A 93,444-nucleotide genomic window follows, 5' to 3' on the forward strand; every position below is an offset into this window, starting at 1 on the left:
TATCGACGGCACCATCAACAACAACCTGAAGTCGGGCAAGATCGAAGTGGTCTGCGCGGAACTGGAAGTGCTGAACCCTTCCGTACCCGTGCCGTTCCAGCTGGACGACGACAACCTGTCGGAAACGACGCGTCTGACGCACCGCGTGCTGGACCTGCGCCGCCCGCAAATGCAGAACAACCTGCGCCTGCGCTACAAGGTAACGATGGAAGTGCGCAAGTACCTCGACAACCTGGGCTTCATCGACATCGAAACGCCGATGCTGACCAAGTCGACGCCGGAAGGCGCGCGCGATTACCTGGTGCCATCGCGCGTCAACGCGGGCAGCTTCTTTGCCTTGCCGCAATCGCCACAGCTGTTCAAGCAACTGTTGATGGTCGCTAACTTCGACCGTTACTACCAGATCACCAAGTGCTTCCGCGACGAAGACTTGCGCGCCGACCGCCAGCCGGAATTCACGCAGATCGACTGCGAAACCTCGTTCCTGACGGAACAGGAAATCCGCGACCTGTTTGAAGACATGATCCGCGTCGTCTTCAAGAACACCCTGAACATCGACCTGCCGAACCCGTTCCCCGTCATGGACTTCGCCGAAGCGATGGGCCTGTACGGTTCCGACAAGCCGGACATGCGCGTCAAGCTGGCCTTCACGGACCTGACCGAAGTCATGAAGTCGGTCGAGTTCAAGGTCTTCAACGGCGCCGCCAACATGCCGAACGGCCGCGTGGTGGCCTTGCGTATTCCAGGCGGCGGCAGCATGCCACGCTCGGAAATCGACGCCTACACCCAGTTCGTCGCCATTTACGGCGCCAAGGGCCTGGCCTACATCAAAGTCAACGAGAAAGCCAAGGGCCCTGACGGCTTGCAGTCGCCGATCGTCAAATTCCTGCCTGCCGACGTGCTGGCCACGATCCTCGAGCAGACGGGCGCGCAAGACGGCGACCTGATCTTCTTCGGCGCCGACAAGGCGAAAGTGGTCAACGACGCCATCGGCGCGCTGCGCGTGAAGATCGGCCACAGCGAATTCGGCAAGAAAGCCGGCCTGTTCGACGACGTGTGGAAGCCATTGTGGGTGGTCGACTTCCCGATGTTCGAACACGACGAAGAAGCGGACCGCTGGACGGCGACCCACCATCCCTTCACGGCACCGAAAGACGGCCATGAAGACATGCTGGAAACCAATCCGGGCGCCTGCATCGCCAAGGCCTACGACATGGTCCTGAACGGCTGGGAACTGGGCGGCGGTTCGATCCGTATCCACCGCGAAGAAGTGCAAAGCAAGGTCTTCCGCGCATTGAAGATCGATGCGGAAGAAGCGCAGCTGAAGTTCGGCTTCCTGCTCGACGCCCTGCAATACGGCGCGCCGCCGCATGGCGGCCTGGCATTCGGTCTGGACCGTATCGTGACCATGATGACGGGTTCCGAATCGATCCGCGACGTGATCGCCTTCCCGAAAACCCAGCGCGCGCAAGATTTGCTGACCCATGCGCCGTCGGAAGTGGACGAGAAGCAACTGCGCGAACTGCACATCCGTTTGCGCAGCGCCGAGCCTAAAGTAGTGTAATAAAGCATGCGGCTGCCCCGGTGGCCGCTGTTTGATCCACTATGCAAAAAAAGGCGCTGTCGTGGCGCCTTTTTCATTGTTGATATGACTCATAAAATCCCCGTTTCCGTGCTGGTCGTCATTCATACGGCTGACCTTCAGGTTTTGCTGATCGAGCGCGCGGGCCAGCCCGGCTTCTGGCAATCGGTGACCGGTTCCGTCGACGCCGTCGACGAGCCGCTGCTGCAGGCGGCCGCGCGCGAACTGTGCGAGGAAACCGGCATCGTCGCCGATGGCGAACGCATCGTGCTGCGCGACTGGAAGCTGGCGAACGAGTACGAGATCTACCCCATCTGGCGCCACCGCTATGCGCCCGGCGTGACGCGCAACACGGAACATGTGTTCAGCGTGCAAGTACCGCGCGACATCGCCATCACCCTGAGTCCGCGCGAACACCTGCAATACGCGTGGCTGCCGTACCTGGCGGCGGCCGACCAGTGTTTTTCCTCTTCCAACGCGGAAGCCGTGTTGCAATTGCCGGCCATGACAGGCCTGGCGCGTCCTGCTTGATCACTGATAAGAAAGCCTTCCATGTTGAACTGGTTACATTTGACCACGCAGCAAAAACTGCTGGGCACCCTGGGCATCGTTTTCTGCCTGTGCTTTATTTTCCTGCTGTTTAGCTCCACCGTGCCCGGCCGCACGCCGCCCATCGGCATGCCGCTGATGGCCATCGGCTGGCTGCTGCATCCGGGCGCGTTTGCCCCGGGCAAGCGCACGGTGGCCTGGCGCGGCGCGCCGTTGCTGGTCAAGATCGTCTGGGCGGCCGGCATCACGGCCCTGATCGTCAGCGTGACGGCGGGCGTGGGCCGCATGCTGGCCTGATTGCGCTGGCCGCCTGCGCAATTGTCACGATTAGGTGCGCACGCGCACCTACGCTGGCGCCGCGCGGGGGCCGTCTGGGAGTAGAATCAATGCATGAAAATCCGCGTAGCAACTTATAATATACACAAGGGCGTCTCCTCCGTGCGGGGCCTGCCCAGGGTCCATGCATTGAAGCAGGCGATCGCTCTCTTCCATGCTGATGTTGTTTTTTTGCAAGAGGTGCAGGGCAAGCACGACCGCAATGCGGCCCGCTATGGCGCCGAGAAAAACGGCCACAAGCATTGGCCGGAGGCGTCGCAGCATGAATTCTTTGCCGGCGCCGAACACCATTCCGCCTATGGCATGAATGCCGTGTATGACCATGGCCACCATGGCAATGCCTTGCTCAGCAAGTTTCCCATCGCCTCGCAAACCAACCACGACGTGTCCGACCATGCCTATGAGCAGCGCGGCATCCTGCATTGCGTGCTCAAGACGCCGCAGGCCGACGTGCATTGCTACGTTGTCCATCTGGGCCTGTTCGAATCGGGGCGGGGACGCCAGACGCAGGCGCTGATCGATGCCGTGATGGAATCGGCGCCGAACGGCGAACCCGTCATCATCGCGGGCGACTTCAACGACTGGCGCAACACGCTCAGCGACAAGCTGCGCAATGCGCTCGGCGTGGTGGAAGTGTTCGACCAGCGCGCGTCGAACTCGGCCCTGGGCGACCTCGTGCGCACCCTGGCGCGGCGCGAGACGAAAACGCCGACACCCGTGCCGGCGCGCACCTTTCCCGCCGCCTTGCCGTGGTTCCGCCTGGACCGCATCTATGTGCGCGGTTTCCACGTGGAAGGCGCGCAAGTGATGCATGGCACCCTGTGGGCGAAACTGTCGGACCACGCGCCGATAGTTGCTGCTTTGAAACTCGCGTAGACTGCCGGCATGCGCACCGTCAATTTTATCGCCCACAACGACATCCAGCTGCTGTATTGCGGCACCGATTACTTTCCTGCCCTGATTGCGGCCATCGACGGCGCGCGCTCGGAAGTGTATTTCGAGACGTATATCTTTGCCGACGACGCCACGGGCACCCTGGTGCTCGACGCCCTGAAGCGGGCGGCCGCGCGCGGCGTGCTCGTGTGCATGATCACGGACTGGTTCGGCACGGGCAACCGCCGCGTCAACGCCATGCATGCGCAGCTGGAAGCGGCCGGCGTGCATCACCGCATCTTCAATCCCTGGTTCCGGCGCGGCATCACGCGCACGCACCGCAAGATCTGTGTGGCCGATGGCGAGATCGCCCTGGTGGGCGGCATCAACATCAATGACGACATGTTTTGCGACTACGACCACAACATCAGCCTGGAAGCGCCGCGCTGGGATTTCGCCGTGCAGGTGAAGGGCCCGCTGGTGGACGCCATCCACGAAGAGGTGCAGGCGCAGTGGGCGCGCCTGGGCAAGATGAATCTGGTGCGGCGTATCAAGCTGTACCGCAAGATGCGCGTCGTCAGCAAGGAGCTGGCAAAGAACCCCGTGGTGGCCGGTTTTGTCGTGCGCGACAACCTGCGCAACCGCCGCACCATCCAGCGCGCCTACCTGCAGGCGCTGGGCCAGGCGCGGAAAAGCGTGATGCTGGCCAATCCGTATTTCGCGCCCGGGCACAAGCTGCGCCGCGCCCTGGCCCAGGCGGCCCAGCGGGGCGTCGACGTGGTCTTGCTGATCGGCGTGGGCGAATTCCGCATGCAGGATGCCGTGGCGCACTCGTTTTACCCGAAACTGCTGGCCGCTGGCGTGAAAATCGTCGAATACCGCAAGACGCAGCTGCACGCCAAGGTGGCTGTCGTCGATGATGACTGGGCGACGGTGGGGTCGAGCAATATCGATGCGCTGAGCCTGTTCCTGAACCAGGAAGCGAACGTGGTGATCAAGGACGTGGCCTTCGCGCAAAGCCTGCGCCAGCACATCGAGCAGGGCGTGGCCGACGGCATCGTCATTCACCAGGATGATTTCAAGCACATCGGCCGTTTCCGGCGCATCGGCTACGAAGCCGCCTTCCTCGTGTACCGGCTGGTGATGCGCATTTTTTCAGTAGGCAAGTACGCATGAACGAGATGACAACGGTCCGGCTGGACAAATGGCTGTGGGCGGCGCGCTTCTTCAAGACGCGCTCGCTGGCCAGCGAAGCCGTCGACACGGGCAAGGTCAAAGTGGGCGGCGAGCGCGTCAAGCCGGCGCGCAGCCTGCGCGTGGGCGACGAACTGGCCATCGACAATGGCGCGGAGACGTGGGAAGTGGCCGTGCTGGGCTTGTCCGACAAGCGCGGCGCGGCGCCGGTGGCGCGCCTGCTGTATGCGGAAACGCCGGCCAGCATCGCCCGCCGCGAACAGCTGGCCGAGGAGCGCAAGCTGTTCCGCGAGCCGGGCAGCACCATCAAGGGGCGGCCGACCAAGCGCGACCGCCGTCAATTGAGCAAGGCAGGCGGCCTCGACTGAGGTAGGCCTATTGCTGTAAGGCAAGGGCGCACGACGCCTTTGCTCTTCAGAAATCGACACAAACACGCAGCCAAAGAATGCTGCGCTGCACCAATAGAACACCGGCTCTAAAGTTCCCGTTTGACTTTTACGTGGTAGTGGATAATAGTACGAGCGTTCGGATTTTTTCGAGGCGTGCTTTTTTTACCCCTCGCTTCAGTCCGCCAGATCGGCAACATCACTTTGAGAACGGACCTCTTGAATACTTCAGTCAAATTCATGCGCAAGGGCGAACTGACCCGTGCAGCCATCCTCGACGTGGCGCTGGACCTGTCCAGCCGCGACGGCCTGGAAGGCCTGACCATTGGGCTGCTTGCGGACAAAATGAACATGAGCAAGTCGGGCGTGTTTGCCCACTTCGGCTCGCGCGAGGACTTGCAGATGGAAGTGCTCAAGCTCTACCACTATCGTTTTGAGCAAGAAGTCTTTTTCCCCAGCATGAAGGAGCCACGCGGCATCGCCCGCCTGCAATCGATGTTTGCGCGCTGGGTCAAGCGGGTCAGCGTGGAAATCGCTTCCGGCTGCATCTATATCAGCGGCGCCGTCGAATACGACGACCGTCCGGGCCCCATCCGTGAGGCCCTGGTGGCCATGGTGCGGGCCTGGCAGGGCGCGCTGCTGCGCTGTGTCGAGCAATCGATCGCCACGGGCGACCTGAAAGCGGACACGGACGCCCAGCAGCTGGTGTACGAGATGTATGGCCTGATCCTGGCCCTGCATCACGATGCGCGCTTCCTGCGCGTGCCGGGCAGCATCGAACGGGCGCAGGCGGGCTTTGTGCGCCTGCTGGCGTCGTACCAGAATCCGGCCGCAGTCAGCAAGGAATAAGCAGTCCAGGAATTATCCGCAGCAACGAACAAGCAGTTCACAAGTAAAACACTTTAGCTAAACGCCTTCAGGAGAAAATTATGGGTCAATACGTCGCGCCAATCCGGGATATGCAATTCGTCCTGCATGAGTTCCTGCAAGTGGAAGAAGAACTGAAGCAAATGCCGTCGTACGCCGACGTCGACGCCGACATCATCAACCAGGTGCTGGAAGAGGGCGGCAAATTCACTTCCGAAGTGCTGTTCCCGCTGAACCACTCCGGCGACCGCGAAGGCTGCCACCACGACCCTGTCACGAAAAATGTGACCACGCCGAAAGGTTTCAAGGAAGCCTACAAGCAGTACGTCGAAGGCGGCTGGGCGGCCTTGGCCTGCGATCCGCAATACGGCGGCCAGGGCTTGCCTGTCGTGCTGAACAATTCGTTCTATGAAATGCTGAACTCGTCGAACCAGGCCTGGTCCATGTACCCTGGCCTGTCGCACGGCGCCTACGAGTGCCTGAAGGAACACGGCACCGACCATCAGAAGGAAGTCTACCTGCCGAAGCTGGTGTCGGGCGAATGGACGGGCACCATGTGCCTGACCGAACCGCACTGCGGCACCGACCTGGGCCTGCTGCGCTCGAAAGCGCTGCCTGAGGCGGACGGTTCCTGGACCATCACCGGCAACAAGATCTTCATCTCGGCCGGCGAGCACGACATGGCGGAAAACATCCTGCACCTGGTGCTGGCCCGCGTGCCGGACGCGCCGGAAGGCTCGAAGGGCATCTCGCTGTTCCTGGTGCCGAAATTCCTGCCGAACGCCGATGGGACGCCAGGCGAGCGCAACCCGATCACCTGCGGCGCCATCGAAGAAAAAATGGGCATCCACGGCAACTCGACCTGCCAGATGAACCTGGACGGCGCCAAGGGCTGGATCATCGGCCAGCCGAACAAGGGCCTCAACGCCATGTTCGTCTTCATGAACGCGGCCCGCCTGGGCGTGGGCATGCAGTCGCTGGGCCTGACGGAAATCGCCTACCAGAACGCGCTGATCTACGCCAAGGACCGCACGCAAATGCGTTCGCTGTCCGGCATCAAGAACCCGGAACTGCCGGCCGACCGCATCATCGTGCACCCTGACGTGCGCCGCATGCTGTTGACGGGCAAAGCCTACGCCGAAGGCGCGCGCGCCTTCACCTCGTACGTGGCGCTGCAGATCGACCGCGAACTGCACCACCCGGACGCCGACGTGCGCAAGGAAGCGGCCGACGAAGTGGCGCTGCTGACGCCCGTCATCAAGGCTTTTATTACCGATAACGCCTGGATCGCCACCTCGGACGCGATGCAAGTGTTCGGCGGCCACGGCTACATCTCCGAATGGGGCATGGAGCAGTATGTGCGCGACGCGCGCATCAACATGATCTACGAAGGCACGAACACGATCCAGTCGCTGGACCTGCTGGGCCGCAAGATCCTGGGCGACAACGGCGCCAAGCTGCGCAAGTTCGGCGAAAAGATCAAGGCTTTCGTCGAAGACAACGGCACCGATGAAGCGATGAGCGAATTCGTCACCCCACTGGGCGATTTGGGCGACAAAGTCACCAAGCTGACCATGGAAATCGGCATGAAGGCCTTCCAGAATCCTGACGAAGTGGGCGCGGCCTGCGTGCCTTACCTGCGCGTCGTCGGCCACATGATCTACAGCTACCTGTTCGCGCAGATGGCCAAGATCGCCCTCGAAAAAGAGTCCAGCGGCGACACGTTCTACACCGCCAAACTGGCTACCGCACGTTTCTACTTCGCCCGCTTGCAGCCTGAAACGGCAACCCTGATCCGTCAGGCGCGCTCCGGTTCGGCCAACCTGATGGCACTCGACGCAGACCTGTTCTAAGACTTGAGGAAAATATGACCAATTTCATCGTTAAAAAAGTAGCCGTCCTCGGCGCCGGCGTGATGGGCGCGCAGATCGCCGCCCATTGCATCAACGCGAAAGTGCCGGTCGTGCTGTTCGACCTGCCGGCCAAGGAAGGACCAAAGAATGGCATCGTGCTGCGCGCCATCGAGAACCTGAAAAAGCTGTCGCCTGCGCCGCTGGGCAACAAGGATGACGCCGCGCTGATCCAGGTGGCCAACTACGAAGACAACCTGGACCTGCTGGCCGGTTGCGACCTGATCATCGAAGCCATCGCCGAGCGCATGGACTGGAAACACGACCTGTACCAGAAGGTGGCCCCGCACATCGGCCCGAACGCGATCTTCGCCTCGAACACCTCGGGCCTGTCGATCACCAAGCTGGCCGACGGTTTCGACGCCGACCTGAAGTCGCGCTATTGCGGCGTGCATTTCTTCAACCCGCCGCGCTATATGCACCTGGTCGAGATCATCCCGACCGCGTTCACCAAGCCCGAGATTGCCGACCAGCTGGAAGGCTTCCTGACCACCACCCTGGGCAAGGGCGTCGTGCGCGCCAAGGATACGCCGAACTTCATCGCCAACCGCGTGGGCGTGTTCGGCATCCTGGCCATCGTGCATGAAGCGGAAAAATTCGGCCTGTCCGTGGACGTCGTCGATGACCTGACGGGCTCCAAGCTGGGCCGCGCCAAGTCGGGCACCTTCCGCACGGCGGACGTGGTCGGCCTGGACACCATGGGCCATGTGATCAAGACCATGCAGGACTACCTGCCGAACGATCCGTTCGCCGCCGTCTACAAGACGCCGGAAGTGCTGGCCAAGCTGGTGGAAAAGGGCGCGCTGGGCCAGAAGAGCGGCGCGGGCTTCTACAAGAAGGTCGGCAAGGAAATCCAGCGCCTCGATTTCGCCACCGGTGAATACGTGGCCGGCGGCGCCAAGGCGGCCGACATCATCGCCCGCATCCTGAAGGAAAAGGATCCGGTCAAGAAGATGAAGGCGCTGCGCGAATCGACGAACCCGCAAGGCCAGTTCCTGTGGGCGATCTTCCGCGACGCTTTCCACTACATCGCCATCCATTTGGACACCGTGGCCGACAATGCGCGCGACATCGACTTCGCCATGCGCTGGGGCTTCGGCTGGAACGTGGGCCCGTTTGAAACGTGGCAGGCATCGAACTGGCTGCAAGTGGCCAACTGGGTCAAGGAAGACATCGACGCCGGCCATGCGCTGTGCAACGCGCCGCTGCCAGCCTGGGTCTTCGAAGGTCCGGTCGCCGAGAAGGGCGGCGTGCACACGCCGGAAGGTTCGTATTCCGCCGTGTCGAACAGCTTCGTGCCCCGTTCGACCCTGTCCGTCTATGACCGCCAGCCATTCCGCGCGCCCGTTTTTGGCACCAACTTGGGCAGCGGCGCTGCCGACCCCAAGACCGCCGGCACCACCGTCTTCGAAGACGAATCCGTGCGCGTCTGGCATACGGGCGACGACGTCCTGATCATCTCGTTCAAGACCAAGATGCACGTGATCGGCGAAGGCGTGATCAACGGCCTGAAACTGGCCCTGGCCGAAGCGGAGAAGAATTTCAAGGGCCTGGTGATCTGGCACGCCGACGCAGCCGAAGGCGGTGCCTTCTCGGCCGGCGCCGACCTGCAATCGGCCCTGCCGGCCTTCATGCAAGGCGGCGTGAAAGCCGTCGATCCGATCATCGCCGAACTGCAGAACACCTTCATGTCGCTGAAATACGCGAACGTGCCGGTGATCGCCGCGGTGGCGGGCCTGGCGCTGGGCGGCGGCTGCGAACTGGCGCTGCATGCATCGAAGCGCGTGGCCTCGATCGAGTCCTACATCGGCCTGGTGGAAGTGGGCGTGGGCCTGATTCCTGCCGGCGGCGGCTTGAAGGAAGCGGCGCAGCGCGCCTACAAGGAAGCCAAGGGTAACGATATCCTGCAATTCCTGAAGACGGGCTTCACCAATGCGGCCACCGCCAACGTGTCGAAATCGGCGCTGGAAGCGAAGAAGATGGGCTACCTGAAGGAAGACGACGTGATCGTGTTCAACGCCTACGAGCTGCTGCACGTGGCCAAGGTCGAAGCGCGCGCCATGTTCGACGCGGGCTTCCGCCCGCAACTGCCTTCGCTGATCCAGGTCACGGGCCGTTACGGCTGGGGCACCATCAAGGCGCAGCTGGTCAACATGCGCGACGGCGGCTTCATTTCGGCGCACGATTTCAAGCTGGGAGAGATGATCGCCGAGATCGTATCGGGCGGCGACGTGGACCAGGGCAGTTTCGTCAGCGAGCAGTGGCTGCTGGATATGGAACGCAAGGCATTCCTGGAGCTGTTGAACCATCCGAAAACCCAGGAACGGATCATGGGCATGATGCAGACCGGTAAGCCGGTCCGCAACTAAGCACAGCGTCGATGACGATCCTGTCCCTCGTATTTACAGTACTGCTGCGCGTGAGGCCAAGCATGGTGTATGACCGTATCAAACAACAGATGATGGACACCTTGCCCTTCGTGCGGCTGCTGGGGATCAGCATCGACGAGATCGGCGCCGGCACCTCCAAGGTGTCGCTGCCGGACGATCCCAAACTGCATAATCACCTGGGCACGCAGCATGCGGGCGCCTTGTTTACCCTGGCCGAAACGGCTTCCGGCGCGGCCATGGCTGGCGGCTTCGCCGAGCTGATATTGGGCTTGCGCCCGGTGGCCAAGGAGTCGCGCATTCAGTACCAGAAGGTGGCCCGGGGCGCGACGCGCGCCGAAGGCCGGGTACCGGGCGACTTGGCGGCCTTGAAGGCGCAGCTGGCGCAGGATGGCAAGGTGGCGTTTCCAGTGGCAGTCGATATTTTCGATGCCGAAGGCACGCTGGCGGCACAGGTGACGGTGGACTGGTATCTGTCGCAGAAGCGATAAGAGATTACCTGAGCCACCCCGGACATTCGACAGAACACGAACCTCGTTCAACATCTTTGAAAGAACAAAATGAGCAAACAACTTCAAGACGCGTACATCGTCTCTGCAACCCGCACCCCGATCGGCAAGGCGCCGCGCGGCATGTTCAAGAACACCCGCCCGGACGACCTGCTGGTGCGCGTGCTGCAATCGGCACTGGCGCAAGCGCCTGGCCTCGATCCTGCCTTGATCACCGACGCCATCATCGGCTGCTCGTTCCCGGAAGCGGAGCAGGGCTTCAACATCGCGCGTAACTCGGTGCTGCTGGCCGGCTTGCCGAAAACCGTGGGCGGCGTCACCGTCAACCGCTACTGCGCCTCGGGCATCACGGCCATCGCCATGGCGGCCGACCGCATCCGCGTGGGCGAAGCCGACGTGATGATCGCCGGCGGCATTGAATCGATGTCGATGGTGCCGATGATGGGCCACCATCCATCGATGAACCTGGACATGTTCAGCGACGAGAACATCGGCATGGCCTACGGCATGGGCCTGACGGCCGAGAAAGTGGCGCAGCAATGGAAAGTGTCGCGCGAACAGCAGGACGCGTTCTCCGTCGAATCGCACCGCCGCGCTATCGCCGCGCAGCAAGCCGGCTTCTTCAAGGCCGAAACGACGCCAGTGGAAATCATCACGCGCACGCCGAACCTGGCCACCGGCCAGGTGGACGTGAGCCGCCGCACCGTCGACACGGACGAAGGCGCGCGCGCCGATTCGTCGATGGAGTCGCTGGCCAAGCTGAAGCCGGTCTTCGCCGCCAAGGGTACCGTCACGGCCGCCAACAGCTCGCAGATGTCCGACGGCGCCGGCGCGCTCTTGATCGTCAGCGAAAAAATCCTGCGCGAGCACAACCTGACCCCGCTGGCGAAATTCTCCTCGTTCGCCGTGCGCGGCGTGCCGCCGGAAATCATGGGCATCGGTCCGAAATTCGCCATTCCGGCAGCGTGCGCCGCGGCCGGCATCACGCAAGACCAGCTGGACTGGATCGAGCTGAACGAGGCGTTTGCCGCGCAAGCCTTGGCCGTGATCGGCGACCTGGGCCTGGACCCAGCGAAGGTGAACCCGATGGGCGGCGCGATCGCCCTGGGCCACCCGCTGGGCGCCACCGGCGCCATCCGCGCCGCCACCGTGATCCACGCGCTGCAGCGCACCAAGCAGAAGTACGGCATGGTGACGATGTGCGTGGGCGCCGGCATGGGCGCCGCAGGCATCTTCGAACGCGTCTGATGACACCTGGCATAAGCTACTGCGCGTTGCGATTCGCGGCCTGCGATGCTCACTGTGCGTTTGCACAGCTGCGCGTCTCGGCCACAACTCGCTGCCGCTCGCTACGCTTCTGCCAGGCGTCGTGACGTCAGATTAGATTAGTCAAAACTTGGGCGCTGGGGATACCTCGGCGCCCTTTATCTTTTGGAGACGACATGGATATTTTGTGCAGCACGAGCGAGGGCATCCTGACCCTGGAATTCAACCGCCTGGAACGCAAGAATGCGATCACGGGCGCCATGTACCAGACCCTGGCCGACGCGCTGGTGGCGGCCGAGACGGACGATGCCGTGCGCGCCATCCTGATCTGCGGCAAGCGCGAAATTTTCACGGCCGGCAACGACCTCGATGATTTCATGAAGACGGCGCGGCCAAGCGACGGTTCGCTCGACCATGACCGTCCCGTATTCCAGTTCATGCGCGCCCTGTACGGCAGCAGCAAGCCCGTGGTGGCGGCCGTCTCCGGTCCCGCCATCGGCATCGGCACGACCTTGCTGATGCACTGCGACCTCGTGTATGCGGCCGACAACGCCAGCTTCTCGATGCCGTTCACGCAGCTGGGCCTGTGCCCGGAATTCGGTTCCAGCCTGCTGCTCACGCAACTGGCCGGCTACCCGCGCGCGGCGGAAAAGCTGATGCTGGGCGAGTCCTTCCCGGCGCAGGAAGCGCTGGACATGGGCCTGGTGTCGAAGGTCGTGCCCCTGTACGACCTGATGACGTTCGCCCAAGGCCAGGCGGCCAAGCTGGTGGCATTGCCCGCCGCGTCGATCCGCGCCACCAAGCGCCTGATGAAGCAAAGCCGCATGGAGCCGATGAAGGCGGCCATCGCCGACGAAAACAAACTGTTCAGCGCCATGCTGGGCGGCGCCGAGGCGAAGGAAGCGTTTACGGCGTTCTTCCAGAAGCGCAAGCCGGATTTCAAGCAGTTCAATTAAGCGCCTGCCTGGCCGCTGGCCAGCATCCCGGCCAGGATCAGGCCGACCGAGGCGTGCCAGTGCGTCTCGCTGGCCGGCCTGCCCGCCAGCGCATAGCCGTGCAGGAAGTCGACGAGCGCATCGCGCCCGCGCAGCCGGGTTTTTTTATCCAGGCCGAGGCCATCGACGGCCATCTCGAACAGCACCGTAAACCGCTCGGCCACGTCGGCTTGCGTCACCAGGCCGCGCGCCATCAGGCGCACGAAATACGGCGTGGCGCTGACCCGTTCCAGGTACAGCGCGCACAGCGCCAGCAGGCGGCGCTGCGGTCCCTGGCGTTGCGTAAACGGCGGCTGGCGCGGATCGAGCGCGGCAAAACGCTGCGCCATCAAGGCCAGCAATAACTCTTCTTTTCCCGCGTAATAGTGGTACACGGCCATGGCATCGACGCCCAGGCGCTGCGCCAGCGCGCGCATGGAGAACGCCTCGCCTTGCTCTTCCAGCAGGGGCAATGCCGCCTGCAGGATAGTGGCGCTGTCCAGCGCGGGTGCGGCGCGGCGCGGACGCCCTGCGCGGCGCATGCCAGGTTCGATGGCTTGAAGTTTTGCGGTTTTCATGGGCATAATTCTACACTGTAGAATTAAATCAAGGAGCACACCCATGCGAAAAACTTTTGTCAGCGTCTTTCTCGGTACCAGCATCGATGGCTGCATCGCGGGAGAAAATGGCGACCTGTCCTGGCTGGCCGAGCTGGCGCCCGACTCGCCCGAGGCCACCGGCTACGCGGCCTTGATGGCGCAGGTCGATACCCTGCTGATCGGCCGCAGCACCTACGATGCCGTGCTGGGTTTCGAGCCGTGGCCGTATGCGGGCAAGCGCGTGGTGGTCTTGAGCCACCGCGACTTCACGCCGCGCCACGGGGAGCAGCGCCGCGAGGGGAGCATCGGGAAGGTGCTGGCGGCGCTGGCCGCCGAAGGCTGCCGCCACGTATATCTCGATGGCGGCGCCGTGATCCGCGCGGGCTTGCGCGAGGGCGCCATCGACAGCCTGACCTTGTCCGTATTGCCCGTGGTGCTGGGCAAGGGCGTGCGCCTGTTCGAGGATGGCTTGCCGCGCAGCGACTGGCGCCTGGAGGGCACGCGCCAGCTGCCCAGCGGCGTGGTACAGCTGCGTTACGGAAAACGTCAAGCCATGGTGGCCAGGTCGACGATAAAGCCGGAATGAAAACGTTCATTTTCCGGCGTGCCATCGGGGCGCTTGTAGCCGCAGGGATTGCAGACCACGCGGCACTTGCCTAGCGAGTAGTCGAGCGAGGCGTGCATGTGGCCATGCACCCACAGGTCGGCCTGCGCCACCAGCGCGTCCAGCTGCGAGGCAAACGCGGGCGAACCGAGGTTGTCCGCATACTGCTCTTCCACCGACAGCATCGATGGCGCCATGTGCGTGATGACCACCGTCTTGCCAGCGAAGGGCTCGGCCAGCTGGGCCGACAGCCAGGCCTTGTGCCGCCCGTGCAGCCGCGCCGTGTCGGCCGCGCACAGCAGGCGCGGCGCGTCGCCGCCCGTGCTGATGCGCTTGTAGTCGGGCATGTAGGCTTGCGCCGCATTCAGCGCTTCTTCCTGGCGTCCGGCGCCGAACAATAAAAAATCCGTCCACAGCGTGACGCCGAGGAAGCGCACGCCATCGAGCGTCACGGCGTCGCCGTCGAGCAGGCGGATGTTCGCGCCCTGCGCATTGGCGCTGCCACAGGCGTCGCGCACGGCATCCTGCATCTGCTCCAGCTGGTGGCCATAGCCTTCGTGATTGCCATGCACGTACAGCACGGGCAGGGCGCCAAACGTGCGCGCGGCCCAGGCGATGGCGTTGCTGCCCGTGTCGATGTCGCCGGCCAGGATCACCACGTCGGGACGGCTGGCGGCAAGGTCGATGGCGGGGGTGTCGTTACCCCAGACTTCCAGGTGCAGGTCGGACAGGATCAGCAAACGCATGGCGAGAGGGCGACTAAGCGCGCGGCAGTGGATGGACCCCTATCGTAGCGCAAACGGACTGCTGCGCGGCGATCCGCTTGACCGCGCGTGGCTGCCGACGTTACCCTGTGGCATCGTTTATCGTCACGCACCCCTGGAGCCCCATGCCGTCATTCTTTCTTCCCACGACCTTGTTGGGCATTGCCCTGGCCGCCACGCCGCTGCTCTCTTTCGCGCAGGCCGCGGCGCCCGCCCTTGACCCCCTGACGCAGCCGATCGCCTCGCCCTATGCGGCGCAGTGGAACCGCCCGCAGCAGCCGGCGCGCATCCATGGCGACACGTATTACGTGGGCGTGGGCGGCTTGAGCGTGGCGCTGATCCACACGCGCGACGGCTTGATCCTGATCGACGGCGCGCTGCCGCAATCGGTGGCGGCCATCAAGGAACATATCCTCGAGCTGGGCTTTCGCCTGGAAGACGTCAAATTCATCTTGAATACGGAAGCGCACTTCGACCATTCGGGCGGCATCGCCGCGCTGGCGCGCGACAGCGGCGCGCAAGTGGTCGCCAGCCCGCTGGGGGCGCAGGCGCTGCGCGCGGGCTCGGTGCTCGCCATGGATCCGCAAGCGGGTGAAATCGATCCCATGCCGGCCGTGGAGAACGTGCGCGAGATCGCCGATGGCGAAACCCTGCAACTGGGCGAGGTGACCATCACGGCGCGCTACACGCCCGGGCATACGCCGGGCAGCACCAGCTGGACCTGGGTATCGTGCGAGGATGCAGAGCGTCAGGACTGCCTGAACGTGGTGTTCGGCGCCAGCCTCACGCCGGTGGCGGCCGACGATTTTCATTACCTGGGCGATGACCGCCATGCTGACCTGACGCCGGCCTTCCGCCGCGTCATGCAGGACTTCGCCAGGCTGCCCTGCGATATCCTGATCTCGGCCCATCCCGACCATTCCGGCGCCGATGAAAAACTCAGGCGCTTGCTGGAAGGCGCCACGCCGAATCCCTTCATCGATGCGCAGGCCTGCCGCGATTACGCGGCCAAAAATGAAGCCAAGCTCGATGCCCGCATCGCGAAGGAAAAAGCTGCGGCCGGCGAGGCTGCGACAAAATAACAACGTTGGCGTCTTCGCCATGAAAAGGGATTGACGCACTGCAGCATAAGGTGCAGAATCATCGTCCGAAGTGCAGATTAACCCAACAACAGAAAGGAAACCCATGTTCGAGCAGGCTGGCAGCAAGTACTACCACTAGCCCCGTGCATGACGCTCGGGGCCATCGGCACATTGCCGATCCCGAGCCGGTGTCCTTCAAAACCCCGGTGAGGAAACTCGCCGGGGTTTTTTGGTTTACCAGGACCCCGGCATAACGACAAGACCAAGGAATACCGTTATGCCCATTCATCAGACATTGCGCGGCGCCCAGGTGCCCGTGCATATTTTTACCGACGATATCGACGCGCAGGCGCTGCGCCAGTTGCACCATATCGCCAGCCTGCCCATCGTCCATCCGCATGTGGCGGCCATGCCTGACGTGCATGCCGGCATCGGCGCCACCGTCGGCAGCGTGATTCCCACGCGCGGCGCCATCATCCCGGCCGCCGTCGGCGTCGACATCGGCTGCGGCATGAATGCCGTGCGCACGACCCTGACGGCCAGCGACCTGCCCGACAACCTGGCGCGCCTGCGCAGCGCCATCGAAGCGGAGGTCCCTGTCGGCTTCGAGCAGCACGAATGGAGCCGCGTGCAGGGCTCGCGCCAGGCGCGCGCCGTGCGGCCCCTCGGCGACCGCCTGGCGCACATCGTCGAGCGCCACCGCGGCATCGCCAAGATGCTGCGCCAGTTCGAGCGTACGTGGATCTGCCAGGCAGGCACCCTGGGCGGCGGCAATCACTTCATCGAAATCTGCCTTGACGAGGAACAGCGCGTGTGGATCATGCTGCATTCGGGTTCGCGCGGCATCGGCAACGTGATCGGTCGTTACTTTATCGCTGCCGCGCAGAAGGACATGCGGCGCCACCAGCTGCAGCTGCCGGACGCCGACCTGGCGTACTTCAGCGAAGGTTCCACGGTCTTCGACGACTACGTGGAGGCGGTGGACTGGGCGCAGGATTATGCGCTGCTCAACCGCAGTGAAATGATGCGCCGCGTGCTCGACGTGCTGGCGAAGTTTGCTCCGCCGTTCCGGCTGGATGGCGAAGCGATCAACTGCCATCACAACTACATCGCGCGCGAAACGCATGGCAATGAGGATTTGTATGTGACGCGCAAGGGCGCCATTTCGGCGCGGCAGGGCGAGCTGGGCATCATCCCCGGCAGCATGGGGGCGCGCAGCTTCATCGTGCGCGGCAAGGGCAAGCCGGAATCGTTCTGTTCCTGTTCGCATGGGGCGGGGCGCAGCATGAGCCGCAGCGAGGCGAAGCGCCGCTTCAACCGTTTCGACCTCGCCGAGCAGACGGCCGGCATCGAGTGCCGCAAGGATGGCGGCGTGGTCGACGAGATCCCGGCCGCCTATAAAAATATCGACGCCGTCATGGCGCACCAGAGCGACCTGGTGGAAGTGGTGCATACCTTGCGCCAGGTCGTCTGCATCAAGGGCTGAAGGGAGCAAGCATGAAGATCAAAGTGAAAGCCACGCCCAAGCCGCGCAATCCGCTGGTGGCGGCCGCCAGGCTGCGTGGCGGCGCCGGCGCGCACCAGTCGGAGGCGTCGCCGCGCGCGGCGCGCCGGGCCGGCAAGCACCGCCTGCAGCAATGGCTGGCGGGCCGGCTGAAGGCCGACGATTAGCTGGCCGGCAGCTCGACGATGAAGTCCGGATCGAAAGCCGGATTCTGTGGCGTGCCGGCGCGCGTCTTGTAGCCGCACGGGTTGGAAACGACGCGGCACGCGCCGATGCGGTAATCGCGCGAGGCGTGGATGTGGCCATGCACCCACAGGTCCGCCTGCGCGGCCAGTTCGTCCAGGCGCGAAGCGTAGGCGGGCGCGCATCCTTCGCTGCCGTAGGCATCGTCGACCGATTGCAGCGACGGCGCCATGTGGCTGATGACCACCGTGCGGCCATCGAACGGCAGCGCCAGTTCGCGCGCCAGCCAGGCTTTTTGCTGCGCGTGGAACATGGCCGTATCGGCCGCGCGCAGCTTGCGAAAGCCCATGTTGGCCAGGCGGATGCGCTGGTAGTCGTTCATGACGGCTTCCGCGTCGCGCATGGCGGCCTGGCGCGTGTCGTCGCCCAGCAGGCGGAAATCCGTCCACAGCGTGGCGCCCAGGAAGCGCACCTTGCCGCCGGCAGGGTCTGCAAGGACGTGCGTGGCCGCGTCGAGAAAATGCACGTTCGGCGTGGCGGCGCAGGCCGCGCGCAGCTCCTGGCGCACCTTGTCGAGGTGGTGGCCATAGCCTTCGTGGTTGCCGTGCACGTACAGCACCGGCAGGCCCGCAAACGCGGTCGCGGCCCACGCGACGGCGCGCGACCCCGTGTCGATGTCGCCGGCCAGGATGACGGCGTCGGGACGGCTGATGGCCAGGTCGCCGCGCGGCGCGTCATCGCGCCATAGCTCGTGGTGCAGGTCCGAGAGTATCAATAAACGCATGCGGTTTTCCAGGCGCAGGGAGAGACTGCCATCCTACCTGAAAGGACTCACTCTTCCTGCAGCGCGGCGAAAGCGTGCGCCAGGTGGTCGATCAGCATGCGCACGGCCGGCAGCAGGCCGCGCCGCGACGGAAAGACGGCGTGGATGATTTCGCGCTGCGGCCGCCATTGCGCCATCAGCGGCAGCAGGCTGCCGTTGGCCACCTGCTCGACGATCAGCATGGTCGGCAGCTGCACCACGCCCACGCCGGCCACGGCCGCGTCGCGCAGGGCCAGCATGTCGCCCGTGACGAAACGTGGCGCATGGCGCAGCTGCGCGCGCGCGCCATCGGGGCCATATAAATCCCACTGGTAATGCTGCTGCGGCGTGCCCAGGGCCAGGCTGGGCCAGTCGGCCAGGTCGGCTGGCGCCGTTGGCCTGGCAGCGTCGCCGAACAGCAGCGGGCTGCCCACCATGCACTGGCTGCGCTCGGCCAGCACGCGCAGCACCAGGTCGCTGTCGGGCAGCGGCGGCGGGCGCACGCGGATGGCCACGTCGATGCCTTCTGCCACCAGGTCGACGCGGCGGTTGGTCGCTTCCAGCAGCACCGTCACTTGCGGATGCGCGCGCATGAAGCTGGCCAGCATGGGCGAGACCAGCGACTGCAGCAGGGCGATGGGGCAGGACAGGCGCACCGTGCCGCGTGGCGTGGCACGCGTCAGTTCGATGGCTTCCTGCGCCGCTTCCGCCTCCACCAGCATGGCCTTGCAATGCTCGTAAAACGACTGCCCCACGTCGGTGACGGAAAAGTGCCGCGTCGTGCGCTGCAGCAGGCGCACGCCGAGGCGCTCTTCCAGCAGCGCGATGCGCCTGCTCAGCTTGGATTTCGGCATGCCCAGCGCGCGCCCGGCCGGCGCGAAGCCGCCGTGGTCGACCACCTGCACAAAATAATACAAGTCATTCAGGTCCTGCATGCCGCCTCCTTGATCGTTCCATATTTGGAACGCTGATGGCCTATTTTACCGTCTACCGCCTTCAGCGTTGCAAGCGTATTCTGTATCCATCGCAGTTCACATCATTCAAGGAGATCGAGATGAAACAAATCACCGGTATCTACAGCGCACCGCGCCAGCACTGGGTCGGCGACGGTTTCCCCGTGCGCTCGATGTTTTCGTATAACGGCCATGGCAAGCAGCTGAGCCCATTCCTGCTGCTCGACTATGCCGGCCCCGCCGAATTCGCGCCCGGCAGCCGCCCGCCCGGCGTCGGTTCGCATCCGCACCGCGGCTTTGAAACCGTGACCATCGTCTACAAGGGCGAAGTGGTGCACCGCGATTCGACGGGCCAGGGCGGCGTGATCGGCCCCGGCGACGTGCAATGGATGACGGCCGGCGCCGGCATCCTGCATGAGGAGTTTCACTCGCCTGCCTTCACGCAGTCGGGCGGCACCCTGGAAATGGTGCAGCTGTGGGTGAACCTGCCGGCGAAAGACAAGATGACGGCACCCGGCTACCAGGCCATCACCAGCGACACCATTCCTACCGTGGCGCTGCCGGACGGCGCGGGCTCCGTGCGCGTGATCGCCGGCGAGTTCGCGGGCCAGCAGGGACCGGCCCGCACGTTTTCGCCGATGCAGGTGTGGGACACGCGCCTGCAACAGGGCAGCGTGACGGAATTGCCCGTCACGCCGGGCTGGAGCACGGCGCTGATCGTGTTGCACGGCACGCTGCTGGTCAACGGCGAGAGCGTGGTGCGCGAGGCGCAGATGGCGCTGTTCGAGCGCGATGGCGACAGCATCAGCATCGAGGCGAACAACGACGCCGTGGTGCTGCTGCTGAGCGGTGAGCCGATCGATGAGCCTATCGTCGGCCACGGTCCCTTCGTCATGAACAGCGAAGCGGAAATCGTGCAGGCGTTCGAGGATTTCAACAGCGGCCGCTTCGCCCGCATCGCGCAGTAATTTGTGCAGCAGGCAGTAAGCAGCAACCCGTGCCGCATCCCGCGGCATGGGCATTCATTACGGCGCCGCCGGGCGGCGCCATTTCAGGAGACCACCATGAGCACCCCCGCCAACTTCCAAGGTTTGCCACCGATGATCGATCCCGACGACGCCGTCATGCTGCTGATCGACCACCAGAGCGGCTTGTTCCAGCTGGTGCGCGACATCGAGCAGCACGTGCTGCGCGGCCACGTCACGGCGCTGGCCAAGCTGTCGCGCCTGGCCAACATGCCGACGTTTACCACCGCCTCCGTGCCGGACGGCCCGAACGGCCCCCTGATCCCGGAAATCCACCATTTCAATCCGGACGCCGTGTACATCGCGCGCACGGGCCAGATCAACGCCTGGGACAATCCGGCCTGGGTCGAGGCGATCGAAAAGACGGGCCGCAAGACCCTGCTGATCGCCGGCACGCTCACCAGCGTGTGCATGGCCTTTCCCACCATCAGCGCGCTGGCGGCCGGCTACAAGGTGTTCGCCATCATCGACGCCTCGGGCAACTGGTCGAAGATGGCCACCGATATCACCATGGCGCGCGTGACGCAGGCCGGCGCCGTGCCGATCGATACCTATGCCGTGCTGGCCGAGGTGATGAGCACCTGGAACCGCGCCGACGCGATGGAGTTCGCCGCCATCATGACGGACCACATCGTGCCGCCATACCGGGCGCTGATCGAAAGCTATGACAAGGCGCAGGGCGTGCAAAAGCACGGCCGCGAAACCAGGCTGGAGATCCTGGAAGGGGCCGGCAAGGCCTGATCGCCTTACGGCGTGTCGTAGCGGGCGCGTATCGCCGCCAGCGCGCCGCGCTGTTCCAGGCGCGTGATGGCGGCGTTCAGGCGCGCCAGGTCGGCCGTGCTGGTGCTGTGCGCATTGAGCATCAGGTGCACGGGCGCGCGCAGGGCGAGGAAGGGCAGGGTGGTCAGGGCGACGCCCTGCTGGCGCGCTTCATGGCGCACGGCCAGCACGTCGCCCATCAGCAGATCGGCGCGGCCCGCGTCGAGCATGCGCAATCCCTGCTGGAAGCTGCCGAAGGTATTCAGGCGGCCGTCCTTTTCCAGCGCGGGGCGGGCCGCCGCATACGGGGCGCCATACCAGCCCACCTTGGGCGCCAGCAGGGTCGCCTTGCTGCGCGTGAACTGGGCGAAGCTGCCGATCTGGCGCACGCCGGCCGCATTGCCAGGTTTGCTGAACAGGCCGACGGCCTCGTCGCGGTAGGCGATGGAAAAGCGTGCATACGACTGGCGCTCCGACGTATCGGAGGCGGCGGGCAGCATGTCCAGCTTCCCCTTCTCGAACAGCAGCTGGCGCCGCGCCGTTGGCAGTTCGGGCAAGGTGACGAGGGTGCAGTGCGCTTCCTTGAAGATGGCGCGCAGCAGTTCCAGGTCCAGCCCCGTATAACTGCCCTGTGCGTCGCGGTACAGATACGGCGGCCATTGTTCCAGCGCCATCGTCATGCGGCAGGCCAGGGTGGGCAGGGCGCTGCCGAGCAGCGTTGCCGCAAGCAGCACGTGGCGCAAGCGCATGGAACATCTCCGCAGTGGTTCAGGGTTACTGGCTCCAATTTGCCAGAATGGCCACGAAAGTCAAGGATTGCCTGCCTGGCTGGGCGCATCAAATGGGCTATAGTGGCGGCGTGCCTTCATTCAAAGGAAACCCGCTTGACTCCCCCGCTCGAAATCGCCGCCAATGTGCTGATGACCGCTTCCATCGTCCTGGCTGGCCGCAACAACATTCATTCCTGGTGGATCGGCATCGTCGGCTGCGTGCTGTTCGCCGTGCTGTTTTACCAGGTCAACCTGTACGCCGACGTGCTGCTGCAGCTGTTTTTCATCGTTACCTGCGTCATCGGCTGGCTGCAATGGCGGCGTGGCGCGGCGGGCCAGCCATTGCCGATCACGCGCACGGGCTGGCGCAGCCTGGCCTGGATCGTGCCGGCCGGCATTGCCGCCGTCGTCATCTACGGCATGCTGCTGCACCGCTGGACGAATGCGTATGCGCCTTTCATCGATTCGGCGGTGTTGGTATTTAGCGTCATCGCCCAATTCCTGCTGATGAGCCGGCGCATCGAGACGTGGGCGTTCTGGCTGCTGGTCAACACCGTGGCCGTGCCCTTGTACTATAGCCGCGGCCTGCACCTGACGGCCGTGCTGTATGCGGCTTACTGGTTCAACGCGCTGCTGTCGTGGTACTGGTGGCGCGTGCAGGCGCGCCGCGCGGCGGTGACGCCCGTGGCTGCGGGGGCGGCCATCGCCGACGCTTGATGTTGCTAAATATCAAGCCCTTAGATTCAAATCGTATATACATTCAATTTTAAATTCGTTCACGCCATAAAGACACCGCGATATAGTGGAATTTCTCCGCTTACCGGTGTTTTTTATGTTGCGTTTTATCCTTTCTGCCTATTTTTACGCCACCCGGCATCAGCTGACCATGCAATGCATGGCGCAGTGGATGCCGATGCGTGGCCGTCCACGCATCCCGTAAGTTCGTAACACCCCCCGTCGTCGTCTGCCCGCTGGCCTATCCGGTCCGCGTGCCCCCGCTCGGCCCTTTTTATCTGAAAAGGGCGGCAATCCCAATAAGAGGAAACCATGTTCCAACCACTCGCCATCAGTCTTGCCATCGCCGCCGCCTTCCCCAGCTTCGCTCACGCCGAAGAGGACATGCTGCGGGTCAACGTGACCGGATCGAATATCCGCGTCAGCGAAAAAGAGGGCGCCAGCGCCGTGCAGGTCATCACCGCCAAGGAATTGAAAGCCAGCGGCAAGACCAGCGTGGCCGACGTGCTGCGTTCGATTTCCGCCAATAGCGGCAACAGCTACAACGAGCAATACACGGGCAGCTTTTCGGCCGGCACGTCGGGCTTGTCGCTGCGCGGCATCGGCCAGAAAAATACCCTGATCCTGGTGAATGGCAAGCGGGTGGCCAGCTATGCCACGGCGCAAAACCTGCAGGAGACCTTTGTTGACCTGAACAGCCTGCCGATGGCGGCCGTGCAGCGCATCGAAGTGCTCAAGGATGGCGCCTCGTCGGTCTACGGCTCGGACGCCGTGGCCGGTGTCGTCAACATCATCCTGTACCAGGAATTCACGGGCACGGACCTCACGGCGCAGTGGGGCGGCTCGACCGAAGGCACGGGCCAGCATGAAAAGAGCGCGGCCCTGCAGACGGGCTTCGGTAAGCTGGAGGAAGACGGCTACAGCCTGGTCTTCTCGATCGACGCGCAGCAGCGCGACAAGCTGCAGCAAAGCGACGTGGCGTGGATGCGCGATGCGGATTTCCGCAACCAGCAGCGCGGCAGCCTGGGCTGGGTAGCCACCAATTATGCGGGCAGCGATCCCACGCAGATCCTCGGCGGCGTGCGCGGACCGCTGCAACTGGTGCCGTACAGCGCCATCAATCCGGATGGCGCGGGGCAAGTGCTAGCCTACAACCCGTCGCCCTACAAAACCCTGATTCCCGGCATCCAGCGCGTGCATACGGCCGCGCGCGCCACCTTCAAACTGAACGCGGACACGCAAGCGTACGTCGACTTGCTGCACAGTTATTCGCGCGCCGACCAGACCTTCAGCGCGCCGCTGACGGTCAACAGCGCCACGCGCGTGTGGAACAACGCCACGCAGGCGCTCGACACGATTCCCGTGGTGCTGCCCGTGGGCCACCCGAACAATCCCGGCGCCACGCCCCTGCCGTTCACGGCCACCCTGTTCGACCTGGGCCCGCGCCTGAAGCAGGACAAGGTCACGTTCTACCGCGCGCTGGCGGGCGTCAAAGGCACGCTGGCGGGCTGGGACTGGGATGCGGCCGTGGGGCACTCGAGCAGCAAGCTGGAGGAAACGGTGCAGAACTTCGTCAACCGCTACGCATTCCAGCAAGTGCTGGCCGACGGCAGCTACAATTTCTTCGACCAGTCGCAAAACAGCGAAGCGGTGCGCAACCGCCTGCGCCTGTCGACCCTGCGTCCGGCCGAATCGACCCTGGACACCGTCGATTTTTCGGCCGCGAAAGACCTGTGGCAGCTGCCGGCCGGTCCGCTGGGCTTTGCCGCCGGCGCCCAGTGGCGCCGCGAAAAGATGGATTCGCAAACCTCGACGGCCGTGCTGTCGGGCACGGAACTGCGTCCGGCCATCAACATCATCAACGGTTCGCGCGACGTGTCGGCCCTGTTTGCCGAATTCAACGTGCCCGTGGTGAAAGATCTGTCCGTCAACGTGGCGGGCCGTGCCGACCATTACAGCGATTTCGGCAATGCGTTTTCGCCGAAAGCCAGCGCCCGCTACCAGGCGGCGCCGTGGCTGCTGGTGCGCGGCACCGTCTCGCGTGGCTTCCGCGCGCCGTCCTTGCCGGAAATCACGCAAAGCACGGCCGTCAGCTATGTCAGCGTGCTCGATCCGAAGGACCCGATCACGCCCACGCAGACGCGCGGCGTGACGGCCATCACCATCGCCAATACGGCACTGCGCCCGGAGCGCTCGAACAACCTGAACCTGGGCGTGGTGATCTCGCCCACCAGCAGGTCGAGCATCGGCCTCGATTACTACCGCATCCGGCAGGATGGCGTGATCGGCACGGAAAGCGCCACCACCACCATCGCCAACGAGGCGTCGGCGCCGCAAAAGATCACGCGCGATGCCGATGGCCGCATCACCACCCTGTACCGCCAGTACCGCAACCAGGGCCAGCGCGAAGTGTCCGGCATCGACCTGGACCTGCGCCAGCGCTTCGTCGACCAGGACTGGGGCAAGCTGACCCTGGCCGGCCAGCTGAGCCGCGTGCTGCGCTTTGCCGAGCCGCTGTCCGATGGCGCGTCGCTCACCGACGGCGCCGGCACCAATTATTTCGGCTCCATCCCGAAATGGCGCGGCGTCAGCTCGGCCACGTGGGAGCAGGGCAAGTGGTCGTCCACGCTCACCTGGAATTACGTGGGCAGCTATGCGCAAAACACGCATCTGGATGAGTCGGTGGCCGCCTTCAGCACCTTCGACGTGACCAGCAGCTGGCAGGTGACGCCGGCCGCGAATGTCACCTTCATCGTGCAGAACCTGGCCAACAAGCGCGCGCCGTGGGATTACTCGGCCTCGGGCTTCGACTATACGCAGGCCGATCCGCGCGGACGTTTCGCGTCGCTCAAGCTGAACTACAAGTTCTAGGTAATCCTCAGGAAATTATTGTAAATTAGTGCCCGTTTGATACCTGCCGCCCCGCCTGCTCATGCAGGCGCTGGCGGTAGGCGCTGGGCGTGACGCCCATGCGTTCGCGGAAGGCGGTGGCGAAATTGCCCGCGTTGTGAAAGCCGATCAGCAGGGCGACATCCTGCACGTCGATGTCCGTCTGCTGCAGCAATTCCACGCCGCGCGCGATGCGCGCTTCGCGGATGAAGGCGAACACCGTCATGCCCGTCTGCTCGCGGAACATGAGGGTGAGTTTTTCGCGGTAGGTGCCGACGCTGCGGGCGATCTCGGACAGGTTCGGCAGGCTGCCCATGTTGTCGAGGATGAGTTGTTTGACGGCGTTCACGAAGACCAGGTCGGGATGCTTCTGCGGTTCCGTCACCGCGGCCACGACGGGCAGGGTACTGTTGCTTCTACGCATCAATCCCAGGTGGATATGGATGCGCGCGGCCAGTTCTTCCGGCGTAAACGGTTTCGAGATGTAGTCGACGCCGCCCACCTGCAAGCCCATGATGCGCTCCTTGGCCGCATCGGCGCCGCTGAGAAAAATCACGGGGATCGGCTCCGTCTCCGGGTTGGCCTTGAGCAGGCGGCACGCTGTGTAGCCATCCATTTCAGGCATGCGCACGTCGAGCAGGATCAGGTCGGGATGCGTGGCCAGCGCCAGCTGATAGCCCTGGTAACCATTGAAAGCGATGCTGAAACGATACGGCTGCTCGCTCAGCAGCTCCATCAGCATGCGCTGCTCGAACGCGGAATCGTCCACGATCAAGATGTTTTTTTTGATGGTTTCGCTGGTCAGTGGCATGGCATGGATGACTTAACCAAAAAGCAAGTTGTGGCTTATTATGCCTCGATTTTCCTTTTTTTTCTGCTTTTCTCGTGTTTCAAAAGATGTTTCTCCGCAAGAAGAAGCGGCGATTTTTTAGATCGCTAATAATCGAAGCGTACATTGATTTAAAGCAATGTCGATTGTAAAAAAATATGGTTTGCAATCGAGGCAAGTGGCAGTCCCAAGTGGATCGACTCCTTAGCGATGTATGTGTTGTCCTGGTTTGCGTGCCCGAGAAAACGCCGGCAATTCCGTGACTATCCTCAGTGCCCTCATAGCAAGGGCCCGTTCATGATGTTTCATCATCCGGAGGTTTTATGTTACGCGTCAAATTTTCCCCTTTCGCCGCAGTGGCCGCCGCCGCTGTCCTTGCCGCCAGTATGCCCGCCACCGGCAATGCCGCCGTGTATTCGAATGGCACCAACACGACGACATTCGACGTCACCCTGAAAATCATCGCCAACTGCGTGATTTCGGCGCTGCCACTCGACTTCGGTCAAACTCAGGGTGTACTGGCTACTGCCGTTAACGTCAATACGACCGTGAACGTCACGTGCACCAATACCACGCTGTATAACGTGGGCCTAAACGCGGGCACGGGGACGGGTTCCGTCGGCACGACGCGCTATCTGAGCGGTACGGGCGCCAACACGGCGACGGTACAGTTCAATCTGTTCCAGGCCGCCGGCGCCACCGTCTGGGGCAATACCCAGGGCACGGATACGTATGGCGGCACGGGCAACGGCACCTCGCAGCCCATCACCGTGTACGGCCAGGTACCGCCGCAAAGCACGCCCATGCCCGATACCTACAAGTCGACCATCACCGCCACCGTCTACTTCTAGCCGGAGCGCCCATGACGTTGCGCCATGCCTTCCTGTCCTGGCCGCTGCTGGCAATGCTGTGCAGCGCGCCATGGGCCGGCGTGGCCGCCGCCAACCTGCAGATTTCACCGGTAACGCTCACCATGCGGGCCGAGCAGACATCGGCCGGCATCACCTTGCAAAACCTCGGTGAGGCGCCGCTGTTTGGCCAGGTGCGCGTGTTCGTGTGGGACCAGGCGAATGGCGAGGAAGCGCTGCTGCCGACGCAGGAACTGGTGGCCAGTCCGCCCATCGTGGAAATCGCCGCCAGCAGCCGGCAAACCATCCGCCTCGTGCGCACCCAGGCCGGGCCATCGGCACAGGAGCGCACGTATCGCGTGCTGATCGACGAAGTGGGGCGCGATGACGACCCGGCCCGCAGCGGCGTGGATATCCGCCTGCGCTATTCGGTGCCCGTCTTCGTGCTGCCCAGCGGCACGCCAGGCAAGGAAATACTGGACTGGCAAGTGTTTCGCAAGGATGGCGAATGGATGATGCGCATCAAGAACAACGGCAACTTCCATGCGCAGATCGGCAGCATGGCGCTGGCCAACCAGGCCGGCAAGGAGTTTGCCGTCAGCAAGGGATTGTTTGGCTATGTGCTGGCGGGACGCATGCGCGAATGGCGCCTGCCCGTCGCCAGGGACGCTGCGCTCGAAGGGCCGCTGGCGATTAACGTCACCGTCAATGCAAAGGCGATCGTTGCCCGAAACTCGACCCCACCTTGAACATTGCCGGCATGGCGCGCGCCTGCTTAACCGGGTTACACCATGAAATGGTCGCTCACTTGGCAGGCTTGCCCGATGCTGTTGCTGGCCATCCTGCCATGCGCGGCGCAGGCGGAAGGTGCGGCCGAGGCGGCGATATCGGGTGCCGTGTCGGGCGCCGACCCGGGGCCGGCCAGCCTGCCGCGCGATCCGGCGACACCGAATGAACTGTATCTGGAGGTCATCGTGAATGCAGAAGCAACGGGACTGATCTTGCGCTTTACCCAGCGGGGTAAAGGCTTGCTCAGCAGCGTGGAGAACTTGCAACAGCTGGGACTGGACCCGGCGCGCTTCGTCGCGCCTGGCCAGACCGAGGTGGCGCTCGACGCGATCCCGGGCCTCGCCTATGACTACGATGCGGCGCGCCAGAGCCTGTCGCTGCGCGTGGCCGACAGCCTGCGCGCGCCGTTCATGGTCAGCGCCCGTTCCAGCAGCCGTCCGCCGCCGGCGCAAGTCACGCCCGGCGCCGTGCTCAATTACGAGGTGTATGCGGAACTGGGCCAGTCGCGCCGCACGGCCGTGTTCAATGATTTTCGCTATTTCAATGACAGTGGCGTGTTCAGCAATACGGGCACCCTGAACGCGGGCGCGGGCCGGCGCCAGTACATGCGTTTCGACACCTTCTGGAACCATTCCGATGCCGAGACCCTGGAAACGTGGCAGCTGGGCGACCTCATTTCCGGTGCGCTGACGTGGAGCCGCGCCGTGCGCATGGGCGGCGTTCAATGGCGCAAGAATTTCCAGCTGCGCCCCGACCTGCTGACCTTTCCCGTCGCCTCGGTCGACGGTTCGGCCGTCGTGCCATCGTCGCTGAGCTTGTATATCAATGGCGTGCAGCAATATTCCGCCAGCGTGCCCAGCGGTCCTTTCGTGCTGAACCAGGTGGCCGGCATCAATGGCGCGGGGCAGGCCACCGTCATCACGCGCGATGCGCTGGGCCGCAGCGTGGCGATGACCTTGCCGCTGTACGTCGACACACGCCTGCTGGCCAAGGGCTTGACCGACTACTCCATCGAAGCGGGCGCCCTGCGGCGCGAGTATGGCCAGCGCGTCTTCGATTATGAAAAGAAACCCGTGGCCAGCGCCACGGGCCGCTACGGCGTGAGCGACAGTTTCACGCTCGAAGGCCACGGCGAGCTGGGACCTGGCGTGCTCAACGGCGGCGGCGGCGTGCTGCTGCGCCTGGGACAGTCCGGCGTCGTCAATGGCGCGCTGGCCGTCAGTACCGGCCACAGCCGTGGCGTGCAGGCCAGCGCCGGCTACCAGTACCTGGGGCCGCGCTACAGCGTCGATGTGCAAAGCGTGCGCGCCAGTGGCGGCTATGGCGACCTGGCCTCGCGCGATGGCAGCCCCGTGGCGCGCGCCGCCGACCGCGCCTCGCTGAACCTGGCCTTGCCGGCGGGACAAAGCGTCAATCTCAGCTATATCGCCTACCGCACGGCGGGCCTGCCTGTCTCGAAGATCGCCACCGTCGGCTATTCGGCCACCCTGTTCCATGGCGTGTTCATCAATGCCAGCGCCTTCCAGGATCTGCGGCAAAGGGAAAAACGCGGCTTTTATATCGGCCTGAGCATGGCGTTCGACAACAATATCGCCCTGAGCGCCAATACCAGCCGGCAAAATGATGCCGACAGCCGCAGTGTCTCCGCCCAGCAAAGCGCGGACTTTGGCGGCGGTTTCGGCTGGGCCGTGCAGTCGGGCACCTCGGGCGGCTCCGCGTATCGCCAGGGGCAGGTCGATTACCTGGGCAACGTCGGCCGCGTCACGGCGCGCGTGCAGACGAATGCCATGAGCAACGCCGGCTCGCTCGGCGCCGCTGGCGCGCTGGTGCTGATGGATGGCCACGTGGCCGCCGCGCGCCAGGTGGGCAATGGCTTTGCGCTGGTGTCGACGGGCGGCGTGGCGGACGTGCCCGTGCTGCATGAAAACCGCCAGATCGGCGTGACGGGCGGCAGCGGCTATCTGCTGGTGCCGAACCTGAATCCGTATGGCAATAACCAGATCAGCATCGGTACCGACGAGCTGGATGTGGATGCGCGCGTGCCCGTGACCAATATCAACGTGGTGCCGCGCAGCCTGTCCGGCGTGCTGGCCGCGTTTCCCGTCGAGCGCTACAGCGCCGCCACCATCATCGTGCAGGGCGCCGACGGCAAGCCGCTGGCGACGGGCTTGCCCGTGCTGCACGTGCAAAGCGGCAAGCGCACGGTGGTGGGCTTCGACGGCCTGACCTTTGTCGACGAGCTGAGCGCGGAAAACGAGTTGCGCATCGGCGACAGCGACAGCCAGTGCTCCGTGCGCTTTGCGTATGCGCGCCCGGCAGGCGGCGGCTTGCCCATGCTGGGCCCGTTGACCTGCGTGGCCGCGGGGGGAGGGCGATAATGCGCCGCCTGCTGCTGTGTCTGATCGTCCTGCTCGGTTGCGCCAGTGGCGCGGCGCGGGCCGACACGTGCACGGTGAGCATGACCAACATCGATTTCGGCAACATCAGCCCCATTTCCGGCACCGATTACACGGCGCAGGCAACGGGGACCTTCAGCTGCCTGTTTTCCTCGCTGAACCTGGGGCAATTGCTCACGCCGAATGCGCAGGTCTGCATTTCGCTGGGCGTGGACGGCAATTCCACCACGGCCACGCCGCGCAAGCTGGCCAACGGCACCAGCCGCATGGAATACAACGTGTACGTGGATAGTAGCTACGCGCCGGCGAAGATCTGGGGCGGCACCGCCGTCACGGGCGCGCCGTCGACCTTCGCGCTGACCCTGTCGGCCGGCTTGCTGGCTCCGCCCGGCACCTATTCCATGAACTTTACCGTGTACGCCAAGATCCCGGCCGGCACGGCGCTGGCGGCCGTGCCGACGGTGGCCAATGCCAACACGGTGTACAACGCCAGCTTCGCCGGCCTGGGCACCTACACCTACACCACGTATGGCCTGATCAACCTGTTCGGCTGCACCGTCAACAGCGGCAGCTTCGGCTTTACCGTCAAGGCCACGGCCGTCAACGACTGCACCATCACGGCCACGCCGATGGCGTTCGCCAACGCCAGCATCCTGACGGGCAATTTGCGCAGCACCAGCACCCTGTCCGTGCGCTGCGTGAACAACAACGCGTATCAGATCGCGCTCAACGGCGGCACCGTGGCGGCCAATGTGGCAGGCCGGAAAATGAAAAATGCGGCAACGACGGAAACCATCGGCTATCGGCTGTCGGCCACCCTGGACGGGGCCCTGTGGGGCGACGGCACGGCAGGCACCAGCATGGTGACGGGGACGGGGACGGGCGCCAGCGCGCCGGTGACGATCTTTGGCCGGGTGCCGGCACAGACGTCGCCGTCGCCCGGCGACTACAAGGATACGGTGACGGCGACGATTTATTTTTAGAAGGTAACGGTAACGAGGCCGGCGCCCGACGGCGTGGCTTGCTGCAGCAGCTGGTAGGGCGTGTTGTGGCGGCAGTGCACCTGCGCCAGCGCGCGCTGCGTGCTGACGCTGCAGACGTCGTGGATGACGAGCGTGGCCTGGAACGATGCGGAAGAGACGGTACCGGCGGTGGTGGTCTGGCAAAGCGTGAGGGCGAACAGGGCGGGCAGTACGGCAAGCTTCAAAGGAGTCATCGTGAACGCATCTGGCAAAGAACGGGCGTGGTCAGCAACGCCGCATGGCATGGCTGACACCGTTTTTCGCACCGGGATTGGGGGAACTGAACGAACCATGATTGTACTTGAACAAGAAAAGTGTGAGTTTGTGTGTATTTTCAAGCCGCCATCATGGGGCGAGCGAAGCTTTCGATTTGATAGTAACTGATGTTTCTGTTGTGCAACTGAATTTTTTTCGATTGTTGTCTTGAATCAACGTGAGGAGATGGTCATGAAACATACCAACTTTAATAATTTGCCTTGCCCGATCGCTCGCAGCCTGGGCAAGGTGGGCGAATGGTGGAGCATCCTCATCCTGCGCGAAGCGTTTTATGGCAAGACGCGCTTCGACGAATTTGAAAAAAGCCTGAAGATCGCGCCCACCATCCTCACGCGCCGGCTGGCCGACCTGGTGGAAGGGGGCCTCATGACGCGCCGCCTGTACTGCGCCAAGCCGCCGCGCTACGACTACGTGCTGACCAAGTCCGGGCGCGCCTTCAAGCCCGTGCTGCTGGCCTTTATCGCCTGGGGCAACGAGAACTTCGCGCCCGAAGGCGCCAGCCTCGTCATCGCCAGCCGCGACACGGGCCTGGCCGCCGACCCGGTGCTGGTCGATGCCACGACAGGCTTGCCCATCAATGACGAGTACTACGCGTTCGCGCCGGGGCCGGCCGCCAGCGACAGCATGCGCAGCATCATCCTCGACGCGGAAAAAAGCAGCGGCATCGCGCCCAAGCCGAAGGCGCCGGCCGCCAACCGGGGCTGGGTGGCGGAAGGCCACCTGGCCTGAAGCGGGGCTGGCGTGCGTCAAGTTTGGCGCAGAGCAAGACGGACGGCACGGCATGGCGTTACTGTCGCACTCAGCAACACAAGTGCGGCGTAGTCCCGGCTGAGCGGGGCATGGCGCCATCCGTGATCCGATGTCCGTTGAAGGAGACCTGCGATGAGTGCATTGCAACGACATGCTTGCCGCGCCGCCACGGTGCTGGCGCTGGCGGCCCTGCTGGGCGCCTGTTCCCATGGGCCGCATCACCCGGGCGACCATGACGTCACCCTGACGGGGGCGCAGGAAGTGCCGGCCAATACCAGCACGGCCAGTGGCAGCAGCAATATCCGCGTGGCGCCAGACCGCAGCGTCACCGGCGGCGTGCGTTACACGGGCCTGGTCGCCACCGTGGCGCACATCCATGAAGCGCCCGTCGGCGCCAACGGCCCCGTCATCGTGCCGCTGGTGCAGACCGCTGCGGGCATGTTTGCCGTGCCCGCCGGCACCGTGCTCACGCCGCCCCAGTATGCGAGCTACCAGGCCGGCAATCTGTACGTGAACGTGCATAGCGCCGCCTATCCGGCCGGCGAGATCCGCGCCCAGCTCAAGCCGAAGTAAGCAGTCCCGTTTTCTCCGAAACCTCCTTGGGCCGCGCGAGCGGCCTTTTTTTGCGCCCGGCGGATGGCGCGCGCGGCGCGCTACAATGGCGCCCCATGCTGACCATCCTTGCCATCACCTTTCCCTTCTTCGCCCTGGTGCTGTGCGGCTACCTGGCCGTGCGGCGCAACTTGTTGCCGCTGGCCGCCATCGGCGGCTTGAACAGTTTCGTGCTGTACTTCGCGCTGCCGTGCATGCTGTACCGCTTCGGCGCCGCCACGCCCATCGCGCAGCTGCTCGACGCCAGCGTCTTCGGCGTGTATCTGCTGTGCGCCCTGATCATGGTCGGCGTCACCACGGCGATGACCCTCAGCCACCGCATCGACTGGAACAACGCGGCCTTCGGCGCGCTGGTGGCGGCGTTCCCGAACACGGGCTTCATGGGCGTGCCGCTGCTGCTGACCTTGCTCGGCCCCCGTTCGTCCGGCCCCGTCATCGTCACCATCGTCGTCGACATGCTCATTACCAGTTCGCTGTGCATCGCCCTGTCGCGCATCGGCAGCGGCGGCGCGCACGGCGGCCGCGCCGCCGTCGTCAACGCGATAAAGGGCATGGCGGGCAACCCGATGCCGTGGGCCATCGTGCTGGGCGCCGTGTCGTCGTGGCTGGAGCTGGCCTTGCCCAAGCCCTTGATGCAGACGGTGGGCCTGCTGGCCGATGCCGCCTCGCCCGTGGCCCTGTTTACCATCGGCGCCGTGCTGGCCCGTTCGCAGATGAGCACGAGCGACCCGGCGCCGCTGGGGGAATATGTGCCGGTGGCGCTGAAAAAGCTGCTGCTGCACCCGCTGCTGGTGTGGGGCATGGGCCACGCGGCCATCGCGCTGGGCGCGCCGCTCGACCCGTTCGCGCTGACCTGCATGGTGCTGGTGGCGTGCCTGCCCAGCGCCAGCAACGTCACCCTGCTGTCCGAGCGCTTCGGGGCAAATACGGCGCGCATCGCCCGCATCATTTTAGTGTCGACGGCGCTGTCGTTTTTGACGTTTTCGGCGGCCGTCAGCTGGCTGGCGTGAGGGGACACTCAACGTCCCGGGGCGCGCCCCGCGCCTTGCGCATCATCGGGAGCACAGCGACGGCGCGCATCGCCCGCATCATCCTCGTCTCGACGGCGCTGTCGTTTTTGACGTTTTCAGCGGCCGTCAGCTGGCTGGCGTGAGGGGACACTCAACGTCCCGGGGCGCGCCCCGCGCCTTGCGCATCATCGGGAGCACAGCGACGGCGCGCATCGCCCGCATCATCCTCGTCTCGACGGCGCTGTCGTTTTTGACATTTTCAGCGGCCGTCAGCTGGCTGGCGTGACGTTGGCGGCGATCAGCGCGCCCAGCGCCCGCGCCGCGCCGGGCTGCTCGTCCAGCGCCAGGCCGTGCGCCATGCTGGCCTGGTCCTGCATGCTGCGGTTCTGCCCCAGCTTCCATTTTCCCGTGAGGCGCGTGAGGGGAATTTCGATGCCGACGATGGCTTTCAGCATGTTGTCGATATAGTCGGCCGGCGCGTCGGCCACCTGCCACGGCGCGGCTTGATCTGCCTCATGGCGCGCCGTCAGCCGCTCCACCAGCCCCCGCAGCCACGCCGCATCGTCGATGGCGCGCAGGGGGCCGTGCGCATGCACGACGGCGTAGTTGAAGGTGGGGACTTCCTTGCCGCTGCGCTGCTTCTCCGCATACCAGGCGGGCGTGATGTAGGCGTGCGGCCCCTGGAAAATCACCAGTGCGTCATCGCTGCCGCCGGCCGCGCGCCACAGCGGGTTGGCGCGCGCCACGTGGGCGCGCAGGATGCCGAACGGGGCGTCAAGCGTGGGCGCGGCGATCTCGAACGGCAGATGGTCGGCGCACAGGCCATCCTGGCCGTGGCGCACCAGCGCGCCCAGCGGATGGGCGGCCATCAGGCCATGCAGCACCGCGAGGCGCTCTTCGCGGAAGGTGGCGGGCGTGTACATTCAGTGGGCTCCTTGCACGACGACGTCGGCCGTCAGCGAATTGGCGATATAGCAGCGCGCGTGCGCGTCGTGGTGCAGGGCGGCCAGCGCCTCGGGCGAGGGCGGCGTTCCCGCAAACGCGATGCGCGGGCGCAGCACGATGCGCGTCATGGCCAGGCGGCCTTGTGCATTCTTGCCCAGTTCGCCGACGGCCTCGTCGCGGTAGTCATCGATGACGTAGCCGCGCTGCGCCGCCAGCGACAGGAAGAACAGCATGTGGCAGCTGGACGTGGCGGCCACCAGTGCCTCTTCCGGATCGACGTTGGCGGCCACCGACATGGGCAGCGGCACGGACAATGGCGACGACGAGGCGGGCACCGTCAGGCCGCCGTCGAATTGCCAGGCGTGGCCGCGGCTGTAGCGCTGGCCCGTGAAATCCTGGCCGTCGCGCTGCCAGGCCACGGTGGCGAAAAACTGCTGCATGCGGGCTCCATGATGGGGGGAATCGGATCACCATCTTAATCGCCATCTTGGCTATTTAAAACAGCCAATAAGTGCTATCTTGAGACTACCAATACAAGAGCTTTCCCATGCCAGCTTCCCACGTCAACCAGATCCTCGTCGCCTTGCCGCTGCAGCGCGGTGCCAGCGAACCGCTGTTCCGCCAGCTGTATGGCGCCATCAAGGCGGCCATCCTCGATGGGCGCATGAGTCCAGGCATGCGGCTGCCGCCCACGCGCGAGTTTTGCCGCCTGCTGGGCGTGTCGCGCCAGACCGTGCTCAATGCATATGCGCAGCTGGCGGCCGAAGGCTACCTCGATGGCGCCGTGGGGCGCGGCACCTTCATCAGCCGCGATGTTCCCCTGTCCGCACCGCCCGCCGCCGGCGCGCCCGGCTTGCTGCGGCCCCTGTCCGTGCGCGGGCAGGGCGTGGTGGCGGCCATGCGGCAGGTGGCGTTTCACCGGGGACCGCTGCGCGCCTTCCGCGTCGGCATGCCGCGCATCGACCATTTTCCGTTCGACGTGTGGAACCGCCTGGAAGCGCGGCGCTGGCGCCGCCCCGACCACCAGTTCGGCTACAGCGACCCGGCCGGTTATCTGCCGCTGCGCGAGCTGCTGTGCGTGTACCTGAAGGCCTCGCGCGGCATCCACTGCACGCCGCGGCAGATCGTCATCACCTCCGGCTCGCAGCAGGCGCTGTTCCTGCTCTCGACCATTTTGCTGGCGCCGGGCGATTCGGCCTGGATGGAGTCGCCCGGCTACCGGGGCGCCAGCGGCCCCCTGCGCGCGGCTGGCGCCAAGGTCTTTCCCGTGCCCGTCGATGCGCAGGGGCTGGACGTGGCCTACGGCGTGGCGCACTGCCCGCAGGCGAAGCTGGCCTACGTGACGCCGTCGCACCAGATGCCGCTGGGCGTGAGCATGAGCCTGCCGCGCCGCCTGGCGTTGCTGGCCTGGGCCGCGCGCAACAAGGCATGGGTGGTGGAAGACGATTACGACAGCGAATACCGCTACACGGGCGCGCCGCTGGCCTCCCTGCAAAGCCTGGACCGCGACGGTTGCGTGGTCTACGTGGGCACCCTGTCGAAAGTGCTGTTCCCGGGCCTGCGCCTGGGCTACATGGTGGCGCCGCCCGCGCTGGCCGAGGCGCTGGTGCAGGCCAAGGCCGTGATGGACCGGCATACGGCCATCGTGCCGCAGATGGCGCTGGCCGACTTCATCGCCGAGGGACACTTCGGCCGGCATATCCGCCGCACGCGCGACAGCAATGCCGAGCGGTGCGATGCGCTGGTGCGCGGCATCGCGCGCGAACTCGATGACCAGCTGGCATGCGGCCCGGCCGACAGCGGCCTGGATCTGTGCGCGTATTTCCGCCGCGAGCATGATGAGGAAACGGTGTCGCGCGCGGGACTGGAGCGCGGCATCGAACTGCGCCCGCTGGGCCACTATGCCGATCCGCTGGCGGGGCCGGCATGCATCGCGCCGCCGGGGCTGTTGCTGGGCTTTGCCGCCATTCCCCCTGCCGAGATGGCGCACGGCTTGCAGGAACTGGGGCGTATCCTGCGCGCCCGATAAACTATACTGGCACTTGCCTGCACACGAAGACTCCATGACCATGAATACGACCCGCTGCTCCTGGGCCAATCCGGCCAATCCCCGCTACCTTGACTACCACGATACGGAGTGGGGCGTGCCCTGCCACGACGAGCGGCGCCTGTTCGAGATGCTGAACCTGGAAGGGGCGCAGGCGGGCCTGAGCTGGGAAACCATCCTCAACAAGCGCGAGACCTACCGCGCCGCCTTCGACGGCTGGGATGCGGAAAAGATCGCCGCATACGGCCCGGAGAAGGTGGCGCAGCTGCTGGCGGACCCCGGCATCGTGCGCAACCGCCTGAAGGTGGCGGCCGCCATCACGAATGCGCAAGCGTATCTGCGCCTGCGCGCGGAAGGGCAGACCCTGGACAGCTTCCTGTGGGCGTATGTCGATGGCCAGCCCATCGTCAACAGCTGGCAGCCGGGCGAATTCCCCGCCAAGACGGCCCTGTCGGACCGGCTGTCGAAAGACTTGCTCAAGCGGGGCTTCAAGTTTGTCGGCTCGACCATCATCTATGCCTATATGCAGGGCATCGGCATGGTCAACGACCACGCGCCCGCCTGCTTTTGCCGCGCGGGGCGATGATGCGCCAGGTGCTGGTCATGCTGGACACGGATTTCGACGGCGCGCGCTTTCACGCCGCCTGTGCCGCGCATGGCGGGCGCCGCCTGCATTACATCGCGCTGGCGCCGCGTCCCGTCGATGCCAGCCATTTGCCGGACGAGTGGCGCCGGCAATGGCCGCCCTGCGTGCCGGGCCTGCACCGCATGGCCTCGCGCGATGGCATGGTCACGCTCGATGTGCTGATCGGCGAGCCGGACGCTTGCCTGGCGCAGCTGTCGGCCGACGTCGATGAAGTGCACCTGGCGTGGGTGCCTGCGGCGGTGACGCAGCTGGCGCGGCTGCTGGTGGACGGCGCCCGGCTGCATGCCGTGCACCTGGACGAGGCGCAGCGCGCGGCCCTGCAACAGCACGGTTTTGTGTTTGACGAAAGCCGCCTGCGCGCCGTGTTTTATGCGCGGCAGGGAACGCGCGTTGCGGCCTGCGCGCCCGAGCGGCGCGCCATCGTCATCGGCGCGGGCGTGGCCGGCGCCGCCGCCTGCGAACGCCTGGCCGCGCGCGGCTGGAAAGTGACCCTGATCGAACGCCATGCGCAGCCGGCCGGCGAAGCGTCGGGCAACCTGGCCGGCATCTTCATGCCGCTGCTGTCGAAGGATGACAATATCGCCACGCGCCTGGTGCGTGCCGCCTACCTGTATTCGCTACGCCGCTGGCAAGACCTGGGCGGCATCGGCGCCGCCGTCGAGGGTGCGCAATGCGGCGTGCTGCACCTGTCGCGCGATGCCGCGCATGCGCAGGTGCAGCGGCAGATCGCCGCCAGCGGCATGTATCCGCCGGAATTTGCGCGCTGGCTCGAAGCGCCGGAAGCGGCCGCCATGCTGGGCGCGCCGGCGCCCGATGGCGCCTGGTGGTTCGCGCAAGGCGGCTGGGCGCGACCGTCTTCCGTCTGCGCGGCCATGCTCGATGCCTGCGGCCCTTTACTGACGCGGCGCTTTTCCAGCAGCGCCCTGCGCCTCGAGCGCCTGGAGGATGAATGGCTGGTGCGCGATGCGCAAGGCGCATTGATCGCGGCGGCGCCCACGGTGATCCTGGCCGCCGGCACGGGCGCCGTGCAGTTCGAGCAGGCGGCCGGCCTGCCGCTGGGCGCCGTGCGGGGACAGGTCACGCATCTGCCGCCAGATTTACTGCCCGCCGTGCCGTTTGTCGTCTGCCGCGAAGCCTACATGACGCCGGCGCATGCGGGCGTCGTCTGCGTCGGCGCCACCTATGATGCGGATGACGACAGCACCGTGCGGGCGGCCAGCCAGCACGACAATATCGCGAAGGTCGCCGACATCCTCGCCGTGCCCGCGTTTGCCGCGCCGCTGGCCGGGCGCACGGGCTTTCGCTGCATGGCGCCGGACCGCATGCCGCTGGCGGGCGCCTTGCCCGACCCGGGCGTGCCGGGGCGCTGCGAGCGCCTGCGCGACGTGCCGCGCTGGCCCGGCCTGCATGGCTTGCTCGGCTACGCTTCGCGCGGCCTGATCTGGGCGCCGCTGGCGGCCGAGCTGCTGGCGTGCCAGCTGGAAGGCGAGCCGCTGCCGCTGGAACGTCAGTTGGCCGAGGCGCTCGACCCTGCGCGATTTTTACTGCGCGAACGCCGCCGCGCTGGTTGAGCGTTGGCGCAGAGCATGCGAGGACTGGGGTCAGACCCCCAACACAGCTGACGCAAACCCTGGCGCCAACGCGCGTGAGGGTCTGACCCCATATGCGGACGCTCCGCGCGTAGTCCCCATATCTGTTTTTCAGCTTTCCAAACTCTTTTTAATTTGTTTTCCGAACAACATAAGTTCGCTACAGTGGACGTGTGCTGGTTTTTGACGACGACGTAAAAAGAGGTGGAAAGATGGCTGCTGCAGAACTGGTTTTCGATCCCCGCGCCGCGCACGGCGAGGCGGCGTTTGACGAAGTACTCCATCTCGCGCGCACGCGGGCGCAGGCGCAGGGCTTGCCGTATGCGGGCATCGTCAGCGCGCAGGATGCGTGGCAACTGGTGCAGGCCGGCAAAGCGCAATTGGTTGACGTGCGCACCAACGAGGAGCGCATTTTTGTCGGCCATGTGCCGCAGTCGCTGCACGTGGCGTGGGCCACCGGCACGGCCATGAACCGCAATCCCCGCTTCGTGCGCGAACTGGAGGCGAAGGTGGGCGGCAAGGCGGCCGTGGTGGTGCTGCTGTGCCGCAGCGGCAAGCGCTCGGCGCTGGCCGCCGAAGCGGCGGCCAAGGCAGGCTTTACGCACGTCTTCAATATCGCACAAGGCTTCGAGGGCGACCTCGACGAGCAGCAGCAGCGCGGCCATAGCGGCGGCTGGCGCTGGCATGCGCTGCCCTGGCTGCAAGACTAACCCACCCTTCAGGACCACCATGAACCAGCGTGCCTTGCCTTCCGCCTCCCTTGCCGCGCAGCCGCAATGGGAACTGCACCAGATCGTCGATGAATTGCGCGCCGTGCGCGAACGCTGGCGCGACGGCTTACTGCGCCACCAGGAGTGCGGCGCGCGCGAATTCCCGTCGCGCCAGCACCTGCGCGACATCGTCACCGCCCTGTGCGCGGCCCTGTTTCCCATGCGTCTGGGGCCGCTGGACCTGCAGCAGGAGAGCGAGGATTTTTTTGTCGGCCATACGCTCGACACGACCTTGACAGGCTTGCACGAACAGGTGCGGCGCGAACTCAGTTACCACGCGCGCCAGCACGGCTTGCAGCAGACGGTGTCCATCGAACAGCAGGCGCTGGCCATCGTGCAGCGCTTCGCCCGCGCGCTGCCGCGCATCCGCGCCCAGCTCGACACGGACGTGGCGGCCGCCTTCCATGGCGACCCGGCCGCGCACAGCGTCGATGAAGTGCTGCTGTGCTATCCGGGCATCCTGGCCATCATCCATTACCGCCTGGCGCACACCCTGTATGCGCTGGGCGCGCCGCTGGTGGCGCGCATCATCGCCGAAGTGGCACATTCGCAGACGGGCATCGACATCCATCCGGGTGCCGTCATCGGGTCGAGTTTTTTCATCGACCATGGCACCGGCGTGGTGATCGGCGAGACGGCCATCATCGGGGAACGGGTGCGCATCTACCAGGCCGTCACCCTGGGCGCCAAGCGCTTTCCCGCAGGCGACGATGGCGTGCTGAAAAAGGGACTGGCGCGCCATCCCATCGTGCAGGACGACGTGGTGATTTACGCTGGCGCGACGATACTGGGACGGGTGACCATCGGCCAGGGCTCCGTCATCGGCGGCAACGTCTGGCTGACCCGTAACGTGGCGCCCGGCAGCAACATCACGCAAGCCCACAACCAGCAGGACGCAGCCGAGCCGCAAGCAGCATTCCACCCCGCTTTTGCCCATCACCCGTGAGGACCGCATGTTGATCAAACAGTTTGGCCTGGCCGTGCGCCAGTTGCGCGAAGGGCATGGCTGGTCGCAGGAGCGGCTGGCCGAAGCGGCCGACTTGAACCGCTCCTTCATTGGCGAAATCGAACGGGGCGCCGCCACGCCGTCGCTGCTGACGGTGGAAAAACTGGCCGGCGCATTGGGCATCGGCCTGGCCGGCCTGATGGCCCGCTGCGAACCGGAACTGGTCGATTAATGCCGGCCTGGTGGCGATAGCATGTTGAGGGAAGAGGGGAGACATCCGATACTTTATTTGTTTTCCAGATAAGCATACTCACTTTTCTCATTAGGAGTCGTTGATGGCCGAAGCAACCCCCGATAGCCAGTTTGCGCTGGGCGATAACGCCGCGCGCCAGCTGGCCAATGCCAGCAAGAGCGTTCCCCAGCTGTCCACCATCACGCCGCGCTGGCTGGTGCACCTGCTGCAGTGGCTGCCCGTGGAAGCGGGTATCTACCGCCTGAACCGCGTGAAAAATCCGAAGGACGTGCGCGTGGCCTGCTCGCAGCGCGACGAGTCCGAACTGCCGCAAACCTTCGTCGACTACGACGAGCAGCCGCGCGAATATTTCCTCAATGCCGTCAGCACGGTGCTTGACGTGCACACGCGCGTGTCGGACCTGTACAGCAGCCCGCACGACCAGATCAAGGAGCAGCTGCGCCTGACCATCGAGACGATCAAGGAGCGCCAGGAAAGCGAATTGATCAATAATCCCGATTACGGCCTGCTGGCCAGCGTGCACGACGACCAGCGCATCTTTACCCTGACGGGCGCGCCCACGCCGGACGACCTCGACGAGCTGCTGACAAAAGTGTGGAAGGAGCCGGGCTTCTTCCTCGCCCACCCGCTGGCCATTGCCGCCTTTGGCCGCGAATGCACGCGCCGCGGCGTGCCGCCGCCGACCGTCAGCCTGTTCGGTTCGCAATTCCTCACCTGGCGCGGCGTGCCGCTGGTGCCATCCGATAAACTGCCCATCGAAGACGGCAAGACGAAAATCATCCTGCTGCGCGCGGGCGAGCAGCGCCAGGGCGTGATCGGCCTGTTCCAGCCTGGCCTGGCGGGCGAGCAAAGCCCGGGCCTGTCCGTGCGCTTCATGGGCATCAACCGCCACGCGATTTCGTCCTATCTGATTTCGCTGTATTGCTCGCTGGCCGTGCTGACGGACGATGCGCTGGCCGTACTGGAAGACGTGGAGATCGGTAAATACCATGACTACCCAGACACCTACAAGTGATGGCGCGGCGGCCCTGCCGCCGTCCTCCTTGCTGCCCGACGAAGCGACCCTGAACCGCCTGGCCGGCGAATTCTTTGCCCGTTTGCCGACGCTTGACAAGTCGCCCAGCCTCGGCGGCTCGGGCAGCGTGCTTGATGCGGCGCCCCGCTACGCGCATCGCGCGCCGCCGCAGCTGGGACCATCGTTCGCCGCCATCGCCCCCGGCGTGGCGACGGCGCAGGTGCCGCCCGTGACGGCGCCACTGGAAGCGCCGATTGCGCCGGCGCCCGCCTCGGTGCCCACGCCGCGCGCATCCAGCGTCGCCGCGCCGTCGCCGTACTATTTTATCGGCGGCGCGCATGGCTATCCCGCGTCACCAGGCAAGCTCGATGGCCTGGCGCAGCAGGGCCTGGGACAAACGGCAGCGGATGATTTGCGGGGCCTGTTCGCCACGCCGCAGCGCACGCCCGCGCGCCAGCTGCCCGCATCGCCGGCTGACAGCCAGCCCGCGTTCTATTTCCAGACCGAGCTGCCTGCGGCGGCGCGGCCCGGCCTGCAGCAAGCGCCGGCGCCATTCGACGTGCACGCCGTGCGGCGCGACTTTCCCGTGCTGGCCGAGCGGGTCAACGGCAAGCCGCTGGCCTGGTTCGACAATGCGGCCACCACGCACAAGCCGCAGTCGGTGATCGACCGCATCGCGTACTTTTATGCGCACGAGAATTCGAACATCCACCGCGCCGCGCACGCGCTGGCGGCGCGCGCCAGCGACGCGTACGAGGCCGCACGCGCCAAGGTGGCCAGCTTCCTGGGCGCCGCCTCGGCCAATGAAATCATTTTTGTGCGCGGCGCCACGGAAGGCATCAATTTGATCGCCAACACCTTCGGGCGCAAGTACATCGGCAGCGGCGACGAGATCATCGTCTCGCAGCTGGAGCACCATGCCAACATCGTGCCGTGGCAGCAGCTGGCGGCGGAAAAGGGCGCGACGCTGCGCGTGATACCCGTCGACGACAGCGGGCAGATCCTCCTCGACGAATTCCGCAAGCTGCTCAACGGGCGCACGAAACTGGTGTCGGTGACGCAGGTGTCGAATGCGCTGGGCACGGTGACACCGGTGGCGCAGATCATCGCGCTGGCGCATGCGGCCGGCGTGCGCGTGCTGGTCGATGGCGCGCAGGCCGTGTCGCACCTGCGCGTGGACGTGCAGGCGCTGGGCGCCGATTTTTACGTGTTCTCGGGGCATAAGGTGTTCGGCCCGACGGGCATCGGCGCCGTGTATGGCAAGGCGGACTTGCTGGAGCAATTGCCGCCGTGGCAGGGCGGCGGCAACATGATCGCCGACGTCACGTTCGAGCGCACCGTTTACCAGGGCGTGCCGAACCGTTTCGAGGCGGGCACGGGCAATATCGCCGATGCCGTGGGCCTGGGTGCGGCCATCGATTACGTAGCACGCATCGGCCTGGAAAACATCGCCGCCTACGAGCACGCGCTGCTCGACTACGCCACGCAGCAGCTGCAAGCCATACCCGGCGTGCGCCTGATCGGCACGGCGTTTGAAAAGGCGAGCGTGGCTTCCTTTGTTCTGGCCGGCTATGCGCCGGCGGAAGTGGGAAGTGCCCTGAACGACGAGGGCATCGCCGTGCGCTCGGGCCACCATTGCGCCCAGCCTATCCTGCGCCGCTTCGGCGTGGAAGCGACCGTGCGTCCCTCGTTCGCCTTCTACAATACGTATGAGGAAATCGACCGCATGATCGTCGTGGTGAAACGCCTGGCGGGCGCGCGCCGCTGAGCTGGTTGGCTTGACAAGCGGATGCCGCCCCTGCGCCAGCGGGGGCGGCATTGTTGCGTCATGTCACGGACTTTGCGCGTGGCTGGCAGGCGCCCGCAGGCTGGCGGTATAATTTATCCTTGGCAATATTCAAGCCGCGGCGCCGTGCCGCCGGCGCCCGAGGAGATATCTGGTGGAAGATCAACACAGCTCGCCCGAGCTTTTCCTGTTCCTGGCGTCGACCGTGCACGACATGAAAAATTCGATCAGCGTGGTCAGCGGCACGCTGGAATCGCTGCTGGCGGCCGAGCAGGCCAAGGCCGCGCCCCAGGCGGACCCCGCCTACCTGCAGATGGCGCAGATGCTGTACCAGACCAAGCGCCTCAACGATAACCTGATCCAGCTGCTGGCCCTGTACAAGGAAGTGGGCAAGCCCGGCTACCCGTTCGACGTGCGGCCGCAATTGGTGGGCCAGGTCATCGATCAGGTGGTGGACCAGGAAAAAATCCTGCTGGCCTCGAAGGGCATTCGCCTGGAGACGGCCTGTCCGCCGGAGCTGATCTGGACGCTCGACGAAGACCTCGTCATCGGCGTGCTGGCGCATGCCATCAACAATGCCATCCGCTATACGCGCGACACGATCCGCCTGTCGGTGCGGGAGCACGAGGGCATGCTGGAGCTGCGCGTGGAAGACAATGGCGAAGGCTATACGCAAGCCTTGCTCGACGCGGGCAGCGCGGCCATGGATGGCATGGCGGCCGGCGTGAACTTTTCCACCAACAGCACGGGCCTGGGTCTGTATTTTTCCAGCGAAGTGGCAAAGATGCACAAGCACCGGGGGCAGGGCGGCAGCATCGCGCTGGAAAATGGCGGCGCCCTGGGCGGCGGCTGCTTCATCCTGCGCCTGCCCTGAGCGAGGACACCATGACCGACAGCCACGCCACCGCCGCCGAAGCGGGCAGCACCGACTGGGCCGACAAGCATTATCTGCTGGTCGACGACTTCATCGGCATCCGCATCCTGCTGCGCGAATCGCTGCGCAACCTGGGCGCGCGCCACATCGACCAGGCGGCCAGCGGCGGCGAAGCCATGAAGCTGCTGGCCAAGACGCGCTACGACGTGGTGCTGTGCGACTACAACCTGGGCGAAGGCAAGAACGGCCAGCAAGTGCTGGAAGAGACGCGCGTGCGCAACCTGACGGCGCCGTCCAGCGTGTGGCTGATGGTCTCGGCCGAGAAGAGCGTGGAGTCGGTGATGGGCGCGGCCGAGCACCAGCCCGACGCCTACCTGATCAAGCCCATCACGGAAGGCGTGCTGCTGACGCGCCTGAACCGCGTGTGGCACAAGAAGCAGGTGTTCCGCGAAATCGACCAGGCCTGCATGGAAAAGGATTATCTGCGCGCGGCCAGGCTGTGCGACGCGCAGATCGAGGTCAACAAGCTGCACGAGCTGGAACTGCTGCGCATGAAGGCCAGTTTGCTGCTGAAGAGCGGCGAGCCGGAAAAGGCCCGCGCCGTGTATGAAAAAGTGCTGGCCGACCGCGATTACAGCTGGGCCAGGGCGGGCCTGGGCAAGATCCGCATGAATAACGGCGAGCACGAGGCGGCGCGGCAGATCTTCCAGGGCGTGATCGTCGAGAACAAGTACTACATCGACGCCTACGACCAGATGGCCGTCGCCTATCAGCTGATGGGCCAGCATGAGGAAGCCTGCGGCGTGCTGGAAAAGGCGGCGCGCCTGTCGCCCAATTCCGTGCCGCGCCAGCGCAACCTGGGCCAGGCGGCGCTCCGCATCGGCAATGTGGGCATGGCGGAAAAGGCCTTCCGCAAATGCATTTCCATCGGCGAGTTTTCCGTCATGAAGACGCCGGACGCCTACCTGGGCCTGGCGCGCGTGTGCGGCCTGAAAAAGGATGCCAAGGAGGCACTGCAGTGGCTGCTGCTGGCGCAGCGCGAATTCTCGCCCGAGCAGATCGGCTTGCGGGCGAAGATCACGGAAGGCATGGTGCACCACGAAACGGGCGACTACCGGCGCGCGCGCAAATGCGGCGACGAACTGGAAGCCATGCTGGTCGAGGACCCGGCGCGGCCCGAGAAAAATATCTGCATGGAACTGGCGACCCTGCTGTTCGCCGTCGGCGTGAAGGATGCGCCGGCCGGCCTGCTGTGCTACGTGGTGAAGAACAACCACGACAACCAGGTGGTGCAGGACGAGGTGCAAAAGATCTTCGACAAGGCGAAGATGGGCGACGAGGGCACGAGCCTGATCATCGCCGCGCGCAAGGAAGCGTCGGACTTGATGAACAAGGGCGTGCTGCTGTGGAAGACGGACAAGCTCAACGAAGCGGTGGCCTGGATGCGCACGGCGCGCGAAAAGCTGCCGAACAACCTGCGCATCCTGTTCAATTCGGCGCAAATCATCGTCTCTTTCCTGCAGCAGCGTGGCTACCAGGCGGACTTGGCGGCCGAAGCCATGGAAGTGTTGTTGTATGTAGACAAAATTGCACCAGGACAGCAGCGCTTTGCCCAATTGATGGAGCAACTGGTGCAGTTGACGCCCCCCGCGGAGCCGGAAGCGGTGGCCGTGGTACTGGAAAAAGCCCCGCCCGCGCCGGAAAAAGGGGGAAAAGTCGTGCGCCAGCGTGCCGGATGATAAACTAGGGGCCAGCGTGGGTTCGCCTGCGCTTGAGTTGCTTTACAACAATAAGGAAGAAACTATGCGTGATGTGGTCAATGAAGTATACAAAAAAATGAAAGTCGGCGCCGTTGCCTGGGTACGCCCGGTGGCCGCCAAGGGAGACACGCTGGAAACATTCCAGTCTTCGTACGAGCACGCCAAGGCGCTGGCCGACGAAGGCCTGATCACGATCGGTGACGTTAAACGCCAGGCCGACAATCAGATCGAGGCGATCCGCATTCATCGTATCGCCTGATCATATCGCCTCTCAGGGCCGTCAGGATTTGCCTGGCGCCTTGGACTTGGGTGCCGCGCGCTTTGCCGGCGCCTTGCGCAGCGGGGCCTTGGCCTTGGCTGCCGTGCCTGCGTCTGCCGGCTTGGCGGACTTGCCGGCCGCTGGCTTGGCCGTCGCGCCCGCCGTTCCGCCGCCAAAACCGGCCGCTGCCGCACTGGCCGCATCAGGCGACATCGCCGTCGACACCGCCTGTTTGAACTGATCTTGTAACAAATTCCACCAAGCACTCGGATTGGCCAGCTGGGCTGCCGCATGGCCGCCGGCGTCGGCGGGCACCGCCGCAGGGGCCGCTGCCGGTTCCGGTGCGGGAGCCGGTGCAGGTTTCGCCTCAGGCGCTGGCGCAGCTGGCGCCGCCTGCTGGAAAAACGCGGAGGCATACGGCACGGATTCGAACAGCGACTTGTCGCTGGCGCCGGGCTGGGTGATGGCGGCCGCCAGGGAAGCGCCCATCGATTTCAGGGTGGCGATGGTGCCACGCTGTACTTCCAGGGCCTGGATACTGCCGCGCAGCATGCTGGTATTGAGGTTCAGCCACGCTTCGACGGCTTTCAGGTCGTTGATCTTCTTGTCCAGCTCTTCGACCGACATGGTGGGCGCCGTGATGCCGGGCACGCCCATGCCAGGCACGCTCATGCTGCCCCACAGGTTCTTGACGAAGTCGAGCGTATCGGTCACAACTGCTGCGCCCGGCATTTGGGGCATTTGCGGGTTTGCCATGCGAAATCTCCTGGTAGATGGATAGGCCTAGCGTAGCAGATATCAGCTTGCAACTGACGCAAGCGCGCGAACATTTTCTTACATAAAACATCAGAAGTTGAGCACGGGCAAGAAGCAGAGAAGGGGGCGAAAGCGTTACACTACGCCTCATGATGCCCGCTTCCTTCTTTTCCTCGCCACGCCGCCGCACCGTCGTCTTCGTCGCGGTGATCGGCGCGCTGCATTACATGGCGCTGGAATGGCTCACGTCGCGTGCCAGCATGGTGCCGCTACGGCCGGACGGCGCGCAGGTGGTCAGCATGGCCCTGCTTGCCGCACCGCCCGAGCCACAGCCTTTGCCGGTGCCACCGCCACCGCCCGAGCTGCCCGTGCCCAAGCCCAGGCTGCCGCCACCGCCGCCGCTGACGGACTTGCCGTCGAGCGAGTCGGCGCAGTTGACGGCGCCGGCCAGCGAGGCGCCGCCAGGGCCGGTGACGCCGGCCCCGCCAGCGGCGGGCGCGCCCGCCATCACGGCGCCGGCCCCGGCCGTGGCGGAAGTTCCCGCGCCGGCGCCCGCACCGCCGCCACCGGCCGTCGAACAGGCGCGGCGCTACAAGACGAATGCGCCTGCCTCGGCCCAGTTCGACCTGCACGTGGACCGGCGTGACGCGGATGGCACCAAGTGGCAGGGCGTGGCCTCCATGGCATGGGATAACCAGGGCGCTACGTATCAGCTGAAACTGGAAGTGGGCTTGAGCATGCTGATCACGCGCATCAACCTGCTGGTGCTGACCAGCGAGGGGCTGATCGATGGCACGGGCATCGTGCCCGTCACGGCCACGGAGAAGCGCAAGGGCCGCGCGCAAACGGCCACGCATTTCAACCGTGATAGCAAGCTCATCACGTTTTCGGCCACGACGGCCACGGCGCCCTGGCAGGAGGGGGCGCAGGACAAGGCCAGCGTGCCGTTCCAGCTGGCCGCCATCGGCCGCGCCGACGTCAACCAGCTGGCTGGCAATATCGATATCCTCGTCGGCGAGGAAAAGGAAGCGACCGTGTTCCGCTTCCAGCTGGTGGGCGAGGAAGAACTCGATACCCGGATGGGCCGCCTGGTGACGTGGCATGTGCGCCGGCCGCCCAAGCCGGGCACGTATTCGTCGCAGCTCGATATCTGGCTGGCGCCATCGATGCAGTGGTATCCGGTACAAATACGCAATACTGAGGCGAGCGGGGCTTTGACCACGCAAACCGTCACGAAGATCTCCGTCAATGACGCAACAGGAAAATAAATGATGACTCTGACTACCTTGAAACACTTGCTGGCCGCTGGCGTGCTGGCCGCCACCCTGACTCCCGCCATGGCCGACGCGCCTGTCGACCACCCCGTCATCAAGCGCCCGTACAAGCTGGCGCCTTCGGCCGACCTCGTCTATTCGATCAAGGCCAAGCAGCGCGGCATCGGCCTGTCCGGCGAATCCGTCAGCAACTGGCGCGTGGGCGATGGCAAGTATTCGCTGCTGGCCGAAACCAAGGCGGCTCTGTTCGGCAAGATCCTCGAGCAGCGCAGCGAAGGAACTGTGGACGAATATGGCCTGGCGCCCGCGCAATTCGTGGAAAAGCGCTTCCGCAAGGATGCCGTCACGACCAACTTCAAGCGCGACAGCAAGACCATCGTCTTTGGCGAAGGCGATGAAACGTATCCGCTGAAAGGCGGCGAACAGGACCGCAACAGCGCCGTCTGGCAACTGGCCAGCGTGGCGCGCGCCGCACCCGAGAAATTCGTCCCCGGCTCGGAATGGGCCTTCTTTGTGGCCGGCGCGCACGATGCCGAGCCGTGGGTCTTCAAGGTCGTCAAGGAGGAATCCGTGTCCACGGGCATGGGCGACGTGGCCGCCATCCACCTGGTCAAGGCGCCGCCGCCGGACAAGAAAGGCCAGCAAGTGGACCTGTGGCTGGCGCCGTCGCTGGAATGGTATCCCGTCAAGGTGACATTCGCCGACGCGGACGGTGGCGATTACGTCGAGCAAACCTTGCAGAAGATCGTCAAGAAGTAAGCGCTTGCCAATGGTTTTTGTATCAAGTTGCCAACCCGGATGCAAAAACCGGGGTCGGACCCTGAGGGGGCATGCGCCCGGCGGGGGGGCAGGCCGATTCAGCAGGAACCGACGGTCTTCGCCATTGGGGTTTCCGTCAATACAACACTCGGCAACCTGACTGCCCGCAGGCTGTCCTCCCACGCGCTAAATTGCATGTCAGAACTGATATACTGACGCCCCCGCCCCGCAGCGCCGCGTTAGCCCGCTGCGCCGCCCGCTGAACACTCATCCGGAATAGAATGATTGATATAATGGCAAGTGCAGCCGTGGCTACGGATGCAAATCAGACAGAGCAAGAGCATCACGATTCCTTGCAGGCGCATTTCCAGCCGAATATCTCAGCCGACGAGATCGAGCAGGTTTTCCATTTGAAGCGGGCGCAGCCCTTGCTGCAAGTGTTTACCGCTCTCTTCCACGGCGGTTTCGACGGCGTGCTGGTGCGCCTGCTGGTGTTGCGCGAGTTGGCCGCCGATGCGGCCACGTCCGCGTATACGCGCGCCGATATCAACACCAAGCTGGCGTACCTGTTGCCGGAAAGCCTGGAAACGGTCTTGCTGCGCCTGCGCTCGAACCAGCTGCTGGCCTGGGATGCGCAGCAGGGCGTGTACCGGGTCACGCCCATGGCGCGCAATGTGCTGTCCGCCATCGACAGCCTGCTGGGCCTGGGCCAGACGGAAGACGAGGCGGAAATGGGCTTTTTGCTGTCGCAGGTGGCCGGCGCGCAAGCCGTCGGCGGCGTGTCGGTCGAGCAACTCCAGCATTTGCTGGGGCGCCTGGTGGATTTGACGGAAGAATTTTCCGACGCCATCGCGTCCGGTTCCGAATTCCGGCTGCGCACGGCGCAGGCGAAGTGGAACATGGCCTGCGACTGGGTCGAGAAGGGCTCCGAGATCCTCGTCGCCATCACCTCCGATGAAAACGCCGACAGCGCCACGCACAAGGCGGCGCAGGCGATCGGCCGCGCGCAGAGTAAATTGCTGAACATGCAAGGCATGTTTTCGCGCGCGCTGAACCAGATCGAGCGCCAGCGCGTGCACCTGGGCCAGTCGGGCCTGTCGACGACGGACATCAAGCGCTGGCTGCTGCAGCACGACGACCTGGCCAGCCTGGCCGAGGGCGCCATCGACCAGCCTGTCGTGCCCCTGTTCTCCACGCCGGCCGAGATGATCGACGTGGCCGAAACGGAACTGCTGTCCGAACGGGCGGCAGGCGTGACCAACACGGGCCTGCCCAGCGGCGAGGACGCGCCCACCACCATCAGCGACGGACCCGCCATGCAGCTTGAACTCGATGACCTTTTGGACCGCCTGTCGAACTTCGCCAGCCTGGGCAATTTCCCCAGCATCGGCGAAGAGGGGCCGAAATCCGTGCCCGTGCAGGATTCCCTGCTGCCGGCCAGCTTTGCCGTGGCCTCGTACCGCGCCTCGATGCTGCCGCTGCTGGGCGACGTGTCCGAAGCGAGCTTGCAAGGCTCGACGGCCGAACTGGCCCGCCTGCCGATTACCTTTACACCGACCGACGAGATGGTCCAGCTGACCGACCCCCACGTGGCGGCCATGTCGATCGCCTCGCTTTCACTGAATGTTTCACTTGATTTAGATAGCGGCACCGCCGATGAATGACGATTCCCAAATCCTGATTGCGCGCCTGCTCACGCATCAAACCCTGCGCCGCGACGACAAGCTCGTCAAGCGCGTGCTGTCCGACGAGCTGTTCCGCGCCGAGATCGATGCGCGCCTGCTCGCCTGCGGCCTGAAGCTGCTCGACAACGTGTACGCCGACCATGTCACGCTGGCCCTGACGCGCACCATCGAGCCGAAGATCTTCGGCGCGCGCGACGTGTGGCAAAACAATAACTTCGGCCTGGCGCGCGATGGCGTGGCCTTGCTGGTGGTGCTGTGGGCGCAGATCATCCTGCCCAAGCGCGAACGCCAGGAAACGCACCAGCATGCGGACGACGACCAGAACGACATGTTCGGCACGGAAAAGCCGCTGCCGCGCGCGGAAGATGCGTCGATCGGCATCGCCTACAAGGCGCTGCTGTCGGACTTCGGCGACAAGCTGGGCAAGAAGACGCGCATGGACATGAACCTGGGCACCCTGGCCAAGCTGGGCTTCATCGAGCGGCGCGGCGACTATATCCTGGAAGGCCCGCTGCTGGACCTGATGATGGATACGGACGTGCTGAAGGAGCGCATCATCAACGGCGCCCTGGCCGACGTGTTCAAGCGGGCGCCCGCGCGCCTGGTGGCCGTCAGCGGTGATCCGCTGCAGGATGCCGACCTGTCCGCCGACATCGGCGATCTGCCCGACGCGGGCGACGAGCCCGTGTCCGACCTCCCTCACTGAAAGTACCCATGTTTCATATCAAATCACTTGAACTGGTGCACTGGGATTACTGGCAGCGCATCAAGAATATTCCGCTCGACGCGAAGATCATCACCATCGCGGGGCAGAACGGCTCGGGCAAGACCACCTTGCTCGACGCCTTGCGCACCCTGTTCGGACTCGATTGCTCGATGGGCCGCACGTATAAACACTATGCGCGCCATTCGGGCCAGCAGACGGCCTGGCTGCGCGCCGTGGTCGACAACAAGAACGTGGGCAAGCAGCTGTCGAACCGTCCGTTCCGCAGCTCCGGCTTCTTCAGCGATGATGAAGTGACCCTGTTTTGCCAGATCCAGAAGAATGGCGGCGACTGGAAGCGCCAGTATCTGATGCGTCCGGGCAATGTGCAGATCGAGGACATCGCCGACGCCAACGACTGGCTGGGCGTGGAAAACTACCGCAAGCGCCTGGCCAATGCGGGCCTGTCGCCGGCCATGTCGAAAGTGCTGGCGCTGGAGCAGGGCGAGACGGACAAATTGTGCGAATACGCGCCGCGCCAGCTGCTCGACCTCGTGTTCCAGGTGTTCGGCGACAAGGAAGTGCTGGACGCCTACGACGAAGCCAAGCGCCACCAGCGCGACACGGAAGTGGAGCTGAAGCGTTTCGAGACGGAACTGGAAGCGTCGAAGACCAACCTGGAAGGCTTGCGCCTGCGCGTGGCCAATTACCACCAGTGGGAAGGTTTACACAAGGAACGCCGCAACTTGCTGGAAGAAGTGCTGCCCAGCCTGCAGTATCACGAGGCGCGCGAAAAGGCCGCCGCGGCCAGCCGCCAGTTGCGCGATGCGCGCAAACCGATGGCGCAGGCGGACCAGCAGCTGACGGACAAGCGCAATGCGCTGGCGGCGCAGGCCAAGGCCCTGTCCGACGCGCAGATGAATGAAACCCTGCTGGAACAGGAATCGATCGGCTTGCAGAGCCGCCTTTCCCTGATCAATAGCAAACTGAAACCGCTGGACAGCCTGCTGGAGCAGAAGGAGCGCCTGCACAAGCTGGCGGCCGATTCGGGCAGCGACATCGCCGAGGTGGCGGCGCAGCTGGAACAGAAGGAAGCGCAATTGCTGCAGCAGCGCCAGCAGCGCGACGCCCTGGCGGCGCGCATCGCGGCCGAACAGGCAACGATTGCCGCGCTGCAAGGCAAGACGGCCATGCCGGAGCCGGAGAATGTGCGCGGCATGCGCCGCGCGCTGCGCGACGCGGGCATTTCCCACGCCATGCTGTCCGATATCGTCGAAGTGACGGACAGCCGCTGGCAGGGCGCCGTCGAAGGCGTGCTGGGCGGCTACGCCTCGGTGGTGCTGCTGGACAAGGCCAAGGATGCGGCTGCCGCCTACCGCCTGGCGGAAAAGGAACGCTACCGCCACTTCATCGTGCCCGACCTGGTCACGGCGCCCGTGGCAAAGGATGACAGCCTGCTGGCGGTAGTGAAATTTTCCGCGCCCGTCCCGAGCTGGCTGATCGAGCAGCTGTCGCGCATCGCCCGCGTCGATTCCGTCGAGGCGGGCTTTAAACTGGGCAACCATGAAGAGTGGATCACGCCCGAGGCGTATCACCGCGAACGCCGTGGCGGACGCTCGCTGTTCGTGGAAGCGTCGCGCTACCGCTTCGGCCAGGCTGGCCGCAGCGGCCGCCTGGAAGCGCTGCTGCGCTCCTTGCCGGGCCTGGAAGGGCAGGAAGATACCCTCACCTTGGCGATCTCCAAGCTGGCGGCGGAAGTGGGTGCGTTAAAAGCGCGCATCGCCGGCGTCGACGCGGCCAAGGAATTGAGTGCGCGCCAGGAAGAATTCGCCGAAGCGCTGCGCAACTCGAAGCCGCTCAAGGAAGAGCGCCTGGAAGTGGGCGGCCGCCTGGGCGAGCTGCAGAATCTGACGAAGAACGCCACCGTGGCGCGCACGCGCGCCGATACGGTGTGGCAAAACGCGCGCCTGGCCCTGTCCGAGGCGGAAGCGGGCTCGCGCCTCGGCTACAAGAAGCAGATCGAACAGCGCGCCGAGCATGCGCGCGCCTTGCTGGCCCTGCGCCGCGCCTGGCGCCACTTGCCGAAAAGCTGGAAGCGCCCCAGCCGCCGCGCCGCGCTGGTGGCCGAACACCAGAATGCGCACCAGGTCGATTTGCGCGTGGCCAGCCTGCAAAACAGCCTGGCGCGCGACGACTGGGAACTCGACGCCACCGTCATCGACCAGCACCACCGCCTGTCGGACCAGCTGCATGGCCGCCAGTCGGAAACGGACGAGCGCCGCTACCAGAACAACCGCGCCATCGAAGCGACGGGCAACGCCCGTGGCGCCTACATGGAGCGCTTGCGCTACACCATCAAGACCTACAGCAAGAACATCAAGGAATTGGGCGAACTGGCCGGCATCGAAGTGCATGCCGATCCCGTGCGCCTGGAAAACGACGATGTGCAGCTGTCGCAGGCGGGCTTGCACGTGCGCTTCAAATTCGACGGCAAGGGCGTCATCGGCATGAACGATGGCGAAGCGTCGGGCGGCCAGCAGGTCATGAAATCGCTGGTGCTGCTGATCGGCTTGCTGAAATCGGAAGACGGTTCCGGCGGCTTCGTCTTCATCGACGAACCGTTTGCCCACCTCGATATCCGCAATATTCAACTGGTCGGCGAATTCCTGAAAAACACGGAAGCGCAATACCTGATGACGACGCCGCTGACGCACAACACGGACGTCTACGATCCGTCGGAGCTGACCTTGATCACGAGTAAGAAAAAGAAGGATACGCAATGGGCGCAACCGATTTTCGTGCTGCAGCGCCGCGTCGATCCCGTAACGGGCAAGGCGGCATGAGGGCCGCGCGCCAGTGCGTGATGGCCGCGGCCCTGTCGCTGGCCATGGCCGGCGCGGCCATGGCCAATGACGGCATCGGCTCCGTCAGCGCCGGCGGCATTATCGTCGGCAAGACCGATGCCGTGGCCATGAAAAAGGAAGTGCTGACTGTCAGCACGGACTTGATCAAGGTCGAGTACGAGTTTCTCAACGAATCGAAAAACGATGTGGAAGAGACCATCATCTTCCCGCTGCCCGCCTACCAGGCCGGCTATCACCAGTCGCCCACGTACTATGGCCAGCCGCAGCAGTTCTCGATCGAGGTCGACGGCAAGCGCAAGGATTACCAGACCGTGCTGGTCGCCAGGCTCGACGGCCGTGACGTGACGGCGCGCCTGGCGCAGCTGGGCCTGTCGGATGCGCAAGTGGCCTATTTCCCGTCGTTCAGCCCGTTCGAAAAAAAGGTGGCGGCCTTGAACGCCGCGCAGAAAAAAGCCATGATCGCCGAAGGCTTGCTGGCCAAGCTGTCCGACGACGAGGAATGGGTGCCGGCCTGGTCCGTGACGGTGGTCTACCAGTGGCGGCAGGCATTCCCTGCCGGTAAGACGGTGCGCGTGCGCCATCAATATGCCCCCTTCGTGGCCGCCGGCCCCGGCGCCTCCTACCTGGGCGACGGCAAGGAATTTGAACAGAAGTATTGCGGCGACAAGGCTTTCTACAAGACGTGGAACCGCCTGGCGGCACAACAGGGCGAGGGCGGCTTCGTCAATGCCAAGTGGGTCTCGTACATCCTGAAGACGGGCAACACCTGGAAGAATGGCATCGAAGACTTTACCTTGAACCTGGTCAAGGGCAAGCCGGACGAGCTGATCAGCCTGTGCTTCCCCGGCACGTTTACCAAGATCAATCCCACCACCTTGCAAGTCAAGCTGCGCAACTTCCGCCCGCAGCAGGATCTGAACGTGTATTTCGGCAATGTCGAGGGTGGCAGCGAGAATACGGGCGAAGCGCCTGCGTTGCGCCCCCATTACTTGCTAACGAAATAGAAAGACATCGCCGTGCCAATGTTGATCCTCAAGCGCCACCTCCGTTTGCTCTGCCTGGGCGCGCTGCTGGCCGCGCCTGCCGCCAGGGCCGACAGCTACACCGATTTCCAGCAGGCCAGCGAGCGCCTGCAAGCGATGGTGGCCGCATCCACCTCGGCGAACGGCTTGCCGCGCCTGCGCGATCCCGGCGTGGCGGCGCTGTTTGCCCAGGTCGCCGATGGCCCGCGCCTGTTCCAGGCGCCCGCCGCCGCGCTGCAGGACATGGACCGGAGCGTGGCCGTGTGCGAGCGGGCGACCAATCTGGGCAAGGCGTATTACACGTTTGACTTGCAGCGGCCGCTGCCGCTGTCCGGCGTCGAACTGCAGCAGGCGCGCAAGGAGCAGGTGACGCGGAATCTGGCCGATTACGGCGATGAAATGGCCGCCCTGTTTGCCTTCAGCATGCATTGCCATGCGCACTTGATCGGCTTGATGGAAACCGAGTTCCGCGCGCAGCCCGCGCAGGATGTGAGCGGGGCCGAGCGCCTGCGCGCCCGCGCGTTCAGCAAGGGATCCGGCACCGTGTTTGCCAATGTGGTGCAGTTCGTGCAGGTGCCGTTCTGGACCGTGGCGCAAAAGAAGGTGATGCTGGCAGCGGCGGCGCAGCACGCCACGGCGAATGCCAACCTGATGGCGCCGCCGTTGCGCGAGCGTTTGCTGACCAGCCTGGCCGATGCGGACCAGGATCTCGATCCCGCGCTGGCGCCGGCGCTGGCGACGATACGCCAGGCACTGGCGGTGACGGCGTGTACCGGTCTGTGCCAGTACTACTGACCCGGCTTACTCGGTGACTTCCAGGGGTTTGTTGCGCTGGCGCCAGCGCAGCAGGCCCCAGGCGTACACCGAGTAATAGCCGATGACCAGGCCATAGGCGGCCATGGTCAGCGCGCTCTGGCCGAACGGCGGCGGCGGCACGGGCACGTCGAGGCGCGTGTTCAGGTAGATTTCCATGCCGCGATACAGCAAGCGGGCGATGAACAGCATCGTGATGGCCAGGCCCAGGTAGCGGTGCTGGGTAAAGAAAAAATCCTTGCCGACGTGTTCGAAACGCGTCAGCTTCAAGCCCAGCACACCCAGCCAGCCGCCCGCCAGCGCACCCGCGCCCAGGCTGGACAGGGGCAGCAGTTCGAATTTCGTCGTCGTCGCCAGGAACAGCAGCAGTGCGGGGAAGCCGACGGCCACCAGCCAGTGGCGCCACAGCTGCGATTTCTGGCGCGCCACGAGTTTCTTCAGGCGCGAATAAATGCGCCAGACCAGCAGCGGGACCAGGAGCAGCAGGGCGAGGGTAGTGGTTTCCATGTAGGCATTCGGGGACGGATAAAACAGCGATTGTAAGCCAGATGGCGGCAAGGGCGTAGCAGGGCCGATGGCAAAAGTTGCTTATTGACATTTACATGGCATGAAAGCACTATGCCCTGTCATCCGGTGCCGCCATGCGCGGTACGGTGCCGTCAGTCACTGTTTCCCATCCACCTGTCTGGAGTGCCATGTCTACTCGTTTCCCCTTGCTGCCCATTGCTGTCGGCCTGATGGCGTCGTCGCCCTTGGCCATGGCGCAAGACGGTGGCTATCAGTTGCCGCCAGCGCCGCTGCAAGCCATTGTCGATGCGCCGCGCGCGCCGACCTTGAGCCTGAGTCCGAAACGCAACCTGGCCGCCGTGCTGCCCACCCCTTCCTTGCCCGGCATCAGCGAAGTGGCGCAGCCGGAGCTGAAGCTGGCGGGCTTGCGCATCAATCCGCGCACGTATGCGGCCAGCCGCTTCAGCTTCCACACGGGCCTGCACTTGCTCGACATCGACACGCAGAAGGACATCAAGGTCAGCGGCTTGCCGGCCGCACCGCGCATCGCCGACCTGGCCTGGTCGCCGGACCAGCGCTACCTGGCCTTCACCCACGTCGCCTTTGCCGATCCCGCCAGGGGCGTGAAGGCGTCGGGCGTGGAGCTGTGGCTGCTCGACGTGCAGACGAGGGCGGCGCGCAAGCTGTCCAGCACCCCCCTGTCGGCCGTGTATGGGCGCGGCTTTTCCTGGATGCCGGACAGCAAGACCTTGCTGGTGCAGCTGAAACCGGCCCGGCTGGGCGCGGCGCCCGTGGCCAGCGGCATCCCGACGGGGCCAGCCATCCAGGACAGCGTGCCCGGTGGCGGCGTCAAGCAATTGCGCACCTATCCCGACCTGCTGAAGAACGCGCAGGACGCGCAGCTGTTCGAGCACTACATCACCGTGCAGCTGGCCTTGCTGGACGTGACGGGCAAGCAGCGCCTGGTGGGCCAGCCTGGCCAGTTCTCGCGCGTGACCGCTTCGCCCGATGGCAAGCACCTGCTGACGACCAGCATCGTGCGTCCGTATTCCTACATCGTGCCGGCATCCGATTTTGGCCACCGGATCGAGGTGCGCGACCTGAACGGCAAGGTGGAGCACGCGGTCGCCAGCGTGCCGCTGGAGGAAGGTCTGCCGCCAGGCAATGATGCCGTCTCGGCCGGCGTGCGCGCCGTCAGCTGGCGCGTCGATGCGCCAGCGACTTTGGTGTGGGCCGAAGCGCAGGATGGCGGCGACCCGGCCAGGGCGCTGGACATCCGCGACATCGTCTACACGCAGGCGGTGCCGTTTACCAACAAGCCGGCCGTGCTGGCCAGGCTCGGTTCGCGCTATGGCGGCATCGCCTGGGGCCGCGGCGACCTGGCCCTGCTGACGGAAGCATGGTACAAGACGCGCGCCGTCAAGCAGTGGAGAATTTCGCCAGATCAACCTTCCACGCCAGCCGACCTCGTGTACGCAGGATCGTTCGAAGACCGCTACAACGATCCGGGCCAGCCCGTCATGCGCGCGGATGCGGCCGGCTTGCCGCGATTGCTGATCGCCGCCGACAGTTCCATTTTGCTCGATGGCCAGGGCGCCTCGGCCGAGGGCGACCGCCCCTTCATCGACCGCCTGAACCTGGCGACGAAGCAGAAGCAGCGCCTGTTCCAGAGCGCCGCGCCGTACTATGAAAACGTGGTGGCCGTGCTGGACGAGGATGGCAGCCGTCTGCTGTCCACGCGCGAATCGCCGACCGAACAGCCGAATTACTATGTGCGCAACCTGAAACAGCAGGGCGCCGCGCAGTTGACGGCCCTCACGCACTTTCCCCATCCGCTGCCGCAGCTGAAGGACGTGCAGAAAGAGCTGATCCGCTACAAGCGCGCCGACGGCGTCGACCTGACGGCGACATTGATGCTGCCGCCGAACTATGACGTGCAACGCGACGGCCCGCTGCCGACCCTGATGTGGGCCTATCCGCAGGAATTCAAGACGGCCAGCGCCGCCAGCCAGACCAAGGGCTCGCCCTACAAATTCAATGCCGTCAGCTACTGGGGGCCGGCCGCCTTCCTGTCCATGGGCTACGCCGTGCTCGACAATCCATCGTTCCCCATCGTCGGCAACGGCGAACAGGAGCCCAACGACACGTATCTGCCGCAGCTGGTGGCCGATGCCGAAGCGGCCGTCGACGAGGTGGTGCGCCGTGGCGTTGCCGACCGTCACCGCATCGCCATCGGCGGCCACTCGTATGGCGCCTTCATGACGGGCAACCTGCTGGCGCACACGCGCCTGTTCCGCGCCGGCATCGCCCGCAGCGGCGCGTATAACCGCACCCTGACGCCGTTCGGCTTCCAGGCGGAAGAGCGCTCGTTCTGGCAGGCGCCCGCCGTCTACCAGGCCATGTCGCCATTTAACTATGCGGACAAGATCAAGGATGCGCTGCTGCTGATCCATGGCGAGCAGGACAACAACTCGGGCACCTTCCCCATCCAGAGCGAACGCATGTTCCAGGCCGTCAAGGGCCTGGGCGGCACGGCGCGCCTGGTGATGCTGCCGAACGAAAGCCACGCCTACCGCGCGCGCGAATCGATCATGCAGATGCTGTATGAAAGCAACAACTGGCTGGAGACATACGTGAAGAACGCCCCGCCGCCGGCCCCTGAAGTCAAGCCGGCCGGCAAATAAGGGCAGCGGCGCGCATCTCGTGGTATGGTCTTCCTTTGTCCGCAGGGAGGCCAGCCATGTCCACGTTCGCCATTGAAGCCCACCGCGCGCCCGATCCGGCGCCTGCCGATGAACCGATGCCGGCACCGGAGCCGCAGCAGGCGCCGGGCCACCACCCGGGGCCCGAGCGCCCGGTGCCGCAGGAAGATCCCGTGCCGCACCCGCATCCTATGCTAAGTAACCCCCAATAAATTATGGTGATTTCTGACTTCCATAACCGGCGCTCTGCTGTGTTACCCGCTGCTAGCAGTGCTCGCACTGCGTCGCATCGGGCGCCTTGCATGGCATCCGGTTCTGTTCTTCATAAATTCACAATAATTCCCTGAGGATTACTTAATTAATCTCCTCAAGAAAGGCTGTTTTAGATGGCAATTGTCAAGGAAGTCTACACACGCAAAGTCAGCGGTGAAACATTCGATTATGAGCTCGACTATACCCCCGGCACGGACGTGGCCTGGATCGCGCGCGTGTACCACGACGGCGTGCTGAAAGGCTCGCCCCACGGCGCGCTGACGGCCAACGTGCTGTCCGGCCCGGCGCTGGAACAATATCTGCGCGCCTACGTCGAAGGCATGATCGAGCGGGGGCTCGACGTGGCCGAGTAAGTGCCGGGGTCAGACCCGCCGGGTCTGACCCCAGTATTTTCTTGGGTTGGCAGTAGAAACAACAAAGGGCGCCGAGGCGCCCTTTGTTGTTTCTTCAAACGGTGTTGAACCCAAACAAACCCTGGGGTCGGACCCTCAGTGTTGGTCGGGGTCAGACCCGTCGGGTCTGACCCCAGCACTTAATCAAACGCCCACGTATACAACACGTCCAGCGCATTGTTCGTGCCCGTCTGGAACTGCAGGGTGATGCGGCGGTTCAGTTTATAACGCAGCTTGACCAGGCTCGTCGCCGTGCTCGTGCCCTGCTCGAACGTCAGGTAGGCGCGCGACGACAGGCGCTTGCCGACGGTGACGACCGTGCTTTCCAAGCCTTGCGCCTGCGACAGGCCCACTTCATCGAGCCCCAGCGAATTGGCCAGCTTGCCCTGCAAGCCGCCGCCGGAGCCGCCGAAGAGGGCGCCCGCCGCCGTGGTCAGCAGCGCCATTTCATCGCCGGCCGCCGATTCCGCGCCATGGCCGAGGATCAGCCAGGCCAGCTTGTCGCTGTCCGAGACGGTGGGCGTGGAGACCAGCTTGGCCGTCGGCGCCTGGGCCGTGCCGCGCACTTCCACGCCCGCTTCCACGTTCGTTTCCGACAGCGCTTCGCCTTCGGGACGCTTGCGCACGGCCAGGATGTTCAGCGACGGATTGTCGTAGGCGCCCGTGAAGGCGATCAGGCCCCGCTCGATGGAGAGTTTCTGCCCGTAGGCCGCGTACTGGCCGTTGGTGACCTTGATGCTGCCTGTCACGCGCGGTGCGGCGCGGTTGATGACGCGCGCGCGCACGCTGCCCGCCAGGTCCGCATCGAGGCCCATGCCGCGCAGGTGGAAGGCGTTGCCCAGGTCAAATTCCAGGTCGATATTCAAGGGCAGCGACGGCGCTTCCTTGCCGCCCTTGACTTCCTTGCCCAGCACCACCACGTCGTTGCTTTGCGTGGGCGTGTCTTGCGGCGCCAGTTCGATCAGCGCGCGGTTGGCCTTGAACTTGCCCTCGAAGCTGAAGCGCTTGTCGTTGCGCACCAGGGTGCTGTTGCCCGACAGGACCAGGGTGCGGTCCGGGCGCGACAGCGCCTGCAGGCGGTCGGCCATCAGTTTCAGTTCCAGGCTCGCTTCGCCATTCGCAAAGCGTACCCAGCCATCTGCCTGCACCTTGCCGTCGCCGCCATCAAAGCTCAGGCGCTGCAGTTGCAATTGGTCGCCGGCCAGCTTGGCTTGCAGCACGCCATTGCGCAATTTCAAGCCCTGGTCGGCCCAGTTCACCAGCAGCTTGCTGCCGTTGATGTCGCCATTCAGTTGCGGCGCGCCGATGGTGCCGCTGCCGGCCAGCGCGATCTTCAGGGCGCCGCCCAGTTCCAGGCCGGGCTGGCCCGTCAGCGGCCCCAGCCACGCCAGCGAATCGACGTTGGTCGTGCCCGTCAGGGACAGGGCGCTGTCATTGCTGATGCGTCCTCCCAGCATTTGCACGGTGGCATTGATATCGCTTTGGCCCGCGCGCGCGCCATCGAGTTTCACGGCCAGGCGCAGTTGCTGGTTGGCCACGTCGATGCGCGCATCGAGGGTGCGCAAGCCCAGCGCCAGCGGCTGTTCCACGCCCACCGTCACGTCGCCTTTTTCGCGGTAGACATGCAGCATGCCGGCCAGGGCCGGATCTTTCTGCTTCGCCGTCGGCACCTGCATGTCGAGCGACCACTGCGCGCCCAGGGTCAGGTCGCTGCGCGCATTGGCTTGCAGCGACGGAATCACTTGCGCCAGGTAGGTCAGCGCCACGCCGGCCGCCTGGCCGGAACTGGTCCAGCGGGGGCCGTTCTTGACCAGGCTTTGCATGGTGATGCTGCCCGCCGGCAGCTTGATGACGGTGTTGCCCACGCTGATCTGCTCAGGCTGGCCCAGGCCCGCCACGCCGCTGCCGGCGGGACCCGCCACCTTGACGGGCACGGGCGCCTGCAGCACCAGCGCATAGCGGCCCTTGTTTTGCAGGCTGTCGATGGTGCCCGTCCAGTTGGCGCCGCTCTGGCTGCCCTTGATTTGCACGCTGGCATCGAAGTCGTCATTGCGCGCCGCCAGGTTGACCGTGTGGCTGCCGCGCGTGCCGGAGGTGCCCAGCCGCGCGCTGCCCAGCTTGAAGGTGGGCGTGCTGTAGCCCGTGATCTCCAGGCTGCTGACCATGGGGTCGAGCGCGCCCTGGCCGGCGCCCACGCTGGCGCTGCCCTTGATCGATTTCAATTGCTGGTCGCCAAAGAAGGTCAGGTCACGGCCGTCCAAGGTCAGCTGCGCGGCCGGCGCTTCCATCTTGCCGGAAACGGCACCGGACGCCTGCAGCACGCCGGCGAAGCGGGGGCCGAGGGTCGACAGTTGCGGCGCATCGAGTTTCCACGTCAGCTTGTCGGTGGCGCCACCGAGCGCGCCCTTGGCTTGCAGGCTGTTCGGTCCCAGGCGCAGTTCCGTGTCCACGCTGTCGATGCGTTTCGCGTTCGCCGACAGTTTGGCGTAGCCGGCCAGCGGGGCGTTTTGCAGGGTCGATTCACGCAAGCCCAGGTTCAGCGCCACTTGCCAGTCGCTCGTCAGGCGGCCGCTGCCGGTGAAATCCGCATTGACGTTACCAGTGGGCAAGGCGGCGCCGAACGCGGCCGGGTTGATCTTTTGCAGGGAACCCGTCACTTTCAGTTCCGCTTCCTGCTTCGGTCCCGTCAAGCCCACGTCGCCGCTGGCGTGGATGGCGCTGTCCGCCGCGGGACGCTTGCCGCTGGTCAAACCTAGTCCTTTCGCATCGGCAACGAAGGTCGTGCGCGGCTGCTGCAAGGTGCCTTGCACCACGCCACTGGCCTGCACGGCACCCAGCAAGTCGCGTTGCAGGGCGGAGAGTTGCCGCGCGTCGACATTCCAGTGGAGCTTTTCGCCGGCCCCGCCAAAGTTGCCCTTGGCGCTGACGTTGTTCTTGCCCAGCGCCAGTTGCACGTCGATGCCGCTGAAGTGGGCCGCATCGGCCGTCAGCTTGCCCTTGCCGGACAAGGGCTGGTCGAGCAGTTTGCTGGGGCGCACGGTGAAGTCCGCATTCGCCAGCCACTGGGGGGCCACTTGGCCGTTGGCGCGCACGTCGAGGTTCAGGTCGGCCACGGGGAAGGCACCGAAGTCGGCGGGATTGAGGCGGCTGGTGCTGGCCACGGCCTTGAATGGCTGGTCGTCCTTCAGGCTGATCTGGCCCGTCGCGTTGACGCTGCTTTTGCCTGCCTGCAAGGTCGCCTTGCGCAGCTGCACCAGCGAATCGGCCAGCGTCGCTTCCACGTCCAGGCGCAGCTTGGCTTCGCCCAGCTTGGCGCGCAGGGTCTGCGTCTTGCCGTCGCTGTCGAGCATGATGTCGCCCACGATCTTCGTGCTGTTGATGCTGCTGTAGATGTGCTGCAGGTCGATCTTGTCCGTGTGTAGGGTGACTTGCGCCTTGCCGATGGGCGCGTCGGCCGCATCGCGGTCCACCTTGCCGCTGCCCGTGAACTTGCCCGCATTGCCGAAGTCGATGATGGCCGATTCCAGGGTCGTGGCCGTCAGGGTGCCGCCCAGGCGCGCCTCGAACTGGCGCAGCGGCAGCTTTTGCTGGTCGATGGGGCCGGGCGTGGCGTGGTTGACGATGGCCAGCTTGCCCGATACCGTCTGCGCCGCGGGGCGCGTATCGATGGCGGCATCCAGCTCCAGGCTCAGGTCCGCCTGCGGCAGGGTGGCGTCGAACTTGCCGGGATTGATGTTGCGGCCTTTGATGCTGGCCGAGCGCAGGATCATGACGGGATCGAACGGCGCCAGCGCCAGTTGCGCGTCGGCCGTGGCGGCGCCCGCGCTGCCCTTGGCCGTGACGTTGAGCACATTCAGGTCGCCGCCCAGCTGCAGCGTCAAGGCGGCGGCTTTTTCGCCGGCCGGCGCAGTGACCTGCGTCAGGCCCGCCTTGCCCGTCAGCTTGAACGGCTGCGTGGCGCCTATCGTCGCGCTGGCCGTGGCCTGGCCGAACGGTGTCAGGGCCGAGGCGTCTTCCAGCTGCCACTGCGTCTTGTCGCCCGACAAGGTGAAGTGGATCTTTTCAAACACCGTGTTGCCGCCCGCGCTGATGAGCGTCACCTTGTCCAGGCGCGCATCGCTGATGCCCACCTTGAACGGCGAGGCCAGGCTGGCGGGCATGCTCGACGGTTCATCGGACGGCGCCGTGCTTTCCACGGCCAGGCTGGCCACGTGCAGTTCGCTGATGGCGATGCCTTCCGAGAAGAACTGGAACGGCGACCAGTTGATGTCGATGTTGTCGGCCGTGATGTGCTGCGTCTTGCTGCGGTAGCTGACATGGCCCAGGTGCATGCGGTTGTACAGCGAACCGGACACGCCCGTCACTTCGATGTCGCCGCCGCTGGCGCTGGCCACTTTTTGCACCAGCATCTGCAAGGTCGATTCGCGGCCCAGGAACCAGAACGCGGCACCCAGCAGCACGGCCAGGCTGGCGAAGGCGATCAGCAGGTAGCGCAGCCACCGGCGCGGTGGTTTCGCCGGTGGCGCCGGTGGCGGCGCGGCGGCGTGGGGGGACTCGGTAGTAATATCGGACATCAGAAAGTGAATCCCAGAGAGAAGTGCAGACGGAATTTGTGAACGGCGTGGCCATACGCCACGTCGACGTTGATGGGGCCGACAGGGCTCTTGTAGCGTCCGCCCAGGCCGTAGCCCGATTTCGGCGTCATCGCGGCCTTGACCGTGTCGGCCGAGTTACCCGCGTCATAGAAGGCGGCGATGGCCCATTTCGGCTTGAACCAGTACTGGTATTCGGCGCTGCCGGTGAGCATGTAGCGCCCGCCGACGGTGGCGTCGCCTTCCTTCACGCCCAGTTCCTGGTAGCCATAGCCGCGCACCGACTGGTCGCCGCCCGCGCGGAACAGGTAGACGGCCGGCACGCCGCGTTTTTCCTTCGAGCCCAGCGCGCCCATTTCGCCGCGCAGTATCAGCTCGCCTTTTTCGCCCAGCGGGCGGTAGAACACCATCTTGCCGGCCACGCGCACGAAGCGCTCGTCCGTCAAGACGGGCAGCAGGGCGCCGCCCACCTGGGCATTGATGACATAGCCCTTGGTGGGAAACAGCAGGCTGTCGAGGTCGCGCTTGGTGATGGCGTAGGTCAGCGGCAAGCTCTTGCTGCGCGTCTGCTCCAGGCCCACCACCGTCTTGTCTTCGCTGAGGAACTCGAACGTCAGGCTGCGCTCGAGGTTGGTGCCGCCCCAGTTGCGTTTCACGGAAACCGTCGAGACGGCCGTGATTTCATTCGAAATGTCGCTGCGCTCGAACGAGGCGCCCGCGCTGTCGTTGTAGCCGCGTTCGGTCGTGGGGAAATAGAAGTTGGCATGCGCCGCCTGTTTCTTCGTTTCCATGGTGATGGCGCTCTTGAAGCGCGTGCCCCACACGTTCAGGTTGTCATAGTTGAGCTGGGCACGATTCCCCGTATTCGTACTGAAACCGAGACCGGCGCTGACGTTTTGCTGCTTGTTTTCCGTCACGCGCACCACCAGCGGCAACTGGGGCGCGGGACCCCGGTTGACGGGCTTGGCCACGGGGGCGGCGCCCTCGGCCTCGGCCGCCTGGCTTTCCTGGCCCGCCTCGATCTGTTCGTTGAGGATGCTGCTCATGTCGGCGCTCACTTCCACGCTGGCAAAATAGCCCGTGTCCTGCAGGCGCGCCTGGAACGATTGCAGCGCCGATTCGCTGTAGTAGTCGCCCGGACGGATCTTGTCCAGGTTGCGGATGATGCTGGCATCGTAGCGCTGCAAGCCTTCGATGCGTAGTTCGCCGAAGCGCAGCTCGGGGCCGCTGTCGAGCACCACCAGCAGGGAGACCTTGTGCGTTTCCGGATCGACCACGGCTTGCGTATCGACCAGCTGGGCACGCGGATAGCGCGTCTGCACCACTTCGCGCAGCAGGGCGCGCTTGGCCGATTCCCATTCGGCCTGGCGGAACACGCTGCCCGTCTTCAGGGCCCAGTTGCGCTTCAGCGCTTCCGTATCGTAGGGCTCGCTGGCGGCCAGCGGCGGCGTGGGGTCGAAGCCGCGCAATTCCAGCTCGACCTTGTCGACCGTCACCGGCTCGCCGGGGTCGACGTCGACGATGACGACGGGCCTGGCGCCTGTCGTATCGACGCGCACGGTGACAACGGGCGTGTAATAGCCGGCCGTGGCCACCAGATTCTTCGCCTGTTCCGGGGTGTCGCGCACGAGGCGCTGCAATTGCTCGCGGTCCATGCGCGGATTGCCGCGGAAGCGTTCCAGGTCAAGGTTCTTTTCAAGCAACTCATCGAGGTCGCCGGGGGCGTTCACCTTGACCTCGTATTGCAGCGGGGCCGGTGCCGCCTCGGTGCTGGCCGGGTTGTCCGCAGCGGCGTCTTGCGCGGGCTCCTGGGCGTTGGCGTGGGCGATGGGGAAGACCAGGATGACGCTGCCGGCGGCCGCCAGTGTCAGTTGACCCATTACTTTTACCACCACTTGTGCCAAAATTCGTGGTCGTAGTGCCTTGCCGGCGGCGGTGAGCCGTATAGGTCGTGCAGAAAACATGGTGCTCCAGATGAGTAAATGCTGACTGCATGTTACCGGAATAGGTAAATTGATGGCGGACGAATAAGTATTATTAGCGCACAGAATCTTGTTTCCCCGCGCACTCAACAACAGAATAAAACTGAAAGAAAGAAATTATGCTAGCAACTGATACCGCACTGGTGCTCTTTAGCGGTGGGCAAGATTCCACTACCTGCTTGGCCTGGGCCTTGAAACACTATAGCCGTGTGGAAACGATTGGCTTTGACTATGGCCAGCGCCATGCGATCGAGCTGACCGTGCGCCCAGGCGTGCTGGAACAGATGCGCCAGCAGTCGCCCGAGTGGAATAGCCGCCTCGGCCCTGACCACATGATAGACCTGTCGCTGATTTCCGCCATTTCCGATACGGCCATGACGCAGAACGTCGAGATCGTCATGCAGGAAAATGGCTTGCCGAACACCTTCGTGCCGGGACGCAACTTGCTCTTCATGACGGTGGCCGCCACCGTGGCGTATCGCCGTGGCTTGACGGTGCTGGTGGGCGGCATGTGCGAGACGGATTTCTCCGGCTACCCGGATTGCCGTGACGACACGATGAAGGCGCTGCAAGTGGCCTTGAACCTGGGCATGAACACGCGCTTGAAGCTGGAAACGCCGCTGATGTGGCTGGACAAGGCGCAAAGCTGGGACCTGGCGGAAGACCTGGGCGGCCAGCCGCTCGTCGACCTGATACGCAGCGGCACGCACACCTGCTACCTGGGCGAACGGGGTCAGTTGCACGACTGGGGCTATGGCTGCGGCACCTGCCCCGCGTGCGCGCTGCGCGCCAATGGCTACCAGCAATACGCGGCAAGAAAGGCTGCAGCGCAATAAACAGTTTGCGCCGTTTCTTCAAGCGGCGCGGCGGGGGCGTCGGCCATGCTGTGGTTTTTGCCACAGGAGTCGCTTGCCATGAAATCCCTCTTTGCCGCGCTGTACGGCCCCGTGTTCTGGGCCGGTTTCATCGGCGCCGCCGCCTGGCTGGTGGCGGCGCGCCACCTGTCCCTGTGGGTCTTGCCGCCGCTATTGCTGCTGGCCCTGCTCACGTCCTTCCTGGCCGAGCGCTACCTGCCGTATGACGGCGACTGGAACCAGGATCAGGGCGACGGCGCGCGCGACATCGTGCACGCGCTCGTCAATGAAACGCTGTACCTGCTGGGCCTGGCCATCTTCCCCTGGCTGGCCGGGACGATGGCGCTGGGCCCATTCTGGCCAGGCGCGCTGCCGTTCTGGGGCGAGCTGCTGCTGGCCATCGTCATTGCCGACTTCGGCATCACCCTCGTGCATTACCTGAGCCACCGTTCCTATTTTCTGTGGAAACTGCATGCCGTGCACCACAGCGTGCAGCGCCTGTACGGTTTCAATGGCTGGATGAAGCATCCGCTGCATTTGCTGCTGGAAGCGGCGGGCGGCATGCTGCCCCTGCTGTTGCTGGGCATACCGGAGCGTGTCATGGGCGTGCTGGCGTTTGCCGTGGCGGTGCAATTGTTGTTGCAGCACGCGAATGTCGACATGCGCATGGGGCCGTTGCGCCACGTGTTCGCCTGGGCGCCCCTGCACCGTTTTCATCACATGAAGTACGGCACGGCCGGCGACGTGAATTTCGGCCTGTTCTTTACCTGCTGGGACCGGCTGCTGGGTACGCGTTTCGACGCCCCCCGCTACCGCATGGCAGGGAAGGACCTGGGCATCGGCAGCCGTCCCGATTATCCATGCGCGTACGCAGCGCAACTGCTGGAGCCGTTCCGCGCGGAAGAGGGCGTGCGCGCGCCCGCGCCACCGGCCGCCTTGCGCCGCGTGCTCAATCGAGAAAAGTGACCTGGAGGTGGCGCAGGCTGCGGTCGGCGCGCACGCCAAACAGGCTGCGCATGGTGCGCGAGAAATGCGCGGCATCGGCAAATCCGGCGCCGTGGGCGGCATCCGTCAAGGTGCTGCCGAGCAGGATCAGGCGGATGGCCAGACGCAGGCGGCGCCATCGCACCAGGCGCCGCACGGGCAAGCCCAGCTGGGCGCTGAACAATCGCTCCAGTTGGCTCAGCGACAGATGCGCCGCCTCGGCCACGGCCAGGGCGCTGACCTTGCCGGAGAGTAAAGCGTCGACCTGCTCCAGCGCCCGCTGCAGGCGCGCGTCGGGCAGGGGCAGCGAGGGCCGGGCCTGCAGGGCGGCGGCCAGCGTGTCCGGCGCGGGGCTATGCACCTCGCCCAGCACCGCCAGCAGGGCAGCCGCGCTGAAACGCTGCGGTTCGGCATACATGGTCAGCATGGGCGCCGGCGCCGCCACGATGGCGTGCGGGCGCAGGCTTGCCACCAGCAGGTGCTGCGCCGTGTGGACGGCGCCGTCCAGCGCGACCGTGAAAGGCGCACCCGTGCTCAGCATCAGCTGGTGCGCATAATGGGCGTGGCTGGCCGTGGCGCCCGCTGCGCCATGCAAAATGGCAAAGTCCGGCGCCAGCCATACGCTTCCCTGCCAGCCTGCATGCTGCACATGCCCCTCCGTGATGGTGAACCTCGGGGGCGATCATAGCAGCCGCTGCAGATCTGTTCCCAAGGCATCGAATTTGCCCGGAGAATACATAGTTGCAAAAATGAAATGTGTGGTCTTTTTGACACAAAATTCAGCATTGCAAGGCCCCGCGCTGTAACGTACTATCATTCTCATCGACTACCGATGGTAGTCGTGCAGCCCGCTGCCAGCCTGCGGCCCTGAAGTGGTTTCCTGTCTATTCAGCGTGTCAGCCCGTCATGCATATTCGCGCATCCCCGTCGTGGTTTTCCCGGCCAGTGTCGCACTGGGTGGGACCACGCGTGTTTGCGGCGCTGGTGCTGGCGCTGTGTCTGGGGCTGACGTATGGCGCCTGGCGCAATGCCGACGATGCCAGCGAGCAGCAGGTGCAGGCCGATTTCGATTTTCGCGTGCGTGAACTGGTGGGCAGCATCGTCGGCCGCATGCAGACCTACATCCAGGTGCTGCATGGCGTGCAGGGCTTGTATGCCAGTTCGCAGGAGGTGACGCGCGGCGAATTCCACGCCTATCTGGCGGTGCAGCAGGTGGACCGGCATTTTCCCGGCATCCACGGCATCGGCTACCTGCCGCTGCTGCCCGGCGGCGCGCGCGCGCAGCATGAGGCGCAGGTGCGCGCGCAAGGTTATCCCGACTACACCATCCGCCCGCCCGGCCAGCGTCAGTGGTACGCGCCCATCACGTATCTGGAGCCGTTGAGCGACAGCAACCTGCTGGCATTCGGTTTTGACATCTGGTCCGAGCCCGTGCGCCGCGCCGCCCTGGAGCAGGCGCGCGACGGGGGGCAGGCCGCGATGACGGGCAAGATCCGTCTGGTGCAGGACGGCGGCAGTCGCGAGGCGTATGGCTTCCTCGTGGTGCTGCCCGTATATGACAATGGCTTGCCGCATGCCAGCGTGGAACAGCGTCGCGCGGCGCTGCGCGCCTGGGTCTTCGCGCCGTTTCGCATGGGCGACCTGATGGCGGGCGTGGGCGGCGAGGCGTCGCGCCAGCTGGACCTGGAAATCTACGATGGCGCGCAGCTGGCTGACGCGGCGCTGATGTATGACAGCCTGCCCGGCACGCAATCGGCCAGTGCCTCAGACACCCTGGCGTCGCAGCAAACGATCACCATCGCCGGCCATGCCTGGACCTTGCGCGTGCGCGCCATGCCGGGCTTCGATGGCGAGTTGCTGACGCGGCCGCGGGCCGTGGCCTGGACGGGCGTGCTGGTCAGCCTGGCATTGGCCCTGGCAGCGTGGCTGCTGGCGGCCAGCCGCGCCCGCGCGCAGGGGGCGCTGGCGCGCGCGAGCGAGCTGGCCGGCCAGCTGGAGCAGGGGCAGGCCAGCGTGCTGGCGATGGCCGAGGCGGCGCAGCGCAGCCAGGCCATGCTGCGCAACATCCTCGATTCGACCATCGACGGCATTCTGGTGGACAACATCGATGGCCGCATCTTTACCTCGAACCGGCGCTTCCGCGACTTGTGGCAAGTGCCCGATGCGCTCGACTGGCAAGCCGATGGCGACGCGCTGGTACGCCATGTGGCGAGCCAGCTGGAGCAGGCCGCCCCGTTCCTGGTGGCGCGCGCGCACGCGCCGCACGGCCACCGCGAGCGGCGCGATGTGCTGCACCTGCGCGATGGCCGGGTGATCGAGCAATACGTGCGTAGCATGCAATTGGGCAATGAGCAGGCGCGGCTGTGGACCTTCCGCGATATCAGCGAGCGCAGCCAGATGGAACGCCGCGAGCATACGCGGCGGCAAGTGCTGGAAATGCTGGCCACGGGCGCGCCGCTGGAACGCGTGCTGGAAAGCGTGGTGCTCAGCGTGCAGGCCGACCATCCCGCCATGCTGTGCAGCATCCTGCTGCTCGATGAACAGCGCCACCGCCTGGTGCTGGGCGCGGCGCCGGGCTTGCCCGCGTTTTTCAATTTGTCCAGCCACGGCCATGACCTCGATACCCTGCAAGGCGTGCACGGCATCGCGGCGCAGGCCTTGCGCGGTGGCCAGCGCGTCATCGTGGCCGACCTGCATGCCGATGCGGGTGCGCACGACACGATGGAACTGGCTTGGCGGGCCCAGCTGCAGTCATGCTGGGCCGAGCCCGTGCGTGGCGGCTCGGGCAAGCTGCTGGGCGTGCTGATGGCGTATCACCGCCAGCCCGCGCTGCCCGGCGCGGCGCACCTGGCGCGCCTGGGCGAGGCGGCGCACCTGGCCGGCATGGCCATCGAGCAGGCCCAGGTGGCGCTGGCGCTGCGCGCCGGCGAGGCGCGTTTCCGCAGCCTGTACGACCATGCGCCGGTGGCCTTGTGGGAACAGGACTGGTCGGCCGTGCGCGCCGCGCTCGACGCCCTGGAACAGCAAGGCGTGGGCGAGCTGGCGGCCTGGCTGCAGGCCCATCCGGAGGAATTGAAAGGGCTGGCGAACAAGGTGCGCATCATCGATGCGAATGGCGCCGCGCTGGCGCAGGTGCGCGCCACCGAGGACGACCAGCGTCGCGGCGCGCTGAGCCTGGCGCAGAACTTCGACGACAGCGCCTTGCCGCGTTTTGGCGACGCCTTGCTGGCACTGGCCGGCGGCGCCCACCTGTACGAATGCGAGAGCAGCTTCGTGCGCCTCGATGGCGCGGCGCGGCAAAATGAACTGAGCTTGCTGGTCATGCCGGGCCATGCGGACAGCCTCGACTTCATCATGGTCTCTTCGTTCGATATTACCGAGCGCAAGCGCATGAATGCGGAGCTGCTGCAACTGGCCACCACGGATTTCCTGACCGGCTTGCCGAACCGGCGCCAGTTCATGGCGTCGCTGGAAAATGAGCATGCGCGGCTGCAGCGCGAGCTGGCCAGTTGCGCCAGCGTGCTGATGCTCGATATCGATCACTTCAAGCGCGTCAACGACGAACATGGCCACGCCGTGGGCGATGCCGTGCTGCGCCACCTGGGGGCGCTGATGTGCCAGGCGCTGCGCAAGGTCGACGTGCCGGGCCGCGTGGGCGGCGAGGAATTCGCCATTCTGCTGCCGGGGACGGACCTGGCCGCGGCGGCCGTGTTCGCCGAGCGCCTGCGGCGCCGCGTGGCGGAAAGTTCGCTGACCATCGATGGCGGCATCGTGATCACCATCACGGTGAGCATCGGCATGGCGGCCATGGCCGGCACCGATGCCGATTGCGATGCCGTGCTGGCGCGCGCCGACGAAGCGCTGTACCGCGCCAAGCGCGGCGGTCGCAACCGCATCGAACAGAATGACGGCGGCAGCGATGGCGTGCTCAGCAAGTTCATGGCGCAGTGATTACAGGCTGTGCTGGCGCGCTTGCGCCTGCTTGCGGTTGCGGCTGACCAGCAGCCAGACGATGGCGACGGGAATCAGCAGCGGCAGCAGCACGGGCGTGCTGAGGGCCAGCGCCAGCACCACGCAGAACGCCAGCACGGCGAGCAGCACCATGCCCACGCCGGCGAGCACCACGCCCATGACGACGGCCACGCACACCAGCACGAGGGCCGCGATCAGGACGCCGCCACCGGCAAATACCAGGCCGAACAGCCACTCGAGGGGACCGTCGATGTCGCTGCCGTTGAACTGCATGTGCATGTCCGTGGCGCCGATCTTGTCGAGGAACAGGCAGGCCAGCATGAGGATGAGGACGAAGGTGAGCAATTTTTTCATGGTAAGCCTCTGAGTGGGGTGTCGGGGTGTTGCATGCTCACACTCTAGTGGCGCACCGGGCCGGCCGCCAGTGGCGTGCGACAGGCCGTCATTTTCACGGTATGGAAGGTCTTGGTGGGCAGGAAACGCTGATCGGGAACAAGATTTCTTTTCTTGTAATACGCGCAAGCCGTCCTATACTGAACACCTCAGTCTCGCAAGGAGGGCAACATGCTTTTGTTTGCAGATACCGGGGATCAATCGCTATCCCCCCTTACCCATCGAATCACGCGCCAGCGCAGCGCCCCGCAGTCTTGTGCCGAGCCTGTCGGCGCGCCATCGGCGATTCCGCCGATTATCATCAATCCCTTCAACTACCATGCACCGTTGCCGGCCATCGACCCGCGCTGGGTGCCACCCGGTCCGCCGCTGACCTGGCCCGCCCGGCCGGCCATGTCCATGTGCTGACTGCGCCCGCTGACATTCATGGCACGCCTGGCAGTGAAAAAGCCCGCAGCGCGGGCTTTTGCCGGTGCATGGCCGCATCACGATGATTTGCGGCGCAGCATGAAGCCCAGCAGACCCAGGCCGGCCAGCAGCATGGCATAGGTTTCCGGTTCCGGCACGGCGGCGATGAAGGCGTGGTTGTCGCTCTCAAAGGCATCCTGGCCGGGCGAGTGGAAGGCGACCGAGGTAAATTTCGCCCCTGCGCCGGCCCACGCGTTGACATACAGGCCCACCGATTGATCGCCACTGGCGCTGACGCCGCCCAGGGTGGCGATTTGCGAGCCCGTCAAAGTGACCGTGCTCTGATCGCCCATGGTGAAGACGACGCTGTTATACGTGTCTGGCGAACCCATGTAAAAACAAAAATAGCTGAGCCCGCCATTGAAGGTGGCCATGCCGGGCGTGATCTGACCATTCGTCACGCCGACGGAATAGAAGGCCGTCATGTCGTTCGGTGGTTGCGCGGCATAGGTGGGGTGGCCGCTGGTAAACACGGATCCCGTATAGTTGCTTGGCAACAAACCATCGTTGAAGTCGATCGTCGTGGCGCCGGCCACCGACGTGACGAGACCTTCACCGGCCACTGCCGTGCCGCCCGTGGTGAACGTGGGGACGGCGCTGGCGGTGCCGGCGGCAACAGTCAACGTGGCCAAGGCCAGGGTAGTCAAGAGTTTCATTTTTTTAATCCCTCTGATGTGTATGGTTGTGCACAGCTTGTTTACAGCGAGGAGGTCATTGCCTGGCGTGCGGATGCTATGCGGCGTGCTGGGTCGAGGGGCGTCGCGGGAGGAAGAGTTTCTTGATGCCAAGCATTACTAGATGCAATATTTGAATATAAAAAACACAATTCAGATTGCAAATTCATAATAGGTTTACTTGAGCAATATCAAAGCGGGATCGCTAGAACAAAGCTACTAATTTGATACCTTGCCTTATTGCCCGGATCGACTATGGCAGCGGCCGCTTTCGCGTGCGCCAGGGCGGCACGGGCGGGCGTTTTCGTCTATCATGCTAGCCCCGACCTTCCACCACGAGCACCGCCATGAGTACCGATTTCCCCGACTTTTCCGACGCAGCAGCCGAGCAAGACAATGACGCCCCGATCCAGGAGCCGCGCCTGTGGGTGGGCAACGGCTGGACGGCGCGCGTGATCAAGAATGAGGAAGATGAAGGCTGGGCCGTGGCCATGATCAAGGATGGCGAACCGGAGCCGGCGCTGGTGGGGCCGTGGACCATGGGCCGCGACAAGAAAAACCCGAAGCCGCTCGACGTCAATGCCTTCAATACCCTGGTCAAGACGGCGTCCGAGGTGCTGCGCCGCCACGAGCAGCAGCTGCATGCGCAATTGCACAAGAACCTGTTCGTTGCCACCGACGAGGGGCAGATCAAGGTGATGTTCGACATCGTGCCCGACGAAGACCACCCGTACGCGGAACTGAGCGCCTACGACGCGGACGGCGAACAGATCGCCAAGGTGCGCACCTCGGCCGCGTTCAAGTTCAATGCCACCTCCGCGGCCAACTGGATCGAAGGCGGCTACCGCCGGCCAGGCTAGCAAAATCTACTGCGCGGCACGCTTTGCGGCTTCCGATGCTCGCTGTACTTGAGTACAGCTGCGCGTCTCAGCCGTAAATCGAAGCCGCTCGCTACGATTTTGCTACGCCTGGCTCCATGACTACACCGCCGCGCCTGCGGGCGCGGTGTGCATTTCCACCTCGTCTTCCTTGCGGTACGCCAGCCGGTACAGCAGCGGCAGCACCAGCAGGGTCAGGGCCGTCGACGATAAAATGCCGCCGATCACCACGGTGGCCAGCGGGCGCTGCACTTCGGCGCCCGTGCCCGTGGCAATGGCCATCGGCACGAAACCGAGCGAGGCCACCAGCGCCGTCATCAAGACGGGCCGCAGACGCGTGATGGCGCCTTCGCGTATGGCCTCCTGCAAGGGCATGCCCTGGTCCCGCAACTGGCGGATGTAGGCGATCATCACCAGGCCGTTCAGCACGGCCACGCCGGACAGGGCGATGAAGCCGACAGCGGCCGAGATCGAGATGGGTATGTCGCGCAGCCACAGGGCAACGATGCCGCCCGTCAAGGCGAACGGGATGCCGCTGAACACCAGCAAGCCATCCTTGACGTTGCCGAACATGGCGAACAGCAACACAAACACGAGCGCCAGCGCCACCGGCACCACCAGTTCCAGGCGTTTGGTGGCCGACTGCAATTGCTCGAACTGACCGCCCCAGCTGGTCCAGTAGCCGGCCGGAATGGCCACCTGCGATTGCAACTGCTGCGTGGCGTCGGCCACGAACGAGCCGATATCGCGCCCGCGCACGTTGGCGCTGATGACGATGCGGCGCTTGCCATCTTCGCGGCTGATCTGGTTCGGCCCCGGCGCCACCTGCAGGCTGGCCACTTCACCGAGCGGGATGAAGCGCGCGCGGTCTTCCGCCGCCGCGCCCTGGGGCAGGGCGATGGGCAGGCGTTTCAATTGCTCCAGGTCGCTGCGCAGGCTGTCGGGCAGGCGCACGACGATGTCGAAGCGGCGGTCGCCCTGGAACAGCGTGCCCGCCGCTTGTCCGCCGATGGCCGTGGCGATCGCCGATTGCACATCGGCAATATTCAAGCCATAGCGGGCCGTCTGCTCGCGGTCGATCTGCACCGTCAGCATGGGCAGGCCCGTGGTCTGCTCGACTTTTACCTCTGTTGCGCCCGGTATCTTGCCCAGCACGCCGGCGATCTTTGCCGCCGTGCTGTCGAGCACGTTCATATCGTCGCCGAACAGTTTGACGGCCACGTCGCTGCGCACGCCGGAAATCAGTTCATTGAAGCGCAGCTGGATCGGCTGCGAAAACTCGTAGTTATTGCCCGGCAAACTGCTGGCCGTCGCTTCGATTTCCGCCAGCAATTGCTCGCGCGACTTCTTCGGTTCCGGCCACTCGCTGCGGGGCTTGAGCATGATGTAACCATCGGAAATATTCGGCGGCATGGGGTCAGAGGCGATCTCGGCCGTGCCCGTGCGGGCGAACACGCGGGCGATTTCCTGGTGGTTTGCCATCAGCTTGCTTTCCAGCTGCTGCTGCATGGCCAGCGACTGGCTCAGGCTGGTGCCGGGGATGCGCAAGGCCTGGATGGCGATGTCGCCCTCGTTCAGGCTGGGCACGAACTCGCTGCCCATGCGCGTGGCCAGCAAGCCGGACAGCACGACGGCCACCGCCGCGCCCGTCAACACGACGGGCGTGTTGCGCATCACCTTGTCCAGCAGCGGCGCATACCAGCGCTTGGCGGCGCGCATGATGGCGTTTTCCTTTTCCGCCACCTTGTCGCCGATAAACAGCGCCACGGCGGCGGGGATGAAGGTGATCGACAGCAGCATGGCACCCAGCAGGGCGATCACCACCGTCAGGGCCATCGGTGTAAACATGCGGCCTTCCACGCCCGTCAGCGCGAAGATGGGCAGGTACACGACCATGATGATCAGCTGGCCATACAGCAAGGGGCGGCGCGCCTCTTGCGATGCCGCAAACACTTCGTGAAAACGCTCTTGCAAGGTCAGCGGCCGTCCCAGTTTCTGCTGCGCATGGGCCAGGCGGCGCACGCAGTTTTCCACGATCACCACGGCGCCATCGATGATGATGCCGAAATCGAGCGCCCCCAGGCTCATCAGGTTGGCGCTCACATGGTATTGCACCATGCCCGTAAACGTGAACAGCATGGCCAGCGGAATCACCATGGCCGTGATGACGGCCGCGCGGATATTGCCGAGGAATAAAAACAAAATGGCGATCACCAGCACGGCGCCTTCCAGCAGGTTTTTCTTCACCGTATTGATGGCCTTGTCGACCAGCACCGTGCGGTCATACACGGTGACGGCGTGCACGCCTTGCGGCAGGCTGCGGTTGATTTCGATCATCTTTTTATCCACGGCTTGCGACACGGCGCGGCTGTTCTGGCCGATCAGCATGAAGACGGTGCCCAGCACCACTTCGCGGCCGTTTTCCGTGGCCGCGCCCGTGCGCAGTTCACGCCCGATGAGCACGTCGGCCACGTCGCGGATGCGGATCGCCACGCCCTGCACATTGGCGACGACGATGTTGCCGATGTCGTCCTTCGATGCCACCTGGCCCGGCGCGCGGATCAGCAACTGCTCGCCCTGCTTTTCGATGTAGCCGGCGCCCACGTTGCCATTGTTGCGCTCGAGCGCCGTCACCACCTCCTGCAGGCTGATGCCATAGGCGGCCAGTTTTTCCGGATACGGCGCCACCTGGTATTGCTTGGCGTAGCCGCCGATGGCGTTGATTTCCGTGACACCCGTGACATTGCGCAACTGCGGCTTGATGATCCAGTCCTGGATTTCGCGCAAGTCCGTCGGCGTGTAGGGCGTGCCGTCCGGCTTTTTCGCGCCCTCCTGCGTTTCCACCGTCCACAAATAGATTTCGCCCAGGCCCGTGGAGACGGGGCCCATCTTGGGCGTGATGCCGGCCGGCAAACTTTCCTTGGCTTCCTGCAGGCGCTCGTTGATCATCTGGCGCGCAAAATAAATGTCCGTGCCATCCTTGAAGATCACCGTGACCTGCGACAGGCCATAGCGTGAAAGCGAGCGTGTCTGCTCCAGGTTCGGCAAGCCGGCCATGGCCGTCTCGATGGGGAAGGTCACGCGCTGCTCGGTTTCCAGCGGCGAGTAGCCGGCCGACTGGGTATTGATTTGCACCTGCACATTGGTGATGTCGGGCACGGCGTCGATGGGCAGCTTCTGGTAGCTGTAGATGCCCAGGCCGGCCATCGCGGCCACGGCCAGCATCACCAGCCAGCGCTGGTCGATGGCGAAGCGGATCAAGCGTTCAAACATGATGGTTTCCTTAGCGTTGACGTGATCAGTGTTCGTGGCCGGCGGAGTCCTTGCCCAGCTCGGACTTCAGGACAAAACTGCCTTGCGCCGCGTACGGCGTGCCGGCACGCAAGCCCTGCCTGACCTCCGTCCACTTGCCGTCGCTGCGTCCCAGGATCACCGGCGTGGCCTGGTAGCCGTCCTTGACCTGCACGAAGACGACGGGCTTGTCTTCCACCGTCTGGATGGCTTCCGTCTGCACGGTGACGGGCGCGTCCGCTTCGCCGGACACCACTTCCACGCTGACGAACAGGCCCGGGCGCCAGGCCATGTCGGGGTTCGCCAGGCTGATGCGGGCCTTGGCCGTGCGCGTCTGTTCGCCCAGCAAGGCGCCCACATAGGTGATCGTGCCTTTCGCGCTGGCGTCAAAAGCGCTGGCTTTCACCTCGGCCTTGCCTCCCATGCGCACGGTGGCCAGGTCTTTCGCCGGCACGGCGATTTCCGCCCACACCGTCGACAGGTCGGAAATGACGAAGATATTCGCGTCTTCCTTGACGGCCTCGCCCAGGGCGATATGTTTTTCCAGCACCATGCCATCGAATGGCGCGCGGATCTCATAGCGGTTCAGCGGCCCCTTGGCAGCGCCGCTGGCGCCCAGCGCGCTGAGCTTTTGCTGCGCGTTCTGCACGGCGATCTCCGCTTCGCGCCACGCTTGCTGCGCCTGCAGATAATCCTGCTCGGCCGAGATTTTCTCGCGCCACAGTTTTTCTTCGCGTTCATACGTGGAGCGGGCCAGCGACAGCCGCCGCTGCGCCGACAGCAGTTCGCTGCGCTGTTCCGACAGGTCCGTGCTGGCGATGACGGCCAGCACTTGCCCTTTTTTCACCAGCTGGCCCAGGTCGGCGTGCACGGCTTCCACCACGCCGGCCAGGCGCGGCACGACGTGGGCCGTGCGGTCTTCGTTGAAACGGATTTCGCCGGGCAGGGCGACGGTGGTCTTGATGCGGCCTGGCGCGGCCGTGGCGATGACGACGCCGGCCGCGCGGCTTTGCGCGGCGCTCAGTTCCAGCCGGCCTTCCACTTCTGCGTGGCCGTGTTCGTCTTTCTTTTCGGCGTGGGCTTCCACCTTGGCGGCGGCGGGCGGCGCGGTCCTGGAATTGCCCGTGCCCAGGATGAGGATGGCCAGCACGATGCCGGCGGCCGCGATGGCGCCGATGGCGATCGCTTGTTTTTTGTCGAGTTTGATATTCATCAGGGATTCCTTAGAGGGAAGCGGGTGCGCCCAGCAGGCGCTCGATGTCGGCGGCGGCCTGGTGCGCTTCGGTGAGGGCGCGCAGGTACTGGTTTTTGGCTTGCAGCAAGGTGCGCTGGGCATCGAGCACGTCGAGGAAGGCGAACTTGCCGAACTCGAAGCCCTTGCTGGCCGCGTCGTAGGCGCTCTGGGCGCCGGGCAAGATGTCGCGCCGCAAGCTTTCCACGTCGAGCCGCGCCGTGGCCAGGCGTTCGCTGGCGGCGGCCACGGCCGTTTGCACGTCGATGCGGGCGGCGGCCAGCTCGTCGCTGGCCTTGTCGCTGCGGCGCAGGGCGTCCAGCTTGTTGCCCGCATTGCGGTCGAACAGCGGCAGCGGCAGGGCCAGGCCGACGATGGCCTGGTTGCGGCCCAGTTCCTCCGAGCGCTTCATGCCGATGCTCACCGTGACGTCGGGCGTGGCGCGCCGCTGTTCCACGTCGAGCAGGGCTTGCCGTTGCGCCAGCGCGCTTTGCGCCTGGCGCACGGCGGGCGCGTGCGCCAGGCGCGCCGCCAGCTCGCTGCCTGGCGGTAATTCCGGCAGGGTTTCCAGCCGGCCATCGGCCTCGGTGAAACGGGGCGTGGCGTTGCCCCACAGGGCGGCCAGGCGCTTGCGGGCGCTGGCCAGCGCGCTGCGCGCCAGGTTCAGTTCCAGCCGCACGCTGGCCTCGGCCACGCGGGCGCGGGTTTCCTCGACGGGCGAGGCCTTGCCGGCCGTCACCCGGCGCGCCGTGATGTCGCTGGCGCGCGCGGCCAGCGCCTGCGCGCTGTCGGCCAGGCGCAAGCCTTCCTGCGCCGCCAGCACGTCGACAAACGCGGACGTGACGGCCGCGCGCGTGTTCGCCTGCTGCAGGGCCAGGCCCGCTTGCGCCACGTCCTCGCCGCGCTGGGCGGCGGCCGTGCGCGCACCGCGCTTGCCGCCCAGTTCGATCAACTGGTTCAGCTGCACGGTGGTGCTGCGCGTGGCGCGGCGCGTGTCTTCCAGCACGGTTTGCAATTCCGGGTTGGGCAGGGCGCGCGCCTGCTGCAGGGCACCGCCTTGCGCCGCCAGTTCATGGCGGGCGGCCGACAGGGTGGCGTTGCCGCCTTCGGCCAGCCGCAGCGCGGCGCGCAGGGTCAGCGGAGCGGCGGGTTCTTCAGGTGTTTGCGCGTGCGCAAAGTTGCCGGCCAGTAGGCCAGCGGAAAGTAACAAGATGATGCGGTACATCGAATTCTCCAAAAGCATGGAAAAGAATTCGACGGGACGCGCAGGCTTGTGCCTGCTTTAGTCAGGCCCGCATATTGCGATCTGTGAAAGTAACGTCCCGTCGGCCTAGATGGCCGACGACCAGTCGGGGCGCTTGGGTGCGTCCGGGATGTGGGAAGCGTAAAAGAAGGGGGACGTGTCCGCGTTGACGGACGCCATGTCGCCGATGGGCAGGCTGGAGCCGGCCGGCAGCCACGCGTGGCCGATGCCATGGCAGACGTTGCAGTCGCTGTGCGGCTGGCCTTTGGATTGCTTGTCAGCCTTGTCGGCCACGGGTTTTTTGTCCGCGTCGGCCTTGTGCTGGTGGCTGTGGTGGCCCAGGTGCTGCGCCGCCTTGCCTTCTTCGTGCTGGCAATACGCGCTGGCCGCGGCCCAGGACATCTGGAGCGGCAGCACGAACAGCAGCAAAATGAGGAGGAATCGGCGCATGGTGACGGCTATTGTACAGAAAGTAGCAAGGCTGCGCTGCGCTTAGCGCGGCTGGGCGCGCCACGCCTTGAGCTGCGCGCCGATGGCCTTGCCCTGGAAGATCTGTGGCTCGGAATGCTCTTCCGCTTCCATGCCACCTTCGCGGAAATCGGCCGCCTCGCGTGCCTGCACCAGCACCTTGGCCTTGTCGAACGCTTCGGCAAAGCCGCTGCTCCTGGGCAGCGCTTCCTTGAAATACGCTTCGCTGAAGTAAGTAAAATCGTTCTGGTCGTCGCAGCCGAACGAGGTGCGGTCGCTGCGCGCGGCCGTGATGATGAGGGTGTGCTCATCCTGCAACGGCGCGATGAAGCCGCCCGCATAGCAGGCGGAAACGACGATGACTTTCCAGCGGATGCCGCTGTGCTTGAGCATGGCCGCCAGCTCGTGCGCAGGCAGGCTGTGCAGGTCCATGCCGTTTTGCGCCAGCGCCAGTTCATGCTCGGGTGAACCATGGCTGGTGAGGAACAGGAACAGGATGTCGTTGGCCTTGTCCATCTTCGCGCCCAGCGCATCGAGGCTGGCGGCGATGCTGGTGCGCGTGGCCATCGGCTGCTGCGCCACCGTGTTGCGGCTGTTGACGAGCATCAGCGAGCGGCCCACGGTGCCGAAATCGCGGTCGAACTGGCGCTGCACGAAGGCCGTTTCGCGGTGAAACACTTCCTGCGCGCCATCGCCGGCCACGCCCAGCAGGTACAGGTTGATCTTTTTCGCCGCATCGCGGGGTGCGATGCGGGCCAGGGCGCCGTCGAGCAGGCTGCGCTGGTGGTACAGGGCCAGCTCGATGTTGTCGCGCGTGAGCTTGTCTGCGGCCGGGTCGTCCAGCTGTCCTTCCGTCCAGTTGCCGCTGTCCTCTTTCCTGCCATCGGCCTGCGCCACGGCGTAGCGCAGCACGCCCTTGCCGTCGAACTGGCCATTCTTGAAGCTGCCCCGGTATTCATCGCCCTCGGCCGTGCGCAGCACGCCTTCGCCCTCGAACTTCCAGTCCTTCAGTGCGCCTTCGTAATGGATGCCGTCGCTGGTGGTGACGTTTGCCTTGCCCAGCACTTGCCCCTGGACGAATTCGCCTTCGAAGACGGTGCCGTCCGTGTCGGTCAGCTTGCCGGCGCCATGCGGACGCCAGTGCTGGAAATGCCCTTCGAAGGTGGCGCCGTCGGCACCCTGGAAGCGGCCCTGTCCTTCGAAGCTGCCCTTGACGAAGCTGCCCTCGTACAGCTCGCCCTTGGGCGAGGTGTAGCGGCCCTGGCCGTCGAAAGCGCCCTGGCGGAAGGCGCCCACGTATTCCACGCCCGAGGCCTGGCGCAGCGTGCCCTGGCCGGAAAACACGCCGCGCGCGAACCCCCCTGCATAAAACGCGCCGCTGGCGTATTCGAGGCGGCCCTGGCCATGCATCTTGCCGTCGACCAGAGGGCCGAAGTAGCGCCCGCCATCGGCCGTCTCCGCCGCCGGCGTCTTGGCCGGCGCGGCGCACAGCGGCGGCATGCCCAGCGCGGCAAACGCCAGCAGGGCGGCGAGGGTGTAGGGGCGAAGCGAGGCGCGTAGCGTGGCGGTCATGAGGACGGTCTGATCTATGGGGAGGCGCCTAGTCTGCCACTGTATCGCCAAGGTGGCAAATGCCGGCGTGGCGCGTGTTGTCGTGCATCAAGGCAAGAATCTCCGTTTTATGCCGTGCCAAGGCGGGAATGAACTGATAATATTGATTTTCAGAACATATTTACAGAAGGCACTTGTCTATCCATGGAAAGCCGTCTCAGCCGTCTGGAAGCCGTCCAGACCGTGTTGCTGGAAATCGGCCAGCGCGCCAGCACCTGCAGCGATATCAGCGAATTCCTGCAGGCGGTGCATGCGGCGCTGGGGCGCATCATGTATGCAGCGAACTTTTATGTCGCGCTCAGCGACCGCGACGACGGCCTGGTGCGCTTTCCGTATTTTGTCGATGAATTCGACGCCGCGCCCGCGCCGGAAGTGGGCGTGCGCCTGGCCAGCGCCGCGCAGTCGCCCACGGCCTGGGTCATCGTCAACCGCAAGCAGCTGGTGATGACGGCCGACGACGACGCCATGCGCGCCATCGGCGGCGGCGCCTGGGGCGGCGGCACGGCGGCCGAGCACTGGATCGGCTGTCCCCTGCTGGACCAGCAGCACCAGGTGCTGGGCGCCATCGTCATCCAGAGCTATGACGCCGAGCACCGTTTCAGCCTGGAAGACCAGGCCCTGTTCGCGCTGATCGCCACGCACGTGTCGAGCGCCCTGCAGGGCATGCAAAGCATGGACCGCCTGGAAAAGGCGGTGCAGGAGCGCACGGCCCTGCTGGCGCACGAGGTGGCCGAGCGTCGGCGCGCGGAAAACCTGCAGCATGCGCTGTATGAAATCGCCAGCCTGTCGGCGCAGGCGGCTGACGCCACCACCCTGTACACGCGCCTGCACGCCATCATCAGCGAACTGGTGACGGCGAAAAATTTCCTCATCGCCCTGTACCACCCGGAAAACAAGGACATCACGATCCCGTATTTTGTCGATGAAAAAGATGCGCAGGCGCCCGTGAAGCGCTTTCATTACGGCATCGGCATGAGCTCGTACGTGCTGGCGCGCCGCCAGGCCTGCCTGCTCGACGCGGACAGCTATGCGGCGCTGGTGGCCAGCGGCGAGATGGACGAGCCGCTGGGCAATACCGGCATCGCCAGCTGGATGGGCGCGCCCATGCTGCTCGGTGATCGGAAATATGGCGTGATCATCGTGCAAAGCTATGACGAGTCCGTCGTGTATGGCCAGGCGGAACTGGACGTGCTGGCTTTCATGGCCAGCCACGTGGCCGTGGCGATGGCGCGCATCCAGGCCGACAGCGCCATGCGCCAGGCCAAGGAAGCGCTGGAAGAGCAGAACGCGGCCCTGAACAGCGCCTTGAGCGCGCTGCAGGAAGCGCAGTCGGAACTGGTGCGGCAGGAAAAGCTGGCGTCCCTGGGACGCCTGGTGGCGGGCGTGGCGCATGAAATCAACACGCCGCTGGGCATCTGCGTGACGGCCACCAGCCATTTGGTGCAGGAATTGAAGCTCACGCGCGAAGACCTGGAAGGCGGCCAGCTCGATGAAGACGGCTTGCGGCAGTTTTTCGACATCATCGACCAGACCCTGCGCATCATGACGACGAACACGCAGCGCGCCGCGGCGCTGGTGCGCAGCTTCAAGCAGGTGGCCGTGGACCAGTCGTCGGACGAATTGCGCAGCTTTAACTTGCGGAAATACCTCGATGAAATCCTGCTCTCCTTGCAGCCGAAGCTGAAGGGCAAGCCCGTCAAGGTGGACATCGACTGCGCGCCGGACGTGCAGCTGCGCAGCTATCCGGGCGCCGTCTCGCAGATCGTCACCAACATGGTGGTCAATTCACTGGTGCATGGCTTTGCCGAAGGCGAGCCGGGCAAGATCAAGATCAGCGTGCGCACGGCCGGCGAGATGCTGGAACTCGATTACAGCGACGACGGCATGGGCATGGACAGCGCCACCCTGGGCCAGCTGTTCGACCCCTTCTTCACCACCAAGCGCGGTTCCGGCGGCAGCGGCCTGGGCGCGCATATCCTGTATAACCTGGTGACGGGGCCGCTCGGTGGCACGGTGAAGGTGGTCAGCGCGCCGGGCATGGGGTTGCACTACAAGATCCGCTTTCCGCTGGAGCCACGTAGGTCGGATTAGCGGCAAGGCCGCGTCATCCGACGCCGGCGGCCAGGTTAAAAACGGCGGGCCGGAGACGCGGGCCTGAGAAAATGCCGATGGCGGCGTTGCAGCTCCTTGCCGTACATGCGTACTGTCTGCGTCGCCGCGCCTTGCCTTCGACATTTTTCAGGCCCGCCTGGCCCGGAGCGCCCGTGTTGGGGGCTGGGGCCGAAGCGTGTTTTGCTGGTGTGCGTATCGCCTAATCCGATCTGCGGAGCCGAAGAGTGCTTGAAATTTGAAGCTTGAAAACGGCGGGCTGGAGACGCGGGCCTGAGAAAATGCCGATGGCGGCGTTGCAGCTCCTTGCCGTACACGCGTACTGTCTGCGTCGCCGCGCCTTGCCCTCGACATTTTTCAGGCCCGCTTGGCCCGGAGCGCCCGTGTCGAGGGCTGGGGCCGAAGCGTGTTTTGCTGGCGTGCGTATCGCCTAATCCGATCTGCGGAGCTGAAGAGTGCTTGAAATTTGAAGCCTGAAAACGGCGGGCCGGAGACGCGGGCCTGAGAAAATGCCGATGGCGGCGTTGCAGCTCCTTGCCGTACATGCGTACTGTCTGCGTCGCTGCGCCTTGCCCTCGACATTTTTCAGGTCCGCTTGGCCCGGAAAGGGCTGGGGCCGAAGCGTGTTTTGCTGGCGTGCGTATCGCCTAATCCGATCTGCGGAGCCGAAGAGTGCTTGAAATTTGAAGCGTGAAAACGGCGGGCCGGAGACGCGGGCCTGAGAAAATGCCGATGGCGGCGTTGCAGCTCCTTGCCGTACTTGCGTACTGTCTGCGTCGCTGCGCCTTGCCCTCGACATTTTTCAGGTCCGCTTGGCCCGGAGCGCCCGTGTCGGGGGCTGGGGCCGAAGCGTGTTTTGCTGGTGTGCGGGGGGCAGACCCTCGGGGTCTGACCCCGGTATTTGCTCTTGGGTTACATCGGGAGCTAATCCGGGAAGCGTTGGTTCAACGCCAGCGCTTCGTCCAGGTTCGCAATCAGCAATTCCACATACTGCGGATCGAGGTGGCTGCCGCTCACTTCGCGCAGGTAGCCAACCACGCGTTCCAGGGGCCAGGCGTCCTTGTAGCAGCGCTTGTGCATGAGGGCGTCGAAGACGTCGGCCACGGCGGCGATGCGCGCGTATTTGTGGATGTTCTCGCCGACCAGCCCTTGCGGATAGCCGCTGCCATCGTATTTTTCATGGTGCTGGTGGGCGATCACGGCGGCCGCCTTCAGGAGCGGGCGCTGCGAGCCGTCCAAGATGGACATGCCCACCGTCGGATGCTGCTTCATGATTTCCCACTCGGCCGCGTCGAGCTTGCCCGGTTTCAGCAGCACGGCGTCGGGCGTGGAAATCTTGCCGATGTCGTGCATGGGCGCCGCGTGGCGCAGCACCATGGTTTCTTCTTCCGACATGCCGGACGCCTGCGCCAGCAGCTGGCACACTTCGGCCATGCGGCGCACGTGGTTGCCACCCTCGTGCGAGCGCGATTCGACCACGTCGCCCAGGCGCAGGATCAATTCGGCCTGGGTATCGGTGATTTCCTGCGTCAGCAGGATGTTGTCGAAGGCGATGGCCACGCCCGAGCAGAATACTTCCAGCAACTGCGCGTCGAGGTCGGAAATTTCTTCCACGCCCTTCAATACCAGCAGGGAGGCCTTGCCGCTGCTGTTGGGGAAATAGCCGACATAGGTGTCGCCATGCAGGCGCGAGATTTTATTGCTCTTCGCATGGTCCAGCTGCGACAGCAGGGAAGGGCTGAGGATGCCGTCGTCCGTGTCGCCGATCTGCGCGAGGATTTCATAGTCCTGCTCGCCAGAGATGGCGCTGGCGCCGCGCAGGCGCAACAGCATGCTCGTTTCCAGGCGCAGCAGGGCGACGACTTGCTGCAGCAGCCCGCTGGCGAAGTCGCGCAGGTTGCGCTGCTTGAAAATGTGCGCCGAGGCGGCGATGACGCGCTCGAGGCCTTCGCGGTAATGCAGCTGGGCCAGGCGCGCCTCTTCCACTTTCATGATGTCGCGGTAGGCGCGCAGGGCGGCGAAGGTGGTGGTGAACAGCTTGGTGCGGTCGAGTTCGGTCTTTTCCTTGTAGTCGTTGATGTCGTAGTTGACGATCACGCGCTCTTCCGGCGCCTGGCCCGGCTGGCCCGTGCGCAGGACGATGCGCGTGAACTGGTTGCCCAGGTCTTCGCGCATCCAGCGCGCCACTTCCAGGCCACTGTCTTCGCGCTCCATCACCACGTCCAGGAAGACGAGGGCGATGCCGGACTCGCGCGCCAGCACCTGCTTGGCTTCGGCGCCGCTGTAGGCATGCACGAAACTGAGCGCCCGGCCTTCCAGGCGGAAACGGCTCAACGTCAGCTTGGTAATGTCATGGATGTCGGGTTCATCATCGACGAGCAGGACTTTCCAGGGAGGTAACTTGGGCGATGCTGAAGACAAGAATGACATAAGGGCGAGTTCCGCTAAAAGGCATAACTGACGCAATGCTAAGACGCCCGCGCCAGGAGTTCCTGTGCGCCGCTAACGGCGTTGCGCGTTTTTTCGGCGCAGTTTGTCGATTGTAGACCGACAGCCAAGTATTAACAATAAGCAATAATAATTGACGTAATTCATGCAACATGCATGTCAAGAAAGTACTTTAAATTGTCCGCGCGTGTCACTACGTATACTTTATCGCTTAGGCAACTATATTTTCAAGACAATACTTTGTTTTAATTAATATTGCTAATGAATCCGCAAAAAAACTGCGGCCGCAAGCGCCGGTGAACGGCGGCGAAAGAACGTAACAAGGTATGAATTTCGCTTCCCAAGCGGGCACTTGACGTTATATTGAATGGATATCAGGGGGCTAGTGCGCCCACCCTGTTCATGAAAGGAAGAACATCATGCAAAAGAAGAAATCGACGCGGGTCCTGCTGGCTGCCCTGGCCCTGTTGGCCAGCACCGCCGCCTGGGCGGGAACGGAGGTGCGTTTCGATAAACCGGAACGCTTTACGGATTTGCCATTCGACCAGCGCGAGCGCGAGCAAGTCCTGAAGGACTTGAGCCAGCATTTCGAGAAACTGGGCGAGTCGCTCAAGCCCGAGCAGACCTTGAAAATCGCTGTCACGGATGTGGACCTGGCGGGGCGCGAGGAACCGCGCATGCATGGTGCGAATGCCTTGCGCGTGCTGAATGGCCGCGCCGACTGGCCGCGCATGAGCCTGCACTATGTGCTGGAGCAGGATGGCAAGGTGATCAGTAGCGGCGATGCCGACTTGTCCGATATGTCGTACATGAGCCGCATCAACCGCTATGCCGGCGATACGCGGCTGCGCTATGAGAAGCTGATGATCGACGACTGGTTTGCGAAGACCTTTGGCACGCAGGCGAAACGCCAGGCGCGCAAATAAGTCAGCCACGGCGCACGCCGTGCGCTGTATTGCGCTCCAGAAATTTTCTCTTCAGGCTATATTGAAGCCAGGCACTGCAATGAATGGCATTGCAGTCACTGCCTGTGAGTCAGTCTTTCTGAAAGGGATGAATATGCGTATTTCCAAGGCGACGAAAACATGGGTCGCGGCGTTGGCGCTGCTTGCCAGCAGCAGCGCCTGGGCCGGTGTGCAAGTCAATTTCAGCAAGCCCGATGATTATTCGGACATGCCGTTCAGCACGCGCGACCGCGAGCAAATCCTGGCGGGACTGGCGGAGCATTTCCAGTTGCTGGGCAAGGGCTTGCGTCCGGGGCAGGATTTGCAGATCGAGGTCACGGATGTCGATCTGGCTGGCCGTGAAGATCCGATGCGCCGCGGCACCATGGACGTGCGCGTCATGGATGGCCGTACCGACTGGCCGCGCATGCGCCTGCGCTATGTGCTGGAACAGGACGGCAAGGTGATCGCCAGCGGCAATGCGGCCCTGTCCGATATGTCGTATTTGCAGCGCATCAACCGCTATTCCAGCAGCGACGCGCTGCGCTATGAAAAAAAGATGATCGACGACTGGTTTGAAAATACCTTTGGCATCAAGCCCACGGGCCGCAGCAAGCCCGTCATGACCTTGCAGTCGCACGTGCGACGCCGCTAATCAACGCAAATAAGCCTGTTCGATGCGTTCCAGCTGGCCGTTGTGGCGCAGTGCCAGCAAGGCGGCATTCATCTGTTCGATGAAGTCCGCCTTGTAGGCCGGCACGTTGCGTGCGCTGTAGGCGATATACGTCGCTTCGGACGACAGTTCCAGCACTTCGCGCAAGTGAAAGCCGTAGTGCGCGAGTTGACCCTGCAACTGGCGTGCCGTGTGGCGCGCCGCGCCACGGTCGCTGGCGTAGCAATCGATGCGCCGCAAGGCCAGCTTCTTCAGGTTGGCTTCATTGCCCTTGGCCGCTTCCAGGTGCAGCAGCCCCTGGCGCGCCGGCGCCATCAGTTTTTCCGAGAGCAGGAAACCCGTGTTGACGCCGATGGTCAGGCCCGCGAAGTCATCGGGAAAATGCGTGCGCGCCGTGCGCATCACGGCATCGTGGCAAAACAGCACCACCGATTCGCGGTACAGCACGGCGGAATACGGCTGCACGTAGGCGCGTTCCGTTTTGCGTCCGGGTGGGAACAGGCCGAAGACGAGGCCTTTTTCCAGCGCGTCGAGTCCCCGTTTCCAGGGGCGCGGCTGCAAGTCCAGCCGGTAGCCGGGCATCTTGCTGGCCGCCGCGCGCAGGATGTCGAGGTACATGCCTTTGAAGACGCCGTTTTCCACATAGCTGTAGGGCGCATAGTCGTCATCGCCGTACAGGATGACGGTTTGCGGCGCCGCCCACGCGGACGGCAGCAATCCCAGCAGCGCCAGGCTGAGGCACAGTCTTGCCCTTATCGGTGATCGCATGCCGCTCCAGAATTAATTATCTTCCTGGCAAGCATACAGCATGGCCGCATGGCGGCCCGCTTAATCGATCCAGTTCACCTGCGGGAACTTGCTGCCGAACTCTTCCGGCATGGGCACGACCTGGCTGCGCTTGTAGTTGAAAAACACAAAGCCGGACTTGGCCATGGCAATCAGCGTGTTGTCACGCGGACGCGTGATGCGAAAGGTGATGTCGCCGCCGTACTTGTTGAAATCCATGACGCCCACTTCGAACAGCAGCTGGTCGCGCGCATGCGCTTCGGCGCGGTAGGTAGTGGCCAGGTCGGTGACGATGATGCCGGTGCCGTCCGCTTCAATGTCGCGCACGCCGAATTCGAACAGGAAGCGCGCGCGCGCCTCGGAAATCATGGAAATCATGGAATCGTTGCCGAGGTGGTTGCCGGCATTGATATCGGTCGTGCGTACCGTCAGTTGCGAGGAATAGCAGTACTGGTCTTCAGGAAATTCAAGTTTCAAACGGGCCATGGTGTTCTCTTGAGCTGGGGCGCAGGGCGCGGCGGAAAAAGCCAATTCTAGCCGCTTCCCCGCGCCCCGTCGAAAAACGCCCCCTCAGGCGTGCGCGGCCACGCCTGCTTGCGCACGCTTACTTGCGTACAATCCGGTAGACCTTGCCCGTGCCGCTCAGCATGTACAGCTCGTTTTGCGCATCTTGCCCGAAGGAGACGATATTGCCCACGTTGGCGATGCCCCAGTCCGTCACGGCGGAGGCCGCGCCATTGCTGTAGCTGAAACTTTTCAGCCAGCCGCTGCAGTAGTCGGAATACAGGTATTGGCCCGCTAGTTCCGGCAGGGCCGCGCCACGGTACACATAGCCGCCCGTGATGGAGCAGCCGCCCGCGCTGTCATGGCCGTACTCGATGACGGGCAGCACCAGGCCCGCCTGGTTGCAGCTGGCGCTGTTGTAGCACTGCGTGCCTTCCATGATGTTCCAGCCGTAATTGTTGCCGGCCTGGCCCACGGGGCGCACGTCGACTTCCTCCCGGTTGGCCTGGCCCACGTCGGCGATGTACAGCAGCTGGGCCGGCACGTCGAAGGCGTAGCGCCACGGGTTGCGCAAACCATACGCCCAGATTTCAGGCCGCCCGCCTGCCGTGGCAAACGGGTTGCCCGGCGGAATGGCATACGGCTGGGCCACCGTGCTGGCATTGACGTCCAGGCGCAGCAACTTGCCCAGCAGCACATTCGTGTTTTGCGCATTGCCGGGCGGATCACCGCCGCTGCCGCCATCGCCCGTGCCCGCATACAGGTAGCCATCCGGGCCAAAGCTGAGCAGGCCGCCATTGTGGTTGCTGAACGTGGGGTGGGGGATGGTGAGTACCGTCAGCGCGGACAGGGGATCGGCCACGTTGGCGTTGCCGGCCGACACTTGCCGCCGCTCGATGACGATATCGCCCGCCAGGTTGGTGTAATAAAGGAAGAAATAGCCATTGCTCGCGTATTGCGGATGGAAGGCCAGCGACAGCAAGCCCCGTTCGCCGATGACGGTGGTCAGGCTGCTGATGTCGAGGAAGGGCGTGGCCAGCAGGCTGCCGTTCTGCATCACGCGGATGCGCCCGGGGCGCTCGAGGATGAACAAACGGCTGTCGCCGGGCGGCGCCGTGAGGAAGGTGGGCGTGGCCAGGCCGGACGCCACTTCCTGCAGGGCCAGGGCCAGCGGCGCCGTGGCCGCATACGCGACGCTGGCGCCGGCCGTGGCGCCGGCGTTCACTTGCACCTGCTGCGTCACGGGCGTGGGCACCAGGCGGATCGTGCCCGTGCCAGTTCCTTGTAGGACGCTGGCGGCGCTGACGCTGTACGCGCCCGGCGCCAGGCTGTCCAGGGTGCTTGAGCCCGTCAATGTCTTGCTGTACGACGCGGGGCCGGTGACTGTCACGGCAGCGGCCAGGCCGGCCGGCAAGCCGCTGATCGTCACGTTCAGGCTGCCCGTGCCGGCGCCCGGCGGATGATGGTCGTGGCCGCCGCCACAGGCTGCAAGCAGGCCCAGGCAGCAGGCCAGCAGCAGGGCCATCCAGGTGGGGGAACGCGGGTGAAGTAGCTTGCGCATGTCGGTCTCCTGCGGGAAGGACGAATGGCGGGGCGAATCATTCGGAGGTCGTATGCCGAGAATGCGCGTATTGGAACTGGCAAGATTGAGTTGGCGCAAGCGGACATCGCACGGATGCAGCATACGCTGCGTGGACGCGGCGTTTCCGTGCGCTGCTGCACGCTGTGGCGGCATCGGACAAATGCGCCGCGTTTTCAGACAAGCGCGGGGCCAACCGCTCCACCACGCCCGCGGGCGCACGATAATGGCGCATCTGAAACCGAGCAGGAATACCTCACATGAAAACCAAAGCCGCGATTGCCTGGAAGGCGGGCGCCCCGCTGACCATCGAAGAAGTCGACCTGGCCGGCCCGCGCGCCGGCGAAGTGCTGGTCGAGCTGAAAGCCACGGGCATCTGCCACACGGATTACTACACGCTCTCCGGCGCCGATCCGGAGGGTATCTTCCCCGCCATCCTCGGCCATGAAGGCGCCGGCGTCGTCGTCGACGTGGGCCCGGGCGTGACGACCCTGAAAAAGGATGACCACGTCATCCCCCTGTACACGCCGGAATGCCGCCAATGCAAATTCTGCCTGTCGCAAAAGACGAACCTGTGCCAGGCCATCCGCTCCACCCAGGGGCGCGGCCTGATGCCGGACGCCACCAGCCGTTTTTCGCTGAACGGCCAGCCGCTGTTCCACTACATGGGCACGTCCACCTTTTCCAATTACATCGTCGTGCCGGAAATCGCGCTCGCCAAGATCCGTGAAGACGCGCCGTTCGACAAGGTCTGCTACATCGGCTGCGGCGTGACGACGGGCGTGGGCGCCGTCTTGTTCTCGGCCAAGGTCGAGGCGGGCGCCAACGTGGCCGTGTTCGGCCTGGGCGGCATCGGCCTGAACGTGATCCAGGCGGCGAAGATGGTCGGCGCCGATAAAATCATCGGCATCGACATCAACCCGGCGCGCCAGGCCATCGCGCGCAAGTTCGGCATGACGCATTTCATCAATCCGAACGAGGTGGAGAACGTCGTCGACGCCATCGTGCAGCTGACGGACGGCGGCGCCGATTATTCGTTTGAATGCGTGGGCAACACCACGCTGATGCGCCAGGCGCTCGAGTGCA

Annotated in this window: 83 protein-coding genes (1 of these 83 running past the window's edge); 58 read left to right on the forward strand and 25 right to left on the reverse strand. The window is 64.7% G+C overall.

Annotation, left to right across the window (positions count from 1 at the left end; genetic code table 11):
• From aspS to BM193_RS24420, 12 genes are all read left to right on the forward strand, one after another.
• On the forward strand, positions 1-1,564 hold the 3' portion of the coding sequence (gene aspS, locus BM193_RS24365; RefSeq protein ID WP_092801875.1) for an aspartate--tRNA ligase. Its footprint begins 233 nt before the window's first position; only the last 1,564 of its 1,797 coding nucleotides appear in the window; its start codon lies beyond the left edge, outside the window; the stop codon is at positions 1,562-1,564.
• An 84-nt stretch (positions 1,565-1,648) separates the two neighbouring features.
• Positions 1,649-2,113 (forward strand): dihydroneopterin triphosphate diphosphatase, encoded by a 465-nt coding sequence (gene nudB, locus BM193_RS24370; RefSeq protein ID WP_092801872.1) that lies wholly within the window; start codon positions 1,649-1,651, stop codon positions 2,111-2,113.
• A 21-nt stretch (positions 2,114-2,134) separates the two neighbouring features.
• Complete coding sequence (locus BM193_RS24375; protein ID WP_092801869.1) at positions 2,135-2,428, forward strand: hypothetical protein; 294 nt, start codon at positions 2,135-2,137, stop codon at positions 2,426-2,428.
• A gap of 93 nt (positions 2,429-2,521) precedes the next feature.
• Complete coding sequence (locus BM193_RS24380) at positions 2,522-3,343, forward strand: endonuclease/exonuclease/phosphatase family protein (protein WP_092801866.1); 822 nt, start codon at positions 2,522-2,524, stop codon at positions 3,341-3,343.
• A gap of 9 nt (positions 3,344-3,352) precedes the next feature.
• Positions 3,353-4,516: a cardiolipin synthase ClsB gene (gene clsB / locus BM193_RS24385; RefSeq protein ID WP_092801863.1), complete on the forward strand. Its 1,164-nt coding sequence runs from the start codon at positions 3,353-3,355 to the stop codon at positions 4,514-4,516.
• A complete protein-coding gene (locus BM193_RS24390; RefSeq protein ID WP_092801860.1) occupies positions 4,513-4,902 on the forward strand; it encodes an RNA-binding S4 domain-containing protein in 390 nt (129 codons plus the stop codon). The genes clsB and BM193_RS24390 overlap by 4 nt, the downstream gene beginning before the upstream one ends.
• A gap of 258 nt (positions 4,903-5,160) precedes the next feature.
• Positions 5,161-5,769: a TetR/AcrR family transcriptional regulator gene (locus BM193_RS24395; RefSeq protein WP_092801857.1), complete on the forward strand. Its 609-nt coding sequence runs from the start codon at positions 5,161-5,163 to the stop codon at positions 5,767-5,769.
• A gap of 80 nt (positions 5,770-5,849) precedes the next feature.
• Entirely contained in the window at positions 5,850-7,640 is a 1,791-nt protein-coding gene (locus tag BM193_RS24400) for an acyl-CoA dehydrogenase C-terminal domain-containing protein (protein ID WP_092801854.1), read from the forward strand.
• 14 nt (positions 7,641-7,654) lie between these two features.
• Positions 7,655-10,066 carry a 3-hydroxyacyl-CoA dehydrogenase/enoyl-CoA hydratase family protein gene (locus BM193_RS24405; RefSeq protein ID WP_092801851.1) on the forward strand — a complete coding sequence of 804 codons (2,412 nt, stop codon included), beginning with the start codon at positions 7,655-7,657 and terminating at the stop codon, positions 10,064-10,066.
• An 11-nt stretch (positions 10,067-10,077) separates the two neighbouring features.
• Positions 10,078-10,575: a PaaI family thioesterase gene (locus tag BM193_RS24410; protein ID WP_254786400.1), complete on the forward strand. Its 498-nt coding sequence runs from the start codon at positions 10,078-10,080 to the stop codon at positions 10,573-10,575.
• 69 nt (positions 10,576-10,644) lie between these two features.
• Positions 10,645-11,841 (forward strand): acetyl-CoA C-acyltransferase, encoded by a 1,197-nt coding sequence (locus BM193_RS24415; protein WP_086140278.1) that lies wholly within the window; start codon positions 10,645-10,647, stop codon positions 11,839-11,841.
• Between the two features lie 194 nt (positions 11,842-12,035).
• Complete coding sequence (locus tag BM193_RS24420) at positions 12,036-12,815, forward strand: enoyl-CoA hydratase (RefSeq protein ID WP_092801848.1); 780 nt, start codon at positions 12,036-12,038, stop codon at positions 12,813-12,815.
• Here BM193_RS24420 and BM193_RS24425 read toward each other — a convergent pair.
• Positions 12,812-13,411 carry a TetR/AcrR family transcriptional regulator gene (locus BM193_RS24425; RefSeq protein WP_175533405.1) on the reverse strand — a complete coding sequence of 200 codons (600 nt, stop codon included), beginning with the start codon at positions 13,409-13,411 and terminating at the stop codon, positions 12,812-12,814. The two genes, BM193_RS24420 and BM193_RS24425, sit on opposite strands and share 4 nt — an antisense overlap.
• Positions 13,412-13,454: 43 nt before the next feature.
• On the opposite strand from BM193_RS24425, the gene BM193_RS24430 reads away from it, so the two are divergent.
• Positions 13,455-14,018 carry a dihydrofolate reductase family protein gene (locus BM193_RS24430; protein WP_092801845.1) on the forward strand — a complete coding sequence of 188 codons (564 nt, stop codon included), beginning with the start codon at positions 13,455-13,457 and terminating at the stop codon, positions 14,016-14,018.
• On the opposite strand, the gene BM193_RS24435 is transcribed toward BM193_RS24430, so the two are convergent.
• A complete protein-coding gene (locus BM193_RS24435) occupies positions 13,979-14,782 on the reverse strand; it encodes a metallophosphoesterase (RefSeq protein WP_092801841.1) in 804 nt (267 codons plus the stop codon). The genes BM193_RS24430 and BM193_RS24435 overlap by 40 nt on opposite strands.
• A gap of 143 nt (positions 14,783-14,925) precedes the next feature.
• Between BM193_RS24435 and bla the strand changes: the two genes are divergently transcribed.
• The 3 genes from bla (at position 14,926) to BM193_RS28885 (ending at position 17,553) form a co-directional block, all read left to right on the forward strand.
• Entirely contained in the window at positions 14,926-15,882 is a 957-nt protein-coding gene (gene bla, locus BM193_RS24440) for a subclass B3 metallo-beta-lactamase (protein ID WP_092801838.1), read from the forward strand.
• A gap of 277 nt (positions 15,883-16,159) precedes the next feature.
• Positions 16,160-17,368, forward strand: a complete 1,209-nt coding sequence (locus BM193_RS24445) for an RtcB family protein (RefSeq protein WP_092801835.1) — start codon at positions 16,160-16,162, stop codon at positions 17,366-17,368.
• An 11-nt stretch (positions 17,369-17,379) separates the two neighbouring features.
• Positions 17,380-17,553, forward strand: a complete 174-nt coding sequence (locus tag BM193_RS28885) for a hypothetical protein (RefSeq protein WP_166449047.1) — start codon at positions 17,380-17,382, stop codon at positions 17,551-17,553.
• Here the strand turns inward: BM193_RS28885 and BM193_RS24450 are convergent.
• Complete coding sequence (locus BM193_RS24450; RefSeq protein WP_092801832.1) at positions 17,550-18,353, reverse strand: metallophosphoesterase family protein; 804 nt, start codon at positions 18,351-18,353, stop codon at positions 17,550-17,552. The genes BM193_RS28885 and BM193_RS24450 overlap by 4 nt on opposite strands.
• 47 nt (positions 18,354-18,400) lie before the next feature.
• Positions 18,401-19,306 (reverse strand): LysR family transcriptional regulator, encoded by a 906-nt coding sequence (locus BM193_RS24455; RefSeq protein WP_092801829.1) that lies wholly within the window; start codon positions 19,304-19,306, stop codon positions 18,401-18,403.
• Between the two features lie 119 nt (positions 19,307-19,425).
• Here BM193_RS24455 and BM193_RS24460 point away from each other — a divergent pair, with 119 nt between their 5' ends.
• Together BM193_RS24460 and BM193_RS24465 are read left to right on the forward strand one after the other, a co-directional pair.
• Positions 19,426-20,292 carry a pirin family protein gene (locus tag BM193_RS24460; RefSeq protein WP_092802181.1) on the forward strand — a complete coding sequence of 289 codons (867 nt, stop codon included), beginning with the start codon at positions 19,426-19,428 and terminating at the stop codon, positions 20,290-20,292.
• A 96-nt stretch (positions 20,293-20,388) separates the two neighbouring features.
• A complete protein-coding gene (locus tag BM193_RS24465; protein WP_217638519.1) occupies positions 20,389-21,090 on the forward strand; it encodes an isochorismatase family protein in 702 nt (233 codons plus the stop codon).
• 5 nt (positions 21,091-21,095) lie between these two features.
• Here the strand turns inward: BM193_RS24465 and BM193_RS24470 are convergent, their stop codons facing one another.
• Entirely contained in the window at positions 21,096-21,857 is a 762-nt protein-coding gene (locus BM193_RS24470; RefSeq protein ID WP_092801826.1) for a substrate-binding periplasmic protein, read from the reverse strand.
• A 135-nt stretch (positions 21,858-21,992) separates the two neighbouring features.
• On the opposite strand from BM193_RS24470, the gene pnuC reads away from it, so the two are divergent.
• Both pnuC and BM193_RS24480 read left to right on the forward strand, forming a co-directional pair.
• Positions 21,993-22,595, forward strand: coding sequence for a nicotinamide riboside transporter PnuC (pnuC, locus tag BM193_RS24475; protein ID WP_092801823.1), 603 nt, complete (start codon positions 21,993-21,995; stop codon positions 22,593-22,595).
• A gap of 330 nt (positions 22,596-22,925) precedes the next feature.
• Positions 22,926-25,484 (forward strand): TonB-dependent receptor, encoded by a 2,559-nt coding sequence (locus tag BM193_RS24480; protein WP_092801820.1) that lies wholly within the window; start codon positions 22,926-22,928, stop codon positions 25,482-25,484.
• 25 nt (positions 25,485-25,509) lie between these two features.
• On the opposite strand, the gene BM193_RS24485 is transcribed toward BM193_RS24480, so the two are convergent.
• A complete protein-coding gene (locus BM193_RS24485) occupies positions 25,510-26,313 on the reverse strand; it encodes a response regulator transcription factor (protein ID WP_092801817.1) in 804 nt (267 codons plus the stop codon).
• Between the two features lie 404 nt (positions 26,314-26,717).
• On the opposite strand from BM193_RS24485, the gene BM193_RS24490 reads away from it, so the two are divergent.
• From BM193_RS24490 to BM193_RS24505, 4 genes are read left to right on the forward strand one after another with little or no spacing between them, the layout of a single operon-like run.
• Entirely contained in the window at positions 26,718-27,182 is a 465-nt protein-coding gene (locus tag BM193_RS24490; RefSeq protein ID WP_254786407.1) for a Csu type fimbrial protein, read from the forward strand.
• A gap of 11 nt (positions 27,183-27,193) precedes the next feature.
• Positions 27,194-27,928, forward strand: a complete 735-nt coding sequence (locus BM193_RS24495) for a fimbrial biogenesis chaperone (protein ID WP_254786401.1) — start codon at positions 27,194-27,196, stop codon at positions 27,926-27,928.
• 42 nt (positions 27,929-27,970) lie between these two features.
• Positions 27,971-30,346 (forward strand): fimbria/pilus outer membrane usher protein, encoded by a 2,376-nt coding sequence (locus tag BM193_RS24500; RefSeq protein WP_092801811.1) that lies wholly within the window; start codon positions 27,971-27,973, stop codon positions 30,344-30,346.
• Positions 30,346-31,347: a Csu type fimbrial protein gene (locus BM193_RS24505; RefSeq protein WP_092801808.1), complete on the forward strand. Its 1,002-nt coding sequence runs from the start codon at positions 30,346-30,348 to the stop codon at positions 31,345-31,347. The genes BM193_RS24500 and BM193_RS24505 overlap by 1 nt, the downstream gene beginning before the upstream one ends.
• Here the strand turns inward: BM193_RS24505 and BM193_RS24510 are convergent.
• Positions 31,344-31,580, reverse strand: coding sequence for a hypothetical protein (locus tag BM193_RS24510; protein WP_139176312.1), 237 nt, complete (start codon positions 31,578-31,580; stop codon positions 31,344-31,346). The genes BM193_RS24505 and BM193_RS24510 overlap by 4 nt on opposite strands.
• A 253-nt stretch (positions 31,581-31,833) precedes the next feature.
• On the opposite strand from BM193_RS24510, the gene BM193_RS24515 reads away from it, so the two are divergent.
• The 5 genes from BM193_RS24515 to BM193_RS28895 all read left to right on the forward strand — a co-directional run bounded on the left by BM193_RS24515 (position 31,834) and on the right by BM193_RS28895 (position 34,320).
• Positions 31,834-32,391 carry a winged helix-turn-helix transcriptional regulator gene (locus tag BM193_RS24515; RefSeq protein WP_034753667.1) on the forward strand — a complete coding sequence of 186 codons (558 nt, stop codon included), beginning with the start codon at positions 31,834-31,836 and terminating at the stop codon, positions 32,389-32,391.
• 153 nt (positions 32,392-32,544) lie between these two features.
• Positions 32,545-32,985, forward strand: a complete 441-nt coding sequence (locus tag BM193_RS24520; RefSeq protein WP_092801802.1) for a CHRD domain-containing protein — start codon at positions 32,545-32,547, stop codon at positions 32,983-32,985.
• A gap of 95 nt (positions 32,986-33,080) precedes the next feature.
• Complete coding sequence (locus tag BM193_RS24525) at positions 33,081-34,034, forward strand: AEC family transporter (RefSeq protein ID WP_092802172.1); 954 nt, start codon at positions 33,081-33,083, stop codon at positions 34,032-34,034.
• Positions 34,031-34,177, forward strand: a complete 147-nt coding sequence (locus tag BM193_RS28890; protein ID WP_175533406.1) for a hypothetical protein — start codon at positions 34,031-34,033, stop codon at positions 34,175-34,177. The genes BM193_RS24525 and BM193_RS28890 overlap by 4 nt, the downstream gene beginning before the upstream one ends.
• Positions 34,174-34,320 carry a hypothetical protein gene (locus BM193_RS28895; RefSeq protein ID WP_175533406.1) on the forward strand — a complete coding sequence of 49 codons (147 nt, stop codon included), beginning with the start codon at positions 34,174-34,176 and terminating at the stop codon, positions 34,318-34,320. Before BM193_RS28890 ends, BM193_RS28895 begins: the two co-directional genes overlap by 4 nt.
• Here the strand turns inward: BM193_RS28895 and BM193_RS24530 are convergent.
• The gene (locus BM193_RS24530; protein WP_092801799.1) at positions 34,304-34,957 is read right to left on the reverse strand and encodes an FMN-binding negative transcriptional regulator; all 654 of its coding nucleotides are present in this window, start codon (positions 34,955-34,957) and stop codon (positions 34,304-34,306) included. The two genes, BM193_RS28895 and BM193_RS24530, sit on opposite strands and share 17 nt — an antisense overlap.
• Entirely contained in the window at positions 34,958-35,419 is a 462-nt protein-coding gene (locus BM193_RS24535; RefSeq protein ID WP_092801796.1) for an OsmC family protein, read from the reverse strand.
• A 107-nt stretch (positions 35,420-35,526) separates the two neighbouring features.
• On the opposite strand from BM193_RS24535, the gene BM193_RS24540 reads away from it, so the two are divergent.
• The 11 genes from BM193_RS24540 (at position 35,527) to BM193_RS24590 (ending at position 46,924) form a co-directional block, all read left to right on the forward strand.
• Positions 35,527-37,008, forward strand: coding sequence for a MocR-like pyridoxine biosynthesis transcription factor PdxR (locus tag BM193_RS24540; protein ID WP_092801793.1), 1,482 nt, complete (start codon positions 35,527-35,529; stop codon positions 37,006-37,008).
• Between the two features lie 40 nt (positions 37,009-37,048).
• Positions 37,049-37,612, forward strand: a complete 564-nt coding sequence (locus BM193_RS24545; RefSeq protein ID WP_092802169.1) for a DNA-3-methyladenine glycosylase I — start codon at positions 37,049-37,051, stop codon at positions 37,610-37,612.
• Between the two features lie 17 nt (positions 37,613-37,629).
• Complete coding sequence (gene mnmC / locus BM193_RS24550) at positions 37,630-39,243, forward strand: FAD-dependent 5-carboxymethylaminomethyl-2-thiouridine(34) oxidoreductase MnmC1 (protein ID WP_254786402.1); 1,614 nt, start codon at positions 37,630-37,632, stop codon at positions 39,241-39,243.
• Positions 39,244-39,473: 230 nt separating this feature from the next.
• Positions 39,474-39,971: a rhodanese-like domain-containing protein gene (locus BM193_RS24555; protein ID WP_092801790.1), complete on the forward strand. Its 498-nt coding sequence runs from the start codon at positions 39,474-39,476 to the stop codon at positions 39,969-39,971.
• A gap of 19 nt (positions 39,972-39,990) precedes the next feature.
• Positions 39,991-40,977 (forward strand): serine O-acetyltransferase EpsC, encoded by a 987-nt coding sequence (gene epsC / locus BM193_RS24560; protein WP_092801787.1) that lies wholly within the window; start codon positions 39,991-39,993, stop codon positions 40,975-40,977.
• A 7-nt stretch (positions 40,978-40,984) separates the two neighbouring features.
• Positions 40,985-41,209, forward strand: coding sequence for a helix-turn-helix domain-containing protein (locus tag BM193_RS24565; protein WP_034784364.1), 225 nt, complete (start codon positions 40,985-40,987; stop codon positions 41,207-41,209).
• A gap of 103 nt (positions 41,210-41,312) precedes the next feature.
• Positions 41,313-42,245, forward strand: a complete 933-nt coding sequence (locus BM193_RS24570) for a family 2A encapsulin nanocompartment shell protein (RefSeq protein WP_092801784.1) — start codon at positions 41,313-41,315, stop codon at positions 42,243-42,245.
• Entirely contained in the window at positions 42,220-44,013 is a 1,794-nt protein-coding gene (locus BM193_RS24575) for a family 2A encapsulin nanocompartment cargo protein cysteine desulfurase (protein ID WP_092801781.1), read from the forward strand. Before BM193_RS24570 ends, BM193_RS24575 begins: the two co-directional genes overlap by 26 nt.
• Before the next feature lie 172 nt (positions 44,014-44,185).
• Positions 44,186-44,905 carry a sensor histidine kinase gene (locus BM193_RS24580; RefSeq protein ID WP_092801778.1) on the forward strand — a complete coding sequence of 240 codons (720 nt, stop codon included), beginning with the start codon at positions 44,186-44,188 and terminating at the stop codon, positions 44,903-44,905.
• An 11-nt stretch (positions 44,906-44,916) separates the two neighbouring features.
• Positions 44,917-46,644 carry a tetratricopeptide repeat-containing response regulator gene (locus BM193_RS24585; protein ID WP_092801775.1) on the forward strand — a complete coding sequence of 576 codons (1,728 nt, stop codon included), beginning with the start codon at positions 44,917-44,919 and terminating at the stop codon, positions 46,642-46,644.
• Between the two features lie 64 nt (positions 46,645-46,708).
• Positions 46,709-46,924, forward strand: a complete 216-nt coding sequence (locus BM193_RS24590; RefSeq protein WP_034753454.1) for a hypothetical protein — start codon at positions 46,709-46,711, stop codon at positions 46,922-46,924.
• A 21-nt stretch (positions 46,925-46,945) separates the two neighbouring features.
• Here the strand turns inward: BM193_RS24590 and BM193_RS24595 are convergent, their stop codons facing one another.
• Positions 46,946-47,680 (reverse strand): PhaM family polyhydroxyalkanoate granule multifunctional regulatory protein, encoded by a 735-nt coding sequence (locus tag BM193_RS24595; protein ID WP_092801772.1) that lies wholly within the window; start codon positions 47,678-47,680, stop codon positions 46,946-46,948.
• A 149-nt stretch (positions 47,681-47,829) separates the two neighbouring features.
• Here BM193_RS24595 and BM193_RS24600 point away from each other — a divergent pair, with 149 nt between their 5' ends.
• From BM193_RS24600 to BM193_RS24630, 7 genes are all read left to right on the forward strand, one after another.
• Positions 47,830-48,948 carry a DUF3108 domain-containing protein gene (locus BM193_RS24600; RefSeq protein WP_254786403.1) on the forward strand — a complete coding sequence of 373 codons (1,119 nt, stop codon included), beginning with the start codon at positions 47,830-47,832 and terminating at the stop codon, positions 48,946-48,948.
• Positions 48,949-49,713 (forward strand): DUF3108 domain-containing protein, encoded by a 765-nt coding sequence (locus BM193_RS24605; RefSeq protein ID WP_092801769.1) that lies wholly within the window; start codon positions 48,949-48,951, stop codon positions 49,711-49,713.
• A 293-nt stretch (positions 49,714-50,006) separates the two neighbouring features.
• Positions 50,007-51,377 (forward strand): hypothetical protein, encoded by a 1,371-nt coding sequence (locus BM193_RS24610; RefSeq protein ID WP_092801766.1) that lies wholly within the window; start codon positions 50,007-50,009, stop codon positions 51,375-51,377.
• Positions 51,370-52,104, forward strand: a complete 735-nt coding sequence (locus tag BM193_RS24615) for a hypothetical protein (RefSeq protein ID WP_092801763.1) — start codon at positions 51,370-51,372, stop codon at positions 52,102-52,104. Before BM193_RS24610 ends, BM193_RS24615 begins: the two co-directional genes overlap by 8 nt.
• A gap of 8 nt (positions 52,105-52,112) precedes the next feature.
• Entirely contained in the window at positions 52,113-54,944 is a 2,832-nt protein-coding gene (locus tag BM193_RS24620; RefSeq protein WP_092801760.1) for an ATP-binding protein, read from the forward strand.
• A complete protein-coding gene (locus tag BM193_RS24625; protein ID WP_175533407.1) occupies positions 54,941-55,969 on the forward strand; it encodes a DUF4424 family protein in 1,029 nt (342 codons plus the stop codon). The genes BM193_RS24620 and BM193_RS24625 overlap by 4 nt, the downstream gene beginning before the upstream one ends.
• Before the next feature lie 12 nt (positions 55,970-55,981).
• Positions 55,982-56,782: a hypothetical protein gene (locus BM193_RS24630; RefSeq protein WP_139176310.1), complete on the forward strand. Its 801-nt coding sequence runs from the start codon at positions 55,982-55,984 to the stop codon at positions 56,780-56,782.
• Between the two features lie 6 nt (positions 56,783-56,788).
• On the opposite strand, the gene BM193_RS24635 is transcribed toward BM193_RS24630, so the two are convergent.
• Positions 56,789-57,307, reverse strand: coding sequence for a CcdC protein domain-containing protein (locus tag BM193_RS24635; RefSeq protein WP_092802160.1), 519 nt, complete (start codon positions 57,305-57,307; stop codon positions 56,789-56,791).
• A gap of 188 nt (positions 57,308-57,495) precedes the next feature.
• Between BM193_RS24635 and BM193_RS24640 the strand changes: the two genes are divergently transcribed.
• The 3 genes from BM193_RS24640 (at position 57,496) to BM193_RS24645 (ending at position 60,635) form a co-directional block, all read left to right on the forward strand.
• Positions 57,496-59,991 carry an alpha/beta hydrolase family protein gene (locus BM193_RS24640; protein ID WP_175533408.1) on the forward strand — a complete coding sequence of 832 codons (2,496 nt, stop codon included), beginning with the start codon at positions 57,496-57,498 and terminating at the stop codon, positions 59,989-59,991.
• A gap of 56 nt (positions 59,992-60,047) precedes the next feature.
• Positions 60,048-60,221 (forward strand): hypothetical protein, encoded by a 174-nt coding sequence (locus BM193_RS28900; RefSeq protein WP_175533409.1) that lies wholly within the window; start codon positions 60,048-60,050, stop codon positions 60,219-60,221.
• 174 nt (positions 60,222-60,395) lie between these two features.
• A complete protein-coding gene (locus BM193_RS24645) occupies positions 60,396-60,635 on the forward strand; it encodes a hypothetical protein (RefSeq protein ID WP_092801751.1) in 240 nt (79 codons plus the stop codon).
• Positions 60,636-60,814: 179 nt separating this feature from the next.
• Here BM193_RS24645 and BM193_RS24650 read toward each other — a convergent pair whose 3' ends face one another.
• Together BM193_RS24650 and BM193_RS24655 are read right to left on the reverse strand one after the other, a co-directional pair.
• Positions 60,815-65,248, reverse strand: coding sequence for a translocation/assembly module TamB domain-containing protein (locus BM193_RS24650; protein ID WP_092801748.1), 4,434 nt, complete (start codon positions 65,246-65,248; stop codon positions 60,815-60,817).
• Positions 65,248-67,146, reverse strand: a complete 1,899-nt coding sequence (locus BM193_RS24655) for an autotransporter assembly complex protein TamA (RefSeq protein WP_092801745.1) — start codon at positions 67,144-67,146, stop codon at positions 65,248-65,250. The genes BM193_RS24650 and BM193_RS24655 overlap by 1 nt, the downstream gene beginning before the upstream one ends.
• A gap of 221 nt (positions 67,147-67,367) precedes the next feature.
• Between BM193_RS24655 and queC the strand changes: the two genes are divergently transcribed.
• Positions 67,368-68,084, forward strand: a complete 717-nt coding sequence (queC, locus tag BM193_RS24660; protein WP_092801742.1) for a 7-cyano-7-deazaguanine synthase QueC — start codon at positions 67,368-67,370, stop codon at positions 68,082-68,084.
• Positions 68,085-68,162: 78 nt separating this feature from the next.
• A complete protein-coding gene (locus BM193_RS24665) occupies positions 68,163-69,068 on the forward strand; it encodes a sterol desaturase family protein (RefSeq protein ID WP_092802154.1) in 906 nt (301 codons plus the stop codon).
• On the opposite strand, the gene BM193_RS24670 is transcribed toward BM193_RS24665, so the two are convergent.
• Entirely contained in the window at positions 69,052-69,735 is a 684-nt protein-coding gene (locus BM193_RS24670; RefSeq protein WP_092801739.1) for a helix-turn-helix domain-containing protein, read from the reverse strand. The two genes, BM193_RS24665 and BM193_RS24670, sit on opposite strands and share 17 nt — an antisense overlap.
• Before the next feature lie 257 nt (positions 69,736-69,992).
• Here BM193_RS24670 and BM193_RS24675 point away from each other — a divergent pair, with 257 nt between their 5' ends.
• The gene (locus BM193_RS24675; protein ID WP_254786404.1) at positions 69,993-73,037 is read left to right on the forward strand and encodes a sensor domain-containing diguanylate cyclase; all 3,045 of its coding nucleotides are present in this window, start codon (positions 69,993-69,995) and stop codon (positions 73,035-73,037) included.
• Here BM193_RS24675 and BM193_RS24680 read toward each other — a convergent pair whose 3' ends face one another.
• Both BM193_RS24680 and BM193_RS24685 read right to left on the reverse strand, forming a co-directional pair.
• The gene (locus BM193_RS24680) at positions 73,038-73,412 is read right to left on the reverse strand and encodes a hypothetical protein (protein ID WP_092801736.1); all 375 of its coding nucleotides are present in this window, start codon (positions 73,410-73,412) and stop codon (positions 73,038-73,040) included.
• A 524-nt stretch (positions 73,413-73,936) separates the two neighbouring features.
• Positions 73,937-74,575 (reverse strand): Npun_F0296 family exosortase-dependent surface protein, encoded by a 639-nt coding sequence (locus tag BM193_RS24685; protein WP_092832540.1) that lies wholly within the window; start codon positions 74,573-74,575, stop codon positions 73,937-73,939.
• 365 nt (positions 74,576-74,940) lie between these two features.
• Between BM193_RS24685 and BM193_RS24690 the strand changes: the two genes are divergently transcribed.
• Positions 74,941-75,453: a hypothetical protein gene (locus BM193_RS24690; RefSeq protein ID WP_092801730.1), complete on the forward strand. Its 513-nt coding sequence runs from the start codon at positions 74,941-74,943 to the stop codon at positions 75,451-75,453.
• Positions 75,454-75,573: 120 nt separating this feature from the next.
• Here BM193_RS24690 and BM193_RS24695 read toward each other — a convergent pair whose 3' ends face one another.
• The 5 genes from BM193_RS24695 to BM193_RS24715 form a co-directional block, all read right to left on the reverse strand.
• Entirely contained in the window at positions 75,574-78,744 is a 3,171-nt protein-coding gene (locus BM193_RS24695; protein ID WP_092801727.1) for an efflux RND transporter permease subunit, read from the reverse strand.
• Positions 78,745-78,769: 25 nt separating this feature from the next.
• The gene (locus tag BM193_RS24700; RefSeq protein WP_092801724.1) at positions 78,770-79,975 is read right to left on the reverse strand and encodes an efflux RND transporter periplasmic adaptor subunit; all 1,206 of its coding nucleotides are present in this window, start codon (positions 79,973-79,975) and stop codon (positions 78,770-78,772) included.
• Between the two features lie 10 nt (positions 79,976-79,985).
• Positions 79,986-81,218 carry a TolC family protein gene (locus tag BM193_RS24705; RefSeq protein WP_139176308.1) on the reverse strand — a complete coding sequence of 411 codons (1,233 nt, stop codon included), beginning with the start codon at positions 81,216-81,218 and terminating at the stop codon, positions 79,986-79,988.
• Positions 81,219-81,323: 105 nt separating this feature from the next.
• Positions 81,324-81,686 carry a cation efflux protein, CzcI family gene (czcI, locus tag BM193_RS24710; protein ID WP_092801721.1) on the reverse strand — a complete coding sequence of 121 codons (363 nt, stop codon included), beginning with the start codon at positions 81,684-81,686 and terminating at the stop codon, positions 81,324-81,326.
• Positions 81,687-81,728: 42 nt separating this feature from the next.
• Positions 81,729-83,276: a C13 family peptidase gene (locus BM193_RS24715; protein ID WP_092801718.1), complete on the reverse strand. Its 1,548-nt coding sequence runs from the start codon at positions 83,274-83,276 to the stop codon at positions 81,729-81,731.
• Between the two features lie 183 nt (positions 83,277-83,459).
• On the opposite strand from BM193_RS24715, the gene BM193_RS24720 reads away from it, so the two are divergent.
• Positions 83,460-85,406 (forward strand): GAF domain-containing sensor histidine kinase, encoded by a 1,947-nt coding sequence (locus BM193_RS24720; protein WP_092801715.1) that lies wholly within the window; start codon positions 83,460-83,462, stop codon positions 85,404-85,406.
• A gap of 942 nt (positions 85,407-86,348) precedes the next feature.
• Here the strand turns inward: BM193_RS24720 and BM193_RS24725 are convergent.
• Positions 86,349-87,854, reverse strand: coding sequence for a DUF3369 domain-containing protein (locus BM193_RS24725; RefSeq protein ID WP_092801712.1), 1,506 nt, complete (start codon positions 87,852-87,854; stop codon positions 86,349-86,351).
• Positions 87,855-88,291: 437 nt separating this feature from the next.
• Between BM193_RS24725 and BM193_RS24730 the strand changes: the two genes are divergently transcribed.
• Together BM193_RS24730 and BM193_RS24735 are read left to right on the forward strand one after the other, a co-directional pair.
• Positions 88,292-88,798: a DUF3016 domain-containing protein gene (locus tag BM193_RS24730; RefSeq protein WP_092801709.1), complete on the forward strand. Its 507-nt coding sequence runs from the start codon at positions 88,292-88,294 to the stop codon at positions 88,796-88,798.
• A gap of 133 nt (positions 88,799-88,931) precedes the next feature.
• Positions 88,932-89,471: a DUF3016 domain-containing protein gene (locus tag BM193_RS24735; protein ID WP_092802143.1), complete on the forward strand. Its 540-nt coding sequence runs from the start codon at positions 88,932-88,934 to the stop codon at positions 89,469-89,471.
• Here BM193_RS24735 and BM193_RS24740 read toward each other — a convergent pair whose 3' ends face one another.
• From BM193_RS24740 to BM193_RS24750, 3 genes are all read right to left on the reverse strand, one after another.
• A complete protein-coding gene (locus tag BM193_RS24740) occupies positions 89,472-90,257 on the reverse strand; it encodes a substrate-binding periplasmic protein (RefSeq protein WP_092801706.1) in 786 nt (261 codons plus the stop codon).
• Positions 90,258-90,317: 60 nt separating this feature from the next.
• Positions 90,318-90,761 (reverse strand): thioesterase family protein, encoded by a 444-nt coding sequence (locus tag BM193_RS24745; RefSeq protein ID WP_071079638.1) that lies wholly within the window; start codon positions 90,759-90,761, stop codon positions 90,318-90,320.
• 118 nt (positions 90,762-90,879) lie between these two features.
• Positions 90,880-92,340 (reverse strand): PQQ-dependent sugar dehydrogenase, encoded by a 1,461-nt coding sequence (locus BM193_RS24750; protein ID WP_092801703.1) that lies wholly within the window; start codon positions 92,338-92,340, stop codon positions 90,880-90,882.
• A 278-nt stretch (positions 92,341-92,618) separates the two neighbouring features.
• Here BM193_RS24750 and BM193_RS24755 point away from each other — a divergent pair.
• Positions 92,619-93,444: zinc-binding dehydrogenase (locus BM193_RS24755; protein WP_092832542.1), on the forward strand; the 826-nt coding region annotated here is incomplete at its 3' end.

This window comes from Janthinobacterium sp. 344, assembly GCF_900112025.1.
Taxonomy (GTDB): domain Bacteria; phylum Pseudomonadota; class Gammaproteobacteria; order Burkholderiales; family Burkholderiaceae_D; genus Janthinobacterium.

Bases quoted from the DNA above. Each gene is read 5' to 3' on its own strand.
- nudB (WP_092801872.1), top strand. From the start codon at position 1,649: ATGACTCATAAAATCCCCGTTTCCGTGCTGGTCGTCATTCATACGGCT.
- BM193_RS24375 (WP_092801869.1), top strand. From the start codon at position 2,135: ATGTTGAACTGGTTACATTTGACCACGCAGCAAAAACTGCTGGGCACC.
- BM193_RS24380 (WP_092801866.1), top strand. From the start codon at position 2,522: ATGAAAATCCGCGTAGCAACTTATAATATACACAAGGGCGTCTCCTCC.
- clsB (WP_092801863.1), top strand. From the start codon at position 3,353: ATGCGCACCGTCAATTTTATCGCCCACAACGACATCCAGCTGCTGTAT.
- BM193_RS24390 (WP_092801860.1), top strand. From the start codon at position 4,513: ATGAACGAGATGACAACGGTCCGGCTGGACAAATGGCTGTGGGCGGCG.
- BM193_RS24395 (WP_092801857.1), top strand. From the start codon at position 5,161: ATGCGCAAGGGCGAACTGACCCGTGCAGCCATCCTCGACGTGGCGCTG.
- BM193_RS24400 (WP_092801854.1), top strand. From the start codon at position 5,850: ATGGGTCAATACGTCGCGCCAATCCGGGATATGCAATTCGTCCTGCAT.
- BM193_RS24405 (WP_092801851.1), top strand. From the start codon at position 7,655: ATGACCAATTTCATCGTTAAAAAAGTAGCCGTCCTCGGCGCCGGCGTG.
- BM193_RS24410 (WP_254786400.1), top strand. From the start codon at position 10,078: ATGACGATCCTGTCCCTCGTATTTACAGTACTGCTGCGCGTGAGGCCA.
- BM193_RS24415 (WP_086140278.1), top strand. From the start codon at position 10,645: ATGAGCAAACAACTTCAAGACGCGTACATCGTCTCTGCAACCCGCACC.
- BM193_RS24420 (WP_092801848.1), top strand. From the start codon at position 12,036: ATGGATATTTTGTGCAGCACGAGCGAGGGCATCCTGACCCTGGAATTC.
- BM193_RS24425 (WP_175533405.1), bottom strand. From the start codon at position 13,411: ATGAAAACCGCAAAACTTCAAGCCATCGAACCTGGCATGCGCCGCGCA.
- BM193_RS24430 (WP_092801845.1), top strand. From the start codon at position 13,455: ATGCGAAAAACTTTTGTCAGCGTCTTTCTCGGTACCAGCATCGATGGC.
- BM193_RS24435 (WP_092801841.1), bottom strand. From the start codon at position 14,782: ATGCGTTTGCTGATCCTGTCCGACCTGCACCTGGAAGTCTGGGGTAAC.
- bla (WP_092801838.1), top strand. From the start codon at position 14,926: ATGCCGTCATTCTTTCTTCCCACGACCTTGTTGGGCATTGCCCTGGCC.
- BM193_RS24445 (WP_092801835.1), top strand. From the start codon at position 16,160: ATGCCCATTCATCAGACATTGCGCGGCGCCCAGGTGCCCGTGCATATT.
- BM193_RS28885 (WP_166449047.1), top strand. From the start codon at position 17,380: ATGAAGATCAAAGTGAAAGCCACGCCCAAGCCGCGCAATCCGCTGGTG.
- BM193_RS24450 (WP_092801832.1), bottom strand. From the start codon at position 18,353: ATGCGTTTATTGATACTCTCGGACCTGCACCACGAGCTATGGCGCGAT.
- BM193_RS24455 (WP_092801829.1), bottom strand. From the start codon at position 19,306: ATGCAGGACCTGAATGACTTGTATTATTTTGTGCAGGTGGTCGACCAC.
- BM193_RS24460 (WP_092802181.1), top strand. From the start codon at position 19,426: ATGAAACAAATCACCGGTATCTACAGCGCACCGCGCCAGCACTGGGTC.
- BM193_RS24465 (WP_217638519.1), top strand. From the start codon at position 20,389: ATGAGCACCCCCGCCAACTTCCAAGGTTTGCCACCGATGATCGATCCC.
- BM193_RS24470 (WP_092801826.1), bottom strand. From the start codon at position 21,857: ATGCGCTTGCGCCACGTGCTGCTTGCGGCAACGCTGCTCGGCAGCGCC.
- BM193_RS24480 (WP_092801820.1), top strand. From the start codon at position 22,926: ATGTTCCAACCACTCGCCATCAGTCTTGCCATCGCCGCCGCCTTCCCC.
- BM193_RS24485 (WP_092801817.1), bottom strand. From the start codon at position 26,313: ATGCCACTGACCAGCGAAACCATCAAAAAAAACATCTTGATCGTGGAC.
- BM193_RS24490 (WP_254786407.1), top strand. From the start codon at position 26,718: ATGCCCGCCACCGGCAATGCCGCCGTGTATTCGAATGGCACCAACACG.
- BM193_RS24495 (WP_254786401.1), top strand. From the start codon at position 27,194: ATGACGTTGCGCCATGCCTTCCTGTCCTGGCCGCTGCTGGCAATGCTG.
- BM193_RS24500 (WP_092801811.1), top strand. From the start codon at position 27,971: ATGAAATGGTCGCTCACTTGGCAGGCTTGCCCGATGCTGTTGCTGGCC.
- BM193_RS24505 (WP_092801808.1), top strand. From the start codon at position 30,346: ATGCGCCGCCTGCTGCTGTGTCTGATCGTCCTGCTCGGTTGCGCCAGT.
- BM193_RS24510 (WP_139176312.1), bottom strand. From the start codon at position 31,580: ATGACTCCTTTGAAGCTTGCCGTACTGCCCGCCCTGTTCGCCCTCACG.
- BM193_RS24515 (WP_034753667.1), top strand. From the start codon at position 31,834: ATGAAACATACCAACTTTAATAATTTGCCTTGCCCGATCGCTCGCAGC.
- BM193_RS24520 (WP_092801802.1), top strand. From the start codon at position 32,545: ATGAGTGCATTGCAACGACATGCTTGCCGCGCCGCCACGGTGCTGGCG.
- BM193_RS24525 (WP_092802172.1), top strand. From the start codon at position 33,081: ATGCTGACCATCCTTGCCATCACCTTTCCCTTCTTCGCCCTGGTGCTG.
- BM193_RS24530 (WP_092801799.1), bottom strand. From the start codon at position 34,957: ATGTACACGCCCGCCACCTTCCGCGAAGAGCGCCTCGCGGTGCTGCAT.
- BM193_RS24535 (WP_092801796.1), bottom strand. From the start codon at position 35,419: ATGCAGCAGTTTTTCGCCACCGTGGCCTGGCAGCGCGACGGCCAGGAT.
- BM193_RS24540 (WP_092801793.1), top strand. From the start codon at position 35,527: ATGCCAGCTTCCCACGTCAACCAGATCCTCGTCGCCTTGCCGCTGCAG.
- BM193_RS24545 (WP_092802169.1), top strand. From the start codon at position 37,049: ATGAATACGACCCGCTGCTCCTGGGCCAATCCGGCCAATCCCCGCTAC.
- mnmC (WP_254786402.1), top strand. From the start codon at position 37,630: ATGCTGGACACGGATTTCGACGGCGCGCGCTTTCACGCCGCCTGTGCC.
- BM193_RS24555 (WP_092801790.1), top strand. From the start codon at position 39,474: ATGGCTGCTGCAGAACTGGTTTTCGATCCCCGCGCCGCGCACGGCGAG.
- epsC (WP_092801787.1), top strand. From the start codon at position 39,991: ATGAACCAGCGTGCCTTGCCTTCCGCCTCCCTTGCCGCGCAGCCGCAA.
- BM193_RS24565 (WP_034784364.1), top strand. From the start codon at position 40,985: ATGTTGATCAAACAGTTTGGCCTGGCCGTGCGCCAGTTGCGCGAAGGG.
- BM193_RS24570 (WP_092801784.1), top strand. From the start codon at position 41,313: ATGGCCGAAGCAACCCCCGATAGCCAGTTTGCGCTGGGCGATAACGCC.
- BM193_RS24575 (WP_092801781.1), top strand. From the start codon at position 42,220: ATGACTACCCAGACACCTACAAGTGATGGCGCGGCGGCCCTGCCGCCG.
- BM193_RS24585 (WP_092801775.1), top strand. From the start codon at position 44,917: ATGACCGACAGCCACGCCACCGCCGCCGAAGCGGGCAGCACCGACTGG.
- BM193_RS24590 (WP_034753454.1), top strand. From the start codon at position 46,709: ATGCGTGATGTGGTCAATGAAGTATACAAAAAAATGAAAGTCGGCGCC.
- BM193_RS24595 (WP_092801772.1), bottom strand. From the start codon at position 47,680: ATGGCAAACCCGCAAATGCCCCAAATGCCGGGCGCAGCAGTTGTGACC.
- BM193_RS24600 (WP_254786403.1), top strand. From the start codon at position 47,830: ATGATGCCCGCTTCCTTCTTTTCCTCGCCACGCCGCCGCACCGTCGTC.
- BM193_RS24605 (WP_092801769.1), top strand. From the start codon at position 48,949: ATGATGACTCTGACTACCTTGAAACACTTGCTGGCCGCTGGCGTGCTG.
- BM193_RS24610 (WP_092801766.1), top strand. From the start codon at position 50,007: ATGGCAAGTGCAGCCGTGGCTACGGATGCAAATCAGACAGAGCAAGAG.
- BM193_RS24615 (WP_092801763.1), top strand. From the start codon at position 51,370: ATGAATGACGATTCCCAAATCCTGATTGCGCGCCTGCTCACGCATCAA.
- BM193_RS24620 (WP_092801760.1), top strand. From the start codon at position 52,113: ATGTTTCATATCAAATCACTTGAACTGGTGCACTGGGATTACTGGCAG.
- BM193_RS24625 (WP_175533407.1), top strand. From the start codon at position 54,941: ATGAGGGCCGCGCGCCAGTGCGTGATGGCCGCGGCCCTGTCGCTGGCC.
- BM193_RS24635 (WP_092802160.1), bottom strand. From the start codon at position 57,307: ATGGAAACCACTACCCTCGCCCTGCTGCTCCTGGTCCCGCTGCTGGTC.
- BM193_RS24640 (WP_175533408.1), top strand. From the start codon at position 57,496: ATGTCTACTCGTTTCCCCTTGCTGCCCATTGCTGTCGGCCTGATGGCG.
- BM193_RS28900 (WP_175533409.1), top strand. From the start codon at position 60,048: ATGTCCACGTTCGCCATTGAAGCCCACCGCGCGCCCGATCCGGCGCCT.
- BM193_RS24645 (WP_092801751.1), top strand. From the start codon at position 60,396: ATGGCAATTGTCAAGGAAGTCTACACACGCAAAGTCAGCGGTGAAACA.
- BM193_RS24650 (WP_092801748.1), bottom strand. From the start codon at position 65,248: ATGTCCGATATTACTACCGAGTCCCCCCACGCCGCCGCGCCGCCACCG.
- BM193_RS24655 (WP_092801745.1), bottom strand. From the start codon at position 67,146: ATGGGTCAACTGACACTGGCGGCCGCCGGCAGCGTCATCCTGGTCTTC.
- queC (WP_092801742.1), top strand. From the start codon at position 67,368: ATGCTAGCAACTGATACCGCACTGGTGCTCTTTAGCGGTGGGCAAGAT.
- BM193_RS24665 (WP_092802154.1), top strand. From the start codon at position 68,163: ATGAAATCCCTCTTTGCCGCGCTGTACGGCCCCGTGTTCTGGGCCGGT.
- BM193_RS24675 (WP_254786404.1), top strand. From the start codon at position 69,993: ATGCATATTCGCGCATCCCCGTCGTGGTTTTCCCGGCCAGTGTCGCAC.
- BM193_RS24680 (WP_092801736.1), bottom strand. From the start codon at position 73,412: ATGAAAAAATTGCTCACCTTCGTCCTCATCCTCATGCTGGCCTGCCTG.
- BM193_RS24685 (WP_092832540.1), bottom strand. From the start codon at position 74,575: ATGAAACTCTTGACTACCCTGGCCTTGGCCACGTTGACTGTTGCCGCC.
- BM193_RS24690 (WP_092801730.1), top strand. From the start codon at position 74,941: ATGAGTACCGATTTCCCCGACTTTTCCGACGCAGCAGCCGAGCAAGAC.
- BM193_RS24695 (WP_092801727.1), bottom strand. From the start codon at position 78,744: ATGTTTGAACGCTTGATCCGCTTCGCCATCGACCAGCGCTGGCTGGTG.
- BM193_RS24700 (WP_092801724.1), bottom strand. From the start codon at position 79,975: ATGAATATCAAACTCGACAAAAAACAAGCGATCGCCATCGGCGCCATC.
- BM193_RS24705 (WP_139176308.1), bottom strand. From the start codon at position 81,218: ATGTACCGCATCATCTTGTTACTTTCCGCTGGCCTACTGGCCGGCAAC.
- czcI (WP_092801721.1), bottom strand. From the start codon at position 81,686: ATGCGCCGATTCCTCCTCATTTTGCTGCTGTTCGTGCTGCCGCTCCAG.
- BM193_RS24715 (WP_092801718.1), bottom strand. From the start codon at position 83,276: ATGACCGCCACGCTACGCGCCTCGCTTCGCCCCTACACCCTCGCCGCC.
- BM193_RS24720 (WP_092801715.1), top strand. From the start codon at position 83,460: ATGGAAAGCCGTCTCAGCCGTCTGGAAGCCGTCCAGACCGTGTTGCTG.
- BM193_RS24725 (WP_092801712.1), bottom strand. From the start codon at position 87,854: ATGTCATTCTTGTCTTCAGCATCGCCCAAGTTACCTCCCTGGAAAGTC.
- BM193_RS24730 (WP_092801709.1), top strand. From the start codon at position 88,292: ATGCAAAAGAAGAAATCGACGCGGGTCCTGCTGGCTGCCCTGGCCCTG.
- BM193_RS24735 (WP_092802143.1), top strand. From the start codon at position 88,932: ATGCGTATTTCCAAGGCGACGAAAACATGGGTCGCGGCGTTGGCGCTG.
- BM193_RS24740 (WP_092801706.1), bottom strand. From the start codon at position 90,257: ATGCGATCACCGATAAGGGCAAGACTGTGCCTCAGCCTGGCGCTGCTG.
- BM193_RS24745 (WP_071079638.1), bottom strand. From the start codon at position 90,761: ATGGCCCGTTTGAAACTTGAATTTCCTGAAGACCAGTACTGCTATTCC.
- BM193_RS24750 (WP_092801703.1), bottom strand. From the start codon at position 92,340: ATGCGCAAGCTACTTCACCCGCGTTCCCCCACCTGGATGGCCCTGCTG.